This window comes from Streptomyces roseolilacinus, from assembly GCF_014649335.1.
Lineage (GTDB): Bacteria > Actinomycetota > Actinomycetes > Streptomycetales > Streptomycetaceae > Streptomyces > Streptomyces roseolilacinus.
Genome location: NZ_BMSV01000012.1, coordinates 169,812 through 250,639, shown reverse-complemented (window position 1 = coordinate 250,639; position 80,828 = coordinate 169,812). Strand labels below are relative to the sequence as shown.

Sequence of the window (80,828 nt, the reverse complement as noted above, 5' to 3'; positions counted from 1 at the left end):
GCCGACCCCTTCTCGTCGTACTTGCCGCGCACCACGTCGACGGCGAGCTTGAACTTGCGGATCTGGACGAGCCCGAACCAGGCCGAGAAGACCAGGCCGGCCACGACGAGCCAGGCGACGATGAGCGGGAGCTCCGTCCCCGCGACGGGGACGGAGTAGAAGACGACTTCCCCGAGCCAGGTGGCTATGGGCTCGAAGAACCCGCTGACGGCTTCGTCGACGGACGTGGTGATGGAGTCGAGTGACACTGTGGCTACCTCGATGGCGCAGTACCGGCGCATGGAAGGTTGCGCCGGGAAGGTGTGCGGTCTTTGAGCGAACGCCGTTGTCCGATCGGCGACCCTAGGTGGTGCCCGTGGACGCGGACAGTGATCACCCTGGTCGTGCAGTCGGCCTGTGTGCCGACACCTCCGAGGTCGACGAGGGGTGGTGTCACCTGCGGAGTTGCGCAGTTCTACCACGCGCCTCACACATTCCTTAGTGACGCAAATCACATAACCATCAGTAATGTTCGAAAATCCCAGCGAACGAAACAAGACCGTTATCAGGAGAGCGAGATCCGTTCATCGGACACTCAGGTGACCGGTGGTGGACCGGACCGAGAAGAACGCTGCGGGGATCATGCGTCGGCGAGGCACGCTACGCAGGTGCCTTCGCTCGCCACCCCTCAGCCCTCCTCCGCCCACCCGGCCGGTCATGTGATCGTCTGTGGCGACGCCGCACCGGCCCACCGAATCGGTACCGGAGTCGGCGGAAGGGGCCCGGGCGGCGGCCGCCGGCGCTCGTGTACGAGGGCGACGGGACGAACATCCGAGCCACCCTCGCCGCCCGGCGCCTCGACCCCGGCGTGCGGCAGCCCGTTCAGGGCCGCCCCGAGCTCTCGAAGGGCTCCGGCCGCCCGCCCGCAAGTGCCTCCATAGTGGCCACGCGCACATCGGCACGCAGAACTATGGTGTCCCGCCACATACGCCTCTGACCTGCCCGTTCCTACGGTGTGGCGTCACCGTAACGTCCCCGTCGACCACCAGGAAGTGGTGCCGATGTCGTCGCCCGCAAGCGCTCCTCCCGCCCCCGCCAGTCTCAAGCGCATCGTCGCCGCGAGTCTCATCGGGACCACCATCGAGTGGTACGACAACTCATCCGGCCAGAGCTACGACCTGCGGTTTTCGCGTCACTGACCCTCAAAAGTCAGCGCCGAACCAGCACTGGCTATTCTCGTGCTGACTGGGGCCGAGGGGCGACCGGGATCGCGGATTGCAGGTCTCCCCACGTGCCGCCGCCATGAGTCACTCACAGTAACCCGCCCGGATCGAACTCCCATGCTTGGCAGCGGGCTGGCGGCACGCGTCGCCGCCGGCGCTCGACCGGGTGTCCTCAAGCCGCTGGGCATCGCGCTCACTGGTGGCAATCGCTACGACGTCACCTAGCTCCTGCCGCAGCTGGGCGCCGTCCCATCGCCGCGAAAAGCCTGGAATCCACTCCTGCCCTTCTCTCTTGCTCCTTTCTCACCTGGGCGACTGTGGTGAACGTGCGGCGACAGCGCGGCCGGGCTCGACGCCTCCACGTAACTTCGGCAACGGGACGACCTCACTGTCGTTCAAATTTGCTCCAATACCACCGCACCGCCCTCCTCGGCGATCTGGTTCGCGCCGCCACGTTACGTCCGCCGGGAACCAGTTCTTCCCAACTGGCCTTGGGACCAAAGGCTGGTGACGCCACCGCGTTCTTTCGTCCGCTCATGGGGGTCGCACGCGGGATCGCATGCCCCGCTACTCAGCGGGCTTCTGTGCCGTCATCTGGTCAGGTTCGCCCCACCTCGGCGCGCTGCACTTGGAGCATCACGGCTCGGCAACGAGGCCAGCGCCGAAGAGCTTCTGCAGTAGCGAGGCAGAGGACCAGGACGGCCTTCACTGTGTCGGTGATACAGGTCGTGCTGTACCGGAGCTTCCGCAGCAGCCGCCACGGTGGGGCAGGCCGAGCGACAGATATTTGCGGACCGTCTTCCGGTCCAGCCCGGTCTCCCAGGCCACCTCCGAGAGGCTGATCGCCCCGGACTCCACCAGACTCCGGAAGCGCCGCAGTTCCAACCATCGATGCGGATCCAGGACCATCGTCAACCGCCTTCCGCCGCCTCTCACCGACCAAGCAGCAGAGTGCCGAGCAACAGGTCTCAACGCATCAACAACTGTCCCTTTTCATCAGTACACGGGTGGGAACGTTCACGTGTACGCCGGCACGGCTCAGTTATCCAGTCCCATCTGAGCTGAATGCCCCGCCTGCAAGGGCGGGGCATTCAGGTCGCGAATGCGCTCAAGCAGTAGTTACCGAGGAACGGCGGTAACGTGCTTCAGGGTGCGGTGAACCAGCAGATATCGATGAAATCGATTGGATTGTCGTACTGGCGCATCTCTTTCGCCACGCGCTGCAAGGCTTCCTCTTTTGAGAGGTTCCACGGCAGGACATCCTCACCCTTGCGGGGGCTCATGTCGCCGATACGCACTCCTTGGTCCAGCATGTCGCTGATTAGACGCAGCGTGGCTGCCTGGATCTGATCCTCGGTACTGCCTTTACCCGCGACCGTCTCGGCCGCATCCCGTAGGGGCGAGAAGTAGAGTGGCGCCGAGCGTGCGTACTCGATGAGATATTCCAGTTCCTCGGCGTAAGACGCTTCAGTCATTGATCTTCCTAGTGCTTTGCGTGGTATCGCTTGAAGCCGAGTAGCTCCTTGAGTTCCTTCGAGAAGTCGATTGTCCAGTCACCACTGCCGCCCGACCCGCTGAAGTTGCGGAAGTTTACGTTGCCGCCGTCTAGCTCCCATACTTCGATCGTACCCTTGCCGGGCACATCCTTGACCATGTCAGGCTCGCCTAGGTCACGTCGAAGGGAGGCAGCCACCTGCTGGAGTTCGTCGGGCGTGATAATCCGCACCCCGGGACTGTCCTCATAACCGAGCGGGTTTCCGTCCTTCAGGACAACGTTCTTGAGTTGCCCGAGGCGTCCTGCTCGAGTGCTGCGGGCCAGGTACTTGACGCCATCGGCGGCATCGCCAAGAAGACGAATCTTCCCGATGGGAAGGACGGCCATGGCCAGCATGGCGCACTTTCCAAGACCTGGATCCTTAGCGCACTCCTTGGCGTCGTTCAGCCCCGTCACGGTCCAGAAGATTTCCTTCATGACGGGGTCGATCGGCGGTGTCTCTATTGGTTGCCCTGCCAGCGCGCACAGTGGGAGGTGGTCCCGGGTCGGGTGCAGGTAGCAAGGCGGCTTGGTGGGTTCCTTTTCTCTTGCCTGCTCGCGCTGCTCCTCCGCCGCGCGCCGTGCTGCGGCTTCCGCAGCTTCCCGAAGCTGGACAACGTGGTTCCAGGCGCTGGAAGCGGCAGCTTCGGCTTCCTGAACGCTTTTGCCTGCGGCGAGGGCTGAGGCGCGCGCTTCGTCCGCGGCCTCCTTGGCGCTGACCGCAGAGGAACGGGCGTAGCGGGCCGAGAACTCGGCCTGAGCGGCGCTTTCCTCGGCAGCGACTGCGTCCTGGGCTGCCCTGTGAGCCGCGCTTCGAGCGGTGGCGGCGGATTGTGCGGCCTTGGCGGCACTGGCCGCGGCCCGGTCTGCGGCTGCGTCGGCCTGGGTTGCGTAAGTAGAGGCGAGGTCTGCGCTCTTGAGGGCTTCAGCGGCCGCTACGTCAGCTTCGGCAGCGGCCTGGTTGGCTTCGGCAGCCGCCTTCGCGGCGAGCCATCGGTTCTGATGAGCCTTTGCGGCAATGAGCCCGCCTTCAGCGATGAGTCGCTGTACCTGGGCGATGTGCGTTGCGGCCAGACTGTCCTTGCGTTCAGCCATGTACCGGCCGGTGCGAACAAAGTCGTGCAGCCGGTCAACTGGCCCGCTCAGGGCGGTGAGGGCCGCTGATTTCACCTCGGGCGTGCCGCTATTGACTAGCTGGCTCGCTGTGACCCGCTCGTCCGCGTGCTGGGCGATGTACTGACCCGAGTTGATGAAAGCCAGCAGTTCCTGGGGACTACCCTCCGCGAGGACTGCTTCGGCTGCTTCTCGAACACTTGTGCCGCCGGTGTTGTGGATCTGTGAGACCTTCACGCGGTAGTCGGCGAGGCCGACCGTGTACTGGCCAGCGGCATAGAAGGACTGCTCGTCACCGACCGTCAAAGCTTCAGCTGCAGCGGTCCGCACGGAAGGGTACGGGCTGGCGGAAGCGAGGTTGACGACTTGCTGGCGGACCTCGGCCAGCTGTGCCTCCTGCGAACCTGTCCGGAGGTAGGCGAGGACCTCCGCATCGGTCCCGGCAAGGGCCTGTGCGGCCGCTTCCTGGCGCCAGGACCCGAAGTACTTGAATGCGCGGAGCGCCACCGCACGGCCCTTGGTAGCCAGGGCTGAAACGTCCGTGGCCGGCTTGGCTGCCTCGGCGGCCAAGGCCCTGGTGTCATCCTCGATCGCCTTGCCCTCTACCACGGTGCTAGCGGCAAGCTCGGTGAAGCTCTCCGTGGCGGTTTTCTGTGACCGCGCGTGCTCGATGGCGGCCGCAGTACGGGTAGCCAGGTCCTCGGCCTCCGTCTCCCGGGCGATATCGAATGTCTTCTGCGCGGTGGCGACGGCTGCTGTCGCTGCGTCAGCGGCGAGCTTTGCCGCGTTGGCCTGCTTGGTCGCCTGCACGGCGTAGTTCGCTGCTTGTCCGGCGTGGGCGGCTGCCTCCTCGGCGGCGGCTGCGGCATTGTTCGCGTGCGCTGCGGCGGAGTTTGCTGCGTCACGTGCTTCCAGGGCGGCGGCAGCAGACTTACGAGCCAGGTTCTCGGCGGCGGTGGCGGCCCTGTCAGCTTCGTTCGCGTGTCGACGGGTCTCTGCGGCCGCTGCCCTGGCCTCCGCGGAGGAGACTCCGGCTGCGTCGGCGTAACCGGCTGCCTCGTCGGCTGCATCGGCGGCCAGATCGGCGTGGCCGCTCGCGCTGCGGGACGCTGCTGCGGCTGTTGCGGCCGCAAGGGAGGCGTGAGCAGCCTGCTCTGCGGCAACTCCTGCTTGGGTGGCGAGGTTGGCGGCAGCGCGTGCGGCCTTGGCCTGGGTAGCGGCGCTTGCTGCCTGGTCCTTGTCCTTGCCTGCGGCGATCGCGGCGTTGTAGGCACGGTTGGCCGCATCAGCGGCGGCTGCGGCTGCGCTCGCGGTCTGCGCGGCCGCCAGGGCGGCGAGGCGCGCCGACCGGTTGGCCGCGCTGGCCGCGTTGATGGCGGTTTGCGCGGCGTCGGCGGCGGCCCTGGCGGCGCTGGCCGCCTGCTTTGCCTTCACCGCGGCGCGGGCGGCATCTTCCTTAGCGGCCTGGGTCTCGGCGGCGGCTTTCTGCGCAGCCTGCTTGGCTAGTTCGGCGGCCGCGATTGCCCGCTGAGAGGCTTCCTGCGCAGACTTTGTTGCATCCTCGGCCTGCTTTCCTGCTTGCTTGGCTTGGGCAGTAAGCTGCGCGATTGTCGAGTGTTCCTGGTCCCGATTGCGGGCGACGAACTGGCCCACCTCGAGGAATTCGACCACGTCGTGATAGGTGCCCTGAAGCGCCAGCTTGGCGGCGGCCTTCACGTTCGGGCCGCCTGAATTATAGATCTTCGATGTCTGGACGCGGTCATCGGCTTCGCGTGCGACGTATTGATCCGAGTCGAGGAACTTCTCCACATCGTCGGGTGTGCCGCTGAGCGCTGCCTTTCCGGCGTCCTGCACCCCGACGCCGCCGAGGTTGATAATTCGGGATACCTCGACGCGCCGGTCTTGCTGGTAGGGGACCTTCCATCCGTTCTCTAGAAAGGACTGCAGCTGCTCCGGTGTGCCCTGCAGAGCTTGCCTGGCTGCGGCGCGCACCGCCGGACCGCCCATGTTCAAGATGCGACTGGCATCTACGCGGTCGTCCGCCAGCTGAAGTGATTCCTTATCGGCGAGGAACCTTTGCACGTCCTCATCGGTCCCAAGGAGCGCCCGCTCGGCTGCCTCTCGAACTCCGACTCCACCTTGTCTCCACGAGTCGACCGCCAAGGACCGAGGGGATACTTGGGTGAACTCATCGTCAAATGTTGCCGAGGCGGGCGGCGTTCCCAGAAGGCCCGTCACCATGACCGCGGACAGGCCCACGGTGAGGGTACGACGCAGGCTGGCCTTTCTGCGCCTGCCTGCTTGTCTGCGACCTACACGTAGGACGCTTGAGACTCGATACACGAGCCGTTCCTCCATCTGCTGCCCACTCGGGCATGCGCATGCCGCATACACACCATCCGAAGCTGGCATCTGTGGCGATACCGAGCTCAGGATGGAGCGAAGCGGAAGCAAATACGGACATATGGGTGCGGCTTGATGCGCCTATCTGCCTACACCCCTCTGGCGCACGTCATCTGACGCCACGTTCACGGAAACCTTACATGTGCTTTACTTTCATCGAGCGGATGGGGTCACTCCGCTGACCATCTTCACGAGGAGGACACACATGGCGATGTCACGTGCCTGCAAGGCGCTCCTACTGGCGGCTTCAGGGCTTCTGGCGACATCACTTGGAGCCGTGACTTTGACGACCGGCGCGCAGGCGGTGGCACCGAGCACCCCCTCAGCAGAATCCGCCGCCGATATGCCGTTGGCGCTGGAGGGTTACACCTACCCAGGCGCCTCCCGCATCCTCCAGGAACGCGGCATAACGCTGAAGCGTGGGGACGGCAACATAACACTGGTGCCGTGCGTACAGGCATGGAACATCAAGATCGAGTCGCGTCTCGATAACGGGGGTTATTGCTTCAACGCCACCGCACAGTCGGGCTACCTCACACTGGAATTGCCCGACGCCTGGGGGGTGTGGACCGAGAATCACCCCGTGCAGGCGACCCTCACCGCAGCAGGCGCGGAGACGGTCGTCGATGTGCCGGCCAACCATTATCAGCCAGTTGGTGAAACGGGTGACATCGGCCTTCGCTCGGTGCTTGTCGAAATCCGTGTCACCGGCTGACGATTACAATTGAGTTAAGGAACCCCCGTGCCTACACTAACCCCCCGTAATGTCACGCACTTGCCCGGCACTACTCGTGCACACCGGCGCTACTCCGCCTGGCTGGGCTCGTTCACTGCAATCGCCGTCATCACGCCCGTTGCCCTGGGCGGCACCTCCGTGCACGCTGTTAGTGGCACTACGGTCACCGGTGACACTTATGCCTTCACCGCGAAGATACAGATCGGTGAGGGCGACGCCGTACGTGCCTGCTCCGGTGCTCTCGTCGACAGCCAGTGGGTCTTGACGGCAGCCTCCTGCTTCACTGGCGGAGAAGGCACCCTTGCCCCGGGCAGCCCGGCTCTCAAGGCAGTCGCAACCATCGGCCGTCAAGACTTGACCACCACTGCTGGCCACGTCACCGAGATCCCCCAGCTCGTCCCCCACCCGGGGCGCGACCTAGTCATGGCTCGGCTCGCCACGCCCACCAGCGCCATCAGCCCGGTTCCGCTCAGCACCACGCCGCCTGCGGCCGGCGACATTCTTGGGGCAGCCGGGTATGGTCGCACTCAAAGCGAGTGGATCCCTCGCAAGCTCCACACCGCGACCTTCAGCGCAGAGGCGGTCTCAAGCACAACCATCAGTATCACTGGCAGGACCTCGAGCGACGCCATCTGCAAGGGTGACACCGGCGGCCCCCTCCTCCGTCCGAAGGACAGCGCATTTGAAATCGTGGGGATTAACGTCCGCTCCTGGCAGGGCGGCTGCCTCGGCGAGACAGAGACCCGCACAGGAGCACTGTCGACCCGAGTAGACGATGTCGCCCCATGGATCCAGCAGCTGCGACTGGCTCCGTTGGTGCAGCAAGTCAGTGACGTCATGACTGTGGCCGACTTCAACAGTGATGGCCGCCAGGACATCGCTACGGTACTTACCGACGGCTCCCTCCACGCGTTCTATGGGCGCGCCGATGGTGCCCTGCAGTACGGCCGTGAACTCTGGCACGACAAGGGCTGGGGTCGTGTCACCAAGATCGTGGGCGGCGACTTCAATGGAGACGGGAAGGCTGACATCGCGGCTATCTCGCCGCTTGGTGCACTCCTGCTATACCCAGGGACGGGACACGACACCAAGCTCGGCGCCGCTCGGTCGATGTGGAGCGACAACACCTGGGACAGCTCGCGCCCCATGGATCGATACAAGGTGGACGGGACAGGCCGAGACGGCATCATCGTGCAGGCGGCCGATGGTTCTCTCCTCGGCTATCCGAGTCAGGCTAGCGGTGCTTTGACCGGTGGGCGGGTCACGCTGTGGCCGGACAAGACCTGGAACAAGCGCCTCATCGCTGCTGGCGACATGAACGGCGACATCTACGACGATGTCATCGCTGTGGCTCAAGACGGCAAGCTCCACCTTTACCCGGGCAATGCCGAACGCAAGCTGGGCGCAGCCCGTCTTCTGTGGCACGACACCAGCTGGTCTGGAATGAAGACCGTCCTTGCTGGCGATGTCAATGGTGACCGCAAGGGCGACCTCCTTGGCCGAGTTAACGCTGGAGGGCTGTACTGGTACGCCGGCGATGCCAGCGGAGCCCTCGCCCCCGGCCGCCTGATGTGGCCAACCACCGCCTCAGCAAACTAAACCGCGTCAGTGACGTGTATGTGGGGGTACGGTGTCCCGCCTACCCCCACACTTGCCTGAATCACTGAGCTCTTTCAGAGTGGCCACTGATCGAGTGACCCAGGCCGAGTCAGGATGAGGACCGCAACGCACAGGGCTCTCGCGCCGTTGAGAGAGGTGTTCGAAGTCTCAACCCATTGGCCCAGGACCCCTGTTGGTGCCCCATCCTGCCGCACTCGACCTGCCTCACACTCTGGTCGAGTGGGTATCCATGCTCATCGTCACTCGCGAGGGTGGCCGCCGCTGCAAGCTGCCGCCCCACCAGCGTGCCCTGGTAGGCCTGGTCTACCTTCGCCGGCACGACACGCTCGCGCAGATCGCCGCCGGCTTCGGCATATCCGTCGGCACCGCCCACGCTTACGTCCAAGCCGTCGTCCAGCACCTGTCCGGCCGGGCGCCGGGCCTCCTGCGGGTCCTGCGCGAGGCCGATCCGGATTACGTCCTGTTCGACGGGACGCTCGCCGAGTGTGACCGTGTCGGCGACAACCTGGCGGACTTCTCCCAGAAGCACCGCTGTCACGCTATGAACGTGCAGGTCGTAGCCGATCTCGCGGGCAACCTGCTGTGGATCTCACCCGCCCTGCCCGGCCGCACGCACGACCTGACCGCCGCCCGCGCCCACCGCATCATCCGGATCTGCGAACGCCAGGGCGTCCCCGTCCTCGCCGACCGTGCCTGCACCGGGGCCGGCCCCTGGGTAATCACACCGATCAGACGGCTCCCGAACCAGGACCTCACTACGGCCGAGCAGGCGATCAACCGGGCCTTGTCAGCGGCGCGAGCGCCGGTCGAACGAAGCGTCGCGCGGCTCAAGTCCTGGCGCATCTTCCGCAAAGCCCGCTGTAGCCCCAACCGCATGACGGCCATCGCCGCAGCCGTCCTCGCCCTGGAGCGCCAACGCTGAAAATGCTCACTGAGCCTTTTCCAGCCTCACGCCGAGGCGTGGTGAGGGGCAAGGACGGCCTGGATGATCGCGGTGATGCGGTTGGTGCTGCAGCGGGGCTTTCACAGGAGGCGCCAGCCCTTCGGGGTGGCCATGGCCTGCTCGCCGAGGTAGCGGAACTTGGCGTGGGTGCTGTTGTGCCGATGCTGCCACCACTTGAGGCGACGGCCGCGGAAGGGTACTCGGATAGAACCACCGGCACCTTGATACGCCTTGTCAGCCAAGCACTCGAGGTCGGCGTCGGTGAGCGCGTCGACGATGCCGTGGGTGCGGGCGGCGGTCAGGTCGTGGGTCGATCCAGGCAGGGCCGGTGAGGCCCACAGCAGCCGCCCGAAGGGATCGGTGAGAGCCTGGACGTTCATGCCGTGACATTTGTGTTGCCCGAGTAAGACGTCGTTTCAGTTGGTGAGTCGGCGGTAGCTGATGAGGGCTGTGGCGATGCCGACGAAGGCCAGGAAGTGCTCGGCCTTTCGCTCGTAGCGGCGGTGCAGCCTTCGGCATCCGGCCAGCCAGGAGACCGTTCTCTCGACGACCCAGCGGTGTCGGCCCAGCCGGGTGGAGGACTCGATGCCTTTGCGGGCGATGCGGTGCCGGATGCCTCTCCTGCGCAGCCATCGGCGCAGGTGGTCGTAGTCGTAGCCCTTGTCTGCGTGGAGCTTGGCCGGGCGTCGGCGGCGCGGTCCGCGGCGGGAGCGGATGGACGGGATTCCGCGCACGAGCGGTTGCAGGCCGAGGCTGTCGTGGGTGTTGACGCCGGAGATGCCCAGCGACAGGGGCAGTCCGTTGCGGTCTGTGATCAGATGGATTTTCGATCCGCTCTTGCCGCGGTCGGTCGGATTCGGTCCGGTCAGTGGCCCCCTTTTGCCGCCCGGACGCTGACGGAGTCGATGGCGCACCGCGACCAGTCCAGCTCGCCCCGAGCGCCGAGTTCGTCGAGGAGCACCCAGTGCAGCCTGGCCCACACCCGCTCTCGGCTCCACTGGGCGAAGCGCCGGTAGACGGTGGGCCAAGCCGGCCCGAACACCGGCGGCAATTGCCGCCAGGTGCAGCCCGAGGTGGCCACGAAGATGATCGCCGCCAAGCACTCGCGGTCCCCGGCTCGTCGGCGGCCGCCGCCCTGCGGGCGTATGACCTCCGTCGGTGGGACCACCCGCCGAAACAGCGTCCACAACTCGTCTGGGGCCAGCCGCTCGATCAGATCCGTCATGTTCGGCTCAACGAGCGATCACACCATTAGAAACGACGTCTTAGTCAGCACCGAACCAGCACGGGAGTCAGCACAGCACCGCCAAATCGCGCTCGAACGGTGCAACTCAGACAGCCCCCTTCAGGGCCGCCCCGAGCTCTCGAAGGGCTCCGGCCGCCCGCCCGCAAGTGCCTCCATAGTGGCCACGCGCACATCGGCACGCAGAACTATGGTGTCCCGCCACATACGCCTCTGACCTGCCCGTTCCTACGGTGTGGCGTCACCGTAACGTCCCCGTCGACCACCAGGAAGTGGTGCCGATGTCGTCGCCCGCAAGCGCTCCTCCCGCCCCCGCCAGCCTCAAGCGCATCGTCGCCGCGAGTCTCATCGGGACCACCATCGAGTGGTACGACTTCTTCCTCTACGGGTCCGCCGCGGCCCTCGTGTTCAACACGCTGTTCTTCCCCGACTCGGATCCGCTCGTCGGGACGCTGCTGTCGTTCCTCACGTACGCCGTGGGGTTCGCCGCGCGGCCGCTCGGGGCGCTGGTGTTCGGGCACTACGGGGACCGGCTCGGGCGGAAGAAGCTGCTCGTGCTGAGCCTGCTGCTGATGGGCGGGGCGACCTTCGCCATCGGGCTGCTGCCGACCCACGCGTCCATCGGGAGCGCCGCGCCCGTGCTGCTGACGGTGCTGCGGCTGGTGCAGGGGTTCGCGCTGGGGGGCGAGTGGGGCGGGGCCGTGCTGCTCGTGTCGGAGCACGGGGACGCCGAGCGGCGCGGGTTCTGGGCGTCGTGGCCGCAGACCGGGGCGCCCGCCGGGCAGTTGCTCGCGACCGGGGTGCTGGCCGCGCTGACCGCGCTGCTGTCCGACGCCGCGTTCACGTCGTGGGGGTGGCGCGTGCCGTTCCTGCTGTCCGGGGTGCTCGTCCTGGTCGGGCTGTGGATACGGCTCTCCGTCGACGAGTCGCCCGTCTTCAAGGCCGCGCTGGAGCGCGCCGAGGCGCGCAGGGCCGCCGCCCCGGAGGCGGAGGCGGAGCGGACGCCGCTCGTCGCCGTGCTGCGGCACCACTGGCGCGACGTGCTGATCGCCATGGGCGCCCGCATGGCGGAGAACATCAGCTACTACGTCGTCACCGCCTTCATCCTCGTGTACGCCACCACCTCCGCGGGGCTCGGCAAGCAGGCCGCGCTCAACGCCGTGCTGATCGCCTCCGCCGTGCACTTCGCCGTCATCCCCGGCTGGGGGGCCCTGTCCGACCGCATCGGGCGGCGGCCCGTCTACCTCGTGGGCGCGGTCGGCGTGGGCCTGTGGATGTTCCCGTTCTTCGCCCTCGTCGACCAGGGCGGTTTCGGGTACCTGCTGCTCGCCGTGACGGTCGGGCTCGTCCTGCACGGTGCCATGTACGCGCCGCAGGCGGCGTTCTTCGCGGAGATGTTCGCGACGCGGATGCGGTACTCGGGCGCGTCGATCGGCGCCCAGTTCGCGTCCGTCGCGGCCGGTGCGCCGGCCCCGCTCATCGCGACCGCGCTGCTCGCCGAGTACGACAGCTCGACGCCGATCTCCCTGTACGTGATCGCCGCCGCGCTGCTCACGGTCGTCGCCGTGGTCTGCGCCCGGGAGACCCGCAACCGGGACCTCGCCGAGGGGGACGAGGAGCGGGAGGCGAGCGTGCCCGTGCCGGCGGACGCCGAGCGGTGAGCGAGTGAGGGGACCCCTCCGGCCGCGCCGGGTGCGCGGCCGGGCGGTGCCTCAGCGGGTCAGCGCCGGGGACATCAGGTGCAGCCGCAGGGCCAGCTGGATCTCCAGGGACCGGTCCGGGGACTGCCAGTCGCCGCCCAGCAGCCGGGCTATGCGCTCCAGGCGCTGGGCGACGGTGTTGACGTGGACGTGCAAGACGTCCTTGGTGCGGGCCGGGCTCGTCCCGGCGGCGAAGTACGCGTCGAGGGTGCGCACCAGGTCCGTGCCGCGGCGCCGGTCGTAGGCGACGACCGGGCCGATCGTGCGTTCCACGAAGCCGTCGATGTCGCGGGTGTCGGCGAGGAGGAGCCCCAGGAAGCCCAGGTCGTCGGCGGCCGCCCCCTCGCCCGCGCGGCCCAGCAGGGCCAGGGCGTCCAGGCAGCGGCGGGCCTCCGCGTACGCGGGGCCGATGGCGGCGGGTTCGGCGGCGGGCGCCTGCGCCGGGGCGGACGCGCCGACGGTGACCGGCTCGCGCAGGGTGCGGCCGAGGTCCAGCGCGGTGCGGCGGGCCACGTCGGCGGCCGTCTCGTCCGGGCCCAGCGGCAGCAGCAGGACCGTGCCGCCGTCGCGCGTCGACGCCAGGCCGCGGCGGGTCGCCGCCAGGTGCGAGGCCGCCGACCAGAGCCGCTGCCGGTCCGCGTGCGCCCGTGCCGCGGCGGGGGCCGGCCCGGGGCGGCCGGCCGTGACGCCGGCCGTGACGCCGGCGGGGGCCTGGCCCCGGCCGGCCGCCGCGCGGCTCCGCCCGGCGGTGCCCGCCTCCTTGCCGGAGGGGGCCGGGGCGGGGTGGCCGGGGGCCGCCCCGGCCGTGTCCTGGGCGGCGGGCGCGGCCTCGCCGGGCGGCGTCGCGGCGTCCGGGCGGTCCAGCCGCGCGGCCAGCACCACGTGCCGTACGTCGAAGTCCGCGTGGAGGCGCGCCGCGCGGTCCTTCAGGAGGCGGGGGTCGCGGTCGGGGGTGTCGATCAGGTCGTCCAGCAGCTCGCCCCGTACGCGCTGTTCGGCCTCGCCCGCCGAGCGGTGGGCGAGGAGCAGCAGGGAGGTGACCATCGCGGCGCGCTCCAGGGTCCGCCGGTCGACGGGGTCGAGGCGGCTGTTGCCGCGCAGGACCAGCGCGCCGAACACCTCGCCGCCCGCCGACACGGCCGCCACCCACGCGTCGCCGTGCCGGACCGCGCGCCCGTCGGCGGACGCCCTCGGCTGCCGGGACTCGGTGAACTCGACCGTGCCGCCCAGGACTTCCGACACCGCGTCCGCCACGTCCCGGACGCCGCCGCCGCGCAGGACCAGTTCCGTGAGCCGGTCGTGGACCTCCGAGGCCCGTTCGATGACGCCGCTGCGGTCGCGGATGATGCCGTTGGCCCGCTCCAGCTCGGTCAGTGCCGTACGGGTCTCCGCCAGGAGGTTCGCCGTGTCGATGGCGACCGCCGCGTGCGCGGCGAACGAGCCGAGGAGGGCGACCTGTCCGCGTTCGAAGACGCGGGCGCGGCGGTCCGCGGCGAACAGGACGCCGATGACCTGGCTGCCCAGGGTGAGCGGCACGCCGAGGATCGCCACCAGGCCCTCGTCGTGCACGCCCGCGTCGATGGTGCGCGTGTGCTGGAACCGGTCGTCGTGGAAGTAGTCGTCCGTGACGTACGGGCGGGCCGTCTGGGCGACGAGGCCGCCGAGTCCCTCGCCCATGCCGAGGCGCAGCTGCTGGAAGCGGGCCGAGACGGAGCCGTCGGTGACCCGCATGTACGTGTCGCCCGCGACCGGGTCGTTCAGGCTCAGGTACGCGACCTCGGTGCCGAGCAGCGAGCGGGCGCGCTGCACGATGGCGCGGAGCACCGCGTCGAGGTCGCGCAGGCCGGCCAGGTCGTGGGCCGTCTCGAAGAGGGCGGACAGCTCGGCCTCGCGGCGGCGGCGCCCCTCCAGTTCGGCGCGCACGCGCAGCGCGAGCTGTTTGGCCCGCTCCAGCTCGGCGAGCGTCGCGGCGTCCGCACCGTCCGCCCGGGCCAGGAGCACGGGCCTGTCGTACGCCTCGACGGCCGCGCCCCGGGCGAGGAGCTCCAGGTAGGAGCCCTGCCCGTGGGGGTGCCGCGCCTGCTGTTCTCCGGACATGGTCACAGGGATACCCGTCCTCCGTCGGGGTGCACCAGCCCTGCGGACGACCGCCCGGCCGCCTCGGGGGTCGGTCAGTGGGCGGTCCAGCCGCCGTCCAGGGCCAGTGAGGTGCCGGTGATGAAGGCGGCCTGCGGGGTGCAGAGGTAGGCGACGGCCTCGGCGACCTCGGCCGGTTCGACGAGCCGCTTCACGGCCGTGTCCCGGAGCAGGACGTCGGTGAGGACGCGTTCCGGCGGGATGCCGTGGGCGGCCGCCTGGTCGGTGATCTGCCGTTCGACGAGTGGGGTGCGCACATAGCCGGGGTTGACGCAGTTGGAGGTGACGCCGTGCGGGGCGCCTTCGAGGGCGGCGGTCTTGGACAGCCCCTCCAAACCGTGTTTGGCGGCCACATAAGCGGACTTGAAAGCAGAGGCGCGCAGCCCGTGGACGGAGGAGAGGTTGACGATGCGGCCCCACCCCCGGTCGTACATGTGCGGCAACGCGCCCCTGATGAGGCGGAACGGTGCCTCCAGCATGACGGTGAGGACCGTGTGGAAGACGTCGGGCGGGAACTGCTCCAGGGGGCGTACGAGTTGGAGCCCGGCGTTGTTGACGAGGACGTCGACGCCGGCCGCGGCCTCCTCCGCGGCGTCCAGGTCGGTGAGGTCGAGGACGTGCGGCAGGACCGGGCCCGGCAGGCCGCGGGCCCGTCCGGCCAGGGCGTCGAGTCCGTCCGCGTCCCGGTCGACCGCCCGGACCGCGGCGCCGGCCGCGGCGAGCCGCAGGGCGCAGGCGCGGCCGATGCCGCCGGCGGCCCCGGTGACGAGCGCGGTGCGGCCCGCGAGGTCCAGCGCCACGGGGCGGGGTGCGGGCGCGGTGTGGGGGCCCGGTCCGGTGGCGGGGCCGGGTGGGGGCGTGGGCGCGGTCATGTCCCGCACCCTAGGCAGCCCCGTACCCCCCACCCATATGGTCGCGACCCATACTTCAGTGGCTGGGCGTGGTGGAGAACCATGTGGGTTCGTCGGCGCGGGCCTGTTTGATGCGGAACAGCTGGCTCTCGTGCAGCTTGGGCAGGGCGTCGACCGGGAACCACCCGACGTCCAGCGCCTCGTCGTCGTTGACGCGGGCCTCCCCGCCGGTGGCGCGGCAGCGGAAGACGATGTCCGTGTACTGGCACTGGTCGCCGTTCGGGTACGTGACGGGCTCCGGCTGGGCCTCCACCATGACGACGCGCTCCGCGACGCACTCGACGCCGGTCTCCTCGCGCACCTCGCGCACGGCGGTGACGGCCGGCTGCTCCCCCGGTTCGGCGATGCCGCCGATCAGTGCCCATCTGCCGTCGTCGACGCGCCGCATCAGCAGTACCCGGTCGTCGTCGTCCAGGACCACGGCGGTGACGCCGGGCAGCAGGAGGAGGCGGTGGCCCGCGAAGGCGCGGAGGTCCTTGATGAAGTCCGGTGTCGCCATGCGTCCGACCCTACTGGTGGTCCGCCGCCGCTCCGGGGCCCGCCGCCGTCTCCTCCCGGCCCCGGGCCGCGCCGTCCCGCGTCGCGCCGTCCCGGGCCGCACCGCCCCGCACCGCACCGCGCCGTGCGCGCACGCCGCGGGCCGCCGCCCAGCCGAGGCCGCCGAGCGCGGCCGCGGCGAGCGCTGCCTCGGGCAGGACGCCCATGCGGGTCGCCGGGGTGAGCGAGGAGCGCAGCGGCACCTGCGCGACCAGGGCGTCCGGGGTGAACATCTTCGACTGCCGGACGATCCGCCCGTCCGGGAGGATGATCGCGCTGACGCCGCTGGTGACGGGGACGACGACGGTGCGGCTGTGCTCGACGGCGCGGACGCGGTCCATGGCCAGCTGCTGGTAGGTCATCTCGCTGCGCCCGAAGGTGGCGTTGTTGCTGGGGACGGAGAGGAGCCGGGCGCCGTGCGTGACGGTGTCGCGGACCGCCCAGTCGAAGGCCGCCTCGTAGCAGGTGGCGAGGCCGACGCGGGTGCCGGCCAGGTCGAAGACGCCGACCTCCTCGCCGGGGCCGAAGTCGCGGCTGACCCGGTCGACGTCCTTGTCGAAGATCCGTACGACGGACCGCATCGGGATGTACTCGCCGAACGGCTGGACGTGCCGCTTGTCGTAGGTGGCCACGGGGCCCCGTGCCGGGTCCCACTGCACGAGCGTGTTGCGCAGGTGGCCCGTCTCGGGGGTGAGGACGGCACCCACGACCGTCGGGACGCCGACGGCGCGGACGGCGCGGTCGATGACGGCGCGGGCGTCGGGGTTGCGGTACGGGTCGAGGTCGGAGGAGTTCTCCGGCCACAGGACGAAGTCCGGCTCGGGGACCCGGCCGGCCGCGACGTCGGCGGCGAGCTGCTCGGTGCGGCGCGCGTGGTTGTCGAGGACGGCGCGGCGCTGGGCGTTGAAGTCCAGGCCGAGGCGCGGCACGTTGCCCTGGACGGCGGCGACCGTGGCCGTGCCGTCCTCGGCGTCGGTGGAGACCAGCGGCAGGGCGGCGGCCGCGCCGGTGACGGGGGCCAGGGCGCACAGCGCGGCGGCGGCGAGCGGCCCGCGCGGGAGGGCGCCGGTGGCGCGGCGCACCAGGGCGAGGCGCACCACCTCGTACAGGCCGAAGCCGCACAGCACGACGGCGAAGCCGAGGACGGGGGTGCCGCCCACGGCGGCGAGGGGCAGGAACACCCCGTCCGCCTGCCCGAACGCGATCTTGCCCCAGGGGAAGCCGCCGAACGGGACGCGCGCGCGGACCGCCTCGCCGAGGACCCACACGGCGGCGGCGAACACCGGCCAGGCGGGCAGCCGCGACACGGCGGCGACGCCGAGGCAGGTGGCGGCGACGAAGAGCGACTCGACGGCGGCGAGCGCCAGCCACGGCACCGGCCCCACCTCCTCGCCGGTCCACACCAGCAGCGGCAGCAGGAACCCGAGGCCGGTGAGGGCGCCGAGGCCGAAGCCGGCCCGCGGGCGGCGCCCGCGCAGCGTCCAGCCGAGCAGGGCGAACGCGGGGAGCGCGAGCCACCACAGGGGGCGGGGCGGGAAGCTCAGGTAGAGGGCGGCCCCGGACAGCGCGGCCGCGGCGGGCCGCGCCGACCGGTGGAGCAGCCGCCGTCCGCGCGCCCCCTCCGGTTCGGCGGGTCCGGGTACGGCGACGGGGGTCATGGTGGCGCTCACCTGGCGGAGTCTACGGCGCGCCGCCGTGACGGGGGGAGCCGGACCGTTCCGCCCGCGGCGCACGCGCGGAGGGTTCCGGGGACCGGCGGGCGGCGCCCCGCGGCGGAGGTGGTGGCGGTGGCGGATCGTGTGCCCCTTCCAGGTCCCGGACACCGCCGGGACGGACTCGGGGCGGGGTGCCCGGCCGGGGGGACGCCGGGACGGGCCCGGGGGTGAAGTGCCCGGTCCGGGGACGCCGGGGTCCTCGGGCTCCCTCGTGTTCCGGAGCGTACCCGCACGTCCCCGGCGCTCGGGCCGCCGCGACCGGGTGAGGGGCGGGGCCCCGGGCCGATCGGCGGCCGGGCGCGGCCGTCCGCCGTGTCAGCCGGCCGTGACGGGGCCCTGCAGCAGCCTGCCCTCCGGGTAGGCGAGGGCGACGGCGGGGAGGGCGGACAGGCGGCCGCTGAGGAGCACCGTCAGGCCGGCGTCCGCCGCCGGGCGGGCGTCCGGCAGCGGGGCCGCGCCGATGCGGCGCAGCGCCTGGGCGGCGACGGCGTCCGCGGAGCCGTACAGCGACACGTCCCGGCCGGTGACGGGCCGCAGGGCCGTTCGGATGCGCTCCTCGACCAGCTCGTAGTGGGTGCAGCCGAGGACGACGGTCGTCACCGCGGGCGGGGTGAGCGCGGCGGCCGCGGCGATCGCGGCGTCGATCCGCTCCTCGTCGGCGTCCTGGACGGCGTCCGCGAGGCCCGGGCAGGGGACCTCCGTGACGTCCACCCCGGACGCGAACTCGGCGATCAGCCGCCGCTGGTAGGCGCTTCCGGTGGTGGCGGGCGTCGCCCAGATGGCCAGGGGGCCGCCGCCGGAGGCGGCCGGCTTGATCGCCGGTACGGTGCCCACGACGGGGATGTCCGGCTCCAGCGCGGCGCGCAGCACGGGCAGGGCGTGGACGGAGGCGGTGTTGCAGGCGACGACGAGGGCGTCGGGCGCGTGCGCGGCGGCGGCGCGGGCCACGGCCAGGGCACGCGCGGCCACGTCGTCCGGCGTACGGGGTCCCCAGGGCACGCCGTCGGGGTCGGAGGAGAGCACGAGCTGGGCGTCCGGCCGCAGCCGGCGCACCGCGGCGGCCGCCGCCAGCAGGCCGATCCCGGAGTCCATGAGCGCGATCTTCACCCGGTCACCCTAGCCGACCGCCCTCACCCGGGCCCCGTTGTGGGGCAGACTGCGGCGGATGAGCGTGATTGCGTGGATCGCCCTGGTCTCCTGTGCGGTGTGGGCGTGGCTGCTCCTGGGGCAGGGCCTGTTCTGGCGCACCGATCAACGGCTGCCGCGCGGCTCGGTGGAACCGGAGCGGTGGCCGTCGGTCGCGGTCGTCGTCCCGGCCCGGGACGAGGCGGAGGTCCTCCCGGTGAGCCTGCCGTCGCTGCTGGCCCAGGACTATCCGGGCCGGGCGGAGGTCGTCCTCGTCGACGACGGCAGCGAGGACGGCACCGGGGACCTGGCCCGCGCGCTGGCCGAGCCGAGCACCGGGAGCCGGGCGGAGGGCGGGGACCGCCCCGGGAGCCCGGCGGACGGCGCGGTCCCGGCGGACGGCGGGAGGCGGGCGGCGGGAGGCGGTGACCGGGCGGAGGGCGCGGGCCGGACCGGGCTGCCGTTGACGGTCGTGTCGCCGGGGCCGCCGGAGCCCGGCTGGACGGGCAAGCTGTGGGCGGTGCGGCACGGCGTCGGGGTGGTGTGCGCGCGCGACGAGGGCGCCCCGGACTTCCTCCTCCTCACCGACGCGGACATCGCGCACGCCCCGGACAGCCTGCGCCGGCTGGTGGCCGCGGCCGTCTCGCACCGCCTGGACCTCGTGTCGCAGATGGCGCGGCTGCGGGTGTCCGGCGCGTGGGAGCGGCTCGTCGTACCGGCCTTCGTCTACTTCTTCTGCCAGCTGTACCCCTTCCGCCGGGTCAACCGCGACGGCGCCCGGACGGCGGCCGCGGCGGGCGGGTGCGTGCTGCTGCGCACGGAGGCGGCCGGGCGGGCCGGGGTGCCGGACGCGGTCCGGGACGCGGTGATCGACGACGTGGCCCTGGCGCGTGCGGTGCGCCGCGCCGGCGGGCGGCTCTGGCTGGGCCTCGCGGAGCACGTCGAGAGCGTGCGGCCGTACCCGCGCCTCGCCGACCTGTGGCGGATGGTGGCGCGCAGCGCGTACGCCCAGCTGCGGCACAGCGGTGCGCTGCTGGCCGCGACGGTGGCCGGGCTGACGCTGGTGTACCTGGCGCCGCCGCTGTGCCTGGTGATCGGGGTGGGCGGCGGGGACGCGGCGGCGGCCTGGGCGGGCGGCGCGGCGTGGGCGGTGATGGCGGGCACGTACGCGCCGATGCTGCGCTACTACCGGCAGCCGCCGTGGGCGGCCGCGCTCCTGCCGCTGACGGCCGCCCTCTACCTGCTGATGACGGTCGACTCGGCGGTCCGGCACCACCGGGGGCGGGGCGCGGCCTGGAAGGGCCGTACGTACCCCGCCCCGCGGGCGGCGGCGGACCGGTGAGGGGCGCGGGGCGCGGTCACTTGCGGCCGGGGGTCCAGTTCATGCCCCAGCCGTACGCGCGGTCCACGGTCCGCTGGGGGCTGACCCCGCGTGCGGGGACCAGGTAGCGGGCCTCGCGCCGGACGACGAGGTCGCCGTCCTGACGGGTGATCAGGGCGAGGGCGCAGACCGTGGAGGGGACGGTGCACTCGTCGAGGCAGAACTCGATGGGCGCGCCCCGGAACGGGGTGAGCGTGACGGTGGCGTGCAGGTCGGCGAAGCTGCGGGCGCCCTCGTAGATGGTGACGAAGACGAGGATGCGGCGGAAGGCGTCCTTGTGGTCGAGGTTGACGGTGAGGTTCTCGCCGGTGTCCACGGCGCCCGTGCGGTCGTCGCCGTCGAGGTGGATGTAGGGCGGGTGGTGCAGCGCGCCGAAGGTGTTGCCGAGCGCCTGGACGACGCCCTTGCTGCCGTCCTCCAGCTCGAAGAGGGCGCACAGGTCGAGGTCGAGGTCCGCGTGGTGGGCGAAGGCGCCGCCGCGCTTGGCGCCCCAGCCCCGGAACTGCTTGCGCACCTCCCAGTTGAGGTTCACGCGCAGGGCGCCGGAGGTGCCGCCCTGCTTGGCGAGCGACACGGAGGGGGCGTCCTTCGTCAGGGTCACCTTCGACAGCCGTACGGGCGCGGGCGCGGGTGCGGGCGGCACCGGAGCGGGGGCGGGCGTGGGAACGGGCGGCACCGGAGCGGGGGGCGGCGCCGGACGCGAGGGGGCCGCCGGCCTCCCCGGCGCCGGGGCGCCGGAGGCGGGCGCGGCACCCCCGGCGGGCGCGGTACGGGCCGGGGACCCGGACTGCTGCGGTTCGTCGACCGTGATGCCGAAGTCCGTCGCCAGCCCCTCCAGCCCCGTGCCGTACCCCTGCCCCACCGCGCGGAACTTCCAGGCGCCCTGCCGCCGGTACAGCTCGCCCATGATGAGGGCGGTCTCCACCGTCGTGTCTCGGCCGTCGAACCGGGCGACCTCCGTGCCGTCCGCCGCGTCCAGCACCCTGACGCACAGGTCCGGCACCTGGCGGAACGTGCCGCCGTCCGCGGAGGCGGCCAGGACGATGCGCTCCACCGCGGCCTCGACGCGCGGCAGGTCGACGGTGAGCGTGTCCGTCACGGACGCGCCGGAGGTCCGCTTCCCCTCGTGGCGCACCGCGCCCGAGGGGTGCGCCGCCTGGTTGTAGAAGACGAAGTCCGCGTCGGAGCGCACCTTCCCCGACACGAGCAGGAGGGCCGAGGCGTCGACGTCGGGCGCCCCCGGAGCCGAACTCCAGCCCAACTCGACGCGAAGACTTCGCGTCGGTACCGGAACATTGGCTCCCTTAAGCATGGACATGCCGCCCCCCTCGCGTTCCGAGCCCCGGATGTCTCGTGTGGCGGCCACGCTAATCCCGCCGGTTGCGCCGTGCCCGGCAGACTCGTCGGTAACCCCTCGCCAGCTCGGCTTTTACACGATCATTACGCGCGGGGGTGACCGTTTTCCCCGGGTTCGTCACATTGGTGTTCCACAGCCGCACAAGATGCGTCAAACAACCCGCTTATCGGCCTTCCACCCGGCACATCGTGGGCTTAACTTAGGGCCATGACCTCCCCCCGTGCCTCGTACGGCGGTGCGTACTACCACGCGCCGTCGTTCCCGGACACCCCGATCTACGACTCCCTGGTCGCAGAGCGGGGCACGCCTCAGATCGCCCCGATCCGAGTGCCCGCCGCGTACGACACCGGCAGCTCGTACCTGCCGGCGCTGCCCGCGGCCCTCCCCGCCCTCCCGGCGGCCCCCTCCCCGCAGCCCCCGGCCCCCTCCTACGGCGGCGGCTACGGCTACCCCCAGCAGGCCCCCGCGCCGCAGCACGCCCCGATGCAGCACGCGCCGGCCCCGTACGTCCCGCAGCAGGCCACCGCCCCGCGCGGCTACCCGGGTCCGCAGGGCCCGCAGCCGATGCGCCCCGTCGCCCCGGCCGCGTCCGGGTACGAGGCGATGCGCCCCGCCGCGCCGGTGGCCTCCGGCTACGAGGCGATGCGTCCCGCGGCGCCGGTCGCCTCGGGGTACGAGGCGATGCGCCCCGCCGCGCCGCGCCCCGTGCCGGCGCCCGCGGCGCCGTACGACGATCCGTACCGGCGGCCGTACCAGGGGGGCGGCTACTGACGACGGGGGCCGGCACGGCGGGCACCGGTACGGACGGGGACCGGGAACCGACCTGATGCCGGCCCGGAGCCGCTGGCAGGATGGGACCCATGCCGAGTGACGAGGTCATCTCCCAGCCCGCCCTGAGCTCCCTGCACATCCACCCCGTGAAGGCCCTGGGGGGCTCCGCGCCCGCGCACGCGGTCGTGGAGCCGTGGGGCCTGGCCGGGGACCGCCGCTGGATGGTCGCCGACCGGGACGGCAAGGCGGTGACCCAGCGTCAGTACGCCGTGCTGGCACCCGCCTCCGCCGAGCCGCTGCCCGGCGGCGGGGTACGGGTGTCCGCGCCCGGCCGTACGCCGCTGACCGTCTCCGTGCCCGACCCCGCGGGCGGCACGGTCGTCGTGGACGTGTTCGGCACGAAGGTCGACGCCGTGCCCGCCGGACCGGAACCGGACGCGTGGTTCAGCGACCACCTGGGCGCCGACGTGCGCCTGGTGCACATGGACGACCCGGCGCGCCGCCGCCCCGTCGACCCCGCGTACGCGCGCGCGGGCGAGACCGTCAGCTTCGCCGACGGCTTCCCGCTGCTGGTCACCACGACCGCGTCCCTCGACGCCCTCAACGCGCTCGTCGCGGCGGGCGACCACGCCGACGAGGGCCCGCTGCCCATGGCGCGCTTCCGGCCCAACCTCGTCGTCGGCGGCACCACCGCCTGGGAGGAGGACCGGTGGGCGCGGATCGCCGTCGGCGAGGTCGCCTTCCGCGTCGCCAAGCCGTGCAGCCGCTGCGTCGTGACCACCACCGACCAGCGCACCGGCGCCCGGGGCAAGGAGCCGCTGCGCACGCTGACGCGGCACCGCAAATCCGGCGGAAAGCTGCTCTTCGGCCTGAACCTCGTCCCCGAGTCGACGGGAACCCTGCGCGTCGGCGACCCGGTGCGCGTCCTCGCCACCCGCGACGACGCGTGACACCCGCCCCGGACGGTCCGTCGGGCGGCGCCGCGCGCGCCGGGTGAACGGCACCGGCGCCGGGGCCGAGCGGGCAACCCGGCACCCCCGTGCGCGCTACGGTGGGACACCGGTCGGTGAGCGGGCGGCCGCGAGCGCACGAGGTGGGGGCAGAGCAGCACCATGGCACAGGGCACGGTCCAGGTCACGCACGGCGGCACGTCGCGGTGGCGGCGCCGCACGGGCGAGTACGCCTCCCTCGCCGCGGCCCTGGAGGCAGCGGCGGACGGCGACGTCCTCACCGTCGCCCCCGGCACGTACCGGGAGAACCTGGTGCTGCGGCGCGCCGTGACGCTGCGGGGCGCGGACGGCGCGGTGGGCTCCGTGCGGATCGCCCCGGCCGACGGGGTGCCGCTGACCGTGCGCGCCTCCGCGACCGTACGGGACCTGCACGTGGAGGGGCAGGACGCGGCGGCGCCCGCGCTGCTCGTCGAGGACGGTACGCCGGAGCTGCTGGACCTGCGGATCGTGACCCGCTCGGCGGTCGGCGTGGAGGTGCGGGGCGCGGCCCGGCCCACGGTGCGGCGGTGCACGGTCGACAATCCGGCGGGCGTCGGCATCGGCGTGCTGGACGGCGCGGGCGGCGTGTTCGAGGAGTGCGAGGTCGTCGCGGCGGGCCAGGCCGGGATGTCGGTGAGCGGCGGGGCGCATCCGCGCATCGAGCGGTGCCGGATCCACCACGCCTCGGGGGCGGGCCTCTCCGTGACCGGGGAGGACAGCGGCCTGGAGGCGATCGGCTGCGAGGTGTACGAGATCCGCGGCAGCGGCGTGCGCATCGGCGGGCGGGCCGTGGCGCACCTGACCGACTCGGTGGTGCACCGCACGTCGGCGGACGGGGTGACGCTGGACACGGACGCGGTGCTGACGCTGTCCGACTGCGACATCCACGACGTGCCGGAGAACGCGGTCGACCTGCGGTCCCGGTCGGTGCTGACGCTGACGCGCTCGAAGGTGCGGCGGTTCGGGCGCAACGGGCTGTCGGTGTGGGACCCCGGCACCCGCGTCGACGCCAACCAGTGCGAGATCCACGACAGCACGGGTGACTACCCGGCGGTGTGGGTGAGCGACGGGGCGACGGCGGTGCTGGAGGCGTGCCGCGTCCACGACGTGCCGGACGCGCTGTTCGTCCTCGACCGGGGGTCGCGGGTCGACGTGGTCGACAGCGACCTGTCGCAGGTGCGGAACACGGCCGTGTCCGTGAGCGACGGGGCGACCGCGCAGCTGGACGACTGCCGGATCCGGGACGCCGCCACGGGCGCCTGGTTCCGCGACCACGGCAGCGGCGGCACGCTCGCCGGGTGCGCGTTCGACGGGGTGCAGACCGGGGTCATCGTCAGCAAGGGCGCCGACCCGGCGGTGGAGCGGTGCACGGTCACCTCGCCCGCGGAGGCCGGTTTCTACGTGTCGGCGGAGGGCCGCGGCACGTTCACCGGCTGCCGGGTCACGGGCAGCGGCGGCTACGGCTTCCACGTGATGGACGGGTGCCGGACGACGCTGCGGCGGTGCCGGACGGAGCGCTGCGCGCGCGGGGGCTACGAGTTCGGCGAGGACGGGCCGGTCACCGACGGGTGCACCAGCGACGAGAGCGGCATCGCCGGCCGCGTCGGCTCCGCCCCGCCGGCCGGGCCGGTCTCGTCGCCGGCCGGGGCCGGCGCGTCCGCCGTGGCGACCGCGACGGCGGCGCCCGCTCCCGGCGGGCTGCTCGGCGCGGTCCCGGCGCAGGCGTCGGTCGCGGCGCCCGCCCCGGAGCCGGTGCGCGCCTCGCAGGACGTGCTGGGCGAACTGGACGCGCTGGTCGGGCTGGAGAGCGTCAAGCGGGAGGTCCGCACGCTCACCAACATGATCGAGGTGGGGCGCAGGCGGCAGGAGGCCGGGCTGAAGGCGGCGTCCGTGCGCCGCCACCTGGCGTTCACCGGCAACCCCGGCACGGGCAAGACGACGGTGGCGAGGCTGTACGGCGAGATCCTCGCGTCCCTCGGCGTCCTGGAGCGCGGCCACCTCGTCGAGGTGTCGCGGGTGGACCTGGTCGGGGAGCACATCGGGTCCACGGCGATCCGTACGCAGGAGGCGTTCGACCGGGCGCGCGGCGGGGTGCTGTTCATCGACGAGGCGTACGCGCTGTCCCCGGAGGACTCGGGGCGGGACTTCGGGCGCGAGGCGATCGACACGCTGGTGAAGCTGATGGAGGACCACCGGGACGCGGTGGTGGTGATCGTCGCCGGGTACACGGCGGAGATGGAGCGGTTCCTCACCGTCAACCCCGGTGTGGCGTCCCGCTTCTCCCGGACGATCAGCTTCCCCGACTACACGCCCGACGAGCTGCTGCGGATCGTGGAGCAGCAGGCCGAGGACCACGAGTACCGGCTCGCCGACGGGACGGCCAAGGCGCTGCTGCGGTACTTCGAGGTGCTGCCGAAGGGGTCCGCCTTCGGCAACGGCCGCACCGCGCGGCAGACGTTCGAGTCGATGGTGGAGCGGCACGCGGGCCGGGTCGCCGCGCTCGCCAGCGCGAGCACGGACGACCTGAGCCTGCTCTACCCGGAGGACCTGCCGGAACCGCCGTGAGGGGCGCCGCCGCCGGTGTCGTCGGAACCGGTGCCGCGCTGCCGGGGCACCGGGAGGGGCGGGGCGGGGGGCAGCCGGTCGAGAAGCGCGGCCCGTTCGCGGGCGAACGCCGGGTCGGCCTGGTAGTCGGCGTGGCCGAGGACCGGTTCGGGCAGCGGGTGGTCGTGGGTGCGGCCGTAGACGACGGGGTCGCGCAGGGGCGCGTGGTCGACCTCCGGCCTGCCCTCCTCGGCGGGCAGCCGGACGGGGCCGCCGATCGGGTCGGTGCGCCGCCACAGGTTGCGCCAGCAGTGCACCTCGCGGTGGAGGGCGGTGAGCGGTTCGCGGCCGAAGTAGGCGGGGAACCACCGCCCGTACAGCCGCTCCAGCGGTGAGCCGTAGGTGAGGAGCGCGACGCGGCGGCGGGTGGTGTGCGGCAGCTGCCAGACCGCGGCGGCCGCGAGGACGCTGCCCTGCGAGTGGCCGGAGATGACGAGGCGTCCGCCCGTACGGCCCGTCCAGGACGCCATGCGCCAGGCGAGGTCGGGTACGGCGCGCTCGGCGTAGCAGGGCGGGGCGAAGGGGTGGGCGGCGCGCGGCCAGAACGTGCCGACGTCCCACAGGATGCCGATGGTGCGGCGGGCGGAGGCGTCGCGGTAGGCGCGGCGGCCCCAGGTGACGAACAGGACGAAGCCGAGGCCCACCAGCCAGGAGCCGAGCGCCTGGCAGCCCTCGGCGGCGGCGTCGAGGAAGGCGGGCGCCCCGTCGAACGCCTTCCCCGGTACCGTGCCGGTCCCCCAGGTGCCGGCGATGCCGGCCGCGCCGAGCAGCAGGGTGGCGGCGGCGAGCAGCCCGACGAGGACGGGCGCGGCGTCGGTGAGTCCGGCGGCGGCGCGCACGCCGGCGATCCGGCGGGTGCGGGTCCGGTCGGGCTTCTCCCCCGCGTACTCGGCCTCGACGACGGGGGCGAGGCCCCGCGCGGTGAGCGCGGTCCGCACGACGAGGAACACCGTCGGGACGAGCAGCAGGAACAGCAGGACGGGGATGGCGGCGGCCTGCCAGCTGAGCAGCAGGGGCGGCCCGGCGAGCGGGGTGTCCCCCGTGCCGGGCGTGCCGGAGCCGTCGAGCCAGTCGGCGACGCGCTGGGCGACGCCGCCCGCCATGACCCCGCCGAGGGCGCAGGCCAGCACGGCGACGGCGGGCCCGGCGAGGCCGTGCAGCGCGGTGCGCGGGTCGGGGGCGCGGCGGTGCAGGCGTACCGCGACGGCGGCGAGGACCACGATGAGGACGCCCTGGCCGAGGAGGAGGACGCCGAACGTGGCGTCGCCGGGGAGGGCGCCGGAGGACCGCCAGCCGGGCCGGGACCAGGAGGCGTACAGGGCGGCGAGGAGGAGCAGGGCGGCGGCGGAGGCGGGCAGCCGGGCCACCAAGGCCCGGTCGAGGCGGCCGTCGAGGCGGCGCTCGCTGCGGCCCCGCCGGCAGACGACGGCGACCACGACGACGGCGAGGACGGCGACGGCGCCCTCGACGCACCAGCCGAGGGCCGCGCGGAGCGTCGTGCCGTCGGCGTCCCGGTCGTGGCGGGCGGCGGCGCCCACGACGGCGGCGGCGACGGTGAGGAGCCCGGCGGCGGTGTGCGCGGCACGGAGCCGTGCGACCAGGCGGCGGCCGTACCAGAAGCCGGGGCGGCCGAGGGCGGGGCGGTCGTCGTGCTCGTCCTCGCCGCGCGGCGGACGCTGCGCCTCGTAGGCGGTCCAGGTGCGGCGGGACAGGTACCACAGGAGGGCGACGAGCGCGGTGGGGACGACGGCGGCGACGGTCAGGCGGCGGCCGGGCTGGGACCACCAGCCGCCCTCCGACGCGGCGAGGAAGCCCAGCCAGGAGCGGCTCTCGGTGCAGGCGGCGGCGCCCGCGCACTGCCACGCCGCCAGGTCGAGGGCGACCTCGCAGGCGGCCGCGGTGAGGAGCACGGTGAGGCTGAGCGCGACCAGCCGGACGAGGACGCCGTACAGGCGCGCGGAGCGGCCGTGCCCGGTGGCGGGCGGGCGCATCCAGTGGGCCAGGTTGACCACCATGAACGGCAGGAGGAGCAGCCACAGGGCGCGGGTGCCGTTGCCGGAGGTGAGGTTGCACCAGCAGTACGCCTCCGGGACGGGGCCGTCGCGGAACCGGTCGGGCTCGTCCTCGGCGCGTAAGTCGGCGGTCCGCCGGTACACGGCGGCGGTGTCGTCGCCGGTGACGCGGACGGTGCGGGGCTCGTCGAGCATGTCGTCGGGGGTCGTGCCCCCGACGCCGTGTACGAGGAGTTCGAGTGCGGGGCCGGGGCCGCGCGGCTCCGGCGCGGGTTCGGGTGTGGCTGGGGACACTTCGGTGCTCGCTCTCTGCGGCAGGGGTGGGCGGCGGGGCGACGCGGCCGGCCCGGCCGGTCGGGGCGGGGTGCCGCACGGCTCTCCCGTAATCTCCCCGCGGTCCCCCCACATGAAGCGCGTGGCAGGATGTGCCTGCTCGGCCACCTGCGCGAACGGCGGACCCATGACGTACGGACCCACGACCACGGAAGGACCGGCCCCTGCGGTGAGCGACAACCAGAACCTCCTCGCGGAGCAGCGGCGCGCCTTGATCCTCGACGAGGTGAGGCGGCGCGGCGGGGTGCGGGTCAACGAGCTCACCCGCCGGCTCAACGTCTCGGACATGACGGTGCGCCGCGACCTGGACGCGCTGGCACGGCAGGGCGTGGTCGAGAAGGTGCACGGCGGCGCGGTGCCGGTCGCGGAGGCGCGGACGCACGAGCCGGGCTTCGAGGCGAAGTCGGCGCTGGAGCCGGGCGCGAAGGAGGACATCGCGCGGGTGGCGGCGGCGATGGCGGCGCCGGGCAGCGCGATCGCCCTGTCCGGGGGCACGACGACGTACGCGGTGGCGCGGTGGCTGCTGGACGTGCCGGACCTGACGGTGGTGACGAACTCGGTGCGGGTCGCGGACGTGTTCCACTCCGCGCCGGCCCCGGAGCCGGGCGGCGGGCCGCGGCCGGGAGCGGCGACGGTGGTGCTGACGGGCGGGGTGCGCACGCCGTCGGACGCGCTGGTGGGCCCGGTGGCGGACCAGGCGATCGGGATGCTCCACTTCGACGTGCTGTTCCTCGGGGTGCACGGGGTGTCGGTGGAGGCGGGGCTGTCCACGCCGAACCTGGCGGAGGCGGAGACGAACCGGCGGCTGATCCGGTCGGCGCGGCGGGTGGTCGTCGTCGCGGACCACACCAAGTGGGGCAAGGTCGCGTTGAGTTCGTTCGCCCGGCTGGAGGAGGTGGACACGCTGGTGACGGACGCCGGCGTGTCGGAGGGGGTGCGGGCCGCGATGGCGGAGCACCTGCCGGGTCTGGTCGTCGCGGGCCGGGAGGCGGGCCTGGCGGGCGCGGCCGGGCCGGCGGACGAGCGGCGGCGGGACGGGGCGTGAGCGTCTTCCGCATCGAGCGGCGCACGGGGCTGCCGCCGGCCGAGGCGTGGCGGCGGGTCACCGACTGGCAGGCGCACGCCGTGGGGGTCCCGCTGACCCGGGTGAGGGTGCTGACGCCGGGCCCGCCGGGTGCGGGCACGCGGTTCACGGCGCGTACCGGGATCGGGCCGCTGGGCTTCGACGACCCGATGGCGGTGGTCCGCTGGGAGCCGCCGGGCACCGGTCCGGGAGGGCCGGGGGCGGGGGTGTGCCGGCTGGAGAAGTACGGGCGGGTGGTGCGCGGCTGGGCCGAGATCGCGGTGTGCGCGGAGGGCCCGGGGGCGCGGGTGACGTGGGTGGAGGAGCTGCGGGTGCGCGGGCTGCCCCGGTGGGCCGACCCGCTGCTGGCCCGGGCGGGGCGGCGGGTCTTCGGCCGGGAACTGGACCGGCTGCTGCGCGGGCGCGGTCCGGGCGGCGCCGGGGCGGCGGCCGCGGGCGGGTGACGGCCCGTCGGGCGGGCTGACGGGCCGTCGGCCGGGCGCTCAGCCGTGCCAGACGCCGGTGGCGAGGAACTCGTCGAGCGTCGCCGCGTACGGGTCGATGTCGAGACCCTGCTCCGTCAGCCACGTGTCGGAGTAGTACTTGTCCAGATACCGCTCCCCCGGGTCGCAGATCAGCGTGACGACGCTGCCGGTGCGGCCCTGCGCCACCATCTCCGCGACGATCTTCAGCGCGCTCCACAGGCCGGTGCCGGTGGAGCCGCCCGCCTTGCGGCCGATGGCGTTCTCCAGGGCGCGCACGGCGGCGACGCTCGCGGCGTCGGGGACCTTCATCATGCGGTCGATGGCGCCCGGCACGAAGCTGGGCTCCATGCGGGGCCGGCCGATGCCCTCGATGCGGGAGCCGCAGTCGCTGGCGGCGTGCGGGTCGTCGCGCGTCCAGCCCTCGAAGAAGCAGGAGTTCTCCGGGTCGGGCACGCAGACGCGGGTGTCGTACTGCATGTAGTGGACGTAGCGGGCGATGGTCGCGGACGTGCCGCCGGTGCCGGCCGTGGCGACGATCCACGCGGGCTCCGGGTACCGCTCCAGGCGCAGTTGCTGGTAGATGGACTCGGCGATGTTGTTGTTGCCGCGCCAGTCGGTGGCGCGCTCGGCGTAGGTGAACTGGTCCATGTAGTGCCCGCCGGTGTCGGCGGCGAGGGCCGCGGCCTCCTCGTACATGCGGCGCGGGTCGTCGACGAAGTGGCAGCGGCCGCCGTGGAACTCGATGAGGCGGATCTTCTCGGCGCTGGTGGTGCGCGGCATGACGGCGATGAAGGGGACGCCGATCAGGCTCGCGAAGTACGCCTCGGAGACCGCGGTCGAGCCGCTGGACGCCTCGATGACGGGCCTGCCGGGGCGGATCCAGCCGTTGCACAGGCCGTACAGGAAGAGGGAGCGGGCGAGGCGGTGCTTGAGGCTGCCGGTGGGGTGGGTCGACTCGTCCTTGAGGTAGAGGTCGATGCCCCAGCGCTCGGGCAGCGGGAAGCGCAGGAGGTGCGTGTCCGCCGACCTGTTCGCGTCCGCCTGCACCTTTCGTACGGCGTCTTTCAGCCAGGTCCGGTAGGCCGGATCACTGCGGTCGACGTCGGCGGTCGCGGTGGGCGCGGGGCCCCCCGCGGTCGCGCCGGCGTCCGGTCCGGCCGGCTCGGGCTGCTCAACGGTCGTCACGCGTCACTCCTCGTCATCCGTGTCCTGCGCACCACGGTCCCCCCGGGGGTCCCGCAACCGAACATACCTCCCCCACCTGGGCAAATAATGACTTTGACCCCCCATAGGCCCGCCTTGCAGGGCGGTCCGGGAGGTGCACTGGTGCGGACGCGGGTCGTCCGTGCAGACTGGGCGTCCTGGAACGGGTGCGAAGGGGGCGGCGCAACCATGTCTGAACCCGAATTCAGCGCCACCGGGGTACGCATCGAGCGGTGGCCGCGCTCTTTGACGACGGCCGGCGAGGTCCGCATCGAGGACGGCCGGCTGGCCCTGCTGACCAGCTACGGCCGGGAGATCGACAGCGCCCCGGTGCGCAGCGTGCGGGCGGGCCGGCCGTGGTTCGCGGCGCGCGACGCGGCCGTCGCGACGCTCAACGGCGCCCGCTACCGGCTGACCATGGCGCAGCGCGACCGGCGGCCGGGGACCGGGCCGGCGCTGACCGGCCGTTTCCTGGAGGCCGTGCGCAGGGCGGGCGGGCGGCGGGACTGACGGGGCCTCCACCGCCGCGAGTTGCGAAGCGGTCACGTCTGGGCCACGCTGGATTGACATCACTCAGGGTGAACCGGCGGTGACGCTGTGATCCAGCCCGTCGGACACGAGCCAGCCACCCACTGGATCCGATCCTCGCCTTCTTCCGGACCTACTTCGGGGAGTCGCAGCCGTGATCAGCCAGGCAAGCAGCAGGCAGTGCGCGGTAGAGCTCCAAGCCCTGCCGTCGCGGATCGGTCAGGTCCGCAGAATCGTGTCGGCGCAACTGCGCTACTGGAACCTCGATCCCCTCATCGAGAAGGCGGCGCTCGGCGTCACCGAACTCCTCACCAACGTGCACCGGCACGCCAAGCCGGACAAGGTCTGCACGGTCGAGATCGAGTTCCTCCTCGACCGGCTCACGGTCTCCGTCCACGACCACGACCCGCGACTCCCCGCCGTCGTGCACCTGCAGGACGGGCCGGACCCGCTCGCCACGTCGGGACGCGGCCTCGCGTTGATAGAGGCGGTGAGCGAGAGCTGGGGCGCCCGCCCGCAGGGCGATTCGGGGAAGGTCGTGTGGTTCACGCTCCCCGCGCCCTCGGCCACGCCCCTCGGCATCCCGGCGACTCCGGCGTACGGGGCCGTGGGCGGCGGCGTGTTCAAGGACCCCGTGCCGTTCGGGGACGGCGCGGGGGCGGCGGAGACGGTACGCGGGCACGCCGCCGCCGTCCGGTCGGCCGTGGCGGGCTGACCGGACGGCGTCCCATCGGGACGGGCCGGACCGCGGGAAACACGGACCGCGGGAGGCGCGGACCGCCGGGGGCTCACCCGGCCGGGTCGGCGCCGAACCGCCCGCCGAGGACGGGGGGCCGTCGCCGGTACTCCTCCTCGCCGGTCTCCCCGGTCGCGAACCGCCGCCCGGACAGGGCGACGGTCCCCGGGCGGACGTCCGTCACCCGGGTGGCGCAGCGCCCCCGGCCGCCCCGCCGCACGGTGCGGCGCGGCAGCGGGACGGCCGCGACGGCGACGGCCGCACGACGGGGGAGCACGGGTTCTGTACCTACTGGTATGTACAGTGGCCGCATGACCACTTCCGAACGACTCGTCGATGCCACGCGCGAGCTGCTGTGGGAGCGCGGGTACACGGGGACCAGCCCGAAGGCGATCCAGCAGCGGGCGGGCGCCGGCCAGGGCAGCATGTACCACCACTTCGCGGGGAAGCCCGACCTGGCGCTGGCCGCCATCCGCCGCACCGCCGAGGAGATGCGCGCCGCCGCCGAGCGGGTCCTGGGCGGGGAGGGCACGGCATACGCGCGCGTGGAGGCGTACCTGCGGCGCGAGCGCGACGTGCTGCGGGGCTGCCCGGTGGGGCGGCTGACGATGGACCCGGACGTCATCGCCGACGGCGCGCTGCGCGCACCGGTCGACGAGACCCTGGACTGGCTGCGCGGGCGGCTCGCCGGAATCCTCCGGGAGGGCGTGGCGAGCGGCGAGTTCGACCGGTCCCTGGACCCGGAGCGCACGGCCGCGGCGGTCGTGGCGACGGTGCAGGGCGGCTACGTCCTCGCCCGCGCGTCGGGGTCGGCGGCCGCGTTCGGCGCGGCGGTCGACGGACTGCTGGCCCTGCTCGCGGGGCGGAGGGCGGCCTGATGCACGCGATGCAGTACGAGATCACCCTCCCCGCCGACTACGACATGGGCGTCGTCCACCACCGGGTGGCGACCCGCGGCCACCTGCTGGACGACTTCGCGGGGCTCGGCCTCAAGGCGTACCTGGTGCGGGAGCGGTCGGCGGGCGCGCCGGTGAACCAGTACGCGCCGTTCTACCTGTGGACCGCGCCCGAGGGCATGAACGCCTTCCTGTGGGGCCCCGGCTTCCAGGGGATCGTCGACGACTTCGGGCGGCCCGAGGTGCGGCACTGGGCGGGCGCCGCGTACGGCGAGGGGCCGGCGGCCGGTGCGGTGCCCCGGTACGCGGTGCGGCGGCGCGAGCGGATCGGCGAGGACGAGCGGCCCGCCGACGCGGTGGGGCGGGCGGTGGAGGCGCACGGGCGGCTCCTGCGGGAGGACGGGCTCGTGGCGGCCGCGGTGGCGGTCGACCCGCGCCACTGGGAGCTGCTGGCGTTCGCCCTGTGGGCGGGCCCGGCACCGGAGGGGGCGGGGGACGTGTTCCGGGTGCTGCACCTGTCCCAGCCCGGCCGCGCGGCGCTGCGGCGCGGCCGGCACTGGGACTGAGCGGGCGTCAGCCGACCGGGACGAGGGTCAGGTACGCCATGCCGAGGACGTCGCGGTAGCCGTTGAGCCAGGAGGCGCGCTGCCGGTCGACGCGGGCACGGGTCTCGGCGGCGGCCGGGTGGTCGGGGTGGCCCGCGAGCCACAGCTCCACGCCCTGGCGGTAGCCCGACTCGAACCGCTCCCACTCGTCCCGGTCCGCCGTCTCGATCCAGGCGGGCCGGAAGCCCGCCTCGACGGCCTCGTCGACGAGCGCGCCGAGCAGCGGGTGGTCGCCCTCGTGGGCGCCCGGCCACATCCGGGCCAGTTCCTCCGGCGCGGGAACGCGCTCCCAGAAGCCCTCGCCGAGGAGGACCCGGCCGCCCGGTGCCACCAGGCGCCGCAGTTCGCGCAGGACCGCCGCCACGTCGTACGGGCCCTCCGGGGCGCAGAGCGCCTGGCCGGCGCCCAGGCACAGGACGAGGTCGGCCGGGCCGCGCGTCGTCCCCAGGGCGGACTCCTCCAGGAAGCGGACGCGTTCGGCGAGGCCGCGCTCCTCGGCGATGCCCCGTCCGCGGGCCAGGTCCTCGCCGTTGGTGTCGACGCCGACGCCGGTCGCGCCGGGCACGGCGTCGAGGACGCGCAGCAGCAGCTCGCCCCAGCCGCAGCCGATGTCCAGGACCGTGGCGGGCCGGGCGGCGGCCAGGGAGGCGACGAGCCGCCGGGCGCGGTCCTCGGACAGCGGTCCGTGGAAGGTGAGGTGGGCGAGGCGGGGTGGGAGATCGGTTCCGGTCACGATCCGGGACCCTACGTCCCGAATGGCCCACCGGGGCGGGATTTTTCGACCACGACCCGGCGGGCGGCCTCCGGACCGCACGGCGTCCCGGCCGGAGAGCGCTCCACCGCACGGCGCCTTGCCCTGCGGTGCGTCGACTCCCTGGCCGCCGCCCGGCGCACCACCGCACGACCCTCGCCGTACGACCCCTTCGCCGCACGACCCCTTCGCCGCACGGCCTCTCGTCACACGGCCTCTCGCCGCACGGCTTCCCGGCACACGTCGGCTCAGCCGTGGGCGAGGGGCCTGCCGAGTGCGGCGAGCGGGTCGTCGAGGACGGGCTGCCACGCCAGTTCGGCGGCGCCCGCGAGGCTGTTGTGGTCCAGGGTGCAGCCGAGGATGGGGACGCCACCGCTGCGCCCCCACAGGCTGCGGTCGGCGACGACGGCCCGGAGCCGTTCGGGGTCGGCGGCGAGCAGTTCGCGGTGGAGGCCGCCCAGGATGATCCGGTCCGGGTTGAGGATGTTCACCAGGCCGGCGAGACCCAGCCCGAGCCGGTCGACGAGCTCCTCGACGGCCACCCGCACCCCCGGGTCGCCGGGCTCGTCGCGGAGCAGGTCGCGGCACTGCTGGAGCAGGGACACCTCGGGGCCCGGTACGCGGCCGGCGGCGGTGAGGAAGGCCAGCGGGTCGGTCTCGACGTCGAGGCAGCCGCGGCTCCCGCAGTGGCAGGGGCGGCCCGCCGGGTTGACGGTGAGGTGGCCGACCTCCAGGGCGAGGCCGGAGCTGCCGGTGTGCAGCCGCCCGTCGAGGACGAGGGCGCCGCCGACGCCGCGGTGGCCGGTGGCGACGCACAGCAGGTGCTGGGCGCCGCGGCCGGCGCCGTGCCGGTGCTCGGCCAGCGCGGCGAGGTTGACGTCGTTGCCGGTGAGGGCGGGGCCGTCGATGCCGGCGGCGTGGACGAGGTCGGCGAAGACGTCCCGTACGGGCGCGCCGGCGGGCCAGGCGAGGTGCAGCGGGTTGAGGGCGGTGCCCTCCGGCTCGGCGACCGCGGACGGTACGGCGAGTCCGGCGCCCACGCAGCGGCGGCCGCTGTCGCGCAGCAGCCCCGCGCCCGCCTCGACGACGGCGGCCAGGACCTGCGCGGGGTCGGCGGTGACCTCCACGCAGCCGGGCGCGGTCGCCACGATCCGGCCGCCCAGGCCGACGAGGGCGGCGCGGAACCCGTCGGCGTGGACCTGAGCGGCGAGGGCGACGGGGCCGTTCTCGTCGACGGTCAGCCGGTGGGAGGGCCGGCCCTGGGAGCCGGCGGCGGCGGGGCGCGAGTCGACGCGGATCAGACCGAGGGCCTCCAGTTCGGCGGCGACGGCGCCCGCGGTGGCCCGGGTGACGCCCAGTTCGGCGGTGAGGACGGCACGGGTCGGAGCCCGGCCCGTGTGCACCAGTTCCAGCGCCGGGCCGAGGGCGCTGCGGCCCCTGTCGAGCCGTGTCCGGGTCGTCGTCGCCTTGCCGTTCATGGGGGCGAGTCTCCCATGATCCGGCACGCCGGCCGCCCCGGTGGGCTGTTTCGGCCGCCCTGCGACGGGTACTGCGGGCAGCGGTGGCGCGGGAGGCCGCGCCCTCCGCGCGAACGGGCGGGACCGGGTCGAGGAGGCCCCCATGGCACTCTCCGGCGACGAGCGGGCGACGGTACGGGACCTGCTCGCCGAACACGGCCGGACGTACGCCGAGGAGGCGGGCATCCGGCTGAGGGACACGCCGCAGCCGCTGTACGAGCTGCTGGTGCTCGCCCACCTGCTGAGCGCCCGCATCCGCGCGGCGACGGCGGTGGCGGCGGCCCGGGCCCTGTTCGACGCCGGGATGCGGGACGCGCGGCGCATGCGGGACGCCACCTGGCAGCAGCGGGTGGACGCCCTCGGCCGGGGCGGCTACCGGCGCTACGACGAGCGGACGTCGACCCAGCTCGGCCGGGCGGCGGAGTTCGTACTCGACCGGTACCGCGGTGATCTGCGGCGGCTGCGCGAGGAGGCCGGGGGCGAACCGGGGCGGCTGCGGGAGCTGCTGCGCGAGGTGCCGGGCATCGGCCCGGTCGGCGCGGACGTCTTCCTGCGCGAGGTGCAGGGGGTGTGGCCCGCGACGGCGCCGTACCTGGACGGCAAGACGCTGGACGGGGCGCGCCGCCTGGGGCTGCCGGCCGACCCGGCGGAGCTGGACCGGCTGGTGGGCAGGGAGGAACTGCCGTCGCTGGCGGCGGCGTTGGTCCGCGCCGCGCTCGACCGCCATGTGGTGGAGGACGTCGAGGAAGCCCACGCGCGCCGTGCCACCCGGGCGTGACCGGTCACGTCCCCGGGGGATCCGGATGACCACCCGCGACCGCGGCGGACTGCCGCTGCCCGACTTCGACCATCCGCCCGTCGGCGCGTCGGGGTCACGCACCAGGCCGCTCCAGGCCGGCGAGCCGGACCGGCCGCTGCGGTACGAGCACCGACACGCCGACCGCACGCGGGTCGTCCGGCTGCCCACGTCCCGCAGGCACCGACCGGACGAAGGGGCCGAACCGACCGGGGGCGGCCCCTCGGCGTTCCACCCGGAGCAGGCGGGCCACGCGGCGGGCGGTCCGCCGGTGTCACCGGCCACGCCGCCCCAGCCACCGAGCCCGCCACCCCACGGCACCCCGGACCACCCGGGGGCAGGACGAAGGGCGACCGGAGCGTGCGAGCGGCGCCCGTCCTGGCCCGGCGAGTGAGGCGGGGGCGCACACCCGACTCGGGCTCCAGACCCCCGGCGAGTGAGGCGGGGGCGCACACCCGACTCGGGCTCCAGACCCCCGGCGAGTGAGGCGAAGGGGCGCGCGGCCGCCGAAAGGGAGAGCGCGCGCAGGTCCCGACGAAGGAGGGACCGAGCACGGTCGACCGTCGACGGTCGCACCAGGCGCCCCGGAGCCGAACCGAGCCCTGAAGAAGAAGCGGGACCGAGCACGGTCGACCGTCGGCGGTCGCACCAGGCGCCCCGGAGCCGAACCGAGCCCTGAAGAAGAGGCGGGACCGAGCACGGTCGACCGTCGGCGGTCGCACCAGGCGCCCCGGAGCCGAACCGAGCCCTGAAAAAAGAGCGCGCGCACCGTGGTTTGTGGTGAGGGGCCGCAGGCCCCTATCCTGACTTTGTGCCGCTACTAAACAAACTCACCTCCACCCCCCGGGAGGCCGTCGGCAAGGACCCCGCCGCCCCCTCCCTGTCCCGCCTCCGTACCGCCGTCACCCTCTTCTTCGCCCTCGACGGGTTCCTCTTCGCCGGCTGGGTCGTCCGCATCCCCGCGATCAAGCAGCAGACCGGCTCCTCGGCGAGCGACCTCGGACTCGCCCTGCTCGGGGTCTCCGCCGGGGCCGTCGTCACCATGACCCTCACCGGGCGGCTGTGCCACCGCTTCGGCAGCCACGCCGTCACCGTCGGCGCCGCCGTCCTGCTGTCGCTGAGCATCGCACTGCCGGCGCTCACCCACTCGGTGCTCGCGCTCGGCCTCGTCCTGCTGGTCTTCGGCACCGCCTACGGCGCGATCAACGTCGCGATGAACAGCGCCGCCGTCGAGCTGGTCGCCGCGCTGCGGCGGCCCGTGATGCCCGGCTTCCACGCCGCGTTCAGCCTGGGCGGCATGGTCGGCGCCGGGATCGGCGGCCTCGTGGCGAGCGGCCTCTCGCCCGCCGCGCACCTGCTCGGGCTCACCGTCGTCGGCCTGCTCCTGACGGCCGTCGCCGGCCCCGTACTGCTGCGCCACCCCTCCCCCGCGCCGCCCGAGGCCCTGCCCGCCGCGCCCGTCCCCGGGCGGCGGATGGACGGCCGATCGCGCCGCCTGGTCACCCTGTTCGGCGTGATCGCCCTGTGCACCGCGTACGGCGAGGGGGCCCTGGCCGACTGGGGCGCCCTGCACCTGACGCAGGACCTGCACGCCCACCCCGGTGTCGCGGCCGCGGGGTACTCCCTGTTCGCGCTGACCATGACCGCCGGGCGGCTCTCCGGTACGGCGATGCTGGAGCGGCTCGGCCAGACCCGGACGCTCGTCGCGGGCGGCGCGGTGGCCGCGGCGGGCATGCTGCTGGGCGCGCTGGCCCCCACGGTGTGGGCGGCGCTCCTCGGGTTCGCCGTGACCGGCCTGGGCCTGGCGAACATCTTCCCGGTGGCGGTGGACAGGGCGGGCGCCCTGGCCGGGCCCGCCGGGGTGGCGGCCGCGTCGACGCTGGGCTACGGCGGCATGCTGCTGGGCCCGCCCGTGATCGGGTTCCTCGCGGACTGGTTCTCGCTGCCGGCCGCGCTGACGACGGTCGCGCTGCTGTCCGCCGCCGCGGCGGTCATCGGCCACCGCGCCCGCAACGCCACGGTCACCAGGGCCTCTGAGTAGCCGTACTCAGGCGCCCGCCGGCGCCCGCGGCACACGATGGGGGCTCCCCTCCGACCAAGGGAGCACCCCATGAAGCCCATCGGCCCGTCCGGTACCTCTCCGCGCGGCCTCGTCCGGCTGGCCTTCGGCAACGTCGCCTCCGGCGCGTACCTGGCGATCGTCGCCGTGGTGACCGCGCTGGTCGTCCACGACCTGTGGTTCACCGACCACGAGGACGCGTCCTTCGCCGCCGTCGGGCTCATCGCGGTGGCCTCGCCGACCATGCCGGTCGTGTTGGCCGGCGGGACGCTCGGCGGTGACGCCCTGCTCGGGTCGGCGGGGTTCTTCTGGGCGGCGTTCGCCGTGTCGGTGCTCGTCCAGTCCCTCGGGGTCGGCGCGCTCGCCCGGATGGCGACCCGCGCGCGGCGCCACGAGCCGCGCACGCACGGCGGTTGAGTGCCGGAGCGCGATGGCAGAATTCCGACATGGACACTGCCGAGCACATCAAGCACCTCGTCCGCGAAGGCCAGTTGCTGGCCGACGCCGCCGAACTGGCCGGTTCCCACGCGGAGGTCCGCACCTGCCCCGGCTGGGAGGTGCGGCACCTGCTGCGGCACATCGGCATGGTGCACCGCTGGGCGACCGCGTTCGTCGCCGAGGGGCACACGTCGTACCGCCCCGGGGGCGGCGAACCCGACCTCGACGGCGCCCCGCTGCTGGACTGGTACCGCGAGGGCCACGACCGGCTCGTCACGGCGCTGACCGAGGCGCCGGACGCCCTGGAGTGCTGGACGTTCCTGCCCGCCCCGTCCCCCCTGGCGTTCTGGGCCCGCCGCCAGGCGCACGAGACGACCGTGCACCGCGTGGACGCCGAGTCGGCGCTCGGCCTGGTGGCCGGCCGGTCACCGGTCGGGCCGGAGCTGGCCGCCGACGGGGTCGACGAGCTGCTGCGCGGCTTCCACGGCCGGGCCACCAGCCGTGTCCGCGCGGACCGGCCCGGCACGCTCCGGGTCCGCGCGACGGACACCGGCGACGTGTGGACGGTCCTGCTGTCCGCCGACGCGCCCCGTACCACCCGCACGGCCGACGGCCCGGCCGACTGCGAGCTGACGGGCCCCGCCGAGGCCCTGTACCTCTCCCTGTGGAACCGCCTGCCCGCCGGCTCGCCCGCCGTCACGGTCGCGGGCGACGACCGCCTGGCCCTGCTGTGGCGGGAGACCTCGGCGGTGACGTGGTGACGCGGCGCGCCGGGCACGGGGCCGCGGTGGGTCAGCCGAGCCGGCCCGGGCGGACCGGGCCCGGCTCGTAGGCGAGGACGACGGGCCGGGCGCGGAACCCGGCCCGTACGAGGGCCCGGTCGTCGGCGAGCAGGACGCGGATCACGGGCCCCTGCCGGCGAGCGGCGGTACGGCCCGTATCCGGAAGCCGCCGTCGGGGCGCGCTCCGGCGTCAGCCGGACGTGGTGGTCGCGGCCACTTCCCGCGCCGTACGGACCGGTGGCTTCCCGGCCTGGACGTACCGGGCCCGGCACCGGCACCGCCCGCCCCGGCCGGCGCCGCCCGCCCCGGTGGTCCGGTCCTCCGGCTCCCGCCGCGGCCGTTCCCGCACGGCCGGCTCCGGCCACGGCTGTTCCGCGCGGTCGACCCCCGCCGCGGCTGCTCCCGCGCGACCGGCCCCCGCCACCGCTACGGCTGCTCCCGCACGGCCGGCTCCGGCTCCCGCTCCTGCGGCTCCGTCCGCCCGCGGCGGTCCAGCGCCTCCAGGGCGCGGCGCGCGACGGTGTTCGTCCGGACGATGCCGGCCAGTGTCGTCGCGCCCCGCGTGATGTCGGTGAACGCCCGCCACGCCGGGCGCAGTCCGGTGATCGCGGCGTGCAGCAGCCCCGGGCGCCGCGCGAACGCGGCGAGCATCCGCCGCCCGACCGCCATCTCGACCCCCAGCCCGGCCTTGATCGCGAAGGCGTAGTTCAGCGCCTGGCGGCGCGCCTCGACCGCGTCGTGCGCCTCGGCGATCCGCACCGCCCACTCCCCCGCGAGCCGGCCGGACCGCAGCGCGAAGGAGATGCCCTCACGCGTCCAGGGCTCCAGCAGCCCGGCCGCGTCCCCGCAGACGATGACCCGGCCGCGGGAGAGCGGCGAGTCCTCGCTGCGGCAGCGCGTCAGGTGCCCGGAGGAGACGGCCGGCTCGAAGCCGGCGAGGCCCAGCCGGGCCACGAAGTCGTCCAGGTACCGCTTGGTCGCGGCGCCCTCCCCGCGCGCGGAGATGACGCCGACCGTCAGCGTGTCGCCCTTGGGGAACACCCAGCCGTAACTGCCCGGCATCGGCCCCCAGTCGATGAGGACCCGCCCCGCCCAGTCCTCCGCCACGGCCTGCGGCACCGGGATCTCCGCCTCCAGGCCGAGGTCGACCTGGTCGGTCTTGACCCCGACGTGCGCCCCTATCCGGCTGGCGCTGCCGTCCGCGCCGACCACCGCCCGCGCCAGCACCGTCTCGCCGTCGGCGAGGACGACCGCGACGGTACGCCGGTCCGGTACCGCGGCGCCGTGCTGCTCGACCCGCGTGACGGCCGCGCCCGTGCGCACCAGGGCGCCGGCCCGGCGGGCGTGCTCCACCAGTCCGGCGTCGAACTCGGGCCGGTTGATCAGCCCGAACAGCATCCGCTTCGAGCGGCGGGTACGGGCGAAGCGGCCGTTCAGGGAGAACGTCACGGCGTGCACCCGGTCCCGCAGCGGCAGTTCGAAGCCGGGGGGCAGCGCGTCCCGCGACGGGCCGATGATGCCGCCGCCGCACGTCTTGTACCGGGGCAGTTCCGCTTTCTCCAGGAGCAGCACGCGGCGGCCCGCGACTGCCGCGGCGTAGGCCGCGGACGCTCCGGCCGGCCCCGCGCCGACCACGACGACATCCCACACGTTCTCGCTGCTCACGATGTGCTTCCGCTCCCGGTCCCGACCCGTGATCCACGCTCTCGTCCGCATCCTACGGGGCTCCGCCCCGAGCCTCCTGTGCGAGGATCGGACCTGCGTTCGCCGCGCACCCCGTGGCGGCGCCCGACATGTCGATTCCGCACCCACCAGGAGCGTGACCATGACCGCCCAGCCGATCGCCGAGCCGATCGCCGCCACCGTCGCCTCGCTGATGTCCCGCGCCAAGGCGGAGCTCACGGAGCTCGTGGCGTTCCGGTCTGTGGCGGATCCGGCCCAGTTCCCGCGCAGCGAGTGCGAGGCGGCCGCCGCGTGGGTCGCGGACGCGCTGCGCGCCGAGGACTTCACCGACGTGTCGGTGTTCGACACCCCGGACGGCAGCCAGTCCGTGTACGGCTACCTGCCCGGCCCGGCCGGCGCCCCGACCGTGCTGCTGTACGCCCACTACGACGTGCAGCCGCCGCTCGACCCGGCCGGCTGGGACACCCCGCCGTTCGAGCTGTCCGAGCGGGACGGCCGCTGGTACGGGCGCGGCACCGCCGACTGCAAGGGCGGCTTCATCATGCACCTGCTGGCGCTGCGCGCCCTGAAGGCGAACGGCGGCGTCCCGGTCGGCGTCAAGGTGATCGTCGAGGGCTCCGAGGAGCAGGGCACCGGCGGCCTGGAGCGGTACGCCGAGGCGCACCCGGACCTGCTGGCCGCCGACGCGATCGTCATCGGCGACACCGGGAACTTCCGCGTCGGCCTGCCGACGGTCACCGCGTCGCTGCGCGGGATGACGATGCTGCGCGTCCAGGTCGACACGCTCGCCGGGAACCTGCACTCGGGGCAGTTCGGCGGCGCCGCGCCGGACGCGCTGGCCGCCCTCGTCCGCGTACTGGACTCGCTGCGCGCCGAGGACGGTTCGACGACGGTCGACGGGCTGGCGTCGGACGCCGAGTGGCAGGGACTGCAGTACACGGAGGAGGACTTCCGGCGGGACGCCAGGGTGCTGGACGGTGTGGACCTGATCGGTTCCGGCACCATCGCCGACCGGCTGTGGGCGCGGCCGGCCGTCACGGTGATCGGCATCGACTGCCCGCCGGTCGTCGGGGCCACGCCGTCCGTGCAGGCCACCGCCCGCGCCCAGATCAGCCTGCGCGTGCCGCCCGGCCAGGACGCCACCGAGGCGACGAAGCTGCTCACCGCGCACCTCCAGGCGCACACCCCGTGGGGTGCGCGGGTGACGGTGGAGCAGATCGGGCAGGGCCAGCCGTTCCAGGCGGACGTGGCCAGCCCCGCGTACACGTCGATGGCCCAGGCGCTGGCCGTGGCGTACCCGGGCGAGGAGATGCAGGCCGCCGGCATGGGCGGGTCGATACCGCTGTGCAGCACGCTGGGCGCGCTGTACCCGCGGGCGGAGATCCTGCTCATCGGGCTGAGCGAGCCGGAGGCCCAGATCCACGCGGTGAACGAGAGCGTGTCACCCGGGGAACTGGAGCGGATGTCGGTCGCGGAGGCGCTGTTCCTGCGGAACTACGCGCTGTCGAAGCAGGGTTGAGCTCTCGGCGGAATCGCGCAGAGCGCAAGGGGGGCGGTCCGGCCGGGCCGCCCCCGTAGCGTCGGGGCATGACTCCGCGACCGCGCCCCGCGCACACCCCCGACGAACCCGCCCTCGACCTGGTCCCGGTCGTGCCCGGGCTGCACATGCTGCGCTTCCCGATCGGCCAGGCCTACGTCTGGCACGACGGCGACGGCGCGCTGACCCTGGTCGACGCCGGCTGGGCGGGCGCCGAGGACGCCGTCGGACGGGCGCTGCGCGAGGTCGGCGGACCGCGGGCGCGGCTGCGGCGGATCGTCCTCACCCACGGCCACCGCGACCACGTGGGCGCGGCGGACGCGCTGGCCCGGCGGTACGGAGCGGAGGTCCTCGCGCACCGGCTGGACGCTCCGGTCGTCCGCGGCGAGGCGCCGGTGCCCAAACCCGACCTGCCGGACTGGGAGGTCCCGCTGTACGAGCACGGGCTCACCACGCCCGAGGCGCCGCCCACGCGCGTGGACCGGGAGCTGGAGGACGGCGACGTGCTGGACTTCGGCGGCGGCGCCCGCGTGGTGCACACGCCGGGCCACACGCCGGGGTCGATCGCGCTGCACCTGCCGCTCCCGGGGGTGCTGGTGACGGGCGACACCGTGGCGTCGGTGGGCGGGGTGCGCCTGGGGGTCTTCCACGTGGACCGCGCGGCCGCGGTGGCGTCGATGCGCCGCCTGTCGTCCCTCCGGCCGCTGCGGGCGGTGTGCTTCGGGCACGGCGACCCGGTGACCGAGGACGCGTCGTCCGTCCTGCGGGCGGCGGCGGAGGCGGCGCGGCCGTAGCCGCCGGGGACGCCCCGGACGGCCGGGCGCCGCGCCCCGCCGCCGCCCGGGCGTCAGCCCACCGGGACGCCGGCCTCCAGGTTCAGGACCGTGCCGCGTTCGCGGGCGCGCAGGGCCCAGCGGAGGCGTTCGTAGCGGACCGGAGGCAGCATGTCCGCCGCCTCCGCCTCCGTCGCGAAGCGCCAGCCGCGCAGTTCGGAGCCCGGCAGCAGCACCCGGTCCGCCTGCGCGCCCGTGAGTCGGCCGCCGTCGAAGAGGAGGCGCAGCCCGCCGTACCCGGGCGGCTTCGGCGGCTCCCAGTCGACGACCAGCAGCCGCGGCACGGACGCCAGTTCCAGCCCGGTCTCCTCGGCGACCTCCCGCATCGCCGCCCGCGCCGGCGCCTCGCCCCGCTCGACGACCCCGCCGGGGAACTCCCACCCCGGTTTGTACGTCGGGTCGACGAGCAGCACCCGGTCCCGGTCGTCGAAGAGCAGCACCCCCGCCGCGAGCGTCTCGCCGGTCGGCTCCGGGGTCTGCACGATCCCGCAGGCGCCCGCCGCGCCGGTCCGCACCGCGTCCGCGATCACCTTCGCCGTCGCCTCCGGGGTGAGGGAGCCGTTGTCGACGGCGTACGCGTCGGCGGCGAGCCACCCGTCGAGCGCGGCCCGGTAGGGCGCGATGCGGTCGAGGGCCCACTTCCCGGTCCGCTCGTCGGCGGCCGGGTCGCCGGAGGCCGCGGCGCGCGCCTCGATCCGTGCGCGCAGGATCGTTTCATCAGGGGTCAGGACGACATGCCGCACGGCGATCCGGCGGGACGCCAGCCCTCCGAAGATCTCGTCGCGGTACTCCTGCCGCAGGACGGTCATCGGCACCACCAGCACCCCGCCCACCTCGGCGAGGAGCGCCGCCGCCGTGTCGACGACCAGGCGCCGCCAGATCCGCAGGTCCTGGAAGTCGGTGACGCCGGAGAGCCGGTCCGGCGGCAGCAGGAGCGGCAGCGCGCCGCCGATCGCCTCCGGGTCGTACAGCGTGCTGTTCGGGATCAGACCGACCAGTTCGCGCGCGGCACTCGTCTTGCCGGCGCCGAACGCACCGTTGATCCAGACGATCACGGTTCCCCCTCCTCCGTTGGCCCCCAGTGGCTTGCCCGCAACACCCTGCCACGGAAACCCGCGTTCCGGACGGGTGGCCGTAACGGTCCGGGGCCCGCGGGGCCTCCCCCCGGGGGCGGACACCGGCACCGCGCGTGGGCCGGGGGGCGGGCCGGCCGGATCCGGTGGTGGGGCGACCGGCTCCGCGACGCGGTTCAGCGGGGTGCGAGGACGACCCAGACCGGTCCGGGCGCGAAGGCGAGCGGCGTGCCGGACGGGGTGGTGAAGGACGTGCCGCCGGTGGCCGACGGGCGGCTCCAGCGGGCGTCGTGGGCCTTGCCGTCGCGCAGCACGAGCGCGGTGCCGGAACCGACGGTCTCGGTGTACGGGGTGACGCTCCCGCCGCGGTCCGCGAACGCGGACGGGCGGACCGTGACGTACTGGACGACGACCGTCCCCGCCCCGACGCGCCCGCCGTCCGTCGTGCGGGCGGCCGTGCCGTCCAGGGAGACCAGCCAGCGCCGCTCGGCGGCGGACCAGGCGAAGGCGTGGCGCGCGGCGGGGAACCGGACGGTGTGCTCGTCCACCTGCCGTCCGCCCGGCGGCGCGGGGCCGAAGCGGAAGCCGATGTCACCGGCCCGGCCCGCGTCCGGGGCGGCAGCCAGGGCGCGTTCGGGGCGGAGGTAGAGGTTGTGCGGGGCGGGGCGGCCGGGGTCGCGCACGTACGCGGCGGGGGCCCGCTCGGGCGGCAGCGCGTACAGCGGCGCGTCCTGGAGGAAGCCCTTCAGCGCGCTGCGCACCCCGGAGTACGCCAGGGCCGGGCGCCCGAACTGGCGGAGCAGCTCCACGTCGGACTCGCGCGCGCTGCGGACCGGGCCGACGCGGGGCGGCTGCCGGGAGGAGTACACCGCGAGGAACCGGGTGAGGCCGGCCTCGACCTGCTCGACGTACACGACGTCGGCCGCGCCGAGTCCGGTGTGCGGCCGGGCCGCCCGCACGTTGTCGATCTTCACGGCGAGGACGGGCGCGGGGCGGGCGGGCAGCCCGGTGAACGGCGAGGTCCGGGGACCGGCCGGCCGGTCCGGCGGGGAGGCGGACGGCGGCGGGCTCGTCGTCGGGCCGCCCGGCCCGGGGCCGGTCGGGCCGCACCGCGACAGCAGGAGCGCGAGGGCGACCGCGACGGCCGCCACCACGGCGATGGCGATGCCGACCGGTCCTCGCACGCGCGACGCAGCCAACGGTCCGACTCCCTGCCTCCCTCCAGTGCACCACGCGATCCGCGGCGGTGACAGCGGATCGGGAAGCCGGTACGGTCGGCCCGTGCCCCCTGCCCCCGACGACGCGAGGACCGCCCTGTGGCCGCCCGACGGCCCGGGCGTGGTGCGGTTCCCGTCCGGCCGCCTGGTGCGGGGCCGCGGCCTGCGCCACCCGCTGCCCGACGGCCCGGTCCCGACGTACGCGGTCCACCTGCTGGGCGGGCGTCCGCCGGACGTCCCGTGGGAGGCGCGCCTGCTGCGCTGGCCGGACTTCCGGCTGCCCGCCGACGCGGCGCAGGCCCGTACCGTCCTGGCCGAGGTGTGGGAGCGCGCCGCGACGGAGCGCGTCGAGGTCGCCTGCGGCGGCGGCCGGGGCCGGACGGGCACGGCGCTGGCCTGCCTGGCCGTCCTGGACGGCGTCCCGCCGGACCGCGCGGTGGAGTGGGTGCGCCGGCACTACCACCCCCGCGCGGTGGAGACGCCCTGGCAGAAGCGGTACGTACGGCGCTTCGCCGGCTAGCGCGCGACGCCCGGCGCGGCGCGCGGGTGCCCGGAGGGGCGCCGGACACGTGGACGCCCCCCGGCCCGCACCACTCCCCCGCCGGCCCCCGCGATCCGTACCCGCGGCGGCGTCGCCGCGGCCATGCCCGGGGCCGGGGCGGCGCGGTCGCACGCCGCGCGGGCCCGTACGGCGGTCCGGGCGGCGCCGTCGGCGGGGGCGGCGACGGGGCCGGCCGCCTTCGGTCCCCGATCCGGCTCCGCGGGCATCGCGCCGGCTCCCCGTGGGCTTCCGCGGACCGGTGGGGCCCTGCGGTCCCGGTGGGCGGCCGGTACGGTCTTCACGCCCCTGACAACGTTGTCCAGGGCCTATGCTCGACGCCACGCCCCCCACCTCCGGACGACAGGACAGGAACCGCGCACCGTGGCCGAGACCGCCCGCCGACCCGACCACCGCTACGGCAACCGGCCCACCATGAAGGACGTCGCCGCCCGCGCCGGCGTCGGCCTCAAGACCGTCTCACGGGTGGTGAACGGCGAGCCGGGCGTCACGCCCGACACCGAGCGCCGCGTCCGGGAGGCGATCCAGGCGCTCGGCTTCCGCCGCAACGACAGCGCGCGCGTGCTGCGCAAGGGCCGCACCGCCTCCGTGGGCCTGGTCCTGGAGGACCTGGCCGACCCCTTCTACGGGCCGCTGAGCCGCGCCGTGGAGGAGGTGGCCCGCGCCCACGGGGCCCTGCTGATCAACGGGTCCAGCGCCGAGGACCCGGACCGCGAGCAGGAGCTCGCCCTGGCGCTGTGCGCGCGCCGCGTCGACGGGCTGATCGTGATCCCGGCGGGCGACGACCACCGCTACCTGGAGCCGGAGATGAGGGCGGGCGTCGCGACCGTCTTCGTGGACCGCCCGGCCGGCCGGATCGAGGCCGACACGGTCCTGTCCGACAGCTTCGGCGGCGCCCGCGCGGGCGTGGCGCACCTCGTCGCGCACGGCCACCGCCGGATCGGGTTCGTCGGCGACCGGCCGCGCATCCACACCGCCGCGGAGCGGCTGCGCGGCTACCGGGCCGCGATGGAGGACGCGGGACTGCCCGTCGACGACGCGTGGGTGTCGCTGGGCTCCACCGAGCCGGCGCGGGTGCGGGACGCGGTCGCCGCGATGCTGGCCGGCCCGGAGCCGGTGACCGCGCTGTTCGCGGGCAACAACCGGGTGACGGTGACGGCCGTGCGGGAGCTGGCCGGGCGGACCCGCCCGGTCGCCCTGGTGGGCTTCGACGACATCGAACTGGCCGACCTGCTCGGCATCACGGTCATCGCGCAGGACGCCGCCGCGCTGGGCCGCACGGCGGCACAGCGGCTGTTCCGCCGCCTCGACGGGCTCCACGAGGAGCCCCGGCGGGTCGAGTTGGCGACCCGGCTGGTCCCGCGCGGCTCGGGCGAGATCCCGCCCGCGTGACCGCGCGGCCCGGCTGGTCCCGCGCGGCTCAGCAGAGGGGCAGGCCCGGCACCGGGGCGTCGTTGTCGCCGCCCCGGATGTACACGTCGCTGACCCACACGCCGGCGTTGCCGCTGTCGTCGTCGGTCTTCGCCCACCAGACGTTGGTCCACTCGCCGTGCGTCTCGCGGCGGCCGAGGTCGGACTGGCAGTAGAAGTAGTTGGTGCCGGCGTTGAGGACGCCGGCCCGGCCGCCGTTCGCCCAGTACGAGTCGGCGGTCCGCCAGACCGTGCAGTCGTACTTGCCGTCGCCGATGGCGTGGCAGGCCGGGGTCCGGGAGCCGCCGCCGGAGGACGAGCCGCCGGTGTCGGAAGTGCCGGCCGTCGACCCGCCCGTACCGCCGTCCCCGCCGGAGCCGGGCGCCGGACCGGAAGCGCCGGCCGGCCCGGCCGCGGACGCGGAGGGCACGGCGGCCGTCCTCGACGGGGAGGCGGAGCCGCTCCTCGTCGAGGAGGGGCGGGGCGCGGCGCTCGACGGACCGGTCGCGGACGCGGAGGGGCCGGCGCCCGGCGCGAGGGGCATGCCGTCGTCGTCGACGGGGGCGGACGGGCTCGTGCTCACCTCGCCGCCGGTGAGCGCCTGCCCGTCGCCGTCGGCCGCGCCCCCGCGGTCCATGAACGCGTACGTCACACCGCCGCCGGCCAGGAGGACGGCGGCCGCGGCGGCCGCCACCAGCGCCCGCGGGCGCCCCGTGCGGCCCCGGGCGCGCGCCGCCGCGCGGGGGCCCCGGCCCCCGTGCCCCGGCGCACCGCCGGGGCCCGCCACCGGCTCGTGGGCGGGGGCCGGGGCGTGACCGGGGGCCGGGGCGGTCGGTTGCCCGGGGGCGCCGGCCGAGGGGGTTTCGGGGGCGGGGCCGCCGTGGCCCCCGCCGCCGGGCGCCGGGTATGCCCCGCCCGGCGCCGGGGCGCCGTACGCCGGGGCGCCCTGCGGGCCGGGCGGCGGGCCGAAGCCGTGGACGTCCGCCGCCGGCGGGCCGAAACCCCGCGGGGGCAGCGTGGTGCGCTCGGTCGGTACGTACGGCGCGGGCCCTGCCGCCGCCGTGCCGTCCGCGACCTGCCGCAGGAGGCCGGCCGCCGTCGAGGCGTCCGGGCGGTGGGCCGGGTCCTTGGCCATCAGCCGCCCGAGCACCGGGGCGAGCGGGCCGGCGTTGCGCGGCTCGGGGAGCGGGTCGACGACGATCGCGGTGAGCGTCGACCACGCGGACGTGCGGCGGAACGGCGACGAGCCCTCGACCGCCGCGTACAGGGTGGCGCCGAGCGCCCACACGTCGGAGCCCGGGCCGGGTTCCTGGCCCTGGGCGCGCTCGGGCGCCAGGTAGTCGAGGGAGCCGACCAGTTCGCCGCTGCGGGTGAGGTGCGTGGCGGAGCCGTCCCCGGGGTCCTCCATCGCCGCGATGCCGAAGTCGGTGAGGACGACCCGGCCGGTGCGGTCCAGCAGGACGTTGCCGGGCTTCACGTCACGGTGCAGGACGCCCACCGCGTGGGCGGCGGCCAGGGCCTCCAGGACCTCGGCGCCGATCCGGGCGGCCTCGCGCGGGTCCGTCGGGCCGCGTTCGGCGAGGACGTCGGCCAGCGACGGGCCGTCGACCAGCTCCATGACGATGACCGGCCGGCCCTCGTGGTCGGTGATGTCGTGGACGGCGACGACCCCGGGGTGGCGGACCCGCGCGGCCGCCCGGGCCTCCCGCTGCATCCGCACCCGCAGCTCGGCCAGTTCGGGCCCGGACGAGTCCGTGTACGTGCGGAGCTCCTTGACCGCCACCTCGCGGCCCAGCACCTCGTCGACGGCGCGCCAGACGACGCCCATCCCGCCCCGGCCGAGCTGCCGGACCGGCCGGTACCGGCCGGCGATCAGTTCGTGTTCCCCCGCAGACACCGCTGCCCCGTTCCTCTACGCCGTCGTGAACGCGTACAGGTTACGGGGCGGCGGCGGGGGGGTTCGGCGCGAAACCGTCACCGGTCGGTCACTGGTGGGTGCCGGTCAGGTCGCCGCGCCGGGGGGCGGCGAAGCGGTCGAGGTCGGCGCGGGTGAGGCCGGTGAGGCGGGCCACCTCGGCGGCGTCGAGGGCGCCGCAGTCGATGCCGCGCAGGAGGTACGCGCTGAGCGCCTTGGCGGTGGCCGGCTCGTCCATCACGTCGCCGCCGGCGCGGCCGGCGTACGCGGCGAGCCGGGCGGCGGCCTGCTCGCAGCCCTCGCGGTAGAACGCGAACACGGCGGCGTACCGGGTGGGCAGGTGGGCCGGGTGCATGTCCCAGCCCTGGTAGTAGGCGCGGGCCAGGGCGCGGCGGGTGAGGCCGTAGTGGAGGCGCCAGGCGTCGTGGACCTTCTCGGTGGGGCCCACGGGCAGCACGTTGGTGGAGCCGTCCGAGACGCGGACCCCGGTGCCGGCGGCGGCGACCTGCATGACGGCCTTGGCGTGGTCGGCGGCCGGGTGGTCGCTCGCCTGGTGCGCGGCGGAGACGCCGAGGCAGGCGCTGTAGTCGAAGGTGCCGTAGTGGAGGCCGGTGGCGCGGCCCTCGGCGGCGTCGATCATGCGGGCGACGGTGGCGGTGCCGTCGGGGCCGAGGATGGCCTGGCTGGTCTCGATCTGGATCTCGAAGCCGATCCGGCCGGGCTCCAGGCCGTGGGCCTTCTCGAACTCCCCCAGGAGCCGCGCCATCGCGGTGACCTGCTCGGGGTAGGTGACCTTCGGGAGGGTGAGGGCGAGGCCGTCGGGCAGGCCGCCCGCCTCCACGAGGCCGGTGAGGAAGACGTCGAGGGTGCGGATGCCCCGGTCGCGCACGGCGGCCTCCATGCACTTCATGCGGATGCCCGTGTACGGGGCGGCGCTCCCGTCCCGGTGGGCCTCGGCGACCAGCCGGGCGGCGCGGGCGGCGTCGCGGTCCTCGTCGGCGTCCGTACGGCCGCCGTAGCCGTCCTCGAAGTCGATGCGGAGGTCCTCGATCGGCTCCCGCTCCAGCTTGGCCCGTACCCGCGCGTGGACGGGCTCGGCCAGGTGGTCGGGGAGGCCGAGGACGGCGGCGAGGGCGGCGGCGTCGGGGGCGTGCTCGTCGAGCGCGGCGAGGGCGCGGTCGCCCCAGGAGCGGATCGTGTCGGCGGCGAAGGCGTCGCCGGGCACGTAGACGGTGTGGACGGGTTGGCGGGTGCCGGGGTCGCCGGGGTAGCGGCGGGCGAGGTCCGCGTCCACCGTGGCGAGGGAGGCGCTGATGCCCTCGCTGACCGCGCCGGCGAGGCTTGTCGCCACCTGCTCCTGCTGACCCATTCCCGCACCCTCCATGCCCTCGATTTTTCCGCTCCACGGAATCGACAATCCGCATGGCGAAGTTATCCGGGTCGACTGACGCACGTCAATGGTGGCCGAGGCGGCACAGGTAGCCGTGGAGGGCCGCCGAGGCGGCGAGCCGGCGCAGGCTGCGCCGGTGGAGGTCCTCGGCGCGGGCGTCCAGTTCGTCGAGGACGCGGTCGGTGCTGCCGTTCGCCCGCAGCCCGCGCAGGACGGCCTCGATGGCGGCGAGCGGATGGTGACCCTTCCGCAGGAGCGCCACGACCTGCGCGACGCGCAGCTCGGAGCGGTTGTAGAGCCGGTACCCGGTGGACGGTTCGCGGTCGGGCCGCAGCAGGCCGCGGGCCTCCCAGAGCCGGAGCACGGGCGGCTTCACGCCCACGGCGCGGGCGGCCTCGCCGATGCGCAGGGCGCGCCGGGGGACGGCGGGCGACGGGGCGCGGCCGGCCAGGACGGTGCCCAGGGCCTCGCGCGCGGCGGCGAGCTCGCCGCGCTCCCGGTCCAGCCGGGCGTGGCCGGCGTCCAGGGCGGCCAGCGCGGTCTCCGGGTCGCCCGCGTGGACGGCGGCCATCACCGTGCGGGCGGTGGCCCAGCCGTGCCCGGCGGCGAGCTCGCGGGCCACGGTGAGCGCGTCGGCGTGGGCGCGGGTGAAGACGCGGTAGCCGGCGGGGGTGCGGTCGGCGGGCGGGAGCAGTCCCGTGTCGACGTAGGTGCGGAGCTGCTGTACGGAGATCCCGGCCGACCTCGCGAGGTCGGCCGCCTTCAGCCGGTCGTCCACCGTTCCTCCTCCCCGGCCTCACGCCCGGTTGAGACTTCTCCGGCATTTCGCCGGTCCCACCTGCGGCGAGGCCGTGAAAGTGCCTGCAAGCAGTTCAATGAAAGACTTGATACCAGGTCCGGCGCCGGGGCCGAACAGATCCGTCTTCCGAGAGGAGAAACCGTGAAGTTCGTGCTCGAGGTCACCTTCGACGACGGGCAGCCGGCGCAGACCACGGCGAGCGAGCTGGGCCGCGTCCTGCGCTACTGGGGCGGCAACCTCCACCACTACGCCCTGCAGCCGGGCGACGGCTCGGCCGTGTACGACTCCGCCCACCGCGAGGTGGGCCGGTGGCGGATCACCGCCGACGACGAGGGCTGAGGCCGGGAGCGTGGAAACGGCCGGGGGCCGCGCGGTGGTGTTCCACCGCGCGGCCCCCGGCCGTGTGCAGGAGGCGGATCAGCCCTTGCGGGACTTGATCTCCTCGGTCAGCTGCGGGACGACCTCGAAGAGGTCGCCGACCACGCCGTAGTCGACCAGGTCGAAGATCGGGGCCTCGGGGTCCTTGTTGATGGCCACGATCGTCTTCGAGGTCTGCATGCCGGCACGGTGCTGGATCGCGCCGGAGATGCCGGTGGCGACGTACAGCTGCGGCGAGACCGACTTGCCGGTCTGGCCGACCTGGCTGGTGTGCGGGTACCAGCCGGCGTCGACGGCGGCGCGGGAGGCGCCGACGGCGGCACCGAGCGAGTCGGCCAGGCCCTCGATGAGCGCGAAGTTCTCGGCGCCGTTGACGCCGCGGCCGCCGGAGACCACGATCGCGGCCTCGGTCAGCTCGGGGCGACCGGTCGACTCGCGCGGCGTGCGGGAGACGACCTTGGTGCCGGTGGCCTTCTCGGAGAAGGAGACCGCGAGGGCCTCGACGGCGCCCGCGGCGGGGGCGGCCTCGACGGGGGCCGAGTTCGGCTTGACCGTGATGACCGGGGTGCCCTTGGAGACACGGGACTTGGTGGTGAACGCGGCGGCGAACACGGACTGCGTCGCGACCGGGCCCTCGTCGCCGGCCTCGAGGTCGATGGCGTCCGTGATGATGCCGGAGCCGATGCGGACCGCGAGGCGGGCCGCGACCTCCTTGCCCTCGGCGGAGGACGGGACGAGCACGGCGGCCGGGGAGACGGCCTCGTACGCGGCCTGGAGGGCGTCGACCTTCGGGACGACGAGGTAGTCGGCGAACTCGGCGGCGTCGGCCGTGAGGACGCGGGTCGCGCCGTGCTCGGCGAGCGTGGCGGCGGTGGCCTCGGCGCCGGGGCCGAGGGCGACGGCGACGGGCTCGCCGACGCGGCGGGCCAGCGTCAGCAGCTCCAGGGTGGGCTTGCGAACGGCGCCGTCGACGTGGTCGACGTAGACGAGAACTTCAGCCATGGGAATGCTCTCCTGCGAATGCGAAGTCTGAGGGGGCGGTCGGTGGCTCTGCGCTGCGCGAGCCCTAGATGAACTTCTGGCTCGCGAGGAACGCGGCCAGCTGCTTGCCGCCCTCGCCCTCGTCCTTGACGATCGTGCCGGCCGTACGGGCCGGGCGCTCCGCCGCGGAGTCGACCTTCGTCCAGGCGCCCTCGAGGCCGACCTCGTCGGCGTCGATGTCCAGGTCGTCGAGGTCCAGGGACTCCACCGGCTTCTTCTTGGCGGCCATGATGCCCTTGAAGGAGGGGTAGCGGGCCTCGCCGGACTGGTCCGTCACGGACACGACGGCCGGGAGGGACGCCTCCAGCTGCTCGGTCGCGGCGTCGCCGTCGCGGCGGCCCTTGACCACGCCGTCCTCGACGGAGACCTCGGAGAGCAGGGTGACCTGCGGGACGCCGAGGCGCTCGGCGAGGAGCGCCGGCAGGACGCCCATGGTGCCGTCGGTGGAGGCCATGCCGCAGACGACCAGGTCGTAGCCGGTCTTCTCGATCGCCTTGGCGAGCACCAGCGAGGTGCCCATGACGTCGGTGCCGTGCAGGTCGTCGTCCTCGACGTGGACGGCCTTGTCGGCGCCCATGGACAGCGCCTTGCGCAGGGCGTCCTTGGCGTCCTCGGGGCCGACGGTGAGCACGGTGATCTCCGCGTCGTCCGCGTCCTCGGCGATCTGCAGCGCCTGCTCGACCGCGTACTCGTCCAGCTCCGACAGCAGGCCGTCGACGTCGTCGCGGTCGACGGTCAGGTCATCGGCGAAGTGCCGGTCGCCGGTGGCGTCGGGCACGTACTTCACACAGACAACGATCCTCAAGCTCACGCCGGCTCTCCTACTGCATCGTCATTACGGGGCTGCCTTGTTGCACGCAGCATAGGCGCCTGATGGGACGGTTTCCGCTCGGGGCGGCGGCCGCCCCGCAACGAGATATTACTCGTCAGTACACCGGGACCCTTCCCCCTGAGCAAGCGCTTTGCACTGTGACCTTGCCAACGCTGAGTAACCGGGATTCCTCAGTCCCTCAGGGCGTTGAAGCGGCCGTGGTGGTAGAGGAGCGGCCGGCCCTCCCGGGCCCCCGCGTCCCCGGCGACGACCTCGGCGACGACGATGCGGTGGTCGCCGGCCGGCACGCGGCCCACGACGCGGCACACCAGCCAGGCGAGGACGCCGTCGAGCAGCGGGACGCCCTCGGGGCCCGTGGTCCAGCGGGTCGGCGGGGCGAAGCGGTCGGCGCCGCTGCGGGCGAAGGTGGCGGCCAGCTCCCGCTGGTGCTCCCCGAGGAGGTGGACGCCCACGTGGGTGGCGGTGGAGACGGTGGGCCAGCTCGACGAGCCCGTGCCTATGCCGAAGGAGACCAGCGGCGGCTCGGCGGAGACCGAGGTGAGGGAGCTGGCGGTGAACCCCGCGGGCCGGCCGTCGTGCGCGGCTCCGCCGGGGGCGGTGATCACGGCGACGCCGGCGGCGTGCCGCCGGAAGGTGGAGCGCAGCAGCTCGGACCCGGCGACGTCCGGGGCGGCGAGCGCGTCGGCGCCGAGATCGTGGGTGACCGTCATGGAGTTGTCCTTCTGCGGGAGGTGCGTACGCGGGGCTGTGGTCCTCGGCTGCTCAGACACCCGGACAGAGCGCGCTCGCGTGGCGGACGAGGTCGACGTGGGCCCGTCCGTGGAGAAGGAGTTCGTACGGCACGGTCGTCAGCCTGTCCACGCGCGGCCGCCCGCGTCAAGGCCGCGCGGGAAGATGCGATCAGCGTCACGGCCGGTCAGCGGGGGTTTCGAGGGCCCTGCCGAGCGCGGCGATCACGTCGACCCTGCGGGGCTGCCCGGCGGCGCGGCGGACCACGCGGCCGGCGGCGTCGAGGACGAACACGGTGGGCGTCGCGGTGACGCCGAGGTCCCGGACGAGGGGCAGGTTCCGCTCGGCGTCGATCTCGACGTGGGCGACGCCGGCGACCATGTCCGCCACGTCGGCGAGGGTGCGCCGGGTGGCGCGGCAGGGCTGGCAGAAGGCGGTGGAGAACTGCACGAGCGTGGCCCGCTCCCCCAGGTCGGCCCCCAGGTCCCCGGGGCCGAGCGCCCGCCCGTACCGCTCCTCCGCACCGTCCCGCACCATCGCGGCCCCGCCTCCCGTCGCCCGGTCTTCCGGTCCGTACAGCGCCGTGCGGGGCCCCGGTGATTCCCCCGGCGGCGGTCCCGGTACGGCGACGTGACGAGTATCTCGCCTCATTCCGCCCCCGAAGCGGGGTTCGGGCTGGCCTGGGCGCGGTACATGGGGCAGCATCGGGCCAGGCCGGATACCTACGGCTGCGTAACTTCCGCCGGGAGGACCCTCCCCAGGCAGACAGAAGAAGGGCGTTCTCCAGATGGCAGAACTCGTCTATCGGCCGGTCGTCGGCGCCGCGCTCACGATGTTCAAGGCGCTCGACCTCAAGATCGACATTCAGGGTTCGGAGAACATCCCGCACACCGGTGGTGCGGTGCTCGTCAGCAACCACATCAGCTACCTCGACTTCATCTTCACGGGACTCGCCGCCCGGCCGCAGAAGCGCCTGGTGCGGTTCATGGCGAAGGACTCGGTGTTCCGCCACAAGATCTCCGGTCCGCTGATGCGGGGCATGAAGCACATCCCGGTGGACCGCGGGCAGGGCGAGGCGGCGTACCGCCACGCGCTGGAGTCGCTGCGCTCCGGCGAGGTCATCGGCGTCTTCCCGGAGGCGACGATCTCCCAGTCGTTCACCCTCAAGAGCTTCAAGTCGGGTGCGGCGCGGCTGGCCCAAGAGGCCGGCGTGCCGCTGGTCCCGATGGCGCTGTGGGGGACGCAGCGGCTGTGGACGAAGGGCCGCCCCCGGAACTTCCGGCGCAGCCACATCCCGGTGACCATCCGGGTGGGCGAGCCCGTGGAGGCGCCGACGGAGCAGTACGCCGGGGCGATCACGCGGCGGCTGCGCGAGCGGGTCCAGGACCTGCTGGAGGCGGCCCAGCGGGCGTACCCGGTGCGTCCGAGGGACGCGGAGGACACCTGGTGGATCCCGGCGCACCTGGGCGGTACCGCGCCCACCCCGGCGGAGCTGCGCTGACGGCGGAGCCGGGTCGGGGCGGACACGTCGGCGGCCGGCCGGAGGACCTGGTCCTCCGGCCGGCCGCCGGCGCGTGTGGCCCTGGGTCGTGTCTTCGAAGTCCCGTCTGCCGGCCGACGGGCGGACGACGCCACTTCGAAGACACTCCCTAGCGGGCCGCCTCCTCCTTGAGCGCCAGGAGGAAGGCGTCCACGTCGTCCTCCGTGGTGTCGAAGGAGCACATCCAGCGCACGTCGCCGGCCGCCTCGTCCCAGAAGTAGAACCGGAACCGCTTCTGCAGCCGCAGGCTGACGTCGTGCGGGAGCCGCGCGAAGACCGCGTTGGCCTGCACCGGGTAGAGGATCTCCACCCCGTCGACGGACCGGACGCCCTCGGCGAGGCGCTGTGCCATCGCGTTGGCGTGCCGGGCGTTGCGCAGCCACAGGTCCTTCGCGAGCAGCGCCTCGAACTGCACGGAGACGAACCGCATCTTGGAGGCGAGCTGCATGGACATCTTGCGCAGGTGCTTCATGTGGCGGCCGACCTCGGGGTCGAGGACGACGACCGCCTCGCCGAAGAGCAGTCCGTTCTTGGTGCCGCCCAGCGACACGACGTCCACGCCCGCGGCGTTGGTGAACGCGCGCATCGGCACGTCCAGCGACGCGGCCGCGTTGGCCAGCCGGGCGCCGTCGAGGTGGACCTTCATGCCCAGGCCGTGGGCGTGGTCGACGATCGCCCGGATCTCGTCGGGCGTGTAGACCGTGCCGAGCTCGGTGTTCTGCGCGAGGGAGACGACCTGCGGCATGGCGCGGTGCTCGTCGTCCCAGCCGAACGCCTGCCGGTCGATCAGCTCGGGGGTGAGCTTGCCGTCCGGGGTGGGCACGGTGAGCAGCTTGAGCCCGGCCATGCGCTCGGGCGCACCGCCCTCGTCCACGTTGATGTGCGCGGACTCGGCGCAGATCACCGCGCCCCACCGGTCGGCGAGGGCCTGGAGGGCGGTGACGTTGGCGCCGGTGCCGTTGAACACCGGGAACGCCTCGGCGGTCGGGCCGAAGTGGCTGTGGATCACCCGCTGGAGGTGGTCGGTGTAGTCGTCCTCGCCATAGGAGATCTGGTGGCCGCCGTTGGCGACGGCCAGCGCGGCGAGGACCTCGGGGTGGGCTCCCGCGTAGTTGTCGCTGGCGAAGCCCCGTACCGACGGGTCGTGGTGACGGCGCGCGTCGGTACGGGTGGGGAACGCCGGGGTCACGGCTTCGGGGTCAGCCACAGGCGCTGTCCATTCACTTCCTGGGCGGGCCGGTCCCAGACGCCGGCGATGGCGTCGGCCAGGTCCTTGACGTCGGTGAAGCCCGCGAACTTCGCATTCGGGCGCTCGGCGCGCATCGCGTCGTGCACCAGTGCCTTGATCACCAGGATCGCAGCAGCGGCCTTCGGCCCGTCCTCGCCCCCCGCCTTGCGGAAGGAGTCGCCGAGCGCGAGGGTCCACGCCTCGGCGGCGGACTTGGCGGCGGCGTAGGCGGCGTTGCCCTCGGTCGGGCTGCTCGCGCCGGACTGGCTGACGAGGACGTACCGGCCCCGGTCGCTGCGCTTGAGTCCCTCGTGGAAGGCGAGGGAGGTGTGCTGGACGGTGCGGATCAGCAGCTTCTCCAGCAGCTCCCAGTCGGCCGGGTCGAACTCGCCGAAGGTGGCGCTGCCGCGCCAGCCGCCGACGAGGTGGACGAGGCCGTCGATCCGCCCGAACTCCTTCTCGGTCTTGTCGGCCCACTCGCGGGTCGCGGCCGCGTCGAGCAGGTCGACCGTCTCGCCGACGACGGTGGCGCCGCCGTGGGCGTAGCGGGCCGCGTCGACGGCCTCGGCGAGGCGCTCGGGGTCGGCGTCGGCGGCGACGACGGTCGCGCCCGCCTCGGCGAGCCGCAGCAGGGCCGCGCGGCCCGCGGGTCCGGCCGCCCCGGCGACCGCGATGACGGCGCCGTCCAGCGGCTCGCCGTTCCCGTTGCTGGTCATGGTCTTCGTCTCCTCCGTCTGCGTACCGGACGTCCCGGTCGTACCCGGCGCGTGCTCGCTCACGCGGCGGCCCTCTCGACGTCCGCGGGGGTGATGCCCTTGGTGGAGGCGATCACGGACTTCAGCTTCTTGGAGAGGGCCTCGTAGAACATGCTCAGCGGAAACTCGTCGGGCAGCACGTCGTCGACGAGCCTGCGCGGCGGCTGGGAGACGTCCAGGGCGTCCGGGCCCTTGGCCCAGCGGGAGCCGGGGTGCGGGGCAAGGTAGGTGGAGACGAAGTCGTACGCGGCGAACCAGTGGACCAGCTTGGGGCGGTCGATGCCGTCGCGGTACAGCTTCTCGATCTCGGCGCACAGCTGGTTGGTGACCTCGGGGGCGCGCTGCCAGTCGATGTGCAGGGTGTTGTCGGTCCAGCGCACCACGTCGTGCTTGTGGAGGTAGGAGAAGAGCAGCTGGCCGCCGAGGCCGTCGTAGTTGCGGACGCGGTCGCCGGTGACCGGGAAGCGGAACATCCGGTCGAACAGCACGGCGTACTGGACGTCGCGGCCGTGCGGGTTGCCCTCGGCCTCCAGGCGGACGGCCTCCTTGAAGGCGGTGAGGTCGCAGCGCAGCTCCTCCAGGCCGTACATCCAGAACGGCTGGCGCTGCTTGATCATGAACGGGTCGAAGGGCAGGTCGCCGTGGCTGTGGGCGCGGTCGTGGACCATGTCCCACAGGACGAAGGCCTCCTGGCAGCGCTGCTGGTCGCCGAGCATCTCCTGGATGTCCTCGGGCAGCTCCACGCCGAGGACCGCGACGGCGGCCTCGGTGACGCGGCGGAAGCGGGCGGCCTCGCGGTCGCAGAAGATGCCGCCCCAGGTGAACCTCTCGGGGGCCTCGCGGACGGCGACGGTCTCGGGGAAGAGGACGGCCGAGTTGGTGTCGTAGCCCGAGGTGAAGTCCTCGAAGGTGATGCCGCAGAAGAGCGGGTTGTCGTAGCGGGTGGCCTCCAGCTCCGCGAGCCACTCCGGCCACACCATGCGCAGGACGACGGCCTCCAGGTTGCGGTCCGGGTTGCCGTTCTGCGTGTACATCGGGAACACCACGAGGTGCTGCCGGCCGTCGACGCGCTCGGCGGCGGGCTGGAACGCCATCAGGGAGTCGAGGAAGTCCGGCACGCCGTAGCCGCCGGCCGCCCAGCGGCGCAGGTCGGCGACGAGCGCGCGGTGGTACGCGGCACCGTGCGGCAGCAGCGGGGAGAGCCGCTCGACGGCGGCGACGATCCGGTCGAGCGCGGCGTCGACGTCCGCGCGGGCCGGGGCGTCCTCGGCGTCGAGGTCGACGGAGCCGTCGGCCGACTGCCAGACGCGGATCTCCTCCACGGCATTCTTGAGCTGCGGCCACGCGGGGTGGTCGACCACCCGGACATCGGTGGACAGCCCGCCACCGACAGCGTCATGCACAAGAATTTCCGTCATCTCACTTCCTCCACAGGAGAACCTCGCGTAAAGGCACCGTATCCATCTACGGTTCTTCGCCACAAGTGAGCTCAGAGGAAATTATCCTGCCAGACCCCCGTGGTCACCGCCGTTTTTCCCGTCTCGTGGGGACGAAACGGCCACATCGGCCGCCCCACCCGGTCCACCCCGCGGACCCGGGGTGTAACGGGCGATCCCGGGGGAACCCGCGTGGCTGGATTTTGCCGTGACCGGCGAGAATCCTGAACGAACAGTGACGGACTGGGACAACTGGGACGGTCATCTATGAGCAACGGATTCCTCGGACCCGAGGGCTTCGGCCCCGACCCGTTCAGTGAGTTTCTGGCCCGCCTGTTCGGGGGCACCCCGGCCGCCTCGGCCGCCCGGCGCGGCCCCCGGTACATCGACATCGCGCGGATGATGAGCGAGCCCGCCCGCCGCATGGTGGACGACGCCGCCACCTACGCGGCCGAGCACGGCAGCGCGGACCTGGAGACCGAACACCTGCTGCGCGCCGCACTCGACACCGAGCCGACGCGCGACCTGGTCGTCCGGGCCGGAGCCGACCCCGACGAACTGGCCGCCGAGATCGACCGCACGGCCGGCGAGGGCCCGCCGCAGGGCCGGATCGCCGTCACCCCCGCCGTCAAGCGCGCCCTGCTCGACGCCCACGACCTGGCCCGGAACATCGGCGCCTCCTACATCGGGCCCGAGCACGTCCTCGCCGCGCTGGCCGCCAACCCCGACTCGGCGGCCGGCCGCATCCTGCGCGCCGCCCGGTTCGACCCGGGCTCCGTCCCCGGACCGCCCTCCCGCACCCCCACCCCCCGCGGCGGGCCGTCCGGCGGCTGGGAGAACACCGCCGCCGACCAGCGCCCCGCACCGCAGCACGGCACCCCGACCCTGGACAAGTACGGGCGCGACCTCACCGACATCGCCCGCGCCGGCCGCATCGACCCGGTCATCGGCCGGGAGGAGGAGATAGAGCAGACCGTCGAGGTGCTGTCGCGGCGCGGCAAGAACAACCCCGTCCTCGTCGGCGACGCCGGCGTCGGCAAGACCGCCGTCGTCGAGGGCCTCGCCCAGCGCATCGCCGACGGCGACGTGCCCGACACGCTCCTCGGCCGGCGCCTCGTCGCCCTCGACATGACGGGCGTCGTCGCCGGCACCCGCTACCGCGGCGACTTCGAGGAACGGATGAACGCCATCATCGAGGAGGTGCGCGCCCACTCCGGTGAGCTCGTCCTCTTCATCGACGAACTCCACACCGTCGTCGGCGCGGGCGGCGGCGGCTCGGAGGGCGGCTCCATGGACGCCGGCAACATCCTCAAGCCCGCGCTCGCCCGCGGCGAACTGCACGTCATCGGGGCCACCACCCTGGAGGAGTACCGCCGCCACGTCGAGAAGGACGCCGCCCTCGCCCGCCGCTTCCAGCCGATCCTCGTCCCCGAGCCCAGCCCCGAGGACGCCCTGGAGATCCTGCGCGGACTGCGCGACCGGTACGAGGCGCACCACCAGGTCCGCTACGCCGAGGACGCGCTGCGCGCCGCCGTCGAACTGTCCGACCGTTACCTCACCGAACGGTTCCTGCCCGACAAGGCCATCGACCTGATCGACCAGGCGGGCGCCCGGGTCCGGCTGCGCTCCCGCTCGCAGGACACCGACGTACGCGCCCTGGAACGGGAGGCCGAGCAGCTCGTCCGCGACAAGGACCAGGCCGTCGCCGCCGAGCAGTACGAACGGGCCACCGAACTGCGCGACCGCATCCAGGAAATCCAGGACCGCATCAAGGCGGGCCGGGGCGAACCCCTGATGCGGGACGACCGGGTCCTGGAGGTGACCGCCGAGGACATCGCGGAGGTCATCAGCCGGCAGACCGGCATCCCCGTCAGCCGGCTCACCCAGGAGGAGAAGGAACGGCTGCTCGGCCTCGAACAGCACCTGCGGGAACGGGTCGTCGGCCAGGACGAGGCGGTGTCGGTGGTCTCCGAGGCGGTCCTCCGCTCGCGGGCCGGCCTCGCCGACCCGCGCCGCCCCATCGGCAGCTTCCTGTTCCTCGGCCCGACCGGCGTCGGCAAGACCGAACTGGCCCGCGCCCTCGCCGACGCGCTGTTCGGCAGCGAGGAGCGGATGGTGCGGCTCGACATGAGCGAGTTCCAGGAGCGCCACACCGTCAGCCGGCTGGTGGGCGCCCCGCCCGGATACGTCGGCCACGAGGAGGCCGGACAGCTGACCGAGGCGGTCCGCCGGCACCCCTACTCGCTTCTCCTCCTCGACGAGGTGGAGAAGGCGCACCCGGACGTCTTCAACATCCTGCTCCAGGTCCTCGACGACGGACGGCTGACGGACTCGCAGGGCCGCACCGTCGACTTCAAGAACACCGTCATCGTGATGACCAGCAACCTCGGCTCCGAGGCCATCGGCACCGGACGCGGCGTCCTCGGCTTCGGCGCGGACCGGGCGGACGACGAGGAGGCGGCCCGCGACCGGGTGCTGCGACCGCTGCGCGAACACTTCCGGCCCGAGTTCCTCAACCGCATCGACGAGATCGTCGTCTTCCGCCGGCTCACCGAGACGCAGCTGCGGCAGATCACCGACCTGCTGCTGGAGGACACCCGCCGCCGCATGCGGGCACAGCACGTGTCCGTGGACTTCGCCCCCCAGGCCGTCGACTGGCTGGCCCGCCGCGGCTACGAACCCGAGTACGGCGCCCGGCCCCTGCGCCGCACGATCCAGCGCGAGGTGGACAACCGGCTGTCCCGGCTGCTGCTCGACGGACGGCTCGGCACCGGCGGCCGGGTCCGCGTGGACGTGGCGGACGGCCGCCTGGACTTCCGTACGGAACCAGGCCCCGACACGGCGCCCGAACCGGCCGGCGGGATCAGCCCAGCTCCTTGACGAGCAGCTCGAACTCCAGGTCGTCGCGGCGCGGCACACCGAAGCGCTCGTCGCCGTACGGGAACGGCGTCATCCGTCCCGTACGGCGGTAACCGCGCCGCTCGTACCAGGCGATCAGCTCCTCGCGCACGGATATCACCGTCATGTGCATCTCCCGCACGCCCCACTCCTCACGGGCCAGGCGCTCCGCCCGCGCCAGGACACGCCGGCCGAGCCCACCACCCTGCGCCCCCGGACGCACGGCGAACATCCCGAAGTACGCCACGTCACCGCGGTGCTCCAACTGGCAGCACGCGACCGGCGCACCGTCCCGCTCGACCACGACCAGCCGCGAACCCGGCGCGGTGATGACCGCGCGGACACCGTCCGGATCGGTGCGCTGACCGTCGAGGATGTCGGCCTCCGTGGTCCAGCCGGCACGGCTGGCGTCACCCCGGTAGGCGGACTCCACGAGGGCGACGAGCGCGGGGACGTCCGCCTCGACGGCGTCGCGGTAGGTCTCCCGGGCGTCCTGCGGCGGTGCGGTGTCCATCGTGAGCGTTCTCCCCTCGGCGCTTTGTTCGAGGGTTGAGCCTAGCTGTGTTTTTTTGGCTCGTTCCGCCTCCGGGGCGCTGTGAGCGGGTGTCGACAGGCCGAACGTGCTCAACCCTTCGTTCCTCAGGGCCTGCGCGCGATCGGCCTGTCGACACCCGCGCGCCCCTTCGGCTCCACGAGCGCCACAGGGGGGCGCCGTCCCCCTCCCCGGCACAGAGCGTGGCCCCTCAACCCCGCGAGCGGCCCGCATGAGCGCCCTCCCCCCTCCCCGGCAGAGAACGCGGCCCCTCAGGGGGACACCCGGGTCTCGCCCACCGCTCCGGGTCCACGAGCCGCCGGACGGGTCCCTCCCGGTGCAGGTCCGCCCCGGCACGGGGCACCCCGCCGCCTCGGCACCCGCGGGACCGGGACGGTGGAGGGGGAGGCCGGCCGGAGCGGGCGCGGGGGGGCGGGGTCCAGGGGGGGCTCGGGCCGTGGTGTGCGTCACTTCCGTGGTCGCGGGTGCCGATGAGCGGCGTCACGCTCATAGGCTGACGCCATGTGGGTCTCCCTCGCGCTGCTCGCGCTCGGCGTGCTGGTCGCCGTCGTGGCCCCCCGCCTGCTCGCACGGGCCGACTGGCCGGAGCGCGAGCCGATCGTCGCGCTGTGGGTGTGGCAGTGCGCGGTGGCGGCGGTGCTGCTCAGTTTCGCGCTGTCGATGACGTTCAGCGCGGCGGCCTCCTGGCAGGTCGTGCGCGGCCAGGTGTTCGCGACGGCGCCGGCCGCGGTCGTGGAGGCGTACGCCCTGGGGGCGCTCGGCCCCTGGTCGGCGGCGCTCGCGGTGCTGCTGGCGTGCGGCGGGCTGTGGACCGGGGCGATGCTCACCCGCGAGGTGCGCGACGCCCGCGCGTGGCGCAGGCGGCAGCGCGCCGAACTGCTGGTGCGCTCGCCGCTGTTGCCGGGTGAGGAGACCGGTTCGGGGCCGCTGGTGCTGCTGGAGGGCGACCGGCCCGACGCCTGGTGGCTGCCGGGCACCCGGCCCCAACTGATCATCACCACGGCGGCGTTGCGGCGGCTGAAGGGACGCCAGCTGGACGCGGTGCTCGCCCACGAGCAGGGGCACGCGCGGGCGCGGCACGACTGGCTGCTGTACTGCGCCGCGGCGCTCGCGTCGGGATTCCCGCGCGTCCCGGTGTTCGCGGCGTTCCGCGCGGAGATGCACCGGCTGGTGGAGCTGGCCGCGGACGACTCGGCGTCGAAGCGGTTCGGGCGGCTGACGATCGCGCTGGCACTGGTCGGGCTGAACGAGGACCGGGGCGTGTTCGGGGCGTGTCCGACCCACCACGCCGAGGTGCCGCAGCGGGTGACCCGGCTGCTGGCGGCGAAACCGCGGCTCACGCCGGGACGGCGGCTGCGGCTGACGGCGGCGGCCGCGCTCGTACCGGCCGTGCCGCTGCTGGTGGCGCTGGCACCCGGGCTGAACGCGCTGACCTGACCGGCGCCGGACCGAACGGCGACGTCACCGGTCTGCCCGGGTGATCCCCGGGCAGGATCCCGATATGCGTCCCCCCACACACACCCCACCCGTCGACCGTTTCCCGCTCGTCCGTGCCGTGGCCGTGGGCTGCGGCGCGGCGGCCCTCGCCCTGCTGCTGCTCGTGGCCCTCGCCTGGGCTCCGCTGCTCGCCCTCGACCGGGCCGTGGTGGAGGAACTGCACCCGACGGCGGTACGCCGCCCGGTGCTGACGGAAGGCATGCGGGTGCTGTCCGACTGGGTGTGGGACCCGCTGACCCTGCGCATCCTGCTGGCCGTGGTGGCGGTGGCGCTGTGGCGGGCCGGCGAGCGGGGGCCCGCGGGGCTGCTGGTGGCGGTGTGCGCGGTGGCGGCCGTGGTGCAGCAGGGGGTGAAGGCGCTGGTGGGCCGGGAGCGGCCGCAGTGGTCGGACCCGGTGGACTCGGCGGAGTTCGCGGCGTTCCCGTCCGGGCACGCCATGACCGCGGCCGTCGTGTGCGGGCTGCTGTGGTGGGTGGCGGCGCGGACGGCCCGGCGGACCCTGGTGCGGCCGGTGGTGGTGGCGGGGGCGGTGTCCACGGCCGGAGTGGGACTGACGCGGGTGTACCTGGGCGTGCACTGGCCCTCGGACGTGCTGGCCGGCTGGCTGCTGGGGGCCTGCCTGGTGGCGGCCGCGGTCGTGGCGTACGAGCGGTGGGCGGCGGCACGGAGGCGCACGGCGGTCTTGCCGGGGCACGGGGCGCGCTGAAGGATCGCCGCATGGCGATCACGTGTGTGCTCTTCGACTTCTCCGGCACCCTCTTCCGCGTCGAACCCGCCGACCGCTGGCTCGGCTCCGTCCTCGACGCCGCGGGCGCGCGGTACCCGGCGAGGACCGTCACCGGCTGGGTCCGCGCGCTGGAGGAGTCCGGAGGGCAGCCGGGCGGTGCGCCGCCGCGGCGCCTGCCCGCGCACCTCGCCGGGGCGTGGGAGCTGCGCGACCTGGACCCGGAGCGGCACCGGTGGGCGTACACCGGTCTGGCGCGGGAGGTGGAGCTCCCCGACCCCGCCTGGTACGAGGCGCTGTACGAGCGGCACATGCGGCCGGAGGCGTGGGCGCCGTACCCGGACGCGGTCGAGGTGCTGACCGGGCTGCGGGAGCGGGGCGTCGCGGTCGGCGTGGTGAGCAACATCGGGTGGGACCCGCGCCCGGTGTTCGCCGCGCACGGCCTGGGCGCCCTGGTGGACGCGTACGCCCTGTCGTACGAGCACCGCGTCCGCAAGCCGGACGCGCGGCTGTTCCGGGTGGCCCTGGAGGCGCTGGGCGGGGTCGATCCCGGGGAGGCGCTGATGGTGGGAGACGACCGGGACGCGGACGGCGGGGCCGCGCGGCTGGGCTGCGCGGTGCGCTTCGTGGACCACCTGCCGGGGGCCGAGCGGCCGGCCGGGCTGCGGCCGGTGCTGGACCTGGTGGGCTGACCCGCCCGGTGCCGGCACGGACCGGGCGATCCCCCGTGTCGCCCGGTCCGCATGACACACTCTCCCGGCCGACGAGGCGCTGCGTGTCGGCAAGGACGCTCTGAGTATATTGGCTCGGAGCCAATCAACGCAGGAGTCAAGCATGTCCCCGCGGAGCGCATCGGTCAACGCGGAACTCCGTCGACGATCCCGCGAGCGGCTCCTCCAGGCGACGGTCGACCTCGTGGCCGAACGCGGGTACGAGGCGACGACGCTCGCGGACATCGCCGACCGGGCCGGCTCGGCACGCGGTCTGGTCTCGTACTACTTCCCCGGCAAACGCCAGCTGCTCCAGTCCGCCGTCCACCGCCTGATGCACATGACGCTGGCGTCGGCCCTGGAGCGCGAGCCGCGCACCGAGGACGGGCGCGAGCGGCTGGCACGGGCGATCGACGCGGTCCTCGGCCTGGCCGTGGAACGGCCGCTGCTGATGCGGACGCACATGGCCGGGATCCTCCAGGCGGAGGGGTTCGTGCGCTGCCCGGAGCAGCAGCGGCTCGCCGCGCTCCTGCGCGACACCCTCGCCCGGTACGGGACGCCCGACCTGGACGCGGACTACCCGCTGCTGCGGGCGCTGCTGATGGGCGCCGTCTTCGCCGTGCTGCTGCCGGGCGCCCCGATGTCACCCGCCCGGCTGAGGGCGGAGCTGTTCCAGCGGTACGGCCTCGACTGGGAGCTGGGCTCGCCGCCGGAGGGCGGACGGCCGTAGGCGGCGGCCCCGGGGGCGTGCGGGACCTCCCGCGCCGCCGCCGGCGGTGGGATGCTGGAGTCCTCCGCGGGAAGGAGCGCGTGCCGTGCTTCGTGTCGCCGTGGTCGGTTCGGGCCCCAGCGGGGTCTACACCGCCCAGTCACTGGTCGAGCAGACGCTGGTGCCCGACGTACGGGTGGACGTGCTGGACCGGCTGCCCTGTCCGTACGGGCTCGTGCGCTACGGGGTGGCCCCCGACCACGAGAAGATCAAGTCCCTGCAGAACAACCTCCGCGCGGTGCTGGAGCACGAGCGGATCGGCTTCGTCGGCAACGTCCCCGTCGGCGCGGGCGGCGTCTCCCCGGAGCGGCTGCTGGAGCTGTACCACGCCGTCGTGTACTGCGTGGGCGCCGCGCGGGACCGGCGGCTGGGCGTGCCGGGCGAGGACCTGGCGGGCAGCTTCTCGGCCACCGACTTCGTCTCCTGGTACAGCGCCCACCCGGACGCGTCGGCGTTCGGCTTCGCGCTGGACGGCCGGTCGGCGGTGGTCGTCGGCGTCGGCAACGTGGCGGTCGACGTGACGCGCGTCCTGGCCCGCGGGCCGGAGGAGCTGCGCCCCACCGACGTGCCGCAGTCCGCGCTGGGCGCGCTGGCGGCGAGCGGGGTGCGCGAGGTGCACATGGTGGGCCGGCGCGGCCCCTCCCAGGCCCGCTTCACCACCAAGGAGCTGCGGGAGCTGGGCACGCTGCCGTCCGCGCGGGTCGGCGTGGAGCCCGCGGACCTGGCGCTGGACCCGGCGTACGCCGACCCCTCGGGGCTGCCGGCGGTGAACCGGCGCAACGTCGAGGTGATCCGGGAGTGGGCGGCGGCACCGCCCGTGCCCGACCCCGCGGCGCGCTCGATCCGGCTGCGGTTCTTCCTGCGCCCGGTGGAGATCCTCGGCGAGGGCGGCCGGGTGGCGGCGGTGCGGTTCGAGCGCACGGAGCCGGACGGGGCGGGCGGGGTGCGCGGCACGGGGAGGTACGAGGAGATCGCGGCGGGACTCGTGCTGCGGGCGGTCGGCTACCGGGGCGCGCCTCCGGAGGGGCTGCCGTTCGACCCGGTGCGCGGGACGGTCCCGCACGCGGCGGGGCGGGTGCTGCGGGACGGCGCGCCGTCGCGGGGCGAGTACGTGTCGGGGTGGATCAAACGCGGGCCCAGCGGCGTGATCGGCACCAACCGGCCGTGCGCGAAGGAGACCGCCGCCTCGCTCCTGCGGGACGCCCCGCTGCTGGCCCGCCGTACCGTGCCCGACGACCCGGTCGCGGTGCTGCGGGCGTGGGGGCTGCGGCCGGTGGAGTGGCCGGGCTGGCTGTCCATCGAGGAGGCGGAGGCGGCGCTGGGCAGGACGCTGGGGCGCGGGCCGGTGAAGATCCCCGACTGGCCGGGGCTGCTGGCCGCTGCGGGCGGGGGCTGAGCGGGCCCGCGCCGGGCGGTCCGGACGCCGGGGCCCGGCGCGGGCACGGGCGCCGACCTGCGGGGGCGGCTCTCCGGGGGCCGTTGTCGGCGGCTGGGTGCACACTGGCCCGTATCCGCGACGAAGGCGTCCTGGAGGTATCGGCCATGACCGACGTACTGCTGACCGTGGGCACGCGCAAGGGCCTCTTCACCGGCCGCCGACGCGGCGGGCGGTGGGAGTTCGACGGGCCCCACTTCCCCGCACAGGCCGTGTACGCGGTCGGCATCGACCTGCGCCGGGCCACGCCCCGGCTGCTGGTGGGCGCGGACAGCGCGCACTGGGGGCCGTCGGTGTTCCACTCCGACGACCTGGGGGCCACCTGGACGGAGCCGGCGAAGGCGCCCGTGGGCTTCCCCCGGGAGACGGGCGCGTCGCTGGAGCGGGTCTGGCAGCTGCACCCGGCGGGCCCGGCGGCGCCCGGCGTGGTGTACGCGGGCACCGAGCCGGCTGCGCTCTTCCGGTCGGACGACGAGGGAGAGACGTTCGAGCTGGTCAGACCGTTGTGGGAGCACCCGACGCGGTCGCGGTGGCAGCCGGGCGGCGGCGGTGAGGCGCTGCACACGGTGGTGACGGACCCGCGCGACCCCGACGCGGTGACGGTCGCGGTGTCGGCGGCCGGGGTGTTCCGCACGCGCGACGGCGGCGGGACCTGGTCGCCGTCGAACGACGGGGTGTCGGCGGTGTTCCTGCCCGACCCGCACCCGAAGTTCGGCCAGTGCGTGCACAAGGTCGCGCAGGACGCCGGCGACCCCGACCGGCTCTACCTGCAGAACCACTGGGGCGTGTACCGCAGCGACGACTCCGGCGCCACGTGGACCGACATCGGGGCCGGGCTGCCGTCCGACTTCGGCTTCGCGGCCGTCGCGCACCCCAAGCACGCGGACACGGCGTACGTCTTCCCGATCGCCGCCGACTCCGACCGCGTGCCGGCGGGCCGCCGCTGCCGGGTGTACCGGACGAGTGACGCGGGCGGCAGCTGGGAGGCGCTGTCGCGGGGCCTCCCGGAGGAGGACCACTACGGCACGGTGCTGCGCGACGCGATGTGCACGGACGGCGCCGACCCGGCGGGCCTCTACTTCGGCAACCGCAACGGCGAGGTGTTCGCCAGCGCCGACGACGGCGACAGCTGGCGCCAACTGGCCGCGCACCTCCCGGACGTGCTGTGCGTACGGGCCGCGGTCGTGGGGTGACGGAAGGGGCCGGATGCGCCAGTAGAGTGACGGCCGTGGCAGCAAGACCGTTGAGAGAGATCGTCGAGCCCGGTTGGGCCGAGGCCCTGGCCCCCGTGGCCGAACGCATCGCGGCGATGGGGGACTTCCTCCGCGCGGAGATCGCCGCGGGGCGCACCTACCTACCGGCCGGAGCGAACGTCCTGCGGGCGTTCCAGCAGCCGTTCGACGAGGTGAGGGTCCTGATCGTCGGCCAGGACCCGTATCCGACACCGGGGCACGCGGTGGGGCTGAGCTTCTCGGTCGCGCCGGACGTGCGGCCGCTGCCGGGCAGCCTGGAGAACATCTTCCGCGAACTCCACGCCGACCTGGGTCTGCCCCGGCCATCCGACGGCGACCTGACGCCCTGGACGCGGCAGGGGGTGCTGCTGCTCAACAGGGCCCTGACGACGGCGCCGCGCAAGCCGGGCGCGCACCGCGGCAAGGGCTGGGAGGAGGTCACCGAACAGGCCATCAGGGCCCTCGCGGCGCGCGGCAAGCCGCTCGTGTCGGTGCTGTGGGGGCGCGACGCCCGCAATCTGCGGCCGCTCCTGGGCGACCTCCCGGCCATCGAGTCGGCGCACCCCTCCCCCATGTCGGCGGACCGCGGCTTCTTCGGCTCGCGTCCCTTCAGCCGTACGAACGACCTGCTGCTGCGTCAGGGGGCGGAGCCGGTCGACTGGCGCCTGCCGTGATCCCGGGCGGCGCGTGGGTCCTGGGCGTCGACTCGGGCGGCTCGGGCTTCCGCGTCGCCCTCGGCGCGGTGGACGACGCCGCCCGGACGGCCGGCGGCGGCACGGCGGGCAGTGGCGCGGCGGCGGCGGGCCCCCCGGTCCGGACGGCGGCCGCGCGGTCCTTCGACACCCCGGTGCCCACCGGGCCCGGCGGCATCGACGCCGAGTGGCTGCTGGAGCGGCTGGTGCCCGTCGCCCGGACCCTGCTGGCCGAGGCGGGGGCGGACGGGCGGCGGCCCGCCGCCGTCGCCGTGGGGGCCGCCGGGATGGCGGGCCTCGGGGACCGGCTGCGGGCCGTGCTGCCCGGCGCGCTGCGCGACGCGCTGGGCGTGCGGCGGCTCGCGCTGGCCTCCGACGCCGTGACCGCGTACGCGGGCGCCCTGGGACGCGCGCCCGGCACGGTGGTCGCCGCAGGCACCGGCCTCGTCGCGCTCGGCACCGACCTGCTGCGCTGGCGCCGGGCCGACGGGTGGGGGCACCTGCTGGGCGACTGCGGCGGCGGCGCCTGGATCGGCCGGGCCGGCCTGGAGGCGGCGCTGCGCGCCCACGACGGGCGGCGCGGCGGCTCCCCCGGCCTCCTGGCCCGCGCCGAGGCCCTGTTCGGGCCCGTGGCCGGGCTGCCCGGACAACTGTACCCGCGCCCCGACCGGGCCGCCGTCCTCGCCTCCTTCGCCCCCGAGGTGGCCCGCCGTGCGGCGGACGACCCGGTCGCGGCGGACGTCCTCGCCCGCGCGGCACGGCACATCGCCGAGGCCGCGGCCGCCGTGCACCCGGCGGGGGGCGTCGGCGACGTGGCCCTGACGGGCGGCCTGTTCCGGATCGGCGATCCCCTGCTCGTCCCCCTGCGCGACGAGCTGGCTCGCCGGCTGCCGGGCGCGCGGCCGGTGTCGGCGGCCGGCGATCCGCTGTCCGGTGCGCTGGCGATCGCCGCCGCGCTCGCCGCGGACGCGCCGGCGCTGCCGCGCGAGCCCGGTCTGCTGGACACATACGGCGACTGACCGACCCTTCCGACAAAATGCTCATTGGGGGCGGGAACACCCCCTCCCCGAACAGCGGGGCGGGCAAAACCAGTAGCATGCGGCGCCATGAGCTCCCCCACTGGGCCCGCTGGCCTGCCTGTACGAATGCCACGCCCCCGCCAGCCCGGGCGGCACCGTCGCCCCGAACCCGTGGCGGCGCCCGAAGGCGCGCCCGCACTCGTCCTCGCCGTCCCCGGCGAGCCCTCCGCCGCCGCGCGCGGCCTGGCGGAGGAACTCGTGAGCATCGCGCGCTCCGAGCTGCCGGGCCTGGAGGCCGCGGTCGGTTTCCTGGACGGGGACGACACCGAGTACGTGTCGCTGGCCGGGGTCCTGCGGCGGGCCGCGGCGCTCCGTGTGGAGCGGTACGAGCTGGCCAGGGCGGCCGGCCGCGAGGTCGCCGAGCCCGAGGGCCCGGCCGCCGTCGTCGTGCCGCTGCTGGTCGGCCCGGACGCCGCGCTGACGGACCGGATACGGCAGGCCGTCTCCGACAGCGGCGCGCCGGCCGAGCTGACCGACGTGCTGGGCCCGCACCCGCTGCTGGCCGAGGCGCTGCACGTGCGCCTCTCCGAGGCCGGCCTGGCCCGCGCCGACCGGGCGCGGCTGTTCACGGTCACCACGGCGGCCGACGGCATCGTGCTGGCGACGACGGGCGGCGCCGAGGCCGTGCAGGCCGCCGGGATCACGGGCATGCTGCTGGCGGCGCGGCTGGCCGTGCCGGTGATGGCGGCGGCCCTGGACCAGGAGGGGTCGGTCGCGGCGGTCGCCGCGCAGCTGCGCGACGCCGGTTCGGCCCAGCTCGCGGTCGCCCCGTACCTGGTCGGCCCGGAGCTGGCCCCGGGGCTGCTGGACGAGGCGACCAAGGCCGCGGGCTGCCCGGCCGCCGAGCCGCTGGGCGCGTACCCGGCGATCGGCCGGCTGGCGCTGTCGGGCTACATGGCGCTGCTGGGCATCTCCCCGCAGCAGCAGCAGGGGGCTCCGGCCCACTGACCGGCCCCGGCCGGGGAGGCACCCGTACGGGAGGGCCCGCACCGCGCGTGTCGCGCGCCGTGCGGGCCCCCCGCGTTCAGGCGAGGACCACGCAGGAGGCGGCCGGGGCGGCCACCGCGCCCGCGCGGGAGGGGACGCCGGTCAGCGGGTCGACGTCGAACCACGTCACGTCGCCGGACCGCTCGTTGGCCGCGTACAGCCGCCGTCCCGCGGGGTCGGCGACGAGGTCGCGCGGCCAGCGGCCCCCGCAGGGCACCGCGGCGACCAGGCGGGGCCGCTCGCCGCTCTCGTCGAGCTGGAGGACGGCGATCGTGTCGTCGCCCCGCACGGCGGCCCACACGAACCGCCCGTCGGGGCTCACGACGAGCCCGGACGGGTAGCCGGGCCCCGCCGCGCCCGCCGGCCGCACGGGCACCTCCGCCACGGGTTCCAGGACGCCCGTACGGCCGTCCCAGCGGCACACGGTGAGCGTCGGCGCCAGTTCCGCCAGGACGTACACGTGGCCGCCGGCCGGGTGGAAGGCGAGGTGGCGCGGGCCGCTGCCGGAGCGCAGGGGGGTCTCGCCGTGGACGGTGAGCTCCCCGGTGGCCCCGTCGAGGGCGCAGACGCGCACGGAGTCGGTGCCGAGGTCCACGGTGAGCAGCCAACGGCCGTCCGGCGCGGGCCGCACCTGGTGGGCGTGCGGGGCGGCCTGCCGGTCCGGGTCGGGCCCGCCGCCCCGGTGCCGGACCAGCCCCGTGACCGGGCCCGGCGCGCCGTCCGGGAGGACCGGCTGGGCGCTGACGCCGCCGGAGCCGTAGTGCGCGGCCACCACGTGGCCGGCGGTGTACGCGAGGTGGGTCGGCCCGGCCCCGCACACGGGCTCGGGGGCGCGGATGAGGCGGGGCGCCGGGCCGGTGACGTCGAACGCGGCGACGGTGCCCTCGTCGGTCTCGGAGACCGCGTACAGCACGGCGGCGTCGGGCCCGAGGGCCAGGAAGGACGGGTCGGCCACCACGTCGGTGGCGCCGGTGGGCGTCAGCGCGCCGGTCGCCCCGTCGACGGTGGCGGCGGTGACGCCGCGGCCTCCCGCCGAGGTGAAGGACCCGATGAAGGCCCGCCGGGGCGCGGGCGGGCCGCCCGGCGCCGTACCCCCGCCCTCCGCGCGACCGGCCGCCGTGCCGCCACCCGTCGTACCACCGGACCCCGTACCACCGGACGCCGTACCCCCGCCCTCCGCGCGACCGCCCTCCGCGCGACCGCCCGCCGTGCCGCCGCCCGTCGTGCCGGCGGCCGTCCGCCGCGTACCCCGGTCCCCGTGCCGCTCCACCGCTGCCCCTCCCCCGTGGCCGTTCCTGGCGTTGCGAGGACGACGCTAGCAGCTGCGGTCTAGACCAAGCCCGTCAGGCGGGGGCGCGTCGGGTCAGGAACGCACCAGGGGGGAGCGGGGCGCCGTGCGCAGCGGTCCGTCGAGCTCGGCGAGCAGCCGTTCCAGGCCGTGCAGGTGCGCCAGCGCCGGCGCCGCCCGGAGCGGCTCGGACGCCGCGGGGGCGGGGGCGGCGGTCTCGGCGGCCGTCTCGCGGTCGGCCGCGTCGCGGGCCCGTTCGCGCGTGAGCAGGGCCTCCACGGCGGCCTCGACCCGCCAGCACGCCGCGGCGAGCCGGGCGTCGTGGCTGGCGTCCGGGTCGGCGGCCACCGCGGCCAGCCCCCGCACCTCGCGGGCGCAGTCGTCGAGCAGGGCGAGCACCTGGCGGGCGCGGGCCTTGCGGTCGCGGAACGGGCTCAGCGGGTGGACGAGCGGCGCCAGGGCGAGCCGTACCCGTCCCAGCAGCACCTCCAGCTCGGCGGCGTGCGGGGCCGGGTCGGCGGTGGGCGAGCCGGCGAGCCGTTCGGCGGCCTCGGCGGTGCAGCGGCGCACGGCCAGCAGCGCCCGCTGGATCCAGGCGTCGTTGGTGGCGTGCGTGGTGACCGGCAGGACGAAGGTCACCGCGAGCGCCGCGAACAGCGCGCCGACCCCGGTCTCGGCGGCCCGCAGGACGAGCAGGCCCGGGGTGAGCACGCCGAGCAGCCCGTACAGGAGCCCGGCCATCACCGTCACGGCGAGCATCATCCAGCTGTACGAGACGGGGGCCGTGTAGAAGATGCCGAAGACGCACACGGCGACGAGGGCCGCCGTCGGGGCGGGCGCGCCGTGCAGCGGCAGGGCGACCACCAGCCCGGCGAGGATGCCGACGACGGTGCCCAGGACGCGGCGGAAGCCCCGGACCAGGGTCTCGCCGCGCGACGCGGTGTTGACGAAGATCCACCAGGTGGTGCCCACCGCCCAGTACCAGCGCTCCTCGGAGAGGACCTGGCCCACGGCCAGGGCGAAGGCGCAGGCGACGGTGGTCTGGAACGCCTGCCGGGTGGTCGGCCGGGCCAGCCCGCGCCCGGGCAGCGGCGCGGGCGCGGCGGCCGGCGGGGTCCGGCGCTCGATCGGCCACAGGACGAACCGCACGGCGCCGGCCGCGACCAGGGCGATGCCCGCGGCGAGGTACAGCTCGGGCAGCTGCGCCGGGGCGGCGTGGAGGAACTGCACCACGAAGAACTGCATGAACGCGAAGATGCCGAGCGCGTGGCCGCGCGGCCCCCAGCGCCGGGCGTAGACGCCGCAGAAGACCACGGCGAGGAACGCGGCGTCCCGGCCGAGGGGCAGGTCCCGCAGGACGGTGGCGAGGGCGAGCACGGGGAATCCGGCGGCGGGCAGCAGCGCGGTGGTGACGCGCTGGGCGCGGACGGTGCCGTCGGTGACGGTGAAGAGGGCGAGCAGCGCGGCGAGTCCGCCGGTGATGGACGCGGTCAGCGACAGGCCGGCCAGCTCGGCGGCGGCGACGGCGAGTCCGATGCCGAGGACGGCCCGGGTCGCGTTCCTCAGCCTGAGGCGCCCCGGGTCCGGGGCCACGAAGATCCTCTTCATGACGGTGGTACCGCCCCCCTGTGTTGCTCTCGTCGGCGGCGGAGGCGCCCGGGGGTGGTGGGCGTCCGGATGCACGACGAAGGCACCGCGGTCCGGATCCGGCCTCGTCGCCGTCCGGCGCTGCGCGGCGCCGCTGATACGTGGATATGACAAGAAAAGCATCCGCCGCGGCGGTGGCTCAACCGCGACCCCGATCACTGGACCATTGGCCCAGTCGGAGCCGGCTCCGTTCGGCCGGCCCGGGGCCAACGGATCACGACGTGCGCGGCCGGTCCGCGGCGGTCACGGGCGGCCGGGGAGCTTCGTCAGCCGGTGGCCGAGGCCGGGGAGGTCCGGCAGGGCGACCCGGCCGGTGTCCGCGGTGCCGGCGAAGGCGGCCGGGGCGAGCGGTTCGTCGTCGACGAGCAGGGGCCCGACGAGGTCGGCGGGGACGGTGGCGTGGGGCAGCGCGGCCGCGAGGTGGGCGGCCGCGAGGGTGGCGACGCCCAGCTCCGGCATGGAGCCGATCTTCACGGCGAGGCCGGCGGCCTCCGCGAGCGCGGCGACCTGGCGGGCCCGGTGCAGTCCACCCACCTTGAGGACCTTGATGTTGAGGACGTCGGCGGCACCGCGGCGGACGATCTCCATGGCGTCGTGCAGCGACTGCAGCGACTCGTCCGCCATCACCCGGGGCCCGCCGCGGCCGCGCAGCGCGGCCATCCCGGCGAGGTCCCAGCGCGGCAGCGGCTGCTCGACCAGGTCGAGGCCCTCCTCGCCGAGCCGCGCCACGGTGCGGGCGGCGGTGGACGGGTCGTAGCCCTCGTTGGCGTCGAGGGAGAGCTCAACGCCGTCCGGGACGGCGGCGCGGACGGCCCGGACCAGCGCGACGTCGCGGTCCGGGTCCTCGCCGCCCTTGACCTTGACGTGGGTGAAGCCGCGCGCGGCGTACTCGGCGGCCTCCTTGGTCATCTCCTCCGGCGTGCCGAGGCCGACCACCCAGGTGGTGGGCACCTCGGTGCGCAGCCGCCCGCCCAGGAGCAGGTGGACGGGCCAGCCGGCGGCGCGGCCGGCGAGGTCGTGCAGGGCGAGGTCGAGGGCGGCCTTGGCCAGGTGCTGGCCGCGGATCGCCGCGTCCATGGCGGCGTGGGCGCCGGCGAGGTCGCGCGGGTCGCGGCCGAGGAGGGCGGGGGCGACGTGGCCGGTGAGCGCGGCGCGCAGCCCGTCGAGGGTCTCCCCCGTGTACGCGGTCATGGGCGACGCCTCGCCGTAGCCGGTGACGCCGTCGTCGGCGCGCACCTCGACGACGAGGCTGACGAGGGCGGGGCTGGTCCCGCTGCTGATGGCGAAGGGGCGTCGGTAGGGGGCCTGGACGACATGGCTGCGAATCGAGTCGATCTTCACGCGGCTCCTCCGGGTCGCGGCCCCCGCCGCCGGTCGGGGCGTCGGGCCTAGGTCGTGTCTTCGAAGTCCCGTCTGCCGACCGACGCCTGGCACGCACGCTCGCCGCGTTGTCGTCGGTCGCCAATGCTCCGCAGTGGCTCCCTCCTCCGCCTTGCGATCGCACGCACCAGACGCCGCCCGGCCCGCCCTGCGGGCGAACGACGCCACTTCGAAGACACTCCCTACAGACGTACTCGGTAGACGATGGGCGGGCGGCCGGTGCGTCCTTCCTGCCGGCTGCCGACGGGGACGGCGACCCCGGCGCGCTCCAGGCGCTTGAGGATGCGCCGGGCGGTGCGCTGCTGGACGTCGAGGTGCTCGGCGACGCGGTGCGCGGTGATGCCGGGCTCCTCCTCGGCGGCGACCAGCTCCCGCAGCCGCTCCAGGGTCTGCGGGTTGAGGCCGGCGCGTCGGGCGAGCAGTCCGGTGCTCTCCTCGGCGGCGGGCCGGACGTCGCCCTCCGTGTCGTGGGCGATGACGATGTCGACGTCGTCCTTCATGCAGACGACGCCGGCGACCGGTCCGACGGAGCGGGCCCGGTTCACGGCCCGCCGGGCCAGGGCCTCCGCCTCGGCGGCGGTCCGGCCGAGGCCGAAGCCGACGTGGGCGGAGCCGTGCCGGGCGGCGAGCCCGTCGAGGAACGGCAAGCGGGTGAACTGGTCGGTGGCCTTCTCCAGCGCGCCCCGCGTGGTCACCGCCAGGCGGCTGCCGTCCGGCAGCCCGGCGAGGCTGCCGCCCAGGACGGCGAGGTCCGCGGCGAGTTCCTCGTCGGCGGCCGGCAGGTCGACGATGCCGAGGGCGACCTGGGCGTCGCCGCTGTGCGCGCCGGTGGTGGCGAGGACGAGCGCCTGGAGGGTCGCGCGTATGGAGTGGCGGGACGGGGCGAGCCGTACGGCGGGGAGGCGGTGCTCCAGCTGGTGGTAGGCGGAGCCCAGGCAGGTGAGGGCGACGGTGGTGCGGTGCCGGTCGTGCGCGGCGAGGTGGAAGTCGACGAGGTCCTGGGAGGTGAGGCCGGGCCGGTAGGGCAGGACGCGGACGTGGTCGGTGGGCAGCCTGGCCTCGACGAGCGTCTCCGTCACGTCGGCGCGGCCGAGCGTGTCGATGGAGATGCGGGACACGTCGTGGCCCAGCCGGAGCAGTTCGACGAGCGCCCGCAGCAGCGTCGCGCCGCTGTACGGGACGTACATGGCGGGCCGGTCGACCAGGCCCGCGCCGGCCGCGAGGGTGTACGGGACGACGCCGGTGAACAGCAGGGCGTCGACGCGGGGTCCCGCGTCGCGGACCACGTCGGGCGTCTCGTCCTCGTGCCGGTAGGGCAGGGCGCGCAGCCGGGCGGACCCGGCCTCGCCGCCGACCGCGACGACCCTGTCCACCAGGTCCTCGGGGCCTATCACGCCGACCGTGAGCGCCATCGGCCGGTCTCCGTTCGTCTTCCGTAGTGGTGCGGAGTGCTCCCGCGGGGCTGGTTGACGCCCGTCCACGAGGGGCCCTAATTTCGGCCCAGACCATAATCGCGTGTCTGGCGGAAGGATAGTAACCCGATGCCCGAACGGGAAACCCCCCTGCCCACGGTGCTCGGGCCGCTCGGCCGGACGATCGGCGAGGAGGAGCGCGCGGCGGTGCTGCGGGTCCTGGACTCGGCGGTGCTGTGCAGCGCGTTCGGCACCGAGGCGCGGTCGCTGGAGGCCGAGACGGCGGCGCTGTACGGCCGGCCGCACGCGGTGGCGTGCAGTTCCGGCACGGCGGCGCTGCACCTGGCGGTCGCGGCGTGCGGGGTCGGTCCGGGCGACGAGGTGGTCACGACGCCCGTCTCGGACTTCGGCACGGTCGCGCCGGTCCTGGCGCAGGGCGCGCGGCCGGTGTTCGCGGACGTGCGCGCCGGGGACGGCAACCTGGACCCGGACGCCGTGGAGGCCGCGATCACGCCCCGGACGAAGGCCGTGATCGCCGTGCACCTGTTCGGCGGGGCGGCGGACGTGGCGCGGCTGCGGGAGGTGTGCGACCGGCACGGGCTGCCGCTGGTCGAGGACTGCGCGCAGGCGTGGCTGGGCGAGGACGCGTCGGGGCGGCTGCTCGGCACGGTCGGCGACGTCGCCTGCCTCAGCCTCCAGCAGTTCAAGCACATCACGGCGGGCGACGGCGGCCTCGTCGTGACGGGCGACCCGGAGCGGGCCCGGCGGATGCGGCTGTTCATGGACAAGGGCTGGGACCGCTCGGAGGGGCGCATCCACCGCGAGATGGGGCTCAACTACCGGATGCCGGAGCTGGTCGCGGCCGTGGCGCGGGCCCAGCTGCGCAAGGTGGGGGGCGTCGTACGGGCCCGGCGCGAGGCGGCCGGGCGGCTGCTCGCCGCGCTGGAGGGGCTGGACGGGGTGGCGCTCGCCGGGCGGCCGGCGGGGCACGCGTGGTGGATGTTCCCGCTGCTGGTCGGCGACAACGCCCGCTGGGCGGAGGAGCTCGCGGCCCAGGGCGTGCCGGCGCTGCCCGGCTACCTGGAGCGCCCGCTGTACGCCAACCCGGCGGTGCCGGGCGGCCGCCCGGGGCTGTGCCCGCGCGCCGAGGAGCTGATCGGCCGCACGCTGCTGGCGCTGCCCTGGAACGAGGCGTACACGCCGGACCACGTGGACCGGATCGCCCGCGCCCTGCGCCGCGCCCACCAGCGGGCGGCGGCGGGGTGAGGCCGCGCGGGGGTCAGGCGGCGGCGTCGTCCTCCTCGGCCAGCCGCTCCAGGCAGGTGACGACGGCGCGCCGCTCGGCGTCCGGCAGCGGCGGCCCGTACGGGTCGAAGGCGGCCTCCTCCGGGATCGCGCCCTCCCACACGGCGGCCCACAGCATCCGCTGCACGTAGCCCTCGATGGGGGCGTGGAACGTGACCTCGGCGAACCGGTCCAACCGCCCCGACGCCCGGAGGAACCCGGCGGCGTCCCCGGCCGTCCACGCGTCGAGCACGGCGGCGGTCAGGCCCGCGCGGGCGGCGGCGATGCCGACCAGCGCCGTGTCGGCCCCCCACATCAGCGACGGGCCGAACATGCGGTCCTCGCCGGTCACGATCAGCGCGCGGCTCCGTTCCGCCGCCCGGACGGCGTCCTGGCAGTCCACCGCCCGGTCCAGCGTGGCGATCTTGATGCCGGCCGCCGACGGCAGGTCCAGCAGCCGCCGGATCAGCTCCGGGGAGTACGGGTAGCCGCCCGCCTCCGCGTGGAGGAAGAAGCCGAACACGGGCAGCCCGCTCGCCCGCGCCACCCGCTCGTGGAGCCGCACGGCCCGCTCCACCGCGTCGGGCAGCCCGTGGTGACGGGCCACCGGGTACACCATCACGGCGTCGGCGCCCAGTTCGGCGGCCTCCGCCGCCATCGCG

69 protein-coding genes and 2 pseudogenes (1 of these 71 only partly in view) are annotated in these 80,828 nt (G+C 74.7%); 36 read left to right on the top strand and 35 right to left on the bottom strand.

Annotation, left to right across the window (positions count from 1 at the left end; all coding sequences use genetic code 11):
• The 3 genes and pseudogenes from IE106_RS26245 to IE106_RS26230 form a co-directional block, all read right to left on the bottom strand.
• Positions 1–248 (bottom strand): annotated as a pseudogene (locus IE106_RS26245) (D-alanine glycine permease); the annotation flags it as partial.
• Positions 249–2,347: 2,099 nt separating this feature from the next.
• Positions 2,348–2,677, bottom strand: coding sequence for a hypothetical protein (locus IE106_RS26235; RefSeq protein WP_189537690.1), 330 nt, complete (start codon positions 2,675–2,677; stop codon positions 2,348–2,350).
• Between the two features lie 8 nt (positions 2,678–2,685).
• On the bottom strand, positions 2,686–6,090 hold the full coding sequence (locus IE106_RS26230) for an ALF repeat-containing protein (RefSeq protein WP_268255333.1): 3,405 nt from the start codon (positions 6,088–6,090) through the stop codon (positions 2,686–2,688).
• A 367-nt stretch (positions 6,091–6,457) separates the two neighbouring features.
• Between IE106_RS26230 and IE106_RS26225 the strand changes: the two genes are divergently transcribed.
• From IE106_RS26225 to IE106_RS26215, 3 genes are all read left to right on the top strand, one after another.
• The gene (locus IE106_RS26225) at positions 6,458–6,967 is read left to right on the top strand and encodes a hypothetical protein (RefSeq protein WP_229840781.1); all 510 of its coding nucleotides are present in this window, start codon (positions 6,458–6,460) and stop codon (positions 6,965–6,967) included.
• A gap of 27 nt (positions 6,968–6,994) precedes the next feature.
• A complete protein-coding gene (locus IE106_RS26220; RefSeq protein ID WP_189537688.1) occupies positions 6,995–8,587 on the top strand; it encodes a trypsin-like serine protease in 1,593 nt (530 codons plus the stop codon).
• Positions 8,588–8,780: 193 nt separating this feature from the next.
• Positions 8,781–9,530 (top strand): transposase family protein, encoded by a 750-nt coding sequence (locus tag IE106_RS26215; RefSeq protein ID WP_189537687.1) that lies wholly within the window; start codon positions 8,781–8,783, stop codon positions 9,528–9,530.
• Positions 9,531–9,556: 26 nt separating this feature from the next.
• Here IE106_RS26215 and IE106_RS26210 read toward each other — a convergent pair.
• Both IE106_RS26210 and IE106_RS26205 read right to left on the bottom strand, forming a co-directional pair.
• Positions 9,557–9,952: pseudogene (locus tag IE106_RS26210) on the bottom strand (transposase family protein); the annotation flags it as partial.
• Positions 9,953–9,967: 15 nt separating this feature from the next.
• Positions 9,968–10,776, bottom strand: a protein-coding gene (locus IE106_RS26205) for an IS5 family transposase (protein ID WP_189537686.1) whose coding sequence is annotated in 2 segments (ribosomal slippage) — positions 9,968–10,426 and positions 10,429–10,776 — 807 coding nt in all. Because the reading frame shifts where the segments join, the coding sequence is not laid out codon by codon here.
• A 299-nt stretch (positions 10,777–11,075) separates the two neighbouring features.
• Between IE106_RS26205 and IE106_RS26200 the strand changes: the two genes are divergently transcribed.
• Positions 11,076–12,455 (top strand): MFS transporter, encoded by a 1,380-nt coding sequence (locus tag IE106_RS26200; protein ID WP_189537685.1) that lies wholly within the window; start codon positions 11,076–11,078, stop codon positions 12,453–12,455.
• Positions 12,456–12,506: 51 nt separating this feature from the next.
• Here the strand turns inward: IE106_RS26200 and IE106_RS26195 are convergent, their stop codons facing one another.
• From IE106_RS26195 to IE106_RS26175, 5 genes are all read right to left on the bottom strand, one after another.
• Positions 12,507–14,591, bottom strand: coding sequence for a helix-turn-helix domain-containing protein (locus IE106_RS26195; protein WP_189537710.1), 2,085 nt, complete (start codon positions 14,589–14,591; stop codon positions 12,507–12,509).
• A 74-nt stretch (positions 14,592–14,665) separates the two neighbouring features.
• A complete protein-coding gene (locus IE106_RS26190; protein ID WP_189537684.1) occupies positions 14,666–15,502 on the bottom strand; it encodes a 3-hydroxybutyrate dehydrogenase in 837 nt (278 codons plus the stop codon).
• A gap of 55 nt (positions 15,503–15,557) precedes the next feature.
• Positions 15,558–16,040: an NUDIX hydrolase gene (locus IE106_RS26185; RefSeq protein WP_189537683.1), complete on the bottom strand. Its 483-nt coding sequence runs from the start codon at positions 16,038–16,040 to the stop codon at positions 15,558–15,560.
• Between the two features lie 10 nt (positions 16,041–16,050).
• Positions 16,051–17,748 (bottom strand): apolipoprotein N-acyltransferase, encoded by a 1,698-nt coding sequence (gene lnt, locus IE106_RS26180; protein WP_229840779.1) that lies wholly within the window; start codon positions 17,746–17,748, stop codon positions 16,051–16,053.
• A 360-nt stretch (positions 17,749–18,108) separates the two neighbouring features.
• Positions 18,109–18,900 carry a glutamate racemase gene (locus IE106_RS26175; RefSeq protein WP_189537682.1) on the bottom strand — a complete coding sequence of 264 codons (792 nt, stop codon included), beginning with the start codon at positions 18,898–18,900 and terminating at the stop codon, positions 18,109–18,111.
• A gap of 58 nt (positions 18,901–18,958) precedes the next feature.
• On the opposite strand from IE106_RS26175, the gene IE106_RS26170 reads away from it, so the two are divergent.
• Positions 18,959–20,260 (top strand): glycosyltransferase, encoded by a 1,302-nt coding sequence (locus IE106_RS26170; protein ID WP_189537681.1) that lies wholly within the window; start codon positions 18,959–18,961, stop codon positions 20,258–20,260.
• A gap of 16 nt (positions 20,261–20,276) precedes the next feature.
• On the opposite strand, the gene IE106_RS26165 is transcribed toward IE106_RS26170, so the two are convergent.
• Complete coding sequence (locus IE106_RS26165) at positions 20,277–21,611, bottom strand: TerD family protein (protein WP_189537708.1); 1,335 nt, start codon at positions 21,609–21,611, stop codon at positions 20,277–20,279.
• A gap of 252 nt (positions 21,612–21,863) precedes the next feature.
• Between IE106_RS26165 and IE106_RS26160 the strand changes: the two genes are divergently transcribed.
• From IE106_RS26160 to IE106_RS26150, 3 genes are all read left to right on the top strand, one after another.
• Complete coding sequence (locus tag IE106_RS26160; protein ID WP_189537680.1) at positions 21,864–22,427, top strand: DUF6643 family protein; 564 nt, start codon at positions 21,864–21,866, stop codon at positions 22,425–22,427.
• An 89-nt stretch (positions 22,428–22,516) separates the two neighbouring features.
• Positions 22,517–23,377, top strand: a complete 861-nt coding sequence (locus IE106_RS26155) for an MOSC domain-containing protein (protein ID WP_229840776.1) — start codon at positions 22,517–22,519, stop codon at positions 23,375–23,377.
• 162 nt (positions 23,378–23,539) lie between these two features.
• Positions 23,540–25,981: a right-handed parallel beta-helix repeat-containing protein gene (locus IE106_RS26150; protein WP_189537679.1), complete on the top strand. Its 2,442-nt coding sequence runs from the start codon at positions 23,540–23,542 to the stop codon at positions 25,979–25,981.
• Here the strand turns inward: IE106_RS26150 and IE106_RS26145 are convergent.
• The gene (locus IE106_RS26145; RefSeq protein WP_189537678.1) at positions 25,951–28,326 is read right to left on the bottom strand and encodes a hypothetical protein; all 2,376 of its coding nucleotides are present in this window, start codon (positions 28,324–28,326) and stop codon (positions 25,951–25,953) included. The two genes, IE106_RS26150 and IE106_RS26145, sit on opposite strands and share 31 nt — an antisense overlap.
• Positions 28,327–28,534: 208 nt before the next feature.
• Here IE106_RS26145 and IE106_RS26140 point away from each other — a divergent pair, with 208 nt between their 5' ends.
• Both IE106_RS26140 and IE106_RS26135 read left to right on the top strand, forming a co-directional pair.
• Positions 28,535–29,410, top strand: coding sequence for a DeoR/GlpR family DNA-binding transcription regulator (locus IE106_RS26140; protein ID WP_189537677.1), 876 nt, complete (start codon positions 28,535–28,537; stop codon positions 29,408–29,410).
• On the top strand, positions 29,407–29,892 hold the full coding sequence (locus tag IE106_RS26135) for an SRPBCC family protein (RefSeq protein WP_189537676.1): 486 nt from the start codon (positions 29,407–29,409) through the stop codon (positions 29,890–29,892). The genes IE106_RS26140 and IE106_RS26135 overlap by 4 nt, the downstream gene beginning before the upstream one ends.
• A 39-nt stretch (positions 29,893–29,931) precedes the next feature.
• On the opposite strand, the gene cds1 is transcribed toward IE106_RS26135, so the two are convergent.
• Positions 29,932–31,098: an L-cysteine desulfhydrase Cds1 gene (gene cds1 / locus IE106_RS26130; protein ID WP_189537675.1), complete on the bottom strand. Its 1,167-nt coding sequence runs from the start codon at positions 31,096–31,098 to the stop codon at positions 29,932–29,934.
• 207 nt (positions 31,099–31,305) lie between these two features.
• Between cds1 and IE106_RS26125 the strand changes: the two genes are divergently transcribed.
• Positions 31,306–31,626 (top strand): hypothetical protein, encoded by a 321-nt coding sequence (locus tag IE106_RS26125; RefSeq protein ID WP_189537674.1) that lies wholly within the window; start codon positions 31,306–31,308, stop codon positions 31,624–31,626.
• A 172-nt stretch (positions 31,627–31,798) separates the two neighbouring features.
• Positions 31,799–32,359 (top strand): ATP-binding protein, encoded by a 561-nt coding sequence (locus tag IE106_RS26120; protein ID WP_189537673.1) that lies wholly within the window; start codon positions 31,799–31,801, stop codon positions 32,357–32,359.
• Between the two features lie 73 nt (positions 32,360–32,432).
• Here IE106_RS26120 and IE106_RS26115 read toward each other — a convergent pair whose 3' ends face one another.
• A complete protein-coding gene (locus IE106_RS26115; protein ID WP_229840775.1) occupies positions 32,433–32,657 on the bottom strand; it encodes a hypothetical protein in 225 nt (74 codons plus the stop codon).
• A 34-nt stretch (positions 32,658–32,691) separates the two neighbouring features.
• Between IE106_RS26115 and IE106_RS26110 the strand changes: the two genes are divergently transcribed.
• Together IE106_RS26110 and IE106_RS26105 are read left to right on the top strand one after the other, a co-directional pair.
• Positions 32,692–33,258, top strand: a complete 567-nt coding sequence (locus tag IE106_RS26110; RefSeq protein WP_229840774.1) for a TetR/AcrR family transcriptional regulator — start codon at positions 32,692–32,694, stop codon at positions 33,256–33,258.
• The gene (locus IE106_RS26105) at positions 33,258–33,842 is read left to right on the top strand and encodes a DUF4865 family protein (protein ID WP_189537670.1); all 585 of its coding nucleotides are present in this window, start codon (positions 33,258–33,260) and stop codon (positions 33,840–33,842) included. The genes IE106_RS26110 and IE106_RS26105 overlap by 1 nt, the downstream gene beginning before the upstream one ends.
• A gap of 7 nt (positions 33,843–33,849) precedes the next feature.
• Here the strand turns inward: IE106_RS26105 and IE106_RS26100 are convergent, their stop codons facing one another.
• Positions 33,850–34,614 carry a cyclopropane-fatty-acyl-phospholipid synthase family protein gene (locus tag IE106_RS26100; protein ID WP_189537669.1) on the bottom strand — a complete coding sequence of 255 codons (765 nt, stop codon included), beginning with the start codon at positions 34,612–34,614 and terminating at the stop codon, positions 33,850–33,852.
• Positions 34,615–34,880: 266 nt separating this feature from the next.
• On the bottom strand, positions 34,881–36,110 hold the full coding sequence (locus IE106_RS26095) for an ROK family protein (RefSeq protein ID WP_189537668.1): 1,230 nt from the start codon (positions 36,108–36,110) through the stop codon (positions 34,881–34,883).
• A gap of 142 nt (positions 36,111–36,252) precedes the next feature.
• Between IE106_RS26095 and IE106_RS26090 the strand changes: the two genes are divergently transcribed.
• The 5 genes from IE106_RS26090 (at position 36,253) to IE106_RS26075 (ending at position 40,203) form a co-directional block, all read left to right on the top strand.
• A complete protein-coding gene (locus IE106_RS26090) occupies positions 36,253–36,927 on the top strand; it encodes an HhH-GDP family DNA glycosylase (RefSeq protein WP_189537667.1) in 675 nt (224 codons plus the stop codon).
• Between the two features lie 25 nt (positions 36,928–36,952).
• Positions 36,953–37,339, top strand: coding sequence for a hypothetical protein (locus IE106_RS30520; protein ID WP_229840773.1), 387 nt, complete (start codon positions 36,953–36,955; stop codon positions 37,337–37,339).
• 417 nt (positions 37,340–37,756) lie between these two features.
• Positions 37,757–38,986: an MFS transporter gene (locus tag IE106_RS26085; protein ID WP_189537666.1), complete on the top strand. Its 1,230-nt coding sequence runs from the start codon at positions 37,757–37,759 to the stop codon at positions 38,984–38,986.
• A 69-nt stretch (positions 38,987–39,055) separates the two neighbouring features.
• Positions 39,056–39,421 (top strand): SCO4225 family membrane protein, encoded by a 366-nt coding sequence (locus tag IE106_RS26080; protein WP_189537665.1) that lies wholly within the window; start codon positions 39,056–39,058, stop codon positions 39,419–39,421.
• Positions 39,422–39,450: 29 nt separating this feature from the next.
• Positions 39,451–40,203: a maleylpyruvate isomerase family mycothiol-dependent enzyme gene (locus IE106_RS26075; protein ID WP_189537664.1), complete on the top strand. Its 753-nt coding sequence runs from the start codon at positions 39,451–39,453 to the stop codon at positions 40,201–40,203.
• Positions 40,204–40,650: 447 nt separating this feature from the next.
• Here IE106_RS26075 and IE106_RS26070 read toward each other — a convergent pair whose 3' ends face one another.
• A complete protein-coding gene (locus tag IE106_RS26070) occupies positions 40,651–41,889 on the bottom strand; it encodes a geranylgeranyl reductase family protein (protein WP_506004946.1) in 1,239 nt (412 codons plus the stop codon).
• A gap of 160 nt (positions 41,890–42,049) precedes the next feature.
• Here IE106_RS26070 and IE106_RS26065 point away from each other — a divergent pair, with 160 nt between their 5' ends.
• Positions 42,050–43,426 carry a dipeptidase gene (locus IE106_RS26065; protein WP_189537662.1) on the top strand — a complete coding sequence of 459 codons (1,377 nt, stop codon included), beginning with the start codon at positions 42,050–42,052 and terminating at the stop codon, positions 43,424–43,426.
• Positions 43,427–43,494: 68 nt separating this feature from the next.
• Positions 43,495–44,238, top strand: a complete 744-nt coding sequence (locus tag IE106_RS26060) for an MBL fold metallo-hydrolase (RefSeq protein ID WP_189537661.1) — start codon at positions 43,495–43,497, stop codon at positions 44,236–44,238.
• Positions 44,239–44,291: 53 nt separating this feature from the next.
• Here the strand turns inward: IE106_RS26060 and IE106_RS30880 are convergent, their stop codons facing one another.
• Entirely contained in the window at positions 44,292–45,332 is a 1,041-nt protein-coding gene (locus tag IE106_RS30880) for an NUDIX domain-containing protein (RefSeq protein ID WP_189537660.1), read from the bottom strand.
• A gap of 194 nt (positions 45,333–45,526) precedes the next feature.
• Positions 45,527–46,549 carry a DUF3048 domain-containing protein gene (locus IE106_RS26050; RefSeq protein WP_189537659.1) on the bottom strand — a complete coding sequence of 341 codons (1,023 nt, stop codon included), beginning with the start codon at positions 46,547–46,549 and terminating at the stop codon, positions 45,527–45,529.
• Positions 46,550–46,631: 82 nt separating this feature from the next.
• Here IE106_RS26050 and IE106_RS26045 point away from each other — a divergent pair, with 82 nt between their 5' ends.
• Positions 46,632–47,087, top strand: coding sequence for a protein-tyrosine phosphatase family protein (locus tag IE106_RS26045; RefSeq protein WP_229840772.1), 456 nt, complete (start codon positions 46,632–46,634; stop codon positions 47,085–47,087).
• A gap of 453 nt (positions 47,088–47,540) precedes the next feature.
• Positions 47,541–48,518, top strand: coding sequence for a LacI family DNA-binding transcriptional regulator (locus tag IE106_RS26040; protein WP_189537705.1), 978 nt, complete (start codon positions 47,541–47,543; stop codon positions 48,516–48,518).
• 28 nt (positions 48,519–48,546) lie between these two features.
• On the opposite strand, the gene IE106_RS26035 is transcribed toward IE106_RS26040, so the two are convergent.
• The 3 genes from IE106_RS26035 to IE106_RS26025 form a co-directional block, all read right to left on the bottom strand.
• Positions 48,547–50,433, bottom strand: coding sequence for a serine/threonine-protein kinase (locus IE106_RS26035; protein ID WP_189537658.1), 1,887 nt, complete (start codon positions 50,431–50,433; stop codon positions 48,547–48,549).
• Positions 50,434–50,521: 88 nt separating this feature from the next.
• The gene (locus IE106_RS26030) at positions 50,522–51,820 is read right to left on the bottom strand and encodes a DUF6986 family protein (protein WP_189537704.1); all 1,299 of its coding nucleotides are present in this window, start codon (positions 51,818–51,820) and stop codon (positions 50,522–50,524) included.
• 85 nt (positions 51,821–51,905) lie between these two features.
• Positions 51,906–52,619: a MerR family transcriptional regulator gene (locus tag IE106_RS26025; RefSeq protein ID WP_189537657.1), complete on the bottom strand. Its 714-nt coding sequence runs from the start codon at positions 52,617–52,619 to the stop codon at positions 51,906–51,908.
• Between the two features lie 162 nt (positions 52,620–52,781).
• Between IE106_RS26025 and IE106_RS26020 the strand changes: the two genes are divergently transcribed.
• Complete coding sequence (locus tag IE106_RS26020; protein WP_189537656.1) at positions 52,782–52,979, top strand: hypothetical protein; 198 nt, start codon at positions 52,782–52,784, stop codon at positions 52,977–52,979.
• Positions 52,980–53,057: 78 nt separating this feature from the next.
• On the opposite strand, the gene IE106_RS26015 is transcribed toward IE106_RS26020, so the two are convergent.
• The 4 genes from IE106_RS26015 to IE106_RS26000 all read right to left on the bottom strand — a co-directional run bounded on the left by IE106_RS26015 (position 53,058) and on the right by IE106_RS26000 (position 56,157).
• Entirely contained in the window at positions 53,058–54,020 is a 963-nt protein-coding gene (locus IE106_RS26015) for an electron transfer flavoprotein subunit alpha/FixB family protein (protein ID WP_189537655.1), read from the bottom strand.
• A 64-nt stretch (positions 54,021–54,084) separates the two neighbouring features.
• Entirely contained in the window at positions 54,085–54,870 is a 786-nt protein-coding gene (locus IE106_RS26010; protein WP_189537654.1) for an electron transfer flavoprotein subunit beta/FixA family protein, read from the bottom strand.
• Positions 54,871–55,061: 191 nt separating this feature from the next.
• Entirely contained in the window at positions 55,062–55,601 is a 540-nt protein-coding gene (locus tag IE106_RS26005; protein WP_189537653.1) for a flavin reductase family protein, read from the bottom strand.
• 196 nt (positions 55,602–55,797) lie between these two features.
• Entirely contained in the window at positions 55,798–56,157 is a 360-nt protein-coding gene (locus IE106_RS26000; protein WP_189537652.1) for a TlpA family protein disulfide reductase, read from the bottom strand.
• 250 nt (positions 56,158–56,407) lie between these two features.
• Here IE106_RS26000 and IE106_RS25995 point away from each other — a divergent pair, with 250 nt between their 5' ends.
• Positions 56,408–57,121 carry a lysophospholipid acyltransferase family protein gene (locus tag IE106_RS25995; RefSeq protein WP_189537651.1) on the top strand — a complete coding sequence of 238 codons (714 nt, stop codon included), beginning with the start codon at positions 56,408–56,410 and terminating at the stop codon, positions 57,119–57,121.
• 148 nt (positions 57,122–57,269) lie between these two features.
• Here the strand turns inward: IE106_RS25995 and IE106_RS25990 are convergent, their stop codons facing one another.
• The 3 genes from IE106_RS25990 to IE106_RS25980 are packed head-to-tail and all read right to left on the bottom strand — an operon-like array spanning position 57,270 to position 60,561.
• A complete protein-coding gene (locus IE106_RS25990; protein ID WP_189537703.1) occupies positions 57,270–58,349 on the bottom strand; it encodes a threonine aldolase family protein in 1,080 nt (359 codons plus the stop codon).
• Positions 58,346–59,104: an SDR family NAD(P)-dependent oxidoreductase gene (locus IE106_RS25985; RefSeq protein ID WP_189537702.1), complete on the bottom strand. Its 759-nt coding sequence runs from the start codon at positions 59,102–59,104 to the stop codon at positions 58,346–58,348. The genes IE106_RS25990 and IE106_RS25985 overlap by 4 nt, the downstream gene beginning before the upstream one ends.
• A 59-nt stretch (positions 59,105–59,163) precedes the next feature.
• Positions 59,164–60,561 carry a DUF6421 family protein gene (locus IE106_RS25980; RefSeq protein WP_189537650.1) on the bottom strand — a complete coding sequence of 466 codons (1,398 nt, stop codon included), beginning with the start codon at positions 60,559–60,561 and terminating at the stop codon, positions 59,164–59,166.
• 285 nt (positions 60,562–60,846) lie between these two features.
• Here IE106_RS25980 and IE106_RS25975 point away from each other — a divergent pair, with 285 nt between their 5' ends.
• Complete coding sequence (locus IE106_RS25975; protein ID WP_189537649.1) at positions 60,847–63,459, top strand: ATP-dependent Clp protease ATP-binding subunit; 2,613 nt, start codon at positions 60,847–60,849, stop codon at positions 63,457–63,459.
• Here IE106_RS25975 and IE106_RS25970 read toward each other — a convergent pair.
• Positions 63,443–63,991, bottom strand: a complete 549-nt coding sequence (locus tag IE106_RS25970; RefSeq protein WP_189537648.1) for a GNAT family N-acetyltransferase — start codon at positions 63,989–63,991, stop codon at positions 63,443–63,445. The genes IE106_RS25975 and IE106_RS25970 overlap by 17 nt on opposite strands.
• A gap of 540 nt (positions 63,992–64,531) precedes the next feature.
• Between IE106_RS25970 and IE106_RS25965 the strand changes: the two genes are divergently transcribed.
• The 9 genes from IE106_RS25965 (at position 64,532) to IE106_RS25925 (ending at position 73,116) form a co-directional block, all read left to right on the top strand.
• Positions 64,532–65,467, top strand: a complete 936-nt coding sequence (locus IE106_RS25965; RefSeq protein WP_189537647.1) for a M56 family metallopeptidase — start codon at positions 64,532–64,534, stop codon at positions 65,465–65,467.
• 64 nt (positions 65,468–65,531) lie between these two features.
• A complete protein-coding gene (locus tag IE106_RS25960; protein WP_189537646.1) occupies positions 65,532–66,233 on the top strand; it encodes a phosphatase PAP2 family protein in 702 nt (233 codons plus the stop codon).
• Positions 66,234–66,250: 17 nt separating this feature from the next.
• Positions 66,251–66,943, top strand: coding sequence for an HAD family hydrolase (locus IE106_RS25955; protein WP_189537701.1), 693 nt, complete (start codon positions 66,251–66,253; stop codon positions 66,941–66,943).
• Positions 66,944–67,085: 142 nt separating this feature from the next.
• Entirely contained in the window at positions 67,086–67,691 is a 606-nt protein-coding gene (locus IE106_RS25950) for a TetR/AcrR family transcriptional regulator (RefSeq protein ID WP_189537645.1), read from the top strand.
• 85 nt (positions 67,692–67,776) lie between these two features.
• Positions 67,777–69,126, top strand: coding sequence for an FAD-dependent oxidoreductase (locus IE106_RS25945; RefSeq protein ID WP_189537644.1), 1,350 nt, complete (start codon positions 67,777–67,779; stop codon positions 69,124–69,126).
• 146 nt (positions 69,127–69,272) lie between these two features.
• Positions 69,273–70,358: a WD40/YVTN/BNR-like repeat-containing protein gene (locus IE106_RS25940; RefSeq protein WP_189537643.1), complete on the top strand. Its 1,086-nt coding sequence runs from the start codon at positions 69,273–69,275 to the stop codon at positions 70,356–70,358.
• A 35-nt stretch (positions 70,359–70,393) separates the two neighbouring features.
• Positions 70,394–71,071 carry a uracil-DNA glycosylase gene (locus IE106_RS25935; protein WP_189537642.1) on the top strand — a complete coding sequence of 226 codons (678 nt, stop codon included), beginning with the start codon at positions 70,394–70,396 and terminating at the stop codon, positions 71,069–71,071.
• Complete coding sequence (locus tag IE106_RS25930; protein WP_189537641.1) at positions 71,068–72,108, top strand: BadF/BadG/BcrA/BcrD ATPase family protein; 1,041 nt, start codon at positions 71,068–71,070, stop codon at positions 72,106–72,108. Before IE106_RS25935 ends, IE106_RS25930 begins: the two co-directional genes overlap by 4 nt.
• An 87-nt stretch (positions 72,109–72,195) precedes the next feature.
• A complete protein-coding gene (locus tag IE106_RS25925) occupies positions 72,196–73,116 on the top strand; it encodes a sirohydrochlorin chelatase (RefSeq protein ID WP_189537640.1) in 921 nt (306 codons plus the stop codon).
• Between the two features lie 76 nt (positions 73,117–73,192).
• Here the strand turns inward: IE106_RS25925 and IE106_RS25920 are convergent, their stop codons facing one another.
• The 4 genes from IE106_RS25920 to IE106_RS25905 form a co-directional block, all read right to left on the bottom strand.
• A complete protein-coding gene (locus IE106_RS25920) occupies positions 73,193–74,206 on the bottom strand; it encodes a lactonase family protein (RefSeq protein WP_189537700.1) in 1,014 nt (337 codons plus the stop codon).
• Positions 74,207–74,518: 312 nt separating this feature from the next.
• Entirely contained in the window at positions 74,519–76,051 is a 1,533-nt protein-coding gene (locus IE106_RS25915) for an FUSC family protein (RefSeq protein WP_189537639.1), read from the bottom strand.
• 282 nt (positions 76,052–76,333) lie between these two features.
• The gene (locus IE106_RS25910) at positions 76,334–77,431 is read right to left on the bottom strand and encodes a mandelate racemase/muconate lactonizing enzyme family protein (RefSeq protein WP_189537638.1); all 1,098 of its coding nucleotides are present in this window, start codon (positions 77,429–77,431) and stop codon (positions 76,334–76,336) included.
• 221 nt (positions 77,432–77,652) lie between these two features.
• Positions 77,653–78,882: a response regulator gene (locus IE106_RS25905; protein WP_189537637.1), complete on the bottom strand. Its 1,230-nt coding sequence runs from the start codon at positions 78,880–78,882 to the stop codon at positions 77,653–77,655.
• Positions 78,883–79,011: 129 nt separating this feature from the next.
• Between IE106_RS25905 and IE106_RS25900 the strand changes: the two genes are divergently transcribed.
• Positions 79,012–80,148: a DegT/DnrJ/EryC1/StrS family aminotransferase gene (locus tag IE106_RS25900; RefSeq protein WP_189537636.1), complete on the top strand. Its 1,137-nt coding sequence runs from the start codon at positions 79,012–79,014 to the stop codon at positions 80,146–80,148.
• A 13-nt stretch (positions 80,149–80,161) separates the two neighbouring features.
• Here the strand turns inward: IE106_RS25900 and IE106_RS25895 are convergent, their stop codons facing one another.
• Positions 80,162–80,828, bottom strand: partial view of a dihydrodipicolinate synthase family protein gene (locus IE106_RS25895; RefSeq protein WP_189537635.1) — the 3' portion only. Its footprint extends 311 nt past the window's final position; 667 of the gene's 978 nt are visible here — the last part of the coding sequence; its start codon lies beyond the right edge, outside the window — the gene reads right to left on this strand; it ends in the stop codon at positions 80,162–80,164.

Coding starts and splice junctions, on each gene's coding strand:
- IE106_RS25915 (WP_189537639.1), bottom strand. CDS start 76,051: ATGAAGAGGATCTTCGTGGCCCCGGACCCGGGGCGCCTCAGGCTGAGG.
- IE106_RS26105 (WP_189537670.1), top strand. CDS start 33,258: ATGCACGCGATGCAGTACGAGATCACCCTCCCCGCCGACTACGACATG.
- IE106_RS26190 (WP_189537684.1), bottom strand. CDS start 15,502: ATGACCGCGCCCACGCCCCCACCCGGCCCCGCCACCGGACCGGGCCCC.
- IE106_RS26235 (WP_189537690.1), bottom strand. CDS start 2,677: ATGACTGAAGCGTCTTACGCCGAGGAACTGGAATATCTCATCGAGTAC.
- IE106_RS25960 (WP_189537646.1), top strand. CDS start 65,532: ATGCGTCCCCCCACACACACCCCACCCGTCGACCGTTTCCCGCTCGTC.
- IE106_RS26090 (WP_189537667.1), top strand. CDS start 36,253: ATGGCACTCTCCGGCGACGAGCGGGCGACGGTACGGGACCTGCTCGCC.
- IE106_RS25940 (WP_189537643.1), top strand. CDS start 69,273: ATGACCGACGTACTGCTGACCGTGGGCACGCGCAAGGGCCTCTTCACC.
- IE106_RS26015 (WP_189537655.1), bottom strand. CDS start 54,020: ATGGCTGAAGTTCTCGTCTACGTCGACCACGTCGACGGCGCCGTTCGC.
- IE106_RS25950 (WP_189537645.1), top strand. CDS start 67,086: ATGTCCCCGCGGAGCGCATCGGTCAACGCGGAACTCCGTCGACGATCC.
- IE106_RS26125 (WP_189537674.1), top strand. CDS start 31,306: ATGTCTGAACCCGAATTCAGCGCCACCGGGGTACGCATCGAGCGGTGG.
- IE106_RS26060 (WP_189537661.1), top strand. CDS start 43,495: ATGACTCCGCGACCGCGCCCCGCGCACACCCCCGACGAACCCGCCCTC.
- IE106_RS26005 (WP_189537653.1), bottom strand. CDS start 55,601: ATGACGGTCACCCACGATCTCGGCGCCGACGCGCTCGCCGCCCCGGAC.
- IE106_RS26150 (WP_189537679.1), top strand. CDS start 23,540: ATGGCACAGGGCACGGTCCAGGTCACGCACGGCGGCACGTCGCGGTGG.
- IE106_RS26065 (WP_189537662.1), top strand. CDS start 42,050: ATGACCGCCCAGCCGATCGCCGAGCCGATCGCCGCCACCGTCGCCTCG.
- IE106_RS25905 (WP_189537637.1), bottom strand. CDS start 78,882: ATGGCGCTCACGGTCGGCGTGATAGGCCCCGAGGACCTGGTGGACAGG.
- IE106_RS26040 (WP_189537705.1), top strand. CDS start 47,541: ATGAAGGACGTCGCCGCCCGCGCCGGCGTCGGCCTCAAGACCGTCTCA.
- IE106_RS26230 (WP_268255333.1), bottom strand. CDS start 6,090: ATGGTGACGGGCCTTCTGGGAACGCCGCCCGCCTCGGCAACATTTGAC.
- IE106_RS25965 (WP_189537647.1), top strand. CDS start 64,532: ATGTGGGTCTCCCTCGCGCTGCTCGCGCTCGGCGTGCTGGTCGCCGTC.
- IE106_RS25970 (WP_189537648.1), bottom strand. CDS start 63,991: ATGGACACCGCACCGCCGCAGGACGCCCGGGAGACCTACCGCGACGCC.
- IE106_RS26000 (WP_189537652.1), bottom strand. CDS start 56,157: ATGGTGCGGGACGGTGCGGAGGAGCGGTACGGGCGGGCGCTCGGCCCC.
- IE106_RS25985 (WP_189537702.1), bottom strand. CDS start 59,104: ATGACCAGCAACGGGAACGGCGAGCCGCTGGACGGCGCCGTCATCGCG.
- IE106_RS26200 (WP_189537685.1), top strand. CDS start 11,076: ATGTCGTCGCCCGCAAGCGCTCCTCCCGCCCCCGCCAGCCTCAAGCGC.
- IE106_RS30520 (WP_229840773.1), top strand. CDS start 36,953: ATGACCACCCGCGACCGCGGCGGACTGCCGCTGCCCGACTTCGACCAT.
- IE106_RS25980 (WP_189537650.1), bottom strand. CDS start 60,561: ATGACGGAAATTCTTGTGCATGACGCTGTCGGTGGCGGGCTGTCCACC.
- IE106_RS26170 (WP_189537681.1), top strand. CDS start 18,959: ATGAGCGTGATTGCGTGGATCGCCCTGGTCTCCTGTGCGGTGTGGGCG.
- IE106_RS26080 (WP_189537665.1), top strand. CDS start 39,056: ATGAAGCCCATCGGCCCGTCCGGTACCTCTCCGCGCGGCCTCGTCCGG.
- IE106_RS26155 (WP_229840776.1), top strand. CDS start 22,517: ATGCCGAGTGACGAGGTCATCTCCCAGCCCGCCCTGAGCTCCCTGCAC.
- IE106_RS26225 (WP_229840781.1), top strand. CDS start 6,458: ATGGCGATGTCACGTGCCTGCAAGGCGCTCCTACTGGCGGCTTCAGGG.
- IE106_RS26030 (WP_189537704.1), bottom strand. CDS start 51,820: ATGGGTCAGCAGGAGCAGGTGGCGACAAGCCTCGCCGGCGCGGTCAGC.
- IE106_RS25925 (WP_189537640.1), top strand. CDS start 72,196: ATGAGCTCCCCCACTGGGCCCGCTGGCCTGCCTGTACGAATGCCACGC.
- IE106_RS25995 (WP_189537651.1), top strand. CDS start 56,408: ATGGCAGAACTCGTCTATCGGCCGGTCGTCGGCGCCGCGCTCACGATG.
- IE106_RS26110 (WP_229840774.1), top strand. CDS start 32,692: ATGACCACTTCCGAACGACTCGTCGATGCCACGCGCGAGCTGCTGTGG.
- IE106_RS26195 (WP_189537710.1), bottom strand. CDS start 14,591: ATGTCCGGAGAACAGCAGGCGCGGCACCCCCACGGGCAGGGCTCCTAC.
- IE106_RS25975 (WP_189537649.1), top strand. CDS start 60,847: ATGAGCAACGGATTCCTCGGACCCGAGGGCTTCGGCCCCGACCCGTTC.
- IE106_RS26075 (WP_189537664.1), top strand. CDS start 39,451: ATGGACACTGCCGAGCACATCAAGCACCTCGTCCGCGAAGGCCAGTTG.
- IE106_RS26095 (WP_189537668.1), bottom strand. CDS start 36,110: ATGAACGGCAAGGCGACGACGACCCGGACACGGCTCGACAGGGGCCGC.
- IE106_RS26160 (WP_189537680.1), top strand. CDS start 21,864: ATGACCTCCCCCCGTGCCTCGTACGGCGGTGCGTACTACCACGCGCCG.
- IE106_RS26185 (WP_189537683.1), bottom strand. CDS start 16,040: ATGGCGACACCGGACTTCATCAAGGACCTCCGCGCCTTCGCGGGCCAC.
- IE106_RS25900 (WP_189537636.1), top strand. CDS start 79,012: ATGCCCGAACGGGAAACCCCCCTGCCCACGGTGCTCGGGCCGCTCGGC.
- IE106_RS26165 (WP_189537708.1), bottom strand. CDS start 21,611: ATGCTTAAGGGAGCCAATGTTCCGGTACCGACGCGAAGTCTTCGCGTC.